This is a genomic window from Telluria sp. ZT3P26, assembly GCF_059686035.1.
The window spans coordinates 1-115343 of record NZ_JCASII010000007.1 but is presented as its reverse complement, the minus strand read 5'-3'; the positions used below and the strand labels follow the sequence as shown (position 1 = coordinate 115343).

The 115343-nt window shown below is 65.7% G+C and carries 99 protein-coding genes and 1 tRNA gene (1 of these 100 running past the window's edge); 56 read left to right on the top strand and 44 right to left on the bottom strand.

Going from position 1 to position 115343, the window contains the following annotated elements; translation table 11 throughout:
• The 3 genes from pepN to AC56LN_RS20690 all read right to left on the bottom strand — a co-directional run.
• Positions 1–2218, bottom strand: partial view of an aminopeptidase N gene (gene pepN, locus AC56LN_RS20700; RefSeq protein WP_499574494.1) — the 5' portion only. The gene continues 437 nt to the left of window position 1, outside the view; the window shows 2218 of its 2655 coding nt (coding positions 1–2218); it begins with the start codon at positions 2216–2218; its stop codon lies beyond the left edge, outside the window.
• Between the two features lie 252 nt (positions 2219–2470).
• Positions 2471–3532: an alkene reductase gene (locus AC56LN_RS20695; RefSeq protein WP_499574493.1), complete on the bottom strand. Its 1062-nt coding sequence runs from the start codon at positions 3530–3532 to the stop codon at positions 2471–2473.
• Positions 3533–3541: 9 nt separating this feature from the next.
• Complete coding sequence (locus AC56LN_RS20690) at positions 3542–3838, bottom strand: ArsR/SmtB family transcription factor (RefSeq protein ID WP_499574492.1); 297 nt, start codon at positions 3836–3838, stop codon at positions 3542–3544.
• A gap of 148 nt (positions 3839–3986) precedes the next feature.
• On the opposite strand from AC56LN_RS20690, the gene sugE reads away from it, so the two are divergent.
• Positions 3987–4307: a quaternary ammonium compound efflux SMR transporter SugE gene (sugE, locus tag AC56LN_RS20685; protein WP_499574491.1), complete on the top strand. Its 321-nt coding sequence runs from the start codon at positions 3987–3989 to the stop codon at positions 4305–4307.
• 3 nt (positions 4308–4310) lie between these two features.
• Here the strand turns inward: sugE and AC56LN_RS20680 are convergent, their stop codons facing one another.
• A complete protein-coding gene (locus AC56LN_RS20680) occupies positions 4311–5285 on the bottom strand; it encodes a succinylglutamate desuccinylase/aspartoacylase family protein (RefSeq protein WP_499574490.1) in 975 nt (324 codons plus the stop codon).
• A 165-nt stretch (positions 5286–5450) separates the two neighbouring features.
• Between AC56LN_RS20680 and AC56LN_RS20675 the strand changes: the two genes are divergently transcribed.
• Positions 5451–7052, top strand: coding sequence for a DUF4214 domain-containing protein (locus AC56LN_RS20675; protein ID WP_499574489.1), 1602 nt, complete (start codon positions 5451–5453; stop codon positions 7050–7052).
• A 34-nt stretch (positions 7053–7086) separates the two neighbouring features.
• On the opposite strand, the gene AC56LN_RS20670 is transcribed toward AC56LN_RS20675, so the two are convergent.
• The 3 genes from AC56LN_RS20670 to AC56LN_RS20660 form a co-directional block, all read right to left on the bottom strand.
• Positions 7087–7554 (bottom strand): hypothetical protein, encoded by a 468-nt coding sequence (locus AC56LN_RS20670; RefSeq protein WP_499574488.1) that lies wholly within the window; start codon positions 7552–7554, stop codon positions 7087–7089.
• 80 nt (positions 7555–7634) lie between these two features.
• The gene (locus AC56LN_RS20665) at positions 7635–8429 is read right to left on the bottom strand and encodes a pirin family protein (RefSeq protein WP_499574611.1); all 795 of its coding nucleotides are present in this window, start codon (positions 8427–8429) and stop codon (positions 7635–7637) included.
• A 139-nt stretch (positions 8430–8568) separates the two neighbouring features.
• Positions 8569–9165, bottom strand: coding sequence for an FMN-dependent NADH-azoreductase (locus tag AC56LN_RS20660; RefSeq protein WP_482898460.1), 597 nt, complete (start codon positions 9163–9165; stop codon positions 8569–8571).
• 108 nt (positions 9166–9273) lie between these two features.
• On the opposite strand from AC56LN_RS20660, the gene AC56LN_RS20655 reads away from it, so the two are divergent.
• A complete protein-coding gene (locus AC56LN_RS20655) occupies positions 9274–10245 on the top strand; it encodes a LysR family transcriptional regulator (protein ID WP_499574487.1) in 972 nt (323 codons plus the stop codon).
• A gap of 6 nt (positions 10246–10251) precedes the next feature.
• Here the strand turns inward: AC56LN_RS20655 and asd are convergent, their stop codons facing one another.
• The gene (gene asd / locus AC56LN_RS20650; RefSeq protein WP_499574486.1) at positions 10252–11103 is read right to left on the bottom strand and encodes an archaetidylserine decarboxylase; all 852 of its coding nucleotides are present in this window, start codon (positions 11101–11103) and stop codon (positions 10252–10254) included.
• A gap of 275 nt (positions 11104–11378) precedes the next feature.
• Here asd and AC56LN_RS20645 point away from each other — a divergent pair, with 275 nt between their 5' ends.
• Positions 11379–13535, top strand: a complete 2157-nt coding sequence (locus tag AC56LN_RS20645; RefSeq protein ID WP_499574485.1) for a TonB-dependent receptor plug domain-containing protein — start codon at positions 11379–11381, stop codon at positions 13533–13535.
• Positions 13536–13709: 174 nt separating this feature from the next.
• On the opposite strand, the gene AC56LN_RS20640 is transcribed toward AC56LN_RS20645, so the two are convergent.
• From AC56LN_RS20640 to AC56LN_RS20630, 3 genes are all read right to left on the bottom strand, one after another.
• Positions 13710–14972: a TCR/Tet family MFS transporter gene (locus AC56LN_RS20640; protein ID WP_499574484.1), complete on the bottom strand. Its 1263-nt coding sequence runs from the start codon at positions 14970–14972 to the stop codon at positions 13710–13712.
• 68 nt (positions 14973–15040) lie between these two features.
• Positions 15041–15700, bottom strand: coding sequence for an HD domain-containing protein (locus AC56LN_RS20635; protein ID WP_499574483.1), 660 nt, complete (start codon positions 15698–15700; stop codon positions 15041–15043).
• Positions 15694–16362, bottom strand: a complete 669-nt coding sequence (locus AC56LN_RS20630) for a ribonuclease HI family protein (protein WP_499574481.1) — start codon at positions 16360–16362, stop codon at positions 15694–15696. The genes AC56LN_RS20635 and AC56LN_RS20630 overlap by 7 nt, the downstream gene beginning before the upstream one ends.
• A gap of 87 nt (positions 16363–16449) precedes the next feature.
• On the opposite strand from AC56LN_RS20630, the gene AC56LN_RS20625 reads away from it, so the two are divergent.
• Entirely contained in the window at positions 16450–18384 is a 1935-nt protein-coding gene (locus AC56LN_RS20625; protein WP_499574480.1) for a S9 family peptidase, read from the top strand.
• Here the strand turns inward: AC56LN_RS20625 and AC56LN_RS20620 are convergent.
• Positions 18381–18968 (bottom strand): YXWGXW repeat-containing protein, encoded by a 588-nt coding sequence (locus tag AC56LN_RS20620; RefSeq protein WP_499574479.1) that lies wholly within the window; start codon positions 18966–18968, stop codon positions 18381–18383. The genes AC56LN_RS20625 and AC56LN_RS20620 overlap by 4 nt on opposite strands.
• A gap of 163 nt (positions 18969–19131) precedes the next feature.
• Positions 19132–19368 carry a hypothetical protein gene (locus tag AC56LN_RS20615; RefSeq protein ID WP_499574478.1) on the bottom strand — a complete coding sequence of 79 codons (237 nt, stop codon included), beginning with the start codon at positions 19366–19368 and terminating at the stop codon, positions 19132–19134.
• Positions 19369–19593: 225 nt separating this feature from the next.
• Here AC56LN_RS20615 and AC56LN_RS20610 point away from each other — a divergent pair, with 225 nt between their 5' ends.
• The 8 genes from AC56LN_RS20610 (at position 19594) to AC56LN_RS20575 (ending at position 32142) form a co-directional block, all read left to right on the top strand.
• On the top strand, positions 19594–22680 hold the full coding sequence (locus AC56LN_RS20610) for a penicillin-binding transpeptidase domain-containing protein (RefSeq protein ID WP_499574477.1): 3087 nt from the start codon (positions 19594–19596) through the stop codon (positions 22678–22680).
• Positions 22681–22771: 91 nt separating this feature from the next.
• Positions 22772–24058, top strand: coding sequence for a hypothetical protein (locus tag AC56LN_RS20605; protein ID WP_499574476.1), 1287 nt, complete (start codon positions 22772–22774; stop codon positions 24056–24058).
• Entirely contained in the window at positions 24055–24606 is a 552-nt protein-coding gene (locus tag AC56LN_RS20600; RefSeq protein ID WP_499574475.1) for a hypothetical protein, read from the top strand. Before AC56LN_RS20605 ends, AC56LN_RS20600 begins: the two co-directional genes overlap by 4 nt.
• Positions 24607–24637: 31 nt before the next feature.
• A complete protein-coding gene (locus AC56LN_RS20595) occupies positions 24638–25717 on the top strand; it encodes a hypothetical protein (RefSeq protein WP_499574474.1) in 1080 nt (359 codons plus the stop codon).
• A complete protein-coding gene (locus AC56LN_RS20590; protein ID WP_499574473.1) occupies positions 25714–26718 on the top strand; it encodes a hypothetical protein in 1005 nt (334 codons plus the stop codon). The genes AC56LN_RS20595 and AC56LN_RS20590 overlap by 4 nt, the downstream gene beginning before the upstream one ends.
• A gap of 136 nt (positions 26719–26854) precedes the next feature.
• Positions 26855–28897, top strand: a complete 2043-nt coding sequence (locus AC56LN_RS20585; protein WP_499574472.1) for a coiled-coil domain-containing protein — start codon at positions 26855–26857, stop codon at positions 28895–28897.
• Positions 28898–28904: 7 nt separating this feature from the next.
• The gene (locus AC56LN_RS20580) at positions 28905–31181 is read left to right on the top strand and encodes a bifunctional serine/threonine-protein kinase/formylglycine-generating enzyme family protein (RefSeq protein WP_499574471.1); all 2277 of its coding nucleotides are present in this window, start codon (positions 28905–28907) and stop codon (positions 31179–31181) included.
• 70 nt (positions 31182–31251) lie between these two features.
• Positions 31252–32142 carry a pirin family protein gene (locus AC56LN_RS20575; protein WP_499574470.1) on the top strand — a complete coding sequence of 297 codons (891 nt, stop codon included), beginning with the start codon at positions 31252–31254 and terminating at the stop codon, positions 32140–32142.
• Positions 32143–32343: 201 nt separating this feature from the next.
• On the opposite strand, the gene AC56LN_RS20570 is transcribed toward AC56LN_RS20575, so the two are convergent.
• Positions 32344–33933, bottom strand: a complete 1590-nt coding sequence (locus AC56LN_RS20570) for an FHA domain-containing protein (RefSeq protein ID WP_499574469.1) — start codon at positions 33931–33933, stop codon at positions 32344–32346.
• Positions 33934–34071: 138 nt separating this feature from the next.
• Positions 34072–35052: a PP2C family protein-serine/threonine phosphatase gene (locus tag AC56LN_RS20565; RefSeq protein ID WP_499574468.1), complete on the bottom strand. Its 981-nt coding sequence runs from the start codon at positions 35050–35052 to the stop codon at positions 34072–34074.
• Positions 35053–35216: 164 nt separating this feature from the next.
• On the opposite strand from AC56LN_RS20565, the gene AC56LN_RS20560 reads away from it, so the two are divergent.
• The 7 genes from AC56LN_RS20560 to AC56LN_RS20530 all read left to right on the top strand — a co-directional run bounded on the left by AC56LN_RS20560 (position 35217) and on the right by AC56LN_RS20530 (position 42644).
• Positions 35217–35729, top strand: coding sequence for a GNAT family N-acetyltransferase (locus tag AC56LN_RS20560; protein WP_499574467.1), 513 nt, complete (start codon positions 35217–35219; stop codon positions 35727–35729).
• Positions 35730–35937: 208 nt separating this feature from the next.
• Positions 35938–37245 carry a lipopolysaccharide biosynthesis protein gene (locus AC56LN_RS20555; RefSeq protein ID WP_499574466.1) on the top strand — a complete coding sequence of 436 codons (1308 nt, stop codon included), beginning with the start codon at positions 35938–35940 and terminating at the stop codon, positions 37243–37245.
• A 21-nt stretch (positions 37246–37266) separates the two neighbouring features.
• Positions 37267–38208, top strand: coding sequence for a polysaccharide pyruvyl transferase family protein (locus AC56LN_RS20550; RefSeq protein WP_499574465.1), 942 nt, complete (start codon positions 37267–37269; stop codon positions 38206–38208).
• A 34-nt stretch (positions 38209–38242) separates the two neighbouring features.
• The gene (locus tag AC56LN_RS20545) at positions 38243–40369 is read left to right on the top strand and encodes an EAL domain-containing response regulator (protein WP_499574464.1); all 2127 of its coding nucleotides are present in this window, start codon (positions 38243–38245) and stop codon (positions 40367–40369) included.
• Between the two features lie 105 nt (positions 40370–40474).
• Positions 40475–41143: a hypothetical protein gene (locus tag AC56LN_RS20540; protein ID WP_499574463.1), complete on the top strand. Its 669-nt coding sequence runs from the start codon at positions 40475–40477 to the stop codon at positions 41141–41143.
• A gap of 20 nt (positions 41144–41163) precedes the next feature.
• Complete coding sequence (locus tag AC56LN_RS20535; protein ID WP_499574462.1) at positions 41164–41631, top strand: hypothetical protein; 468 nt, start codon at positions 41164–41166, stop codon at positions 41629–41631.
• 245 nt (positions 41632–41876) lie between these two features.
• Positions 41877–42644 (top strand): class I SAM-dependent methyltransferase, encoded by a 768-nt coding sequence (locus AC56LN_RS20530; RefSeq protein WP_499574461.1) that lies wholly within the window; start codon positions 41877–41879, stop codon positions 42642–42644.
• A gap of 50 nt (positions 42645–42694) precedes the next feature.
• Here the strand turns inward: AC56LN_RS20530 and AC56LN_RS20525 are convergent, their stop codons facing one another.
• From AC56LN_RS20525 to AC56LN_RS20505, 5 genes are all read right to left on the bottom strand, one after another.
• Positions 42695–43159, bottom strand: coding sequence for an SH3 domain-containing protein (locus tag AC56LN_RS20525; RefSeq protein WP_499574460.1), 465 nt, complete (start codon positions 43157–43159; stop codon positions 42695–42697).
• A 7-nt stretch (positions 43160–43166) separates the two neighbouring features.
• Positions 43167–44732 (bottom strand): hypothetical protein, encoded by a 1566-nt coding sequence (locus AC56LN_RS20520; RefSeq protein WP_499574459.1) that lies wholly within the window; start codon positions 44730–44732, stop codon positions 43167–43169.
• Positions 44693–47047: an FtsW/RodA/SpoVE family cell cycle protein gene (locus AC56LN_RS20515; RefSeq protein ID WP_499574458.1), complete on the bottom strand. Its 2355-nt coding sequence runs from the start codon at positions 47045–47047 to the stop codon at positions 44693–44695. Before AC56LN_RS20515 ends, AC56LN_RS20520 begins: the two co-directional genes overlap by 40 nt.
• On the bottom strand, positions 47044–48012 hold the full coding sequence (locus tag AC56LN_RS20510) for a protein kinase domain-containing protein (protein WP_499574457.1): 969 nt from the start codon (positions 48010–48012) through the stop codon (positions 47044–47046). The genes AC56LN_RS20515 and AC56LN_RS20510 overlap by 4 nt, the downstream gene beginning before the upstream one ends.
• A 323-nt stretch (positions 48013–48335) precedes the next feature.
• Entirely contained in the window at positions 48336–48827 is a 492-nt protein-coding gene (locus tag AC56LN_RS20505) for a glycine zipper 2TM domain-containing protein (RefSeq protein WP_499574456.1), read from the bottom strand.
• A 197-nt stretch (positions 48828–49024) separates the two neighbouring features.
• On the opposite strand from AC56LN_RS20505, the gene AC56LN_RS20500 reads away from it, so the two are divergent.
• Together AC56LN_RS20500 and AC56LN_RS20495 are read left to right on the top strand one after the other, a co-directional pair.
• Positions 49025–50161 (top strand): metallophosphoesterase, encoded by a 1137-nt coding sequence (locus tag AC56LN_RS20500; RefSeq protein ID WP_499574455.1) that lies wholly within the window; start codon positions 49025–49027, stop codon positions 50159–50161.
• A gap of 99 nt (positions 50162–50260) precedes the next feature.
• The gene (locus AC56LN_RS20495) at positions 50261–51706 is read left to right on the top strand and encodes a M20/M25/M40 family metallo-hydrolase (RefSeq protein ID WP_499574454.1); all 1446 of its coding nucleotides are present in this window, start codon (positions 50261–50263) and stop codon (positions 51704–51706) included.
• A 30-nt stretch (positions 51707–51736) separates the two neighbouring features.
• On the opposite strand, the gene AC56LN_RS20490 is transcribed toward AC56LN_RS20495, so the two are convergent.
• Together AC56LN_RS20490 and AC56LN_RS20485 are read right to left on the bottom strand one after the other, a co-directional pair.
• Positions 51737–52096 carry an Lcl C-terminal domain-containing protein gene (locus tag AC56LN_RS20490; protein ID WP_499574453.1) on the bottom strand — a complete coding sequence of 120 codons (360 nt, stop codon included), beginning with the start codon at positions 52094–52096 and terminating at the stop codon, positions 51737–51739.
• Between the two features lie 148 nt (positions 52097–52244).
• Complete coding sequence (locus AC56LN_RS20485; RefSeq protein ID WP_499574452.1) at positions 52245–52922, bottom strand: SOS response-associated peptidase; 678 nt, start codon at positions 52920–52922, stop codon at positions 52245–52247.
• A 130-nt stretch (positions 52923–53052) separates the two neighbouring features.
• Between AC56LN_RS20485 and AC56LN_RS20480 the strand changes: the two genes are divergently transcribed.
• The 3 genes from AC56LN_RS20480 to AC56LN_RS20470 are packed head-to-tail and all read left to right on the top strand — an operon-like array spanning position 53053 to position 54650.
• Positions 53053–53460, top strand: coding sequence for a hypothetical protein (locus AC56LN_RS20480; RefSeq protein ID WP_499574451.1), 408 nt, complete (start codon positions 53053–53055; stop codon positions 53458–53460).
• A 16-nt stretch (positions 53461–53476) separates the two neighbouring features.
• Positions 53477–53686, top strand: a complete 210-nt coding sequence (locus AC56LN_RS20475) for a hypothetical protein (protein ID WP_499574450.1) — start codon at positions 53477–53479, stop codon at positions 53684–53686.
• A 4-nt stretch (positions 53687–53690) separates the two neighbouring features.
• Positions 53691–54650, top strand: a complete 960-nt coding sequence (locus AC56LN_RS20470; RefSeq protein ID WP_499574449.1) for a diguanylate cyclase — start codon at positions 53691–53693, stop codon at positions 54648–54650.
• Here the strand turns inward: AC56LN_RS20470 and paoC (AC56LN_RS20465) are convergent.
• The 4 genes from paoC (AC56LN_RS20465) to paoA form a co-directional block, all read right to left on the bottom strand.
• A complete protein-coding gene (gene paoC / locus AC56LN_RS20465; RefSeq protein WP_499574448.1) occupies positions 54647–56848 on the bottom strand; it encodes an aldehyde oxidoreductase molybdenum-binding subunit PaoC in 2202 nt (733 codons plus the stop codon). The genes AC56LN_RS20470 and paoC (AC56LN_RS20465) overlap by 4 nt on opposite strands.
• Before the next feature lie 152 nt (positions 56849–57000).
• On the bottom strand, positions 57001–59208 hold the full coding sequence (paoC, locus tag AC56LN_RS20460) for an aldehyde oxidoreductase molybdenum-binding subunit PaoC (RefSeq protein WP_499574447.1): 2208 nt from the start codon (positions 59206–59208) through the stop codon (positions 57001–57003).
• A gap of 3 nt (positions 59209–59211) precedes the next feature.
• A complete protein-coding gene (locus AC56LN_RS20455) occupies positions 59212–60165 on the bottom strand; it encodes an FAD binding domain-containing protein (protein ID WP_499574446.1) in 954 nt (317 codons plus the stop codon).
• Positions 60162–60809 (bottom strand): aldehyde dehydrogenase iron-sulfur subunit PaoA, encoded by a 648-nt coding sequence (gene paoA / locus AC56LN_RS20450; RefSeq protein WP_499574445.1) that lies wholly within the window; start codon positions 60807–60809, stop codon positions 60162–60164. Before paoA ends, AC56LN_RS20455 begins: the two co-directional genes overlap by 4 nt.
• Positions 60810–61047: 238 nt before the next feature.
• Between paoA and AC56LN_RS20445 the strand changes: the two genes are divergently transcribed.
• The 18 genes from AC56LN_RS20445 (at position 61048) to paeA (ending at position 81303) form a co-directional block, all read left to right on the top strand.
• Positions 61048–61132: transfer RNA gene (locus AC56LN_RS20445), tRNA-Leu, on the top strand.
• Positions 61133–61327: 195 nt separating this feature from the next.
• Positions 61328–62119, top strand: coding sequence for a ParB N-terminal domain-containing protein (locus AC56LN_RS20440; RefSeq protein WP_499574444.1), 792 nt, complete (start codon positions 61328–61330; stop codon positions 62117–62119).
• Positions 62120–62147: 28 nt separating this feature from the next.
• The gene (locus AC56LN_RS20435; protein ID WP_499574443.1) at positions 62148–64400 is read left to right on the top strand and encodes a penicillin acylase family protein; all 2253 of its coding nucleotides are present in this window, start codon (positions 62148–62150) and stop codon (positions 64398–64400) included.
• Between the two features lie 90 nt (positions 64401–64490).
• Positions 64491–65042 carry a thymidine kinase gene (locus AC56LN_RS20430; RefSeq protein WP_499574442.1) on the top strand — a complete coding sequence of 184 codons (552 nt, stop codon included), beginning with the start codon at positions 64491–64493 and terminating at the stop codon, positions 65040–65042.
• A gap of 4 nt (positions 65043–65046) precedes the next feature.
• The gene (locus AC56LN_RS20425; protein ID WP_499574441.1) at positions 65047–65637 is read left to right on the top strand and encodes a hypothetical protein; all 591 of its coding nucleotides are present in this window, start codon (positions 65047–65049) and stop codon (positions 65635–65637) included.
• Positions 65638–65818: 181 nt separating this feature from the next.
• Positions 65819–68173 carry a carboxy terminal-processing peptidase gene (locus AC56LN_RS20420; RefSeq protein ID WP_499574440.1) on the top strand — a complete coding sequence of 785 codons (2355 nt, stop codon included), beginning with the start codon at positions 65819–65821 and terminating at the stop codon, positions 68171–68173.
• Positions 68174–68533: 360 nt separating this feature from the next.
• Entirely contained in the window at positions 68534–69238 is a 705-nt protein-coding gene (locus AC56LN_RS20415; protein WP_499574439.1) for a PEP-CTERM sorting domain-containing protein, read from the top strand.
• 265 nt (positions 69239–69503) lie between these two features.
• Positions 69504–71207 (top strand): GspE/PulE family protein, encoded by a 1704-nt coding sequence (locus tag AC56LN_RS20410; RefSeq protein ID WP_499574438.1) that lies wholly within the window; start codon positions 69504–69506, stop codon positions 71205–71207.
• 18 nt (positions 71208–71225) lie between these two features.
• The gene (locus AC56LN_RS20405; RefSeq protein ID WP_499574437.1) at positions 71226–72470 is read left to right on the top strand and encodes a type II secretion system F family protein; all 1245 of its coding nucleotides are present in this window, start codon (positions 71226–71228) and stop codon (positions 72468–72470) included.
• Between the two features lie 272 nt (positions 72471–72742).
• Positions 72743–73207: a type II secretion system protein gene (locus AC56LN_RS20400; RefSeq protein ID WP_499574436.1), complete on the top strand. Its 465-nt coding sequence runs from the start codon at positions 72743–72745 to the stop codon at positions 73205–73207.
• Between the two features lie 204 nt (positions 73208–73411).
• Entirely contained in the window at positions 73412–74344 is a 933-nt protein-coding gene (locus tag AC56LN_RS20395; RefSeq protein WP_499574435.1) for an agglutinin biogenesis protein MshI, read from the top strand.
• Positions 74341–75000, top strand: a complete 660-nt coding sequence (locus tag AC56LN_RS20390) for a PilN domain-containing protein (protein ID WP_499574434.1) — start codon at positions 74341–74343, stop codon at positions 74998–75000. The genes AC56LN_RS20395 and AC56LN_RS20390 overlap by 4 nt, the downstream gene beginning before the upstream one ends.
• A complete protein-coding gene (locus AC56LN_RS20385; RefSeq protein WP_499574433.1) occupies positions 74997–75713 on the top strand; it encodes a hypothetical protein in 717 nt (238 codons plus the stop codon). Before AC56LN_RS20390 ends, AC56LN_RS20385 begins: the two co-directional genes overlap by 4 nt.
• Positions 75698–76060 carry a hypothetical protein gene (locus tag AC56LN_RS20380; protein WP_499574432.1) on the top strand — a complete coding sequence of 121 codons (363 nt, stop codon included), beginning with the start codon at positions 75698–75700 and terminating at the stop codon, positions 76058–76060. Before AC56LN_RS20385 ends, AC56LN_RS20380 begins: the two co-directional genes overlap by 16 nt.
• Positions 76061–76081: 21 nt before the next feature.
• Entirely contained in the window at positions 76082–77911 is a 1830-nt protein-coding gene (mshL, locus tag AC56LN_RS20375; protein ID WP_499574431.1) for a pilus (MSHA type) biogenesis protein MshL, read from the top strand.
• A complete protein-coding gene (locus tag AC56LN_RS20370) occupies positions 77911–78801 on the top strand; it encodes an ExeA family protein (protein WP_499574430.1) in 891 nt (296 codons plus the stop codon). Before mshL ends, AC56LN_RS20370 begins: the two co-directional genes overlap by 1 nt.
• Positions 78798–79862: a tetratricopeptide repeat protein gene (locus tag AC56LN_RS20365; RefSeq protein ID WP_499574429.1), complete on the top strand. Its 1065-nt coding sequence runs from the start codon at positions 78798–78800 to the stop codon at positions 79860–79862. The genes AC56LN_RS20370 and AC56LN_RS20365 overlap by 4 nt, the downstream gene beginning before the upstream one ends.
• 109 nt (positions 79863–79971) lie before the next feature.
• Positions 79972–81303, top strand: coding sequence for a polyamine export protein PaeA (gene paeA / locus AC56LN_RS20360; RefSeq protein WP_258837819.1), 1332 nt, complete (start codon positions 79972–79974; stop codon positions 81301–81303).
• 7 nt (positions 81304–81310) lie between these two features.
• Here the strand turns inward: paeA and AC56LN_RS20355 are convergent, their stop codons facing one another.
• Both AC56LN_RS20355 and AC56LN_RS20350 read right to left on the bottom strand, forming a co-directional pair.
• Complete coding sequence (locus AC56LN_RS20355; RefSeq protein WP_499574428.1) at positions 81311–82468, bottom strand: pyridoxal phosphate-dependent aminotransferase; 1158 nt, start codon at positions 82466–82468, stop codon at positions 81311–81313.
• A gap of 36 nt (positions 82469–82504) precedes the next feature.
• Positions 82505–82972, bottom strand: coding sequence for a putative toxin-antitoxin system toxin component, PIN family (locus tag AC56LN_RS20350; protein ID WP_499574427.1), 468 nt, complete (start codon positions 82970–82972; stop codon positions 82505–82507).
• A 36-nt stretch (positions 82973–83008) separates the two neighbouring features.
• Between AC56LN_RS20350 and yaaA the strand changes: the two genes are divergently transcribed.
• Positions 83009–83788 carry a peroxide stress protein YaaA gene (yaaA, locus tag AC56LN_RS20345; RefSeq protein ID WP_499574610.1) on the top strand — a complete coding sequence of 260 codons (780 nt, stop codon included), beginning with the start codon at positions 83009–83011 and terminating at the stop codon, positions 83786–83788.
• A 101-nt stretch (positions 83789–83889) separates the two neighbouring features.
• Here the strand turns inward: yaaA and AC56LN_RS20340 are convergent, their stop codons facing one another.
• On the bottom strand, positions 83890–84729 hold the full coding sequence (locus AC56LN_RS20340) for an outer membrane protein assembly factor BamD (RefSeq protein WP_183551766.1): 840 nt from the start codon (positions 84727–84729) through the stop codon (positions 83890–83892).
• A gap of 65 nt (positions 84730–84794) precedes the next feature.
• Here AC56LN_RS20340 and AC56LN_RS20335 point away from each other — a divergent pair, with 65 nt between their 5' ends.
• Positions 84795–85892: an RluA family pseudouridine synthase gene (locus AC56LN_RS20335; protein ID WP_482898522.1), complete on the top strand. Its 1098-nt coding sequence runs from the start codon at positions 84795–84797 to the stop codon at positions 85890–85892.
• Positions 85889–86680, top strand: coding sequence for a peptidoglycan editing factor PgeF (pgeF, locus tag AC56LN_RS20330; protein WP_499574426.1), 792 nt, complete (start codon positions 85889–85891; stop codon positions 86678–86680). Before AC56LN_RS20335 ends, pgeF begins: the two co-directional genes overlap by 4 nt.
• A gap of 18 nt (positions 86681–86698) precedes the next feature.
• Here the strand turns inward: pgeF and AC56LN_RS20325 are convergent, their stop codons facing one another.
• Positions 86699–86944, bottom strand: coding sequence for a hypothetical protein (locus AC56LN_RS20325; RefSeq protein ID WP_499574425.1), 246 nt, complete (start codon positions 86942–86944; stop codon positions 86699–86701).
• A gap of 61 nt (positions 86945–87005) precedes the next feature.
• Between AC56LN_RS20325 and phaC the strand changes: the two genes are divergently transcribed.
• The 4 genes from phaC (at position 87006) to AC56LN_RS20305 (ending at position 92235) form a co-directional block, all read left to right on the top strand.
• Positions 87006–88757, top strand: a complete 1752-nt coding sequence (gene phaC, locus AC56LN_RS20320; RefSeq protein WP_499574424.1) for a class I poly(R)-hydroxyalkanoic acid synthase — start codon at positions 87006–87008, stop codon at positions 88755–88757.
• 202 nt (positions 88758–88959) lie between these two features.
• Positions 88960–89526: a polyhydroxyalkanoate synthesis repressor PhaR gene (gene phaR, locus AC56LN_RS20315; protein ID WP_482898526.1), complete on the top strand. Its 567-nt coding sequence runs from the start codon at positions 88960–88962 to the stop codon at positions 89524–89526.
• A gap of 174 nt (positions 89527–89700) precedes the next feature.
• On the top strand, positions 89701–91062 hold the full coding sequence (rimO, locus tag AC56LN_RS20310; RefSeq protein ID WP_499574609.1) for a 30S ribosomal protein S12 methylthiotransferase RimO: 1362 nt from the start codon (positions 89701–89703) through the stop codon (positions 91060–91062).
• A 12-nt stretch (positions 91063–91074) separates the two neighbouring features.
• Positions 91075–92235, top strand: coding sequence for a cystathionine beta-lyase (locus AC56LN_RS20305; RefSeq protein ID WP_499574423.1), 1161 nt, complete (start codon positions 91075–91077; stop codon positions 92233–92235).
• 26 nt (positions 92236–92261) lie between these two features.
• Here AC56LN_RS20305 and AC56LN_RS20300 read toward each other — a convergent pair whose 3' ends face one another.
• Both AC56LN_RS20300 and trxC read right to left on the bottom strand, forming a co-directional pair.
• Positions 92262–92624 carry a DUF4870 family protein gene (locus AC56LN_RS20300; RefSeq protein ID WP_499574422.1) on the bottom strand — a complete coding sequence of 121 codons (363 nt, stop codon included), beginning with the start codon at positions 92622–92624 and terminating at the stop codon, positions 92262–92264.
• 75 nt (positions 92625–92699) lie between these two features.
• Complete coding sequence (gene trxC / locus AC56LN_RS20295) at positions 92700–93137, bottom strand: thioredoxin TrxC (RefSeq protein WP_499574421.1); 438 nt, start codon at positions 93135–93137, stop codon at positions 92700–92702.
• A 143-nt stretch (positions 93138–93280) separates the two neighbouring features.
• Here trxC and AC56LN_RS20290 point away from each other — a divergent pair, with 143 nt between their 5' ends.
• The 3 genes from AC56LN_RS20290 to AC56LN_RS20280 all read left to right on the top strand — a co-directional run bounded on the left by AC56LN_RS20290 (position 93281) and on the right by AC56LN_RS20280 (position 95442).
• On the top strand, positions 93281–94087 hold the full coding sequence (locus tag AC56LN_RS20290) for a DUF72 domain-containing protein (protein ID WP_499574420.1): 807 nt from the start codon (positions 93281–93283) through the stop codon (positions 94085–94087).
• A 59-nt stretch (positions 94088–94146) separates the two neighbouring features.
• On the top strand, positions 94147–94533 hold the full coding sequence (locus AC56LN_RS20285; RefSeq protein WP_499574608.1) for a hypothetical protein: 387 nt from the start codon (positions 94147–94149) through the stop codon (positions 94531–94533).
• Between the two features lie 333 nt (positions 94534–94866).
• Positions 94867–95442 carry a DUF1349 domain-containing protein gene (locus AC56LN_RS20280; protein WP_499574419.1) on the top strand — a complete coding sequence of 192 codons (576 nt, stop codon included), beginning with the start codon at positions 94867–94869 and terminating at the stop codon, positions 95440–95442.
• 270 nt (positions 95443–95712) lie between these two features.
• On the opposite strand, the gene AC56LN_RS20275 is transcribed toward AC56LN_RS20280, so the two are convergent.
• The 3 genes from AC56LN_RS20275 to mfd all read right to left on the bottom strand — a co-directional run bounded on the left by AC56LN_RS20275 (position 95713) and on the right by mfd (position 100564).
• Positions 95713–96159 carry a hypothetical protein gene (locus AC56LN_RS20275; protein ID WP_499574418.1) on the bottom strand — a complete coding sequence of 149 codons (447 nt, stop codon included), beginning with the start codon at positions 96157–96159 and terminating at the stop codon, positions 95713–95715.
• 107 nt (positions 96160–96266) lie between these two features.
• A complete protein-coding gene (gene serB, locus AC56LN_RS20270) occupies positions 96267–97109 on the bottom strand; it encodes a phosphoserine phosphatase SerB (protein WP_499574607.1) in 843 nt (280 codons plus the stop codon).
• Between the two features lie 8 nt (positions 97110–97117).
• Positions 97118–100564: a transcription-repair coupling factor gene (mfd, locus tag AC56LN_RS20265; protein WP_499574417.1), complete on the bottom strand. Its 3447-nt coding sequence runs from the start codon at positions 100562–100564 to the stop codon at positions 97118–97120.
• Between the two features lie 157 nt (positions 100565–100721).
• On the opposite strand from mfd, the gene AC56LN_RS20260 reads away from it, so the two are divergent.
• Entirely contained in the window at positions 100722–102041 is a 1320-nt protein-coding gene (locus tag AC56LN_RS20260) for a GDSL-type esterase/lipase family protein (protein WP_499574416.1), read from the top strand.
• Here AC56LN_RS20260 and AC56LN_RS20255 read toward each other — a convergent pair.
• The 7 genes from AC56LN_RS20255 to AC56LN_RS20225 all read right to left on the bottom strand — a co-directional run bounded on the left by AC56LN_RS20255 (position 102038) and on the right by AC56LN_RS20225 (position 108390).
• Entirely contained in the window at positions 102038–102985 is a 948-nt protein-coding gene (locus AC56LN_RS20255) for a 5'-nucleotidase (protein ID WP_499574415.1), read from the bottom strand. The two genes, AC56LN_RS20260 and AC56LN_RS20255, sit on opposite strands and share 4 nt — an antisense overlap.
• Positions 102986–103993, bottom strand: coding sequence for an HDOD domain-containing protein (locus AC56LN_RS20250; protein ID WP_499574414.1), 1008 nt, complete (start codon positions 103991–103993; stop codon positions 102986–102988). It abuts the gene before it with no gap.
• 90 nt (positions 103994–104083) lie between these two features.
• Entirely contained in the window at positions 104084–104335 is a 252-nt protein-coding gene (locus AC56LN_RS20245; RefSeq protein WP_499574413.1) for a hypothetical protein, read from the bottom strand.
• A 117-nt stretch (positions 104336–104452) separates the two neighbouring features.
• Positions 104453–104713 carry a hypothetical protein gene (locus AC56LN_RS20240; RefSeq protein ID WP_183551816.1) on the bottom strand — a complete coding sequence of 87 codons (261 nt, stop codon included), beginning with the start codon at positions 104711–104713 and terminating at the stop codon, positions 104453–104455.
• 125 nt (positions 104714–104838) lie between these two features.
• Positions 104839–106617, bottom strand: coding sequence for a putative bifunctional diguanylate cyclase/phosphodiesterase (locus tag AC56LN_RS20235; protein ID WP_499574412.1), 1779 nt, complete (start codon positions 106615–106617; stop codon positions 104839–104841).
• Complete coding sequence (locus tag AC56LN_RS20230; RefSeq protein ID WP_499574411.1) at positions 106607–107971, bottom strand: sensor domain-containing diguanylate cyclase; 1365 nt, start codon at positions 107969–107971, stop codon at positions 106607–106609. Before AC56LN_RS20230 ends, AC56LN_RS20235 begins: the two co-directional genes overlap by 11 nt.
• Positions 107968–108390 (bottom strand): PAS domain-containing protein, encoded by a 423-nt coding sequence (locus tag AC56LN_RS20225; RefSeq protein WP_499574410.1) that lies wholly within the window; start codon positions 108388–108390, stop codon positions 107968–107970. Before AC56LN_RS20225 ends, AC56LN_RS20230 begins: the two co-directional genes overlap by 4 nt.
• Before the next feature lie 154 nt (positions 108391–108544).
• Between AC56LN_RS20225 and AC56LN_RS20220 the strand changes: the two genes are divergently transcribed.
• Positions 108545–109786 carry an AMP-binding protein gene (locus AC56LN_RS20220; RefSeq protein ID WP_499574409.1) on the top strand — a complete coding sequence of 414 codons (1242 nt, stop codon included), beginning with the start codon at positions 108545–108547 and terminating at the stop codon, positions 109784–109786.
• An 11-nt stretch (positions 109787–109797) separates the two neighbouring features.
• Here AC56LN_RS20220 and AC56LN_RS20215 read toward each other — a convergent pair whose 3' ends face one another.
• On the bottom strand, positions 109798–110157 hold the full coding sequence (locus tag AC56LN_RS20215) for a DUF1428 domain-containing protein (protein ID WP_499574408.1): 360 nt from the start codon (positions 110155–110157) through the stop codon (positions 109798–109800).
• 95 nt (positions 110158–110252) lie between these two features.
• Positions 110253–112703, bottom strand: a complete 2451-nt coding sequence (locus AC56LN_RS20210) for a penicillin-binding protein 1A (protein WP_499574606.1) — start codon at positions 112701–112703, stop codon at positions 110253–110255.
• Between the two features lie 204 nt (positions 112704–112907).
• On the opposite strand from AC56LN_RS20210, the gene AC56LN_RS20205 reads away from it, so the two are divergent.
• Positions 112908–115154: an OPT family oligopeptide transporter gene (locus AC56LN_RS20205; RefSeq protein WP_499574407.1), complete on the top strand. Its 2247-nt coding sequence runs from the start codon at positions 112908–112910 to the stop codon at positions 115152–115154.
• Positions 115155–115343 lie beyond the last annotated feature (189 nt).

The window sequence follows — 115343 nt, the reverse complement described above, 5'->3', positions numbered from 1 at the left end:
CCTGCGCGATCAGGTCGAACGCGCCCGGATAGTTGTAGCGGTTCAGGCGTGCGATGATCGACCAGCGCTGTGGCTGGCCCACCGGCACGCCGGCCGCATCGACCTTGCCATCAAGGATGCCTGCCAGGCGCGCCAGCGCGTCCGGGCTGCTGGCAACGCCGATGTACTGATTGAACCAGCGGCGCTGGAAGTCGGCGTTGCCCTTGTTGGCCAGCACGCCGTCCCATGCCATCTTTTCCAGTGCCAGCGTGGTCTGGCGCGTGTAGGCGTTATCCAGGTTCATCGCATTGAGGTAGGCCTTCGACTCGCTGACCTTGCCCAGTACATCGCCCAGCAGCGTGTAATCCTTCTCGAGCGGCGCATTGTTCAGCGCCACGGTGATGAAGTCGTTCAGTGGCAGCTCGGCATCGCGCACGCCGTCCCACAGGCTTTGCCACAGCATCGCGCGCAGCAGCGGATCGTCGACCTTGGCCAGGTTCGTGCGCGCGGTGGCGAACGAGCGCCCGTCCAGCTTGACCTTGGCATAGCCCCAGTCCTGGTAGTTCGGGTAGACCAGGTCAGGGCAGGCGGTGCCGTTCATCTCCGGCACCGCGGTTTTGGCGCCCGTGTAGGTCACGGGGACGTTCTTCACGAGCGTCAGCTTGCCGCCGTCGATCTTGAAGGCGCCCACCTGCACGCGCTGTTCGCGCAGCGTCGGCAGCTCTTTCGATGGCGCGGTCTGCGCCAGCGTGAAGTTGCGGATCTTGCCGCCGCTGCAGCTGTAGTTGGCGGCGATGGTGTTTACGCCGGCGTTGTACAGCCACTGTTTGGTCCAGCCGGACAGGTCGCGGCCTGCTGCTTCACCGAGGCTGCCGATGAAATCGTCGAGCGTCGCGTTCTTCCACGAGTACTTGACCAGGTAGTTGTGCACGCCCTTGCGGAACACGTCTTCGCCCAGCAGGTGGCGCAGCTGCTTGAGCGTCGAGCCGCCTTTGGAATAGGTGATCGCATCGATGTTGTCGAAGGCATTGCTCGACGACGGCACCGGCACTTCGATCGGGTGCGTGCTCGCGGTCTGGTCCTGGATGTAGGCGCGCTGCTTGCCGCTCTGGTAGAACTTCTGCCACGAATCCTTGAACTCGGTCGATTCGACCGTCGCCAGCACGCCCATGAACGACGCGAAGCTTTCGTTCAGCCACAGGCCGTTCCACCACTTCATGGTCACCAGGTTGCCGAACCACTGGTGCGCCATCTCGTGCATGATCACTTCGGTCAGCGACTGTTTCTGCTCGGCCGTCATATTGGCCACGCCGTAGCGCGCTTCGGCAAACGTGATCGCGCCCGCGTTTTCCATTGCGCCGTACAGGAAGTCCGGCACGATCAGCTGGTCGTACTTTTCGAACGGATACGGGATGCCGAAGTATTCCTCGAAGAAGCCAATGCCGGCCTTGGTCTGGCGGAACCAGTCCGCCGGGACCACCAGTTTGGCCAGCGACTGGCGCGCGAACAGGCGCATCGGGTACTTGCCGCTGTTGTCTTCCCAGACCTCGTACGGGCCGGCGTGCAGCGAGAAGTTGTACGGGCTGAGGCGTTTCGTGGTCTTGAAGGTCCAGTGGCGGTTGGCGCCGCGCTCGTCGATCTTCGTTTCGCGCGTGGTCGTGACGACGTGCCAGTCGCGCGGTGCGGTGACCGACACCGTGTAGCTGGCCTTCAGGTCGGGCTGGTCGAACACGGCGAACATCTGCTGGGCGGCGACCGGCTCGAAGTGCGAATAGGTGTAGACGCGGCCGTCGGCCGGATCGACCATGCGGTGCAGGCCTTCGCCATTGGTGCTGTGCAGGCGCTCGTAATCGATGACGACCGTGTTGCGGCCCTTGGCGAGGCTGGCCGCGTCGAGCGTGACGAACCATTTGTTGTAGCGCGTGGCGACCGATTTGCCGTTGACGCTGACCGATTTGACGGTGGCGTCCTTCAGGTCGAGCGTGACGGGCGCGTCGGCATCCTTCAGGTCGAACGTGACGGTCGTGGTGCCGGCGAAGGTTTCCTTGCCGGTCAGCGTGAAGTCCAGCACATAGTCCACGTTCGATACGCGTGCGGAGCGGGCAAAGGCGTCGACCTGCGACAGGAACGGCGTCTCGGCGCGCACGCCCTGGGCTGCCGGCGCAGCGTGGACGGCGCCGCCCAAGGCGATGGCGGAAGCGATGGCAAGCGCCATGGCGCGGTGTGCTGGAACGTTCACTGAAAATCCTCTCTCGGTAGGCGCATCGACGCGTGCGCGCAGTAATAATCTAACAATCTGACAATCGCGCAAGAATATCACTAACGTTCGTGGCTGGACACCCACCGTGACGAACCTTTTTCTTGCATGCGTATGGCATACATATGCTTCATTCGGCCGTCAATACGAAAAAAAACAGGACCCGCAGGTCCTGTTCGAAGAAGCGCCGCCCCTCGCCGGCAAGAGCGGGCGAGGGCGCGGAGAAAGGGATGCTTACACCGTGGCCGGCAGCGCCGGATAATCGGTGTAGCCGGTCGCGCCCGGATGGTAGAACGTGTCCGGGTTCGGCTTGTTGAGCGGTGCGTTCAGTTGCAGGCGTTCCACCAGGTCCGGATTGGCGATGTACAGCTGGCCCCACGAGACGGCATCGGCCGTGCCGCTGGCGATCAGTTCCTCGGCCTTTTCCTTGCTCAGCTGCTGGTTCGCGATCCAGACGCCGCCGAATTCCTTCTTGATCATCGGGCCCAGTTCGTCCGGGCTTTGGCCTTCGCGGGTGAAGATGAACGCGATCTTGCGGCGGCCCAGTTCACGCGCGACGTAGCCGAAGGTCTCGGCCGGCGTCGAGTCGCCCATGTCGTGCGAGTCGCGTGCCGGCGCCAGGTGCATGCCGACACGGTCGGCGCCCCAGACGTCGATGCAGGCATCGGTCACTTCCAGCAGCAGGCGTGCACGGTTCTCGATCGAACCGCCGTATGCGTCAGTGCGCTGGTTGGTCGAGTCTTGCAGGAACTGGTCGAGCAGGTAGCCGTTCGCGCCGTGGATTTCCACGCCGTCGAAGCCGGCCAGCTTGGCATTCTCGGCGCCCTTGCGGTAGGCCGACACGATGCCCGGGAGTTCTTCGATGTCCAGCGCGCGCGGGGTGACGTATTCACGCTTCGGACGGAGCAAGCTCACATGGCCGTCCGGCTTGATCGCCGATGGGGCCACCGGCAGCTGGCCGTCCAGGAACGACGGGTCGGAGATACGGCCCACGTGCCACAGTTGCAGGAAGATGCGGCCGCCGGCGGCGTGCACGGCATCGGTCACGAGCTTCCAGCCTTCGACCTGCTCGTCGGACCAGATGCCCGGCGTGTCGGCGTAACCCACGCCCATCGGCGTGACCGAGGTGGCTTCGGACAGGATCAGGCCCGCCGAAGCGCGCTGCACATAGTATTCGGCCATCAGGGCATTGGGGACACGGCCGGCATCGGCGCGCGAGCGGGTCAGCGGCGCCATGACGATGCGGTTTGGCCATTCGAGGGCGCCGACCTTGATCGGATCAAACATGGTAGTCATCTTGTTTTCCTAGATTGCGTTGTTCAATTGGGCGAGGAAGGCCGCAATGGCTTCCTCGTTGCGATGATAAAAAACCCACTGGCCAACGCGGCGCGTGCCCACCAGGCCCGCGCGCTGCAGCGTGGCCAGGTGCGCCGACACGGTCGATTGCGACAGGCCGGTGCGCTGGTCGATCAGCTTGCAGCACACACCCATCTCGAGCGGGTGTTCCTGCTCGCTGAAGTGCAACTGCGGATCTTTCAGCCAGTGCAGGATCTGGCGCCGCACCGGGTTGGCCAGGGCCTTGTGGATCGCGTCGATGTCCATCGGTTGGTTCCTTATATCGGGATCTTTCGATCCGAATATCGTCATCTTACGATATTCAAAAAAAGTCTGCTGGCGACGGTCCGATTTTGCAACGGAGGGCCGATGGTATACTCGCCGCCTTTTGACGCGACAACGTGCGAGGAACCCCATGAGCTGGATCTATCTTGTCATCGCCGGCCTGCTCGAAGTGGCCTGGGCCGTCGGCCTGAAATACACGGTGGGCTTCACGCGCCTGTGGCCATCGGTGTTCACGGTGACGACGATGGCGGCCAGCGTCGGCATGCTGGGCCTGGCGCTGCGTCAGCTCCCGCTGGGCACCGCCTACGCCATCTGGACCGGCATCGGCACCGTCGGCACGGCGATCTTCGGCATGCTGATGCTGGGCGAACCGACCGGCGCGCTGCGCCTTTTGGCGATCGCGCTGATCATCAGCGGCATCGTGATGCTCAAGCTGCTGTCGCCGGCTTGACGACTAGCTCTGTTCACGCCCGAACCGCGGGTTCGGGCGGGTGAGGTAATACCACTCGGTATTGGCGGCGGCGCTGGCTGCCGGGAACAGGATGCGGCCGCCAAACTCGGCGGTCACGGGCGTGCCGTCGGCGCGGGTGCCGATCAGTTCACCTTCTTCCACCGGATCGAAGCTTTTCCACGGACGCGAGAACGCGTCATCCGCGTGCAGCTTGTCGTGCACGACCACCATCGACAGCGCTTCCATGGCGTCAAAATCAACGGGCACCGGGTCGGGCGCGGCAATCAAGCCCAGGTGCGCCAGCGTATTCATGATCGCGCGGTACGCGACATCGGGCGCGGCCGGATCGTCGTGCTGGCCCGCTTCGAGCGTCAGCGCGTAGCCACCCGTGCTGCGCATGTACTCGGTCGTGCCCACGCCATAGCGCAACACCGTTTCCAGTTCGTCGGCACTACGACTGCGCCGCTGCACGCCGTCGCCATAGGTCGCCAGCCAGCCATCGACGAAACGACGTACGCCCAGGCGGCGCGCCCAGGCACGCTCGTTTTCGGCGTGGCGGAACGGCTGCAGCGTGCCGTCATTGTCGAGCGGGCCGACCATCACGAACGGCTCGCCCGTGGCGGCAAACGAGTGGATATCGAGCAGCACGTCGTGCTGGCCGAGCAGGGGGCACAGCCAGTTCGCGATCTGGTCTTCGAAATCCTGTGGATTGGCTTTCGGGAACAGGTCGCGGTTCAGGTTGCGGTCGCCATTGCGCGTGACCTGCTGGTACGCCAGCGGATTGACGATCGGGACGAACGTCAGGCTGCCGGCGGCGATGTGCAGCGCGCCGCTGTCGATCTCGTCCATCACGCGCCGGATGGCTTTGGTGCCGCACACCTCGTTGCCGTGGGTCGCGCCCATGATGATGACGCGCGGGCCTGGCTGCAGGCCGGTGTAGTTGATGGATTTGAACTGGAACTGGCGGGCAGAGGTCATTGTCGGGGCGAATAAGCGAGTAAGCGAGAAGCCGGTATTTTATCGGGAAATACTGCCTGGACGGGAAGTCGCTGCAGACGCCTTCCACTGCATCATCGAAAAAGATGACTTGTGGCTACAGCGTAATTACAATGCTCTTTTTTCAATTTCCTGGTAGATACTGGCATGGCCGATGATTACGCGAACGATACGACAACGACAGGCAGTCTGCCGGACGGCGGGACGGTATGGGGAACGCTTGAACATCGCGATGACGCCGACTGGTTTCGCCTGGACCTGAAACAAGACCATGGTTACCTGTTCACGCTGCAAGCGGAAAACGGCAATCAACCGATCCTCACCGTATGGAATGCGCAGACAAAAATGATTGCGTACACCACGCAGCCCGATACCTTGTTCACCGATGAGCTGGTCAACCCGTTTGTCCCTTTTGAAGCCGGGCAGTACTACCTGGAGATCAAGGGCGGGCAGCCTGGCGCTTACCGGGTCGGCATGCGCCAGGCGCCGGACGATGCCAGCAACGAGCCGGCGCTGGCGCGAACGCTGACCAGCGCGGCCCCGGTGGCGGCGGTCTTCAATTACGCGTTCGATCATGACCAGTTCAGGATTACTGCAGTGGCCGGCTTGACCTATACAGTCTCGGTCAGTGCCGACGGCGGCAACCTGGGCAACGCATCATTTCTCCGCCTGACGGTCGACGGCAATTCGAGCTCGACCGTGAAGGATGCGGTTACCACCAGCCATAGTTTTACCGCCACGCGCAGCGGTGAGTATCTGGTTGCCGCCGAGATGGCTTCGTGGTATCCACCGGCAGCTGGCGGACTGCCTTACCATATCAGCTTGAGCGCGGCCGATCGCACCGGCCCGACAGTCGTCGCGGGAACCGGGACCGTCGATGGGGCTATCGTGGTGACCTTCGACGAGCCGGTACAAATTACCGGCAATGGCAGCATCGAGATTCGCGGTGGCGTGTCGACACTCTCCTGGGCGTTGAACGATCCCCGCGTCCACGTGTCCGGCAATACCCTGACGCTCGATCCTGTGCTCACCGGTGCGCTTCTGCCCGGCGAATATCATCTGGGATTCAGGAATGCCACGTTACGTGACACCCATGGGAATGCCGGCTACGTCAACTTCTTTGAAGTCATCGACATCGAGGGAACGGCGGGTGGTGGCGTGGCGACCCAAGGACGATACTGGATGCCGCCGTCGGGTGGTTCGGCCAGCACGGCAGACGCTGTCGTGTATGACGGCGTGCGCTCGGACTACACGATCGTGCACGGCGCCGCCGGCTTTCAGATCAAGTTGGGCGCGCGCGACCTGTTCGACCTGAAAGGCTTCGAGAAAGTGATGTTCACGCAGAGCAATGAGGTTGTCGCGCTGTCCCTCGACGGCGATCTCGGCCAGGCATTCCGGCTGTATACGGCAGCATTCGACCGCGCGCCCGATCAGAAAGGACTGGGGTTCTGGCTCCATGCAGCAGAGCACGGCATGAGCCTGCCGGAGATGGCCCGCGGATTTATTTCGAGCAGCGAATTTGCCGGCCTGTATGGTGCGCGCCCCGACGACAGCGCCTTTGTTGCGGCGCTGTATCAGAACGTGCTGCACCGCGCCGGCGATGCCAGCGGTGTCCTGTATTGGAAGGACGCGCTGGCCAAGGGCGCAGATCGGGCCGACATCCTGGCTGCATTCAGCGAAAGCGCCGAAAACCAGCAGCAGGCGATCGAACTGATCGGAAATGGCATCGTCTATACCCCTTACGGCTGACTTGATGGGGCGCTGAAGGCGCCCCTTGCCAGGCTTAGCGCGCCTCGATGACCCCGAAGCCTGCCGGCGCATCACCCAGATACGCCAGCACCGCATGCGCCTGGATGTTCTCGTCGAATTGCGCATTGGCCGCGATCGTGGCGCGCAAGCCCGGCACGATGTCGGGTGTGTGCGGCTGACGGTACGCCTTGATCAGCAATGCCACCAGATCGGCTGGCGCATCGGCGCGGCGCAGGCGCGCGTCGATGATGGCCAGCAGCGCGCGCTGCATGCGTGGGGTCGGATTGCGGATCGCGCCAAACACCCAGGGCGTGTTGGCAATCGCCGCGCAGATGATGGTTTCCATCCGCTCGGCCTTGAGGTCGGACGGGATATCGAAGTAGGCCTTGTTCCAGCGCGTATGCGGGTGGGCATGACCGCGCGGGAACCGGTCGGCGTTTTCCAGGCCCATGGCATAGCTGGCGCGGGCGAGCAGGTCGCCCAGGGTGTCTAGCAGTGCCATGGCAGGCTGTGTTGCGCTTGTGTCATCCCGAGAGTGTAGCGCATGCCTGCCCACGCGTTCAATGAACGATGACGATGCGCTTACGCGAAACGCCCGGCGCGAAAATCCTCGACCGCCTGATGCAGCTCGGCCTGGGTATTCATCACGAACGGCCCGTACTGCGCGATCGGCTCGTTCAGCGGGCGCCCGGCCAGCACCAGCAGGCGCGTCGGGGCGCTCGCCTTGATCCGCACGCCATCGGCGCCGGCGGCATTGTCGAGGATCGCCATGCGCGTTTGCGGCACGCCTTTTCCGTCGATCACGGCTTCACCACGGAACACATAGACGAACGCATTGTGCCCGGCCGGAATCGGCTGCTCGAACGTCACGCCGGCCGGGATCTCGAGGTCGAGATACAGCGGCTCGGTGTGCGCCCGCTGCACTGCACCGTCGACGCCATGCGTGTGGCCGGCGATCACCTGCACGGTCACGCCGTCGGCGGTCGTCACGCGCGGTACTTCTTCCAGCGGGATGTCGCGGTACCACGGCGCCGTCATCTTGTCGCTCGCGGGCAGGTTGAGCCACAGCTGGAAGCCTTCCATCAGGCCGGCGTTCTGCTCCGGCATCTCGGAGTGGATCACGCCGCGGCCTGCCGTCATCCACTGCACGCCGCCATCCGTGACCAGGCCTTCGTTGCCGGCACTGTCGCGGTGGCGCATGCGCCCGGCCAGCATGTAGGTAATGGTCTCGAAGCCCCGGTGCGGGTGCTCGGGAAAGCCGGCAATGTAGTCGCCCGGCTTGTCGCTGCCGAACGCATCGAGCATCAGGAACGGGTCAAGGCGGCGCTGCAGGGGACCAGTCAGGATGCGGTTGATGCGAACGCCCGCGCCGTCCATCACGAACTGGCCGTTGATGAGGCGCTCGACGCCACGGCTTTTTGCGAGGGGCGCCGTGGTGACTGGCTGCGTGACGGTAGCGGTCAATCTGTTCTCCTGGTGGTTGGGCCGCCTGATGGCGGCCGGGGTACTGCGGGTGTTAAGCCAGCGCCGCTTCGACGGCGGCATTGGCCGCTGCCTGGCCCGCAGCCACGGCGTCCGGCCCCATTGCCATGCCCGACGAGTAGATGTAGGTCTGGTCGACCAGGCCCAAAAAGCCCAGCAGCGCGCGCATCTGCGGCACTTGCGGATCCTGCGCCTCTTCGTAGACACCGCCACGCGCTGCGGCCACGTAGACCTTCTTGTTCTTCAGCAGGCCTTCCGGACCAGTCTCGGTATAACGGAACGTCACGCCAGCGCGGGCGATGGCGTCGAACCAGCTTTTCAGCTGCGCCGGCATGGCGAAGTTGTACATCGGTGCACCCAGCACGATCACGTCGGCCGCCTGCGCTTCGAGGATCAGCGCATCGTCCTGTTCCACGCGCGCCACTTGCGCGGCGCTGCGCTGGTCGCCCGGCGTGAACAGCGCGCCCAGCGCCGCGCCGTCGAGCAGCGCGACCGGGGCCGCGCCCAGGTCGCGGCGTACGATCGTGGCGCCCGGGTTGGCGGCGACCAGCTTGTCGACGATCTGTTGGGTGACGCGGGTCGATTCGGAAGCGTCGCCGCGGATGCTCGAGGTGATGTGCAGGATGTTCATGGTGGTGTTCCCTTCGGGGTTGGAGTTGCGATGGGTCTACTTTAGTCTTTCCAAAAACAATGCGAAAGCCCGTAAAATGGATAACATTATTCTGCTGATGGGACAATCATGGACGTCGAACCGAATGACCTGCTGCTGTTTGCCCGCATCGTCGAGGCGGGGAGCTTCACGCGCGCTGCCGACCGCGTCAATTTGCCGAAGTCGACGGTCTCGCGCCGCCTCGCGCTGCTCGAGACGACCCTGGGCGAGCGCCTGCTGCAGCGCACGACGCGCAAGCTGGTGGTGACGGAGTTCGGCGCCAGCCTGTATGAGCACGCGCGGCGCCTGGCGGACGAAGTGGAGGCGGCCGGCGCGCTGGCCCAGCACCGGCAGGGCGAGCCAAGTGGCAAGCTGCGCATCTCGGCGCCGGGCGACTTCGCCAACAGCACCCTGAATCACGTGATCGCGCGCTTTCTCGAGCGCTATCCGGCCGTCACGCTCGAGATGGACCTGACGCCGCGCCGGGTCGACCTGGTGGCCGAGAACTTCGACATCGCCATCCGCATGGGCGACTTGCCGGACGATGCCACGCTCAGTGCGCGCCCGTTCATTCTCGAGCAACCGGGCCTGTTTGCATCACCCGCCTACCTGGCCCGGCACGGGATTCCCGAGCATCCGGACGACCTGGCCACGCACGACGTGCTGTGCATCCTGAGCCGCAGCGGTGGGCCGATGCCATGGACGCTGATTCGCGGGAAGGTGCGCTGGCAGCGCGCGCTGCCAAGCCGATTAACTGCCAATTCACCGGACCTGCTGGCGCGCATCGCCGCGCGCGGCGCCGGGATCGCGCTCAGCTCGACATTGTTTGCCGAACCGTATATGCAGACGGGTGAACTGGTGCGGGTGCTGCCGGAGTGGGAAATGCCGACCGCGAATGGCTGGGCCGTCTTCCCGAGCCGCAAGCTGATGCCGGCCAAGACGCGCGCATTTCTGGCGATGATGGAAGACACCTGTACGGCCCATGGTCATGGGCCGGAGCAGATCGCAGCGGCCTTCAGGGCGAAGGCCGCATTGGAGGAGGGTGCGCCGGACGTTGCCTGAGAACGATCAGCGCAGGGGCCGGTTGCCCATCACATCACCCAGGCGTACCTTGCCCTCGGGTGCCCAGGCCGGATTGAAGCGGATCGCGCCTTTCTGGAACAGCATCACGACGGTGGAGCCGAGCAGGAAGCGGCCCATCTCGTCGCCTTTTTTCAGCGTGACCTGGCCCGGCTCGTACTGCCAGTCGCAGATGCGCGCCATGCGCGGCGGATTGACGACGCCATGCCAGACGGTGGCCATGCTGCCGACGATCGTCGCGCCGACGAGCGTCATCACGAACGGCCCGAATTCGTCGCTGTCGAACACGCACACGACGCGCTCGTTGCGCGCGAACAGCCCCGGCACGCCGCGCGCCGTCGTCGGGTTCACCGAGAACAGCTTGCCCGGCACGTAGATCATGCGCGTCAGGCGGCCGTCGCACGGCATGTGGATGCGGTGGTAATCCTTCGGGCTCAGGTAGACGTTGGCGAAGTGGCCGTGCTGGAAGTGCGCCGCCAGCGTCTGGTCGCCGCCGACCAGTTCGGCCGTGGTGAACTTGTGGCCCTTGGCCTGGAAGATCTGGTGGTCATCGATGTCGCCGAACTGGCTGATCGCGCCGTCAACCGGGCATACGTAATCGGCCTGCGCCAGTGGACGCACGCCATCGCGCAGGGCGCGGGTGAAGAACTCGTTGAAGCTCGGGTAGCTGGCGATGTCCGGATTGGCCGCTTCGCTCATGTCGACGCCATATTTGCCCACGAACCAACGGATCAGGCCAGTCGTCATCGACCCGCCACGATGGCCGGCGACGCGCCCGGCGAGGTTGGTCATTGCCTGCTTCGGCATCACATATTGGGGCAGGACTTTGAGTCGGGACACGGTCGATCGCCTTTCGCGGAAAAGTGCGCATTATAGCTGGGCATGTCAAAAGGAAATTCTGTTGCCGCTTTTAACACTGTTGAGGCGAGTGTACCGCAGGTAGCCGTGGGATGGCGGACAGCGCAGGTGTGCGCTGTGATGTAATCTGAATATGCTATTTAATAGCAACGTCAAGTTCTTATGTGATGATTTAAATAGTTCTCTATTTACGTTTACATTTTGCTACATAGTGGCATATTCTGGCTGGGCCTGTTCAATAACCTGGAGAAGCCGCCGTGAGGAAACTGCCAACGCACTACACCGTATCGCTGTTGATTGTTGCAAATGTCCCGTTGCTGGCGGCTGCCCAGGCCGGGCCTGGCATGCCGCAAGTGGACATCCGGGGCAGCGCCGCTGGCTACGATCCACGCCGTGACGACACGGCCACCCGCATCGTCATCAAGCGCGACGAACTCACACGCTACGGTGACCGCTCCATTCTGGATGCGCTGCGGCGCGTGCCTGGTGTAACGATCGACGGCAGCAGTGGTCAGGGCGGCACGATCCAGCTGCGTGGCCTGGGTGCCGGCTATACGCAGGTACTGATCAACGGCGAACGGGCACCTGGCAACTTCAGCTTCGATACGCTGTCGCCCGAGGTGGTCGAGCGCATCGAGGTGCTGCGCGCCGCGACAGCAGACCTGTCGACGCAGGCGGTGGCCGGGACGGTCAACATCGTCCTGCGCCACGTGGCCAAGACGCGGGAGCGCGAACTCAAGCTGGGCATGCTCGGTTCGGATGTGTTCAGGGGGCCGAACGCGTCCCTGCAACTGAGCGACCGGCGCGAGGGCTTCGCCTGGTCGCTGGCTGGCGACGGCGTGAGCGAACGGTTCGATCGCGTCAATGGGATGGTGCTGGAAAACACGGGAACCGACGGCGCCCTCGACCTGCTGCGCACGACGGCGACCGATGAACGTGGCCGCATGCGACGCCTGAACCTGACGCCGCGCCTGGAGTGGACACTGGCTGGCGGCGACAAGATCACGTCCGAAACGTTCGTGAACGTGACCCGGTTTCGCAACCGTGGCCATGCCCTTGTCACCACGCTGATCGGCGGCCCGCCACCTGCGCCCGACCTGGTCACGCACTACCGCGCCGATGACGAAACAGCGCGCACCGACCTGCGCTGGAGCAGGGGCTTTCCGTCCGGCGCCAGCATCGAAGCCAAGCTTGGCCTGACGGGTGAGCGCAGCGAGAATGTGGGATTGCGCGATGGGCGCGACGCTGCCGGCAATCCCGAGACCGATGGCCGCATCGACGGTGCGCGGCGTGACCGCGGCATCAATTCGACCGGCAAGGCGATGCGCAAACTCGGCAGCGGTCACGCGCTTGCCACTGGCTGGGACGGCAGCGTCATGTGGAGCGACGAGACGCGCATCGAACAGGATCGCGTGCGCACGTTTCCGTCAGGGCTGGCGCTGGACGAAACGTTCGAGGCGCGCGTGACCCGGTTGGCCATGTACGCCCAGGACGAGTGGGACATCACGCCGCACTGGTCGATGTACCTGGGGCTGCGCTGGGAGGGGATCCGCACGCGCGCGTCCGGCAATTCGTTTGCCTCGACCCGCACGGGCTCCGGGGTCTGGAGCCCGGTCATGCAGACCTTGTGGAAGATCCCGGACCGCAAGGGCGACCAGGTGCGCTTCGCACTGACCCGCACCTACAAGGAGCCGGAGATATGGAACCTGCTGCCGCGGCGCCAGGCGTTCGAAAACAACAGCGCCACCGAGGCCGACTTTCAGGGCAATCCGAACCTCAAGCCCGAACTGGCGTGGGGCGTCGACGCCGCTTACGAGCATTACTGGGCCGAGAACGCGATGGTGTCGATCGCCACCTCGCTGCGCCGGATCGACGACTACACGAGCAACCGCATCTATTTTGACGGCTACCGCTGGATCTTCACACCGGTGAACGACGGCCGCGCCGAGACCCGCTCAGTGGAACTGGAAACGAAGTTTCCGCTCAAGTCCCTGTTTGCGGACGCGCCGGAGATCGACGTGCGGGCGGGCGTGGCGCGCCACTGGTCGCGCGTCGAATCGGTACCGGGCCCCGATAACCGTCTCGAACGGCAAACGCCACTGTCGGCCAACCTGGGGATCGATTACCGCCGGGGCGCGCTGACGCTGGGCAGCAGCGTGGCGCACAAGCGCAATGGTTTCGTGAGGGTGACGGCCAATCGCGGCTATTACACGGCACCGCGCACCGACCTGGATGCATACGCCGCCTGGCGCATCGACGCCAAGCGTTTGCTGCGGCTGTCGCTGGCCAATCTGCTGCGCGAAAACCAAGGCTTCGAACCGTCGTACGCCGACCCGGTGACGGGCCTGGAAAAGCGCCGCTTCTACTACGCCGGCCCGCTGCGCGCCACGCTCACGTATCAGCTGGCATTTTGACGCTGCAATCCTTGAAGCACACCCAAAAAAGCCGGGGTCAGGTCTGACATTCGGACACGAGCTCAGCATTATTTTTGGAAAAGACAATAATTTCCGAACTGGTATCTCAACGCACGTTGAAATTGCAAAATCATCATTCAATCAGACGCTTAAAGCCGAGGTCGTGTCCAAATGTCAGACCTGACCCCGGCTTTTGGCTTGGTTCGGGTCCATATTGTGGTGGCGGAAGTAGCGCCAGGCGACGATCAGTGCCAGCAGTTGCATGAATGCGCACAGGTAGAAGCTGCTGCCGACGCGCCAGTCTGATTGTGGCAAGTGGCTGACGGCGCTGAGGATGCCGGTGCCGAGCAGCGGGGTGATGATGACGGCAAGGCTGCCGATCGCCTGCAGGGAGCCCATCAGCTCGCCCTGCTGCTCGGGTGGCGAGGATTTCGAGACGAGGCCTTGCAGCGCCGGGCCGGCGGCGTAGGCGAGCACGTTGCACATGATGAAGACGTACATCATCCAGCCTTCGGTGGCCAGGCCGTAGGCGGCATACGCCAAGGCACCCGAGCCCAGGCCCAGCAGGGCCAGGCGCGGTTCGCCGAAGCGCCGGATCAGGATGCCCAGCAGCCCGGCCTGCACGATGACGGATGTCAGGCCCACGCAGAAGAGGGCGATGCCGTTGTCGCGCGGCGTCCAGTCGAAGCGGAAGGTGGTGTACAGCACCCAGGTCGATTGCAGCATCATCTGGGCGAAGGTGGCCAGGAACACGGCAACGACGAGGCCGCGGATGTCCTGGCGCCGCACGAGGCGCATCAGCGCGGTGAACGGGTTCAGGCGCGCCCATGCGAAAGGCGGGCGCGCGCCGGGCGCCAGCGACTCGGGTACGAAGAAGTAGCCGTAGACAAGGTTCGCGCCGGACAGCGCGGCCGCGACGTAGAACGGCAGGTGCAGGTTGGTTTCGCCGAGTACGCCGCCGAGCATCGGGCCGCAGATGAAGCCCAGGCCGAAGGCGGCGCCGATCTTGCCGAAGCTCTTGGCGCGGTTCTCGCGGGTTGAGATGTCGGATGCATAGGCTGACGCCACCGACATGCTGGCCGACGACATGCCGCCGATGACGCGTCCGAGGAACAGCCAGGCCAGGCTGGGCGCCCAGGCGGTGACAAGGAAGTTCAGGCACATGCCACCCATCGAATACAGCAGCACCGGGCGCCGGCCAACGCGGTCGCTCAGCGCGCCCAGCGCCGGCATGAACAGGAATTGCAGCAGGCCGAATACGGTGGCCAGCACGCCGTACCAGAGCGCGCGCATGTCGGCGCCCTCGACGAACTGCCCGACCAGCAACGGCAGCACGGGCACGATCAGGCCGATGCCGAGCATGTCGATGAACACGCAGACCAGCACGAAATTGAGGTTGCCGCTTGACGCTTGCGGGGTGGTGGTCGTACTGGTCATGGACACCTCGGCGGTTGGCGGTCGCTTATCTTAGCATTGCGGCAACGCCTGCATGCCGTTGAACAACGCTAGACGCCACTCCACTCGGCCGCGAATTGCGCCCGGAACGTCATCAGCTGTTCGAGGCGTTCGCGGCCCACGGCGCGCGCGGCCTCCGTCTGCATCATGTCCGGCAGCTTGTCGAGCTTGACGACGATGTGGTCGAGCGCGTAGCGGCGATCGTCGTGCGCGCGGTCGTCGCCCAGCGGATCGGTCGGATGCGCCAGGCCGCTTTCCATGCGCCCCGCGATATAGAACATGCGCGCCAGTCCCACCAGGCCCAGGCCGTCGAGACGGTCGGCGTCCTGCACGATCTTTGCCTCGATCGTGGTGGCGGGAATCGCCGCCGAAAAGCTGTGCGCCTCGATGGCATGCGCAACCGCGTCGAGTTTTTCGGGCGGGAAACCCAGCGGCGCCAGCAAATCGCGCGCCAGTTCGGCCGAACGGCGCGACGCCTGGTTGCGCGCAGGGTCGTTTTTCGGCAGATTCACCAGGTCGTGCAGGTAGCTGGCTGCCAGCACCACGAGGCGGTCGGCTTCCGGATGGTGCGCAAGCAGCGCCTGCGCGTTGCGCCAGACGCGCTCGAGGTGGGCGCCATCGTGGGCGCCGTCGGTGCCGGCATCCTGCGCCGCCAGCGCGACGAGCTGCGTGCGCCAGGCGGCGAAATCGGTGGGAGTAGTCTCTAGCATTCGGTTGTTTCCGTTAAGGGTAGCGCCGTGGCGCGCTGCGACAGCGCATCGGCCTCGAGATTTTTGTGACGCGGGATCCAGCGCAGCTGCGCCTGCGGCAGATGGGCGAGCAGGGCACAGGCGCGGCTGCGGTAGTCACGCAGGCTCGGCGCACTTGCGCTGGCAGGACCATTCACGTCGTCGATCACGACCTGGCTGTCCCCGACCACCAGTACATCGTGCGCGCCGTGCGCGACGGCGGCGTCCAGTACGGCGATCAGGGCCAGGTATTCCGCTTCGCTGCTGTTGCCGTAGCCGGCGTCGTGCGAGATGGTGATGCGCACGCCGCCGGGGCCCTCGAGCACGGCGCCGATGCCGCAGCGACCGGGATTCGGGCGCGCCGAGCCGTCGAACCAGGCGCGCCACGCCGTTTTGCCGGCGCCAGTGCCGCGCGTGCGCGCTGCACTGGCCAGCGCAGCGCGCCGCTCTAGCTGCTGCGCCGCATGCAGGCGCAGCGCGGCGCGCTCGGCCAGCAGGTGCGCGAGGCCGGCGACGCCGGCGCTGTGCGTGAGCGTGCGGGTCAATGCCTCGAATTCGCTCAGGCCATCGCGTGCCATCAGGCGCGCGCTGGCCGCCAGTTCGGTCTTGAATGCGGCAGCGCGCAGAAGGCTCAGGTCGTTCATGGCGAGAGCATAACCGATCTTGATTCGTTGACAGAAGTTAAGACTTTTGAAACACTGGATTGGTGCTGTCCAACCTGAGGAGAAGCGATGCGTCCGTCCCGCCATGCAGTCCGATTGTCCCTGTTCGCCGTGCTGGTCGGCGCCGTGTCGATGCCGTTGCAGGTCAGCGCGCAGGTCGTCGTGAAGGCGCCGCTGAAACAGAACAAGCAGGTCAAGCGCTACACGATCGAGCAGTTCATGGCGACGACGTCCGTGACCGGCGCGTCGTTCAGCAAGGACGAGCGGCAGATCCTGTTCAGCAGTAACGCGTCCGGCATCTTCAATGCGTACACGCTGCCCGTGGGTGGCGGCACGCCGCGCGCGCTGACCACGTCCACCGGTGATTCGACCTACGCGGTGGGCTACTTCTACAACGATGACCGTATCCTGTTTACACGCGACACGGGTGGCGACGAGCAGAATCACCTGTACGTGCTCGAACCCGGCGGCAAAGAACGCGACCTGACGCCCGGCAAACTGAAGGCCTCGTTCGCCGGCTGGAAGCCTGACGGCAGCGGCTTCTACGTCGCCACCAACGAGCGCGATCCAAAATTCTTCGACATCTATCTGTATGACGCGGGCAGCTACGCCCGCACGATGGTGTACCAGAACGACAGCGGCATGAATGTCTCGGACATCAGCCGCGACGGCAACTGGCTCGCGTTCGACAAGTCCAGTACCACGTCCGACAGCGACGTCTACGTGTACCACCTGCCGACGCGCACGATGAAGCACATCACGCCGCACACCGCGCCGGCCAGCCACTCGGCCGCCACGTTCGATCCGCAATCGAAACGCCTGCTGTTCACGACCAATGCCGGCGGCGAGTTCACGCGCATCGCCGCATACGATCTGGCCAGCGGCGCGACGAGCGATGTCGAGAAAGCCGACTGGGACCTGCTCGACACCAGCTACTCGCGCAATGGCGCCAACCGGGTCAGCATCGTCAACCGCGACGGCAGCATCGACGTGCGCGTGTTCGACGCCGCCGGCAAGCCAGTCGCGTTACCGAAACTGCCGGGCGGCGAGATGCGCCAGGTGACGTTCTCGCCCAGCGGCCGACTGATGGCGTTCTATCTGAACGGCGACCGCTCGCCGAACAACCTGTACGTGCACGACTTTGTCAGCAAGAAGACCACCCAGCTCACGCGCAGCCTGAACCCGGCCATTGATCCGAACGACCTGGTGGAAGCGGAGGTCGTGCGCTTCAAATCGTTCGACGGCACGGTGATCCCGTCGATCTACTACAAGCCGAAGGGCGCGGCGCCGAATGCCAAAGTGCCGGCGGTCGTGTATGTGCATGGCGGGCCGGGCGGACAGACGATGCGCGGCTACAGCGCGCAGATCCAGTATCTGGTCAATCACGGGTACGCGGTCCTGGGCATCAACAACCGGGGCAGCTCGGGCTACGGCAAGACGTTCTTCCGCGCGGACGATCGCAAACACGGCATGGAGCCGCTGTGGGATTGCATCGAAGCGAAAACGTGGCTGGCCAGCCAGTCGTACATCGATCCCGAGCGCATCGGCATCATGGGCGGCAGCTACGGCGGCTACATGACGCTGGCGGCGCTGGCGTTCCGGCCCGAGGCATTCAAGGTCGGCATCGACATTTTTGGCGTGAGCAACTGGGTGCGCACGCTCGAGAGCATTCCGCCGTATTGGGAAGCGCAGCGCAAGGCGCTGTATGACGAGATCGGCGACCCGGTCAAGGACAAGGCATTTCTGATCGAGACATCGCCGCTGTTCCACGCGCACCGCATCATCAAGCCGCTGATGGTGATCCAGGGCGCGAACGATCCGCGCGTGATCCGGCCCGAGAGCGACGAGATCGTGGAAGCGGTCCGCAAGAACAAGGTCGACGTCGAGTACGTGGTGTTCGACGACGAGGGCCATGGTTTCTCGAAGAAGAAAAACCAGACCGAAGCGAGTGCGAAGATCCTGGCGTTTCTGGACAAGCACCTGAAACGCCAGGAGACTAATTAACGTCGATAAGGATTGTCTGGCCGGTTGTCATGCCGGTTGCGCACACCGTCGCCATCGCGGTCCCGGTCATGGCGGTTGCGGATGCCGTCGTTGTCGCGATCGCGGTCGCGGTAGTTCGGCACGCCATCGCGGTCGAAGTCTGGTCCGCGCCCGCGGCCGTTGCCGTGATGCCGATCGCGATCACGGTCGCGGTGGTCCCGGTAGCCGCGGTCGCGGTCATAGCCGTCAGGCCCGCGCACGTATACAGGCTGCGGGCCGTAATGGTGGCCCGGGCCGCGGTTCCAGCGCGACGGTTCCATCACCCAGCGGTTGCCGCGATGGTGCCAGCTCGGCGGCGCATACACATAACCGGGCCGCGCCACGACGTAGTGGCCGGGCACCCAGTCATGGCGATGGCCGCGCCATTCCCAGTAGCCGGGCGCCCAGACGTGGCCGCGACGCGGACCGGGGATGCGCTCGTAGATGGGGGCGGGCGGGGCGCTGCTGATCACGACCGAGACATGTGGCTGGGCCTGTGCAGACAGCGGGATGGTGGCAGCCGCGCCAATGGCGATCAGGGCTGCAAGAATAAGCGGGGATTTCATGGTCGTCTCCAGATCCGTAAGCGGATAAGCGGAATATAGCAATCCGGGATCGGTGACGCGAAGCCTGAAGCAAGTTATTACATCTGACACAGATTGGTGGCGTTTGCCGTCCACCTGGCCGCCGCGCGCCGCCCGTTGGCTGCGCCGCGACGACCGACCGCGCTCACAGCCGGCTCGCTGCAGTGACGGTATCCAGTGCCAGCAGCTGCGATTTCTCGGCGCTGCTCAGGCGCTTGGCGGTGACGGTCACGGTGGCGACCTTGGCGCCGCTGGCGATGGCCGCGCTGCTTGCATTAAAAGTGTTGGCGTTGGCGTCCGATACCTTGACCAGATAGCCGGCAGGAACAGCGATCAGGGCGGCGGCGATGAAGACGGCTTCCATGTGTTTGAGGACGTTCATTTTGCTTCTCCTTGGTGGGTGAGTGGTGTGTCGATGTGTGTACTGTAGGCGCGTCCCCGCAAGGCTTCCAGCGGTGTGCGACGAGCCGCAGAAAATGAGGGGTGAGCTGCATCAGGGCGGCCCTGAACATGGGCGCGCGTCCCCGCTTCGCTCAGCGGTTTCACCGTCCCTCCGCTAGCCCTGCGCAAGGGCGCATGGGCGCCACGCTAGCCACTGGACTCGTGCATGACCGGCCCCTTTGCCACCCTGACCCGCAACATCGCTGCGTCGCGCACGGCGCGGCGGCGCGCCCGCAATCTGCGCCGCGGCTGGACCATCTCGCTCGGTCCGGCCTGGGCCTGGGCCGCACTGGCCCTGGTGATCGGCGGCGCGGTCGCGCTGGCGCTGCACGCGCGTGCCTTGCCGAACGAGGCGCAGGACGTCCCTGGCGCGCAGGCGCTGGCGGCACTGCAGCCGCTGGCGCCGGGACTGGAGCTCGTCGTGCCGGTCGACAGCGGCGTCTCGCTGACGCAGCGCGGTGCGCTGGCGCTCGTCATTGCGAGCGGCATGCAGGCCGGTCCGGCGGTACGCGTCGACCTGTGCACGCAGATGCTCGACCCGGCAAACGGACGGCTGCTGCCGCTGCGTGTCGGCTATCCGTTCAGCGAAGCGGCGGCGCTGGCGCGCAGCAGCAACGGGCCACCGCGCAGCGTGCTGCTGGCGCGCGACGGCTCCAGCATGCCGCGCATCGACATCACGGGCATTGCCACGACCGGACTGGCGATCGCCTGGAATGCAGGCTTTGGGACTGCCAGCTGGATCGGCGATGCAACGGGCGGGGTCGCGACGCATGCGCGCCAGGGCCAGGCTGCGCTGGGCGGTGCAGGCTGGCTGCTGTGGCGCGGCGAAGCGCTGCGGTTCACGCGCCAGCCAAGCGGCGCCTGCCCGCAAGCCGGTGAACTGGTGCTGCAACATTTTCAGCCTGGTGAACAGAAGGCGGCGGCAGCGCTGGTGCAGGCCTTCCCGGCGGTTGGCGCGCCCGTCACGCTGCGCTTGCGCCCCGGCGTCTGGACCGTGCCGCTGGTCCCGGGCGCCGGCCTGGAAGACCAGGCGCTGTTCGAGGCGCTGCGGGCACGCGGTCTGCTGCGCCTTGGCCGCGATGGCCTGATTGAGCTGGCACCGCGCGATTTGCTGGCCTGGCTCCAGGCTGACGAATCCGTACGCGCGCCGCTGCCCGGCTGGCAGCATTTTCAACTCGATGCCGGCGACCGGCGCCTGCTCGAACGTCTGCATCACCGGGCCGACGGCGCCTTCGTGCGCGAACAGGTGCGCGTCTTCAACAGCGAACGGCGGCTGGTCGCGTGGCGCGTGCGGCCCGGTGCAACGGCGATCTGGCAAGCCGCGGTGGCAGGCAGCCCGGCCGTGCGCGAGGCAGGCCTGCCGCTGGCGGCGATGCGCCTGTTCGCGCAGCTGCCGCAAGGCTGGGCGCCGTGGAACCGTGTCGGCGGCTGGGAAGGCGGGCGGCGTGACAGCCTCGTGATCCTCAATACACGAGCAGAAGGCAAGTCGCTGGAACTGCTGGTCGCCGGCCGCGTGCGCAGCGTGCTGGGCGCGAGCGTTGCGGCCCGTGGCACCTGCGACGGGCGCGCCTGTCCCGATCCGGGCGCCGTGCAGCACCTGCTGCTGTCGCCGCTGCCGGGCGCGACCTCGGTCAAGGTCGAGATCGAGCCGCTCGACCTGGCCAGACTGTCCGGCGGCGCCGACGCCGCCTACCGCCATCTGAAGGTCGAGCGGGGCGCGCTCGCGTGGCAGGTGCTGCCGGCTGGCAGCCGCAGCGTGCGGCCCGCTGGTGCCGCGGTTGGCCTGGTCGACCGCAACGGCGAAGCCTTGTGGCAGGATGGCGCGCCGTCAACGACGGCCACGCTGGCTGGCCTGGCGCCGCTGCTGGGCGTGCACCGCCAGCACGACGGCAGCGTGGCCGGCATGCTGGCGCGCCTGGGCGGGACCGACCATGCGGCAAGCCTGACGCTCGACCTGGCGCTGCAAGCCCGGGCCCAGGTGCTGCTCGACTGCATTGGCCAGCAGGGCGGCCAGTGGGACGGGCGCGTCTGCCGTGGCGCCCAGCCCGCGCCCGCCGAGCGGCGCGCCGGCCTGGTGCTGCTCGATGCCGGTACGGGCGACATCCTGGCGGCGGCATCGAGTGGCGGCCACACTGCGGCGCCAGACAACTGGCCCGAGGTGCGCGACTTCGACCGCGCCGATCCGGCGCGCAGTCCGTTGCGGATCGCCGCATTCCAGCACGACGGCGGCGCCCACCGCGCGCCCGGCTCGACCTTCAAGGTGATCACCGCGCTCGGCCTCGAGCAGGCCGCGCAGCGCGACAAGGAGCTCGATGCGCTGCTGGGCGGCTTGCCCCTGGCGCAGGTGGACCGCATCGCGCGCGATGGCGGCTACGACTTCCGCACCGACGCGCCCAGCTACCCGGCGGACGGCACGCGCGCCCGCATCACCAATTTCCGCGACCAGATCACCGGCGCACGTGCCGCCGACGGCCGCCTGGGGCTGGCCGGCGCGATGGCGCACAGTGTCAATACGTGGTTTGCCTGGACCGGTGAACTGAGCGACCGCACGCTGCTCGGCCAGCCCGACGGCGGCATGCCCGGCGCCGCGGCGCTGGAACCGGGGGCGCTCGATGCGGCCCGTCCGGTGGCGGCGATGGCAACGCGCCTGGGCTTTGGTCAGCCGCTGCGGCTCGATGGCGGCTTGCTCCCGCCCGACTATCGGTGGAGTGAATGGGATGCGCTGTCGGCGTCCGCATCGCAGCTCGATCCGGTCCACAGCCGGCATGAACTGCGCCAGATGGCGATTGGCCTGCGCATGCAGACGACACCCTTGCAAATGGCGCTGGTGGCGGCAAGCGTCGGCGAAGGACGCAGCGTGACACCGCGGCTGCTGCTGGCGCTCGACGGCCGCGACGCGGTATCCAGCCAGGGCGCGCGTCTTGGCGTGCGGCTGGACCGGGTGCGCGCCGGCATGAAGGGCGTGATCGACTATGGTACAGCGGCCGGCGCGTTCCGCAGCCCGGCATTTGCTGCGCTGCGCCCCGGCCTGTATGGCAAGACGGGCACCGCACCGGCCGGCAAGGACGATCTGGCCACGGTCTGGTTCATGGGTTATCTGGAGCCGGGCAGCCTGCCGGGCCAGACCCGCCGGCTGGCATTTGCCGCCTTTGTCAGCCACTCGGCGCTGACGGGCGGTGGTCATGCGGCGCCGGTCGTGGCGGCGCTGCTCGCATCGATGGCCGGGCAGTCGTTGGAAAAGAGGCACAAATAGGGGTCTCCAGCGCGCCTGAATGCTGTGGTTGTATGGCATCATCTATTTCACTGTGCAACACGTGCGCAGCGAAATCGAGGACGAGGAAGGTATGCGTTTACCGGGCACCCGGTATCAGGAGCACGGCTGGGAGCAGGTCCGCAAGTTGCTGGGTCAGTGTTCCCTGCAGGCGCTCGCCCGCATCGACCCCGCCAGCCTGCTGGGCGCCGGTACGGACGGGTCGCTCGCCGCGTACGTCGAGGCGGTTGCGCCGGTCCTGCACGCGGGCGGCAGCCGGGCCCATGCCCCCGGCAACAGCTATGGCGAGACGACCGCCGAACTGGCCCTGAGCCTCGTCTACGAATTGCAGGCGCGGCCCGCCGACTGGGCCGCACTGTGCGCGGCCGTGGCCACCGAATCGGCGCGCATCGGCCCGTTCTGGACGCAACCTGGCGGCGAAGCGCTGCTGCGCAAGAAATTCAACGACCTGTACGCGGTGTTGCGCGACAAGGTCGACAGCGATCACTATCAGGTGGCGTGCGGCCGGCCCTGCAGCCCGAACCGCATGTACGCGTACCGGATGCTCGACACGGCCTACCACGACATCGCGCGCCTGTTCGAGGGTTGGCGCGAGCATGCGGCGCAGGTCGGCGCAATCCTGGGCCGCAGTGTCGAGGCGATGCCGATCGAAGTGCGGCAGCTGCGCTCGATCGGCGACTGCAAACCCGAATGGATCATGCGCTGGAGCGAGAGCCTGGAAGCGCACACCGGCGCACCCGGCCCATTGCACACGCGCTCGAAACGCTTCGCCAGCCTCAAATCGAATCCCGAGAAGATCGGCGCGATGCTGCGCGAAATCGGCGAGTACGACGCGCTGTCGGCCAACCGCGACAGCGACTGGTTGCAGGACGCCAGCGCAGCGGATGCCTGGCTCGACGATTACTGGCGCGTGCTGAACGAGTCCGAGCAGGGCAGCACGCCGGGCCCGGACCAGATCCTGGAAGCGCACCAGGAAGCGCTGGGCATCGACCTGGATGCAGAGCCTGAAATCGAAGCGCCAATGACTGCACCATTGAACTCCATCGCGCCCTGCGTTTCACTGCCCCCCAACTACCTTGTAGCGGCAGCGACGGTCGAAGACCGCGCCAGCTGGGCGGCGCGCCGGATGGCGCAGGACAGCTTGCCGGTACGCCTTGCGGTGTACCTCAAGCTGCTGGGGCCATTCGACGACTGTTACCCTTCCGAATGGTGCGATCCCGCCACGGGCGAATTGCCGACGATGGGCCAGCTGGCCCAGCTCGACGGCGTCTCGCTGCCGACCCTGCGCAAGCGGCGCGACGCCGCGATACTGCGCCTGAACGAGGTGGCTGGAACACAGGAGGAACAACGATGGGCATGACGAATCTGGATCGCAAACTGCAGTCCGGCGCGCTGCTGGCGCGCCGGGTGGAGGGCGATGGCCTGCTGCTGGCCGACGCCGTCCTGCTGCAGGCATTGGATGGCAGCCGGCCGCTGACGCACGGTGAACGCGCGGCGCTGCAGGCGTCGCCCCTGACGCTGCGCCGCATGCGCCATCTGGCCGATGTGCGCCGCACGCAGCACATGACCTGGACCGGCAGCGCGGGACTGCTCCGCGCCGCCGACAGCGGCGCCCCGCTGGACGTGCTGCGCACGGACGACCGGATGTGGCGCCTGCACTTCGTCGATCAGGGCGGCGTAGCCGGCGTGGTCGTCCAGCTCGATCCGGCCGCGCCGGGCGCGGCGCAGTTGCTGGCAGCGCGCGCGACGATCGCCGTGCGCGACGGCGCCGGCAGCGTGATTGTGCAGGGCAGCCTGGACGCGGACGGCGAGTGCGAAGGCCCGTGGCCATTTGCGGCTGCACCGGCAGTCCATTTTCAACGGCATGGCGCGCGCTTCGACGTGACGCCGGTGCCCCCATCAACATAGTGCATTACCCGCAATCCTCACAAGGACAACGATGCTAGGTTCACTGTTCAGGAATCCCCTGCGACGCCCGCCACGGCAGGATGCGTTCGACGCGACCCTGCTCGGCAGCGCGGCGATCGCGTTGCCGGCGCCAGCCGGCATCACCATTCCTGCGCCGTGCGCCGCCGTGCTGGTCGACCGCGGTGGCCGCAGCCGGCGCCTGGCGGCCGGCAGCCGCATCGCAGTGCTGGAAGGGGAAACCGCCTGGTGCGTTCATCCGGGACCGTACACCTGTGACCTCGTCCCGTTTGCCGGCGCGCCCGAGATCGGCCTGCGCGTGAGCTTTGCCGTCGACGCCAGCGATCCGCGCGCCACGCACCAGCGTTTCGACCTGTTCCTGGCCAGCGAGGCGGGGAGCGCAGTCGACCTCGCGGGCTTTGGCGCGCTGGCGCAAACGGCGCTGCAGCGCGAGCTGGCCCAGGGCAATCTCGAACTCCCGCCCTGCACGACACTCGAAGAATGGAACACGTTCAGATCGGGGTTCAATCAGTTGATGTACACGCGCTTTGGCGTGACCGTTGACGATTGCGTGCCGGTCGATCTTGGCGCGACGCACGATTACCCGGCGCTGCTCGAAGCACGGCTGGCGGCGCAGGCCGCGCCCGTAACGGCGGCAGCATCGGCCGAACCAGTGGCTGCGATGCCAGCCGGAGCGTTCGTGCCGGCCTGCGAAGATGCCCGCGCCCTGCGGCGCCTGTTCCTGGAGTTGCCATGCCTGATGTGCGCGGTGCGCATGGCAGTGCTGCCGGCGGACCAGGGGCGCTTCCGCCAGCACCAGGAATTGCTGCGCCGGCTCGATCTGGTCAGCCTGTCGGTCGGGACGATGCCTGCGCTCGAACTGGCTGCGCCCGGCCAGCCATTGGCGCCAGAGGAGCAGCTGCGCCGCGCGCGCCACAGCCGCCGCGCCGCCGCCGCGCTCGACGAAGCATGGGCACTGCTGGCGCGCATGAAGGTTGCCGGCGAAGGGCCGCTCGATGTGCTGTTCGACGAAGCCGACCGCATCGTCGCCAATCTCGAAACCGAGACTGGCGCGCGCCGCGTCACGCACGTGCACGAAGAGGTGATGGCATGACGGCGCCCGTGTTCGAAGCGAGCTGCCACAGCATCCTGCCCGACGGCAGCATGCTGACGATCACCGCGACGCGCCGCCCGCGTGCCGGCCGCGCTGACGTCAAGTGCAGCGTGCCCGGTGCGCCGGCGCAGGCCGAACGGATGCAGCAGGTGGTGCGCCTGGCGCGCCATACCGAGCCGCGTTACGACAGCCGCGACCAAGTGGTGCTCAGCGCCGACCGCGCATTCGATCCGGCAGCGCGCGACTGGGAACTGGCCGCCGTGTTGGCCGACCGCATCGTGCGTGGCGTGTTGCAGGCTGCGCGACCCATGGTTGCCAATGGCTGGTCCGACGCCTGGCACCTGGGGCGGATCGACGGCCGCGCGCTGGTCAATGTGCCCGATGGCGTGCTGGCGGGCGGCCCGGATGGCATGCCGCACCTGGGCGCGCTGACCGGCCAGCCGGATCCGGGCGCAGCGACGGCCAGCGCGCGCGCCTGGTTCCCGCTGCACAGCGGCGGCGACCACGATGATCTCGGCTGGGTGGAAGTGAGCGTACGGCCGCTGGCCAGCGCCATGGATGCCGACGACGATGCGATCAGCGTGCCGGACCTCGACGCACTGCGCCAGGGCCAAGTACGGGCCGTGCTGGCCGGTGCGCGGCATTTTGATGGCCGTGGCCAGGGCCAGTGGAAAACCACCGTGCGCTTTGGCGAGACGGGCTTTTCGGGCGATTCGTACGGCCTGGCGCTGGTGATGGCCGACCGTATCGCGCGCGGCCGTGAATTCATGACGCGGGGCAGGGTGATCGCCACCGGCACGTCGAGCGCCTGGCATGCAGGCAAGGTGGAGACGGTGGACGCGCTGGCGCCGAAGTGCGCGCTGATCCTGCGTGAAGCGGGGCCGGGCGACCGTATCCTGCTGCCCAAGGCATGGGAAAGCGCGCTGCCGCAGGGCATGCGCGAAGCGTTGCGCGCGCGCGGTGCGAGCCTCGCGTGTGTGGAACGCATCGGCATCATTTGAGATCACGGGTTTGACATCACGGGCGTGCGCAAGCGCACCGCGAGCGTAGATCGTGCGCTGCTAGAATTGGCAGGTTCGTCGACAGGTTCGACAGCAGGTTGGCAAGAAGAAGGCAAGAGAGAAAACGGAGTCGGCTATGTTGCACATGTTCGGAGTAAACGGCGCCAGCTGCCCGCGGTGCGAGCGCAGGAACGGGGTCGATGCACATTACTGCGCTGGCTGCGGCGTGATCCTTGGCGCGCCGCGCAGCAAACCGGTGCTGGTCGAGAACCGCTGGGTGCCGGCGCCCGATGAACTGGCCGTGTTCTTTGGCCTGCGCGAATTGTCCGGGCTGTTTGTCAAGACACTGCGCGTGCCCGCCACGGCGCGCGGCTTCATCCTGCAGGGCGACAAGGCAACCGAGGTGCCGCAGGGCGAGTACGAACTCGAAGGCTTCTTCACGCGCCTGAACCATCTTCTGCGCGACCAGCACGCCGAAATCCTCGTCACGCGCACAACGGCGTTGCCGGTGCCATTCGAGTTCGACGACATCCCCACCTGCGAGCAGCTTGCCATTTCAGTGCGCTTCACGGTCAGCATCAGGATCGAGAACGTCCCGGCCTTTGCCCGTCACTTCATGACGACGCCCGGCACCATCGGCACGCCCGAGTTGCGCGAACTGCTCGCCCACCCGGTGCGCCAGCTGGCGCTGGAATTCATCGGCGCGCGCTCGATCCGCGAGATGGCCGCTGGCGGCGCGCTGCGCGAAGAACTCGACGAACGCCTGCAGGGCGGCCTCAAGCTCCTGCTGGCCGACTACGGCCTGGCCGTCACCAGCGTGCAGACGGTGGAGCTGCGCCACGACAAATACGACGCCAACCGCGCGCGCGTGGGCAGCATGTGGCTGGCGGCCGACGAGCAGCACGTGCAACTGGCACACAAGCGCCACCTGGACGAGCTGTACACGGCCGAAGAATGGCAGGGCATCAAGCGCAATGAAGAAGAAGCGCGCCTGCGCATCCGGCGCGCCGAGCTGCGCCAGGACGACGCGATCGCGCGCGCCGAGATGTCGCTGCAGGGTGCCGATCGCGCACATGGCGTGCGGGCACGCCAGATCGAACTGTATGGCCGCATCCTCGAAGCCACTTCGCGCGAGCAGGCGCTGGCACAGGGCGCGGGCGAGGTGCTGGCCGAACTGCAGCACGAGGCCGCGCAAAAAGGGGCGCAGCGCGCCGACGAAGCGGCGCAATGGCAGCACCTGCGCGCGCTGGCCGGCGTGCACATGCGCGCGGAAGTCGCCAGCGCCCAGCAGGAGGCGCAGCATGCGCGCCAGTCGGCACAGCAGCGTTTCTCGCAGCAGTTGCTGCAGCAGCAGATCCGCCACAAGATCGACCAGGCGCGCCTGATCGAGGACGCGACGCGCCAGCGTGACGAACTGATTCGCCTGCGCGAAAGCGAAGCCGAGGCGGCGCGGCGCATGCGCGACATCGACGAAGCCGAATACCAGGCGCGCTACCAGGCCCTGAAGCTGGCCAACGACGCCCGTCTGCGCGAGGCCGGCCGCACGCAGGAATGGGAAGACGAACAGGCGCGCCAGCGCATCGAGGGCGCCCGGCGCGGCGCCGGCAGGCTCGATGCCGAGGCCCAGCAGGACAAACTGCAGCGCACGATCGAACTCGAAGCATTGCAGGCGCGCTCGCTGCAGGACGTGACGCTGCACGCCGACGAACGCCGCGCCGGCCTGGGCGAAGCCGCCCGCGCGGGCGAGCGGGCACACGAAATCGCGCTTGCCCGGCTGGCGCTGGAACGCGCCGCAGCACTGGGCGCGATGGACGATACGGCCAAGCTGGCCCTGGCCGATGCCGCGAATGCCGTCGTGCTGGCCGATTACCTCAAAACGCGCGTGCATGCCGACATGGATGCCGACCAGTTGACGGCGCTGGCCGGCGTGGCCGCTGCCGGCAAGGTCGACCTGGGCGAGGCGGCGCAGATGGTGCGCGACGAACAGGCGCGACGCGAAGGCGAAGTCGACAAGGACCGGCGCCACCAGCTCGACCTGCTGACCCTCCAGAATGACGTGAACAAGGCCGCGCTGCATGCACAGGCCGGTGTGGCGGGCGCGCGCCAGTGCGTGCGCGGTCACGCCCTGCAACGCGACGATCGCGTGTGCGGCGCCTGCGGCGGCGCGCCGGCTGCCTGATCGATCAATGCAAACAGCCATCGACAAGATCCGCGAACTGCGCGCACTGCACGACGACGGCCTGCTGAGCCGGCAAGAGTTCGAGCTGCGCAAGAACGCGATCCTCGACGCGGCCTACCAGCCGGGCGAGCGGCCCATCGACCCGGATGCGCTGTACGACGCCTCTGCGCCTGCACCTCGCCCGGGCACCGAAATCGGCCTGATGACGGGCCAGGAAATCGGCCCGCAAAACCGGCGCTACCGGCTCGAACGCCTGATCGCGCATGGCGGCATGGGCCAGGTGTGGCAGGCGACCGACCTGGCCACGCACGCCGAACTGGGGCACAGCGCGCAAGTGGCGCTCAAGATCCTGCCGGCGCATGCGACGTCCGCCGCCAGTCACGCCAAGCTGCTGATCCAGGAAGCCACGCGCGCGCGCCGCCTGGCGCACGAACACATCGTGCGCGTCTACGAGTGGGCGCAAGACCCGGCCACGTCGAGCTTTTTCCTGATCATGGAATACCTCGAAGGCGAAGATCTCGACGCCGTGCTGGCGCGCGAAGGCCGCCTGCCACTGGCGCGCGTGCTGGCCTTGCTCGACCCGGTCGCCGCTGCGCTCGACTACGCGTGGGACCGCCATCACCTGGTCCACCGCGACATCAAACCCGGTAACGTCTTCGTCACGAACAAGGGCGACGTCAAGCTGCTCGACTTCGGCATCGCCGCGCGAGCGCGCGCTAGCGGCCCTGCGTCAAAGCTCGACGCACCGGCCACGTCGGGCACGGCCGGCTACCGCGCGCCGGAAGCCGTAATCGAAGGCCGCACGCCAGAGCCCACGCTGGACGTGTATGCGGTTTCCGTCATGATCCACCAGCTGCTCACCGGCGTGCTGCCCGGCGAACCGGGTGGCACCGTGCCCGAGACGCTGGGCGCGCGCCAGTGGGAGGTGCTGCGCAGCGGCTTCGGGCGCGTTCCGGTAGCGCGCCCGGCCAGCGTGCACGCGCTGCTGGCGGCGATCCGCGCAGCGGCCGGGCCGTCGGCCGTCGAACTGGCAGCGCAGGATGCCCGCGAGCGGATCGAGCAGGAGCGCGTGGCGCGCGAACTGGCGGCGCGGCGTGCGATCGAGGCCGAGGCGGCTGCCGTCATCAAGGCGCAGCAGGACGAGCAGCGCCGCGTGCAACTGCGCGAGCAGCAGCGGCGCGAACGGCTCGAGGCGGAACAGGCCCGCCTGGCGCGCAAGGAATCGCTGCGCCAGCAATTGCTGGCGCGGCGCGACGAAGAAGTCGCGAAGACCCAGGCTGCCAAGGAAGAAGCGGCGCGCAAGGCAGCGCAACTCAAGGCTGCGGCAGCGTATATGGCGCAGCAGAAAAAGGCGCGCGAGGACGCCGCCGCCAGCACCGTGGACGAGCCTGTCAGCCAGGAGCGGGCGCCCGACGCCGCTGCAGCCGTGGCGGTGGCAGATGCCCCAGTGGCGCCACCACCACTTGCCGACACCGGCATCCTGCGCGACGCCTTCATCGACGGCAGCGGCAGTGGCCCGGCCATGGTGCTGATCCAGACGGGCCGCTTCCAGATGGGCTCTCCGGAGCACGAGCGGCGCATCGCGATGGCGGCCGGCTCGCAAAAGAACTGGATCGCGCGTGAAACGCCGCAGCACTGGGTCGGCATCGAGCGTCCGTTCGCCATGGGCCGCTATCCGGTGACGGTGGGCGAGTGGCGCGCGTTTGCACAGGCCAGCACCTGGCAGCCGGCCGGCGAGGTCGACTGGGCTGCGCCAGGCTTTCCGCAGACCGACGACCATCCGGTGGTTGGCGTGACGTGGTTCGACGCGCTGCAATATGTGGCGTGGCTGAGCGCAGCAACGGGCAAGCGCTATCGGCTGCCGAGCGAAGCCGAATGGGAATACGCGTGCCGCGCCGGTACGAAGACCGCGTTCAACACGGGCGACACGATCGCCACGACGCAGGCCAACTTCGACGGCACGTTCACCTACAACGGCGGGCCGCGCGGCGAGTTCCGGCACGGGACCACGAAGGTCGATACCTTCGCACCGAACGCCTGGGGCCTGCACGACATGCACGGCAACGTCTGGGAATGGGTGCAGGACGTCGTGCACGAGAACTACGACGGGGCACCCAACGACGGCAGCGCCTGGGAAACGGGTGGCGACCAGGTACGCCGCATCCTGCGCGGCGGCTCGTGGCTGTACAACCCGCGCTACCTGCGCTCGGCGCTGCGCAACGGCTTCTCGGCCGTCCTGTCGAACGATATCGTCGGCCTGCGCGTGGTGCGCGAACTGATGTAGGCAGGACTGGAAGACGCCGGGCAATCCGGTGTACAGTCAGGTCTCACCTTTTCTTTTCAAGACACCTGCCATGGCCATTGCGCACCTGTTTCGTTCCCACGACAAGGACCTGGGCGGCGGTTTCACCGTGCGCCGCCTGTTGCCCGCTGCGGCCCGCCAGTCCATCGGCCCGTTCCTGTTTTTCGACCATATGGGGCCAGTGGAAGCACCGGCCGGCGCCCGTCACGATGTGCGGCCGCACCCGCACATCGGGCTGGCCACGGTCACCTATCTGTTCGAGGGTGCGATCATGCACCGCGACAGCCTGGGCACCGAGCAGCGCATCGAGCCTGGCGCCGTCAACTGGATGACGGCCGGCAGCGGCATCGTGCATTCCGAGCGCACGCCCGAGGATCTGCTCGAGCGCACGCGCCGCACGCACGGCCTGCAATTGTGGGCGGCGCTGCCGCGCGAGCATGAAGAAACGCCCGCCGCGTTCAGCCACACACCGGCCGACCGGATTCCCGAAATCGCACTGCCGGGCGCCACCGTTCGGCTGCTGGTGGGCAGCGCGTTCGGCCAGACGTCGCCCGTGCCGACCTTCAGCCAGACGCTGTACCTGGACGTGCAACTGGCGCCCGGTGCCGCCATCGAGCTGGATGACTTGCCTGATGAAACCGCACTGTATGCGCCGTTCGGCACGATCGAGATCGACGGTGAGCCAGTCGCCGCCAACACGATGGCCATGCTGGAGCCGGGGGCAGCGGTGCGCGTGAGCGCCGCTGCCGGCGCGCGCTTCGTCGTGATCGGCGGCGAACCACTGGACGGCAAACGCTTCATTTTCTGGAACTTCGTGTCGAGTAGCCGCGAGCGCATCGAACAGGCGGCGCGCGACTGGGAAAACTATCGCTTCGTGCCATTGGCCGGCGACAACGAACGCATCCCGCTGCCGCAGTGGCCGCCAAGCTGGCGCCGCGACTGATCTTGCCGCGCGGCTAACGCGCGCCCGTTCCGTGGGTGCGGGCGTAATCTGGCATCACCCTGTGCGTGTCAATACGAATGAGGTGATGCCATGAAAATTCCTGAACATCTGCGGGCGCCGGCGATCGTGTTCGCCCTGCAGGCAGCGTTGCTGGCCGGTGCGGCACTGGTCTTTCTGGTGCTGGTGCCGTCGTACGGCTGATCAGGCGCTGAGAGCGTCTGCAAGCAGGCTGCGACGGTCGATGCCGCGCCGGTCAGTGCGTGCCTCGGGATAGGCGTTGGGGACGAAGCGCGCCGCCATGCCCATACACGACTGCTGCACGCGGTCGAGCGCGCCAGTGATGGCCAGCGGCGCGTCGCGGCCGCTGGCGCGGTCGCGCTGCCAGAAACCGCCGTCGCGATGGAACAGCAGCGGCAGGGCAACCGCGCGTGGCATCGCAGCCGGCTGGGCGCCAGCACTGGCGCCGTTCAGCGCCGCCTGGCCTGCAGGCGGCACGGCGTCCGGCGCCATCAGGTAAAAACACTCGGCGCGGGCGCCGGCGTCGAGCCGGTGCAGCACGACCGCGTGTGCCAGCAGGGCCGTCACCTCAAGCGTGACGATGCCCTTGATGCTGGCCGTCAATTCGATGCGCATGCCCAGGCGCAGCTGGACCGGCATGTGCTTGCCGGGCCAGACACCGTCGAGCAGCAAGCCATAGCGCGACACGTCTTCGATCTCAAACCCGGCGCGGCTGCGACGGATGATGGCGTGGCGGCCGGACAGCCGGCGCGTCAGGCCCCCGGCATCCATGCCCGTTTCGCCGTGATGGGCCAGCAGCACATCGGCGTCGGGTGCATCGTGTTCAAAGCGGCCCAGCATGAATTCGTCGAGCGCGAACAGGCGCACGTGGCGCTGCGTGGCCGAATCGGCCTCTGCGTGCACGAGGCAGCCGCTGTCGGTCAGGCACGGGTGCGCAGGCGGTTGGGCCGGCAGGTCGATTTCGATCAGGTCTTCGTCCCAGGCAATGGTGGTCATGCCCATGTCGATCTTGCCGCTACCGTTGCCGCCGTCCAGGTTCAGATGGGCGATCGACGCATTGCGGGCGACGACGTCGATATCGATGCGGCCGCCGCCCGGCGCGTTGACGCGCGCAATGCCGGCGTCGTCGGCCGTGACGCGCACGTTCTTGTGCGTGGCGAGGAACGTCTGGTGGATTTCGCCCAGGCTCGCATCCTGGCGCGGCACGAGGATCACGGGTGAGCAGGTCCAGGTGCGGCTGGCCTCGGGCGCGTGCGCGTGGCGGCTGTGCAGTTCGATCTCGATACGGTACTGGCCGTGTTCGAGGCCGCGCGAGGAAAATTCGAGAAACAGCGGGCGCCAGTCGCCGCGCGAGGTGCGCTGGAAGGCGTAGCTTTCGCCGCCGTGCAGGCGCAGCGCCGAGTGCACGAGCATGCGCACATCGGGCGCACAATCCATCGGCATGCCGCGCAACTCGAGCCGCAGTGCCTGGCGGCCGCCGGCTGCGCGCGGGTCGAAGCCGCTGATGTGCAATTGCGGACGCTGCAGGCCGGATGGCGCCGGTGCGGTTGCCGGCACGACCGTGTCGCGGCGCGTGCGCACGGCGCTGATCGTGTCGAAACTGGCGGGCAAGCCACCGACGACCGGAGGTGCCGATGCCGGTAACGGCGCGGCATGTGCCTGATACGCGCCGGCCGCAGCCTCGGGCTGGGCATGCCCGTGCGCGCACCGCACCTCGCCGGGGGCGACCCAGACGGTGCAATGCGGATGCGCGGGGTTACGGCAGCGATTCATGGCAAATTGATCAGTCAAGAAAAGTGGAAAGCAGTGTTGCAAGCTTACGCTGTTTTCAGCAGGCACGGCGCACCAAGCTCGTTGATTAACAACATTATTTTCCTACAGCATCAAATTAATTTGTTATCTTTCCAACGTTCAATAACTCGCGTCGTCGTCGTCCAGCGGCAGGGCGGTCTCGTCGGCGTGGCGCGGCAGGGGGCGCAGCACGAGCGCCGTCAGATTATCCGGTTGCAGGCCGTCCGGCGGCTCGTGCTCCATCAGTCCGAACAGGCGCTCGACCAGCGTCGCCGCCGCCGGCGCATCGGCCAGCAACGCTGGCCAGCGCGCGACCAGCGCATCCGGGTGTGCGCATGACCAGAACCCGTCGGTGGCCAGCAGATAGGCTGCGTCGGCCCGCAACTGCAGTGCGCGGCGGTCGGGCAGGTGGGCCAGCCAGCACGGCAGGTTGGCGGGGGTGAGGGCGAACAGGCCATCGGACAGGCGCGACGGATCGGCAAACGCATTGCCCAGAATGAAGGCCTGGGCAATCTGCGGCGCGTGGCGACCATGGACGTCGCGCCACCAGTCGGCTTCGCCAAGCCGGCCGGCCAGTGCCGCGCCGGTGGCGGGCACGTGGTCGACCGTCAGCGCGGTAGCCTGCCGCGCATCGAGTTCATACAGCCGCGAGTCGCCCACGTGATACAGCAACGGCGCAGCGCCGGGCGGCAGCTCCAGCAGCGTCAGCGTCGTGCCGGGCCGGCCCGTGGCACCGGCGCCGTCGGCAAAGCGCGCCTGCAGCGCCGCATGCAGCACATCGAGATGCGCCGTCAAGCCATCGAGCGACGTGCAGGGCGGCATCGCGAGCAGACCAGCGGCAAGCGCCTCGGCCGCTTCGCGCCCGTGACCGTGGCCGCCCATCCCGTCCAGCACCGCCAGGCGCCCATGCCCGGCGGGCCAGCCGGCAATCGTCATGGTTGCCGGCTGCTGGTCGTGCAGATGGCAGGCGCGCCCGTCGAAATCGATGACGACGAGATTGTCCTGGTTTTCAGCGCGGGTGGAAGCACCCACGCCCACGCGGCTGGCCACGGCGACGTCGAAGGAGGGGGCAAAGCGGAAATCGGCAAGCGTCGGTGGCATGGGCAGGGAACAGGATGGTGTAATGCCACTGTACTACTGTTTGCGGGCAAGTCATGCGCTGAACAGATGCCATTCCCGGTGCCACCCACGGGCAATGAACTGGTCATCCGATACATGGCTTATGGTATGTTGACGTTTCCAACGCCACCTTGTCGACACGCGCCATGGACATTCGCCCACTCGATGTTGCCGATGTGCCGGACCTGGTGCCGGCCATGGCCGCGCTGTTGCGCAGCCTGGCACTGGAATTCATCGTGCACGAATCGACACCGGTCGGCGCCGCGGCGTTCCTGGCCGAGAATGACGAACACGGCATTCGCGGATACCTGGCGCGCGGGCACGTGGTCCACGTGGCGCTCGACGGCGACCGGCTGGCCGGCTTCATCGCGATCCGCGACAACAGTCATCTGTTTCACCTGTTCGTCGGTACGGCCTGGCAGCGGCAAGGGCTGGCGCGGCGCCTGTGGCACGCCGCGCGCGCCGCCGCCATCGCGCGCGGCGGGGACGGCAACTTTACGGTCAACGCATCCAACTACGCCGTGGCCGCCTATGAACGGCTCGGCTTCGTGCGGGTAGCGCCGACCCAGTGCCTGAGGGGCCTGTCGTTCAACCCGATGCAGCTCGCCTGGGCAGGGGATCGATCTGGCCGTTCGCTCTTCGCGCCACCGGCCAGGTAGTACGCTGTGCACTTTCAGTATATATTGCCGCTCGACAAAAGTTTTCGTTTTGGCAGCAGGTTACAATGGCGGTCGGTCCGTATCGATCGGGCGCAAGCGGCGCATTGGTGCGCCGTGCCCGACGAGCTTTGATGATGATGATCCTGAATAACCTGATCCGCCAGCTTCCCGTAACCCGCCTGCCTGGGGCAGCACGTGAGGCATGGGCATGAGCGCGACAGCGTCGTCGGGGCCTTCCATTTCGCGCGCGTTCGGCAAGACCCTGATGACGACCATGGGCATGACCGTGGTGGGTTTCATCTCATCCGTGATCACCGCGCGCATCCTGGGGCCGGAAGGGCGCGGCCTCCTGTCGGCAGCCATCCTGGTCTGTTCGCTGTCGGCCGGTGTGGCGCAGTGCGGCATGGGCAGCAGCTATCTGTATCACTTCGGTGCGGCGCGCCAGTTTCCATATCTGCGCTTCCTTCTCCTGTCGCTGCTGAGCATCTGCATCTTTGCGACGGCCCTGGCGGCGGCCGGACTGCAATTGAGCGACGCGGTGCAACTGCACCGGTTCATGTGGCTGATCCTGGCATTTGCCGCGTTCATGGCCAGCCAGACCTATATCTTCTCGCTCACGCAACTCCATTCGGATCTTCATTTCTTCAACATCCTGCGCTTTACGCAGGTGTTCGGGAATCTGGTCCTGATGCTGCCACTGGTGCTGTGGTTCGACGTGGTGACCTTCGAGCAGATCCTGGCAACGCAATTGCTGATGCTGGTCGGCGTCACGGCCATGGGGTTGTGGTGGGCGCGCAAGCACCGGATCTGGCAGCTGAAGGTGGAGGTCAAGGCGCCGGTGCAGCCGTGGGTCGTCCTGCGCTACGGTTTTCACCAGCAGGGCATTGGTCTGCTGAGCATTTTCCTGGTCAATTTCGACAAGCTGTTCCTGCTCAATCGCGGCACCATCCAGGAATATGGTTTCTACGCGCTGGCATTCACGACGTCGCGCCTGATCGGCGCGGTGCAGGAGTCGGCATCGGTCGCGCTGTTTTCACGCTTTGCCGGCCGGGATGAGCAGGCACTGAGCCAGGCGGTGCGCACCACGTTCCGCGTGACGTTCATGCCGTTGATGGTGCTTGCCGCGATCGGCGGCGCGCTGTCGCCATGGCTGCTCAACCTGATCTATGGCAAATCGTTTGCGGCGATGACGATGCCGTTTGCCATCCTGCTGTTCGAATGCGTGATCGGCGGCGCCAGCTGGACGCTGGCGCAACGTTTCACTGCCGCCGGTCAGCCTGGCCTCGTGCTGGCGCGCCAGATCATCGCGGTGATCCCGGTGCTGATCGCGATCCCGTTTCTGCCGCAGGAAAACACCTACGTCTGGCTGGCGGGGCTGATGCTGGCGGGTGCGTGCCTGCGCCTGATCACGACAATCATCCTTGGCGTGCGCCGGCTCGGCGAGCCGATGCCCGACTTCATTCCGACCCGCAGTGACGTTGCCCTCCTGCGCCGGCTGTTGACGCGTTCGAAATAACTGCTTTTTCCGGGAGTAGCCTTGAATAACCATCGTTCGATGATGCTGGACCTGCAAACCCGGCATGACGCCATCCACGATCTGCTGGCCGGCAGGGACTTTCATTACATTGATATTCCGATGCACGACAATATCGGTGATCTGCTGATCATGCAGGGCACGCTGGCGTTCTTCAAGAAGAAGCGCCTGTCGCCGCGGACGATCTCGACCTCGTGGGCATTCGATCCGTCATGGGTCAAGCCGGGCGACATCCTCGTGTTTCACGGCGGCGGCAATTTCGGCGACCTCTACGCGAACATCAACGAAATACGCGAAGACATCATTACGCGCTTTCCCGAGAACCGCATCGTGATGCTGCCGCAAACTGTGTTCTTCGGCAGTGAGACGACCCGTGACCGTTCGGTGGCCGTGTTCCGCCGCCATCCGGATGTCCACATCTTTGTCCGGGATAAGGCGTCGCAGCAGATTGCCAACCTGTTTTCCGATCACGTGTACCTGGCGCCCGACATGGCGCACCACCTGTATCCCATCGCCAGCAAGGGCGACGGCACCGGCGTGCTGCGCATCGAGCGCGTGGACACGGAAAAGCCGGTGGTGCCGGCATCGCTCAAGGATGCACGTTTCGACACCCGGACCGACTGGATCGAGGTCGTGGGCAAGGAAAAGCGGCTGATCGATTTTGCCTGGCGCATCCAGGCTGCCTTTATCAAGCGCGGCTGGCAAACCTGCAAGAAGCTGATCGGCCCTCTGTACTGGATACCGGTCGCGCAGCGTTTTTCGTCCAGGGCGGTGGCGCTGTTCGCGCGCCATGAGCACATCGTCACCGACCGCCTGCACGGCCATATCCTGTCGTGCCTGATGGACAAGCCACATACCGTGATCGACAACAGTTACGGCAAGAATTCGACCTACATCGACGAATGGACTGCGCACAGCGATCTGGTACGACTGGTGAAGGTGTGACCGCATGCCCGCTTATTTCCAAGGACAGTAACCCATGACCACCTCCGCACCGACTGTCCTGATCGTCGACGATGAAGCAAGGAGCCGCGATCGGCTGGCCGGCCTGCTGGCACCCGGAGGCTATGAAACGACCAGCGCCGCCAGCGGCGAAGAAGCGCTGTCCTCGGTGGCCAGCGACGCGCCGGACCTGATCCTGATCGCGCAGACGATGCCGGGCATCGACGGCTGCCAGGTGGCCACCATCCTGAAGGCCGATCCGGCAACGGAGAACATCCCGATCATCATGGTCACCGGCGTGGAGGATATCGGCATGCGCCAGGAAGGGCTGGCCGCCGGGGCCGAGGAATTCCTGAGCAAGCCCGTCGATCCGACGGAGCTGGGACTGCGGGTGCGCAATCTGCTGCGCCTGAAGGACATGGGCGACCTGGAAGACCAGGTCCTCGTGCTGGAGCAGAAAATCGCCGCCCGCACCGCCGACCTGCTGCGCTTTCGCACGGCGATGAATGCGACGCCCGACGCCCTGATGCTGGTCAGCCGGGACACGATGCGCTTCGTCGAAGTCAACGACACCACCTGCGCGATGCTGGGCTACACGCGCACCGAAATGCTTGCGCTGGGGCCAGTGGCGTTGGGCGCGGCGACGCACGACGAACTCGAGGCGATGTTCGAACCCGCACCGGGTGGCCGCATCAAGCCCCGGCTGAGCGAGGTCACGCTGCACTGCAAGGATGGCGGCCTGGTCGACGTCGAGATCCACCGCCAGGCCCTGTTGTCCGGGAATGACTGGATCATCGTCAGCGTCGTGCGCGACATCACCGAACGCCGGGTCGCGCAGCAGATCCTGCAGTACCAGGCCAGCCACGACGTGCTGACCGGCCTGCCCAATCGCGCCTGGTTCTACGAGGCGCTCCACAGCATTGTCGGGTCAAGCCAGGACGCCGGTGCGCAGGTTGCGGTGGTCTTTCTCGATCTCGATCGCTTCAAGAACGTCAACGACACGCTCGGCCACGCCATGGGCGACGAACTGCTGGTGCAGTTCAGCGCCCGCCTGGCCACGTGTGTCGGCGCGCGCGATACCGTCGCGCGCCTGGGCGGGGACGAATTCGGCCTGATCCTGATGCTCGACCAGGACCCGGCGCGCGCAGCCACGGTGGCCGGCCGGATCGCCGAGGTGCTGTACCCGCCGTTCAACCTGCGCGGCTTCGAGGTGATCGTCACGGCCAGCGTCGGCATCACGGTCCATCCCGGGGACGGCAACGACCCCGAGGTGCTGATCAAGTACGCCGACACCGCGATGTACGAGGCCAAGCAGGCAGGGCGCGACACCTATCGCTTCTTCACGGCGCAGATGAATGCCGATGCGCTGCAACGCCAGGACCTCGAGCACGCGCTGCGCAAGGCGGTCGAGAACGAGGAGTTCGAACTGTATTACCAGCCCAAGCTGCTGCTCGGCGCGGACACCATCGTCGGTGTCGAAGCGCTGCTGCGCTGGGACCGGCCCGGCCACGGGCTGGTCTCGCCGGGCCTGTTCGTGCCGGTGCTGGAAGAGACGGGGCTGATCGTGCGCGTCGGCCGCTGGGTGATCGACACCGCCTGCCGCCAGATCAAGGCCTGGATGCTCGGGGCGACGGGGCCGATGCAGGTATCGGTCAATATCGCGGGGCGCCAGTTCGCCGAGGGCGACCTGGAAGGCGACGTGATGCACGCGCTGGCCGTGCATGACGTGCCGGCCGCGCTACTGGAGCTGGAACTGACCGAGACGTCGCTGATGATCAACACCGAGCGCACCATGCAGTGCCTGAGCAACCTGCGCGCGCGCGGCATCCAGGTGTCGGTCGACGATTTCGGCACCGGTTACTCGAGCCTGGCCTACCTGCGCCGGTTCCCGATCGACAAGCTCAAGATCGACATCGCCTTCATTCGCGACGTGACCACCAATGCCGACGATGCCGCCATCGTCAACGCGATCATCACGATGGCGCACAGCCTGAACGTGCGGGTCGTCGCCGAGGGTGTCGAAACGGCGGCGCAGAAGGCCTTCCTGATCGCGCACGGGTGCGACCAGATTCAGGGCTACCTGGTCAGCCGCCCGTTGCCGGCGCACCTGATCACGACGCTGATGGCGCTGCGCGCCGCCAGCGAACAGCCAGCGGCAGCGTGAGAATTGTTGAGTAAGTAGCAGCACCGGGCTGGCTATACTGGGCAGATGAACCGGGCCACCTGGCGTTACCGTTGCACCGACTCCCGCAGCGCGGGCCTGGCGGCCATGCTGCTCGTGCACGGGCTGTTGATGCTGGCGTGGCAACTGGCGCGCACCTTGCCGGCGCCGGTCGCGGGGGACGACGCGGCGATGCTGTGGCTGCGCGTGCCGTTGCCGGTGACGGTGCCGGTGCCACGGATGGTCGATGTTCCGTCGGCGCGGCGGGAGGCTGCGACGACGCCGAGGCGCAGTGCGCCGCTGCGGCCGATGCCTGCGGCGCAGGCAGAGACGTCGGCACCGCAACAGCGATCAGCAGACGCGCCGGCACCGGATGCGCCGGCCGAACCAATTACCCCCAGCACCGCTGCCATCATGGACAATGCGCGCCGCAGCATCGGCGACATCGACCGGGCACTGCGCAAGGAACGCCAGCCGTTGATCGTGCTGCCCCCGGACAGCCCGCAACTCCGCCTGCGCCGCGGCATCGAGCATGCGCGCGAGATGGCGCCGCCGCGCTTGTGGGAGGCGCCGCGGGTCGTTGAACTCGTCAACAACACGGGCGACGGCGCGCGCCGCACCCGTGTGATTACCGGAAACGGCACCTACTGCCTGACGGACCGCGCGCCGACGACCGATGTCGAGATGTTTGAGAAGCACGGCAAGCAGCGCTTCACGACCTGCCCGAAAGATGAAGAACCCGCGCGGCAGCAGGAATGGCGGACTGCGCGTGACTAAGCCATGTACCGGAGACCCTGATGAAGACCCCCGTGTTGCTCGCGATCGTTGTGACCTGCCTCGGGGCGCCGGGCGCGCTGTACGCGGCCCCTGTCGTCAGCCATTTTCCGCAGCAGGGGCTGGGACCCTTCCTTGCCAGTCACTTCGACCTGGCCAGTATCCGAAGCTCGTTCGGGCCGCGCCGGGACCGGCGTGGACAGCGCACGTTGGCCGACTTCGGCATGACGCCGACCACGGTGCTGGACAATGACCTGATCTATGACGTGCCCGGGGACTGGTATCTTCGCATGCAGGTGACGGGGCGACGCGACGTCAATGGCGACGGCATTGAGGATCTGGAGGTCTGCTTTACCGATCTCGCGCAGAACGGCGGTACGTACCGCAGCGTGCAGGGACTGGTGATCACGCGCTACGCAAGCGATGCGTACGCGCTGGCGCTGAGATTCAGCGCGAACGACGAGGTATGCGGTGGTACGCAACGTGATTAGCGTTGGCCTGTGCGGCGCAGATATGCGCTGCCCGCACAGCCTTCGACCCGCAGGTTGGACACCTCCCGTACCGGTGGCCAGGGCGCCAGTCGCCAACGAGAGTCGATCACCAACGTTGTCGGGATGGAGGAGACCCGCACGCCGTCAACATGCGTCGCGGCGCCAACCGGGCTACACTGATCACTCCCATTTACGGCAAGTCTGCCGGCGCCTTTGCAGGCCGCGACTTCTTACGGAAAACGACCATGTACCGTACCCTCCTGCGCAATTGCCGCACCCACCGTACGCTCCCCATCCTGCTGGCCTGCCTGTCGGCGCTGACGCTGCTGTCGTCCGCCAGTATCGATGCCGTGGCGCAGGCAGCGCCTGCCGCTACGCGCTACGAACGTACGGCACCCAGCGCGGATGGCATCGGCAAGCGTTACATGGGCCGCGAAATTTCCGGTGTCATGGGATGGGAGGGGGCGCAGTGGCTCGAGCGCGAAAGCCGCGCACGCGAGGAGCGGCCGGAATTGCTGTTGCGTGAACTGGCGCTGGCACCCGGCATGACGGTGGCCGACATCGGCGCCGGCACCGGCTACTACACCTGGCAACTGGCGAAAAAGGTCGGGCTTAACGGCCGTGTGTATGCCGTCGATGTGCAGCCACAAATGATCGCCATGCTCGACAGCCAGATGGCAAAGCGTGGCGTGCGCAACGTGGTTTCGGTACTCGGTAGCGACACCAGTGCAAAACTGCCGCCGGCCAGCGTCGACCTGGCAATCATGGTCGATGTCTATCACGAGCTCGCGTATCCCGCCGAAGTCCTCGACAGCATCGTCGGCGCGCTGAAGCCGGGCGGGCGCGTCGTCTTCGTCGAATATCGCGCCGAGGACCCGGCAGTGGCGATCAAGCCGCTGCACAAGATGAGCGAGCAGCAGATACGGCGTGAAGCCACGGCGCATGGCCTGAAGTGGGAGCGCAGCATCAAGTCGCTGCCGATCCAGCATGCGATCGTGTTTCGCAAGCCCTGAGCGCAGATGGTCGCAAGTAACGCAGCATGCAGGGTGGGGTATCCAGGCCCTTAACGTTCGTCTGCGCGCCGCAGCCACAAGCTGCTCGCCCAGCCCTCGACGTGTTTGCCATCGAGGTTGGCGCGCACCTGCCACCAGTCGCCATCGCGCTGGCCAGTGGCAATCACCCGCGTACCGCCCGGTACCACCAGCAGGCGCTCCGCGCCGATGCCGCCCGCCACGCGCAGATTGAGCGCATCGCGCACCCGGTAGTGGGCGCCGGCCACGGGCACGTCGGCTGTCGGCAGTGGTGCCTCGGCCAGTTCGACGGACGGCGGCAGCGTGAGCGGTACGCCGAACAATGCCAGCAACAGCGCGCCGCCAGCCACGGTGCCAGCGGCCAGCACGCCCAGTGCGCGGGCGTTCGGCCGGTGCCACCAGGCGCGGGGCGTGAGCCACGCGCAGGCGCACAGCGTCAGCACGAGCGCTGCGCCGAACGCACCAAGGTAGGTGGCGATGTGGGTCGACGATGGCATGCTGGCCTCAGGCGTCGAAACGCAGCACGTAGTGGCCGGCGACCAGGTGGTGGCCGGGCGGGATCAGGTACGGCGCATCCTGGGCGGCCGCGTCGATCTGCGCCACCAGGGCCAGCTCGGCATCGAGGTGGTACAGCGCCTGGCTCGGCGACAGGCGCACCACGCGCAGGCCATCGCTGGAGGCTTCCCAGCTGAAGGCGCTGCGTGACAGGCCGAGCCGGTCGGCGCTGGCGGCGGCACCATCGGCCTGGCGCACGAACTGCGGCGCATCGAGCACGCGCAGCGCGGCCAGCGACGGCATGCCGCGCCCGAACGTCAGGCGCGAGCCGCCTGCCGCCGGTTGCGACGGGCCTTGCGGCAGCACCAGGAGGGCGCTGTAGCGCTCCGCCATCGATTGCGGCGCGGCGAGCAAGCCGATGCTGGCACCGTCCATCGGCGAGAACTGCGACGGCACGGCGATGCGCTGGCGACCAGCTGGCGTGATCGCATGCAGTTCGTCGGCGTCGTCGATGGCGAAGCGGATCACGTTGTCCTTGCCCGGCGCGACCGGTACGAGCTGCGCGTCGAGGCCCACTTCGAGCGCCTGTGCACCCGTGTCGCGGTAGCGGCTCAGGCGCGGCAGGGCCAGTGCAGCCAGCGTGATGCGATGGCGCGCGACCGGCGCGTAGGTGGCATCGGCTTCGGTTGTCGGTGCGGGCGTGGTGACGGGGACGGGCGCTGGTGCGGCCAGCGGCATCGCAGTCAAGTCGGGCGGCGGCGTGCTGCTGCGCGATTTCCAGACGGCGGGGCTGCGCTGCGGCGCAGCGGCTGGTGCGGCTGCTGCAGCGGGTACGGATGCCGATGGCTTCAGGGCCGATCCAGCGCGATTGATCCTGAGCAGCAGGCGCTGTGCGCTCGCGCCTTTGCCGCGCAGGACGTAATAGCCATTGGCGGCGTCGAAGACGCAGTCGAAACTGTCTTTCGGGCGCACCTGCAGTTCGAGTGGCGCGTCCGGCCCGTCGTTCACGAGCAGCAGGCCGCCGTCCGGGCCGAACGGCCAGCCCGGCACGGCGAACGTGGCGTTGGCGGGGTCCATGCCCACCAGGGTCAGGCGCTGGTTCGGGTAGATGGCGCAGACCGGCTGCCAGATCGCGCTGTCGCGCGAGGCGGTTACCGTGTACTGCACCTGTTCGCCCGGCGCCGGCAGGTAGACAGCGTGGCCGAACTTGACCTGCACTTCGCCCGGCGCGATGCGGTCGTCGCCCGAGATGAAATAGCGCACTTCATCGCCGCCGAGCAGGTCGCCGAAATCCTTCTGGTGCAGCGCGGCGAGCGACTGCGCCAGGTCGCGCACACGGGCGCCGCGGGTCAGGTGGCGGTCGTCGTCGACGTCGTCCTGCGGCAGCACCAGCGTCACGTGCGAGAAGCAGCGCGTTGCGGCGCGGCCGCGCAGCTCGCGCGGCGAGCGTTCGAGCAGGTCGCGCAGCAGCGCGCGGCGCGAGAACAGCGACAGGCCGGGCGCCTGCCACAGCGCGTCGGCATTGAACACGTCTTCTACCTTGCCCAGGACTTCGTGTTGGACATAGACCGGCATGATTGAATCTCCTCGTTGAATGGGGTGCTTGCCATGCCAAACGCTAGCAGGGGGCAGATGAAAAACAGCAGGTGCGAGCCGCCGGCCGACAGAAAACTCATCGGCTGGCCCATGATCGGGAACATCGCCAGGTTGGTGCCCCACGACAGCAGCAGGTGGCCGGCGACGAACGCGGCGCCGCCGCACAGCGCGAAGCACTGGAAGCGCCCCAGCCAGGCACGCCGGAAATCGTTGGCAGCCAGCGCCCGGCCCCAGGCGCCGGCGGCCACCCGCACCAGCGCCACCAGGAACAGCGCCTGCAACGTCCACAGCGCCAGGCCAGCGGCCAGCCCATGGCGCTGCAGGAGGAAGGCCGGCGCGAAGTCGTCCTGGATCGCGGGAATCGCCAGTGCGTCGCCAGCCGCGCCGCCCAGGGCAGCAAGTCCGAACGCGCTGTCGGCGCCCAGCCAGCCGCCCTGGGCGATGGCGCGCGCACCGAGCAGCATCTGCTGGCCCGTGTGCGGATGGATCGTCGGTGCACTCCAGACCTGGAACCGCTCGGGATAAAAGCCGAGCGCACCGAGGATGGCCCCGCCGCTGCGCATCGCTGCGCCGCCGGCCACCATCAGGCAAACGGCGACAGTGACCGTGACGAGGGCAGCGCGCCGGCCACGGCTCGCGCACCAGACGAGCGCCATCGCGCTGCTCCAGACCAGCAGCAGCACCAGTGGTGAATAATCGTCGACCCGCACCAGCGCAACGCCCAGCAGGAACACGAACAGCAGCACCGGCATGGCCATACGCAGCCAGAAGCGCCAGTTGCGCTGCTGGTGCGTCGCGCCGCCCGCGATCAGCGCCAGGCAATGGGCGCTGAGCGCGGCCAGTGCGAACTTGGCGAACTCGAATGGCTGGATGTCGAACACGCCCGTCTCGCTGCCGAAGCAGACCTGCAGCAGCACGCCCACCAGCGCGATCCCGGCCAGCGTCAGGAGTACGCGCTCGGTGACGGGGCGCGACAGGCTGTTGCGGCCGACGCTCGATAACAGCAGCAGCGCGCCGGGCAAGCCCAGGCCCAGCAGCGCGGTGGAATTCTGGAAGTGGCGCAGCCAGGCGGTGTCGCTGGCGCCCAGTCCCATCTCGAGCTGCACCAGCAGGCCGGCGCCCAGCAGCAGCACGGCGGCGGCGGGCAGCAAGCTGATGCGCGCCTGAAAGCGCAGTGTCAGCCACAGCGTGGCCCAGGCCAGCAGCAGCGAGATGCCCACACCGGGCGCGCCGCTGCTGCGCTGGGCGACCAGCAGCAGGGCGGCGGTGGCCGCGACCAGTGCGGTGAGCAGCGGCAGGATGATGCGTGCGCCGGCAATGCGCTGGCGCAGCAGGGGCAGGACGCTGAGCGCACCCAGCAGCAGCACGCCCAGCGCGGCGGCCCAGGCCAGCGGCGTGGGGGCAGGCAGCGCGAACAGCGTGCGTTCCTGCCACTGCCAGCGGACGGCGTCCGGTAACTGGACCTGCGGCGCATTCGACAGCGCGACCTGGCCCGCTGGCGTCAGGCGCAGCATGTCGCCATTCGGGACCAGCGTGAAGACGGTGCGGCCTACGGCAAAGGTATCGGTGTCGGCCAGCGGCAGGTCGCGCTGGGCGGCGTCTTCCCAGCCGTTCTCGGTCGAGACGAGCACCGGCTGGTCACCCCGTACCGACAGCGCGATACGGCCATCGGGCAGGCGCGCCAGCATTGCTGTGCCCGCCTCGAACGTGCTGCTGGCCAGCCGGTTGCCGCAATACAGCAGGCCGCCCAGGCTGACGGGCCGCGCCAGGCCCAGCGCGTGTGGCGTGACGCGGTTCCATAGTGCGAGTGCGCGGCTGGGAAGGGGGGCGTCGGGGCAGGCCGGCTGCAGTGCGCCATCCTGCAGCAGCGTGGCGCCGTCATAGCGCCAGGTGCGCTCGCCGTTCGACAGCGTCACGCTGTCGGCGTCCTGCGCCAGGACGGCAAAGCGGGCGGCGCCGGCCTGGATCTGCTGGCCGTGCGCCAGCGGCACGTCGCTGCTGCGCGCGCGCGCGTCACCACGGCGCAGCACGATCGGCTGGACCGGCTCCAGATTGCGCAGCCACCAGGCACCGGCGGCATCACGGCGCAGGGTCAGCTGGCGCGCAGCGGCGCGCGGCGCGCCCAGTTCCGCGCGGCCCAGCACGATCGATTCGCCCGGCTGCAGGTGCACTGCGATCTCGCGCGGCAACCAGGCGGCCGGCGCACGGAGCACGGCCAGCAGCTGCACGGCGCACAGCAGCGCAAGCAGGATCGTGGCCGTCGCGGCGCCGAAGGACATCCGGCCAGGCTTCACGCTGCGCTCCTGATGTGCGGCGCGCCGAGCAGGCTGGTCGCTTGCCCCAGCAGGCGGCTGATGTCCAGCGCGTGCTGCGGTCGTTCGGCAGGGCTGTCGGCCAGCAGGCGGCGCAGCAGCGCCAGGCCCGGGACGGCGGCCGGGCCCAGGTGGCCGGCGAACAGCGTCGCCTCGTCGAGCTGCAGCACGGGCGGGCGCGCCTGGTGCGTGGCGAGCAGCGTGGCTGCGCCCTCGCGGCCATGCGTCTGCCAGGCCTGGCCGCAGGTGCTGCTGTAACGCAGCAGGCGGCCGCAGACGAGGTAATAGAAAAGGGCGCCCAGGGCGAAGTAATCGGTACGTGCCTCGGTGGCATAGCCGTTGGCGTCGGTGTCGGGGAAGAACTGCTCGGGCGCCTGCCAGTTGGCGGTGCCGGCGTAGGTATGGGCGCGCAAGTCGTCCAGGCGCCGGTTGGTGCCGAAATCGGCCAGCTTGAGGGTGTCGGCGGCGCGGTCGAGCAGCAGGTTGCCCGGTTTCAGGTCAAGGTAGCGCCAGCCATTGGCATGGACCTTGGCCAGCGCCTGGTTGACCTGGCCGATCCAGGCGAGGGCGCGGGCCGGGGCGATCGTGCGACCGGCGGCGGCTTCCTCCGCCAGGTAAGCGGCCAGATCACCATCGAGCAATTCCAGCGCCAGCGCCGGCAGGCCAAGATGCTCGCCACTGTCGAGCAGGCGGACGATGTGGCGGCCGTCCCATGGCGCGAGGCTTTGCAGGAACGCAATTTCAGTGCGCGCGCTCTCCAGCCACCGGCTGCGCAATGCTTCCGGCGCGCGCGCCATCTGGTCGAGATTGACAAGCTTGAGGGCAACTGCGCCAGTAGCATGCAGGCTGTCAGCGCGCCAGACAACGCCATAGGCCGCGCCAGCCAGCGGTTCGCGCAAGCGGTACTGGCCGCCGATGAGCGAAATGACGGTGCCTGCGTCGTACATGGTGTCCCCCGAGCATGGCGCAAAGCGCCGATGGGGAAGCAGAGCGGAGGGAAGGAGAAAGGACTGGAAAAGCCGGGGTCAGGTCTGACATTCGGACACGATCTCGACAGTCGCCGGTAGAAAAGCCGGGGTCAGGTCTGACATTCGGACACGATCTCGACAGTAGCCTGGGTCGACTTGGCTGGCAAAGCGCCGGGCTAGTACTGGGGAGTTACCGATGGAAGCAACTAAAGCAGAGTCCGTGTCCGAATGTCAGACCTGACCCCGGCTTTGTGACCCAGGTTTGGACAAAGAAAAAGCCGCGCGGTGCGCGGCTTTCGGGGTTAGCGGCCGTAGCCGCGACGGTCATCGCGGTCCCAGCGGTCGTGGCGATCATGACGGTCGCGGCGGTCATGACGGTCCCAGCCGCGGCCACCGTCGCGGTATTCGACGTAGACGGGACGCGGCTGCACGTACACGGGCCGCGATTCGACGTATACCGGACGCGGTTGGACATACACCGGGCGTGGCTGGACATACACCGGGCGCTGCTGCACGTACACCGGTTGCGACTGGTAATACCCGCCGCGATTGTCATAGTAGCCACCGCGATCGCCGTAGTGGCGACGGTCATTACGCGAGTGGACGGAGTTGCCCACCGCCGCGCCGATCACACCGCCCGCCACTGCGCCGCCGGTCCCGCCGACAGTGTGGCCAACGACTGCACCGAGCACGGCGCCAATTGCCGTATTCGTACCACGATCGCCGGCCATTGCCGCCGGCGATACGGCGACGGCGGCCAGCAGCACAGCACCAAAGGTCTTCGATTTCAACATGGCTTTTTCCTCTTAGGCCCGGCGGAGATCGGAATGATGTTCTCGCTCACCGGGTAGGAATCACTATATTCTTGCTTCTTGATAGTGCCATCTGCTAATACAGATTTTTACAAGTCATGCCCGGTCTGTAACATCCTCGCTTGTATCCCGGCCCATGTGCCCCATGTAGCTCATATTGCTTTTCATCTATTCCACTCATGCGTCCAAGCCGAAGCTTTCTCGTCGTTCTCTTCCTGATGGTCATGTTGCTGGTGTATATCGGCGTGCGCCTGATCCCCGATCTGGCCTTTGGCATAGCCGGCAACCTGATCGCCGGATTGCTGTTGTGCCTGCTGGGCATCCTGGTGCCGGTCGGGCTGATGTCGGCCTCGATGCGCCGGCGCCGCTGGTCCGATGGTGTCGCCTGGGTCGGCTTGCTGTCGATGGGCCAGTTCTCGTCGCTGCTGGTGGCGACTGTGCTGCGCGACCTGGTACTGCTGGTCATGATGGTCGTTGGCGCCGTGACGGCGCCGGTGCTGTACCTCAGCGCGCTGGCGGCGCCCCTGGTGGCGCTGGCGGTGACGCTGATCGGTTACGCCAACGCACGCCGGGTCGCCCGCATCGTCAGGGTGGACGTGCCGATCCGCGATTTGCCCCAAGCGCTGCACGGCTACACGATCGCGCAGATTTCGGATGTGCACGTGGGCCCGACCATCAAGCGCGCGTACCTGGATGCCATCGTCGACAGGGTCAATGCGCTGGAAGCGGATGCGATTGCGGTCACGGGCGACCTGGTCGACGGCAGCGTGCAGCGCCTTGCGCCGCACACGGAACCGCTTGGCCGCCTGCGCGCGGGTGACGGCGTGTACTTCGTGACCGGCAACCACGAATACTACTCGGGCGCGCTCGAATGGGTTGCCGAAGTGCGGCGCCTGGGCCTGAATGTGCTGATGAACCAGCACGTGATCGTGCACAAGGGCGACGCGCGCCTGATGATCGCGGGCGTGGCCGACTACCACGCCCACCATTTCCATCCCGAGCACAAGAGCGATCCGCAACGCGCCGCAGCAGGCGCGCCCGCAGGTATCGGCGCGCGCGTGCTGCTCGCGCACCAGCCGCGCAGCGCGACGGCGGCAGCGGCGGCCGGGTTCGACCTGCAACTGTCGGGCCATACGCACGGTGGCCAGTTCTTCCCCTGGAATCTGTTCGTGCCGCTGCAGCAGCCCTTTGTCGCTGGCCTGAACCGGGTGCGCGAAATGTGGGTGTACACCAGCCGTGGCACCGGCTACTGGGGACCGCCGAAGCGCTTCGGTGCGCCGTCGGAGATCACGCTGGTGCGCCTGGTCGCCGCCTGAAAGCAGGGGCAAGCCTGGCCCCGCGATCAGGAATGTCGGGGCACAACCTTGCCGAATGCGCTATTGTTTGAATCCTTCCAATACAGCAAGGATTCCCGCATGAACTTCCCCGTTCGCCATCTTCGCCGCCTTCCCCTGTTGATCGCCATGGCGGCTGTCGTGAACAGCGCGCCGGCCTTGGCCGCCAGTCCCGGCAACGATCCCGCTGCGCTGGTCAAGATCCGCGAGGCGGCAATGGCGAGCGACTACGCCTGGCAACGAACGGAAGACATGACGGACCTGATCGGCCCGCGCCTGTCCGGTTCGCCCAGCGCGGCGGCCGCAGTAACCCAGGTCGCGGAGGCCATGCGCAAGCTTGGCGCGAAGGTGACGCTGCAACCGGTCAAGGTGCCGCACTGGGTGCGCGGGATCGAGACGGGCGAACTGGTCGACTACACGGGCCGGCCGGCCGGCATCACGCAGCGCATCGTGCTGACCGCGCTGGGCGGCTCGGGCGTCACCCCGGCCGAAGGCCTCGTCGCACCGGTGCTGGTACTGAACAGTTTCGAGGAACTCAAGGCGCGGTCGAGCGAAGTGAAGGGCAAGATCGTGCTGTTCGATGTTGCCTTCGACCAGCACATGGCCGACCGCGGCCTGGCCGGCCCGGCCTACGGCGCGGGGTCGAACTACCGCCGCAACGGCCCGCGCCTGGCCGCCGAGCTGGGCGCCGTCGGCGCGCTCGTGCGCTCGGTCGGTGGCGCCGCTTACCGGTTGCCGCACACGGGCTCGTCCGGCCTGTCGGATGACGCGCGCATTCCGGCAGCGGCCGTGACGGCGGAAGACGCCATGCTGATGGCGCGCCTGGCCAAGCGGGGACCGGTCAAGCTCAAACTCGTGCTGACGCCAAAGAACCTGCCCGACGCCGACAGCTTCAATGTGATCGCCGACCTGCCGGGCACGGAAAAGCCGGAGGAAATCGTCATCGTCTCGGGCCACCTCGATTCGTGGGATTTGTCCCCCGGCGCGCACGATGATGCCGCCGCCGTGGCCAGCGCGATGGCCGTGTTCGACGTCCTGAAAAAACTCGATTACCGGCCGCGCCGCACGATCCGCTTCATCGCCTGGATGAACGAAGAAAACGGCATGCGCGGCGCGAGCACCTATCTTGCCGCCGAACAGGCAAATGCCGCCAGGCACTTCGGCGCCATCGAGAGCGACAACGGCGTCGGCCGCCCGTTCGGCCTGCGCGCCAGCGTCACGCCGCAGTCGGTCAAGCTGTTCGCACCCCTGCAAGCGGCCCTGCAGCCGATCGGCGCCGGCGTGTTCCAGCGCCAGGACGTGCTGGCGACGGGCGATCTGGCCGGCCTGGAACGCGCCGGCGTGCCAAGCTTCGCGCCGATCGTCGACACGGCGAACTATTTCGACATCCATCACACGCCGGCCGACACGCTGGACAAGGTCGATCCCGACAGCCTGCGCCGCAACGTCGCATTGATGGCTGCGACGGCCTGGTACCTGGCCAATATGGAGCAGCCGATCGGTCGCTCCAGCGTGCCGGCACCGTGACGCGGGTCAGACCACGGGTGAGGCCACGGATCAGGCCACCGTACTGATGCGCCGTATCGCGCGCGCATGCCCGCGGTACGGCCGCCCGTAGATGGTCTGGATGCCGCTGGCGAAATTCTGGCCCCAGACCAGCTGGACGCGCGTCGCGTGCGGCTCGCTGGACCAGTACCAGTCGCGCTGGAACGATTCGCGCAGGTTGGCGAACAGCAGCGCCAGTTCGCGTCGCGTGGGCAGGGCGCCCCTCTGGCTGGCGGCCCAGTCGGCGGCGGTCGGCCAGCTGACATCGGCGCTGTCGCCTGGCAGCAGGACCAGGTGATAGTCGGGGTCGTCTTTGCCCAGGATGAGACCCGCGTATTCTTCACCCTCTTGCAGCAGGCCCCGGATTTGCATGTATTCGCCCATGGATTCACCTCACGTGTGGTAGCAATCCATTAAGACTGCCGAACCCGGCGTTTGGTTGCATCCCCGGTTCGATCCAGATCAACCAGGGGCCTCATTCCAAGACGTTCATCGCACCAGGGCGTCGCCAGCGATCGCCTCAAGCGTCGCTGTCGATGGGCTGCGCGACCTCGGCGCCGCCGGCGCCGGCGCGATTGACCTGCGTACTCACTTCGTGCCACGTGAACGCGTCCGGGGGCAGGGCGGCCGAGCGGGCCAGCGCCAATGCGTCTTCGCTCGACAGCGCCGGATCGAGCCAGCGCCCGGCGTCCTGCGCATCCAGCACCACCGGCCGCCGGTCGTGGATATCGAGCATGCCGCCCGAAGCATCGTCCGTCACGATGACAAAGCCTGCCTCGGCGCGGTTTTCAGTAAAGCTGCCGAAATTGGCCAGCGCCAGCATGAACAGCGGCGCACCGTCCTTGCGGTGGATATGCCACGGCTGCTTGCTGCCCTTTTCGCCCGTCCACTCATACCAGCCCGAGGCCGGCACGAGCGCACGCCCGGACTTGAGCAGGCCGCGCCAGTAGCGGTTGTCCAGCTTGTCCAGGCGCGCATTGATCGTCACCGGCACCTTGCCCTTGGCCCAGCGCGCCTGGTAACTCCAGTACACGTCGTCCACGCGCCGCTCGCCGTCCTGCAGATGCAGCACGGGGCGATAGGTGCCGGGCGGCACGTTATAGGCCGGTTCGGATTCGCTGTCATACACGGCGTCGAGCCAGCCGATCACGCTGGCGTAGTAACGGGCCGTTTGGCTTTGGTCAAGTCGTCCACACATGGGGATGATGGTAGCGCAAGGCGGCCAGGTGCGTCGCACCGCGTTCCGCTGGCGCGCGACGCGTGTGGCATTTGGCCGCAGCACGCCGCAATGGTATGCTCAGGAATACAACGATTGAAGAGGAGCAGGTATGGCAGCAGGTTGGTGGACAGTATTAAGAACCGTTCCCTGGAGCGAAGTCATCAGCGCAGCGCCGCAGGTGGCAAATGGCGCGCGGCGTCTGTGGGACACGGTCAACCGCAACCGGCAGGGCATGCCCGATGGCCCGATGGGCATGGCGCCCGAGATGGCGGGACAAGAAGACGACGTGTTCGACGTCCTGATCCGCAGCGTCGAGCGCAATGATGCCGAGATCACCGATCTGCGCAACCAGATGCGCTCGGCCTCCGAAATCATCGCCAACCTGGCCGACCAGAACGCGCAGCTCATCGCCAAGGTCGATGCCCAGCGCCAGAAGATGACGTGGATGGGCGTGACTGCGGCGCTGTCGGGCCTGCTGTCGGTCGTGGCGCTCGTGCTCGTGGCCGTGCGCACCTGATCAACCAAAGGCCGTCATGAAAGTCGTCCTGATTTGCGCGACGCTGTTCGTCTTTTTCTCGATGCTGATGAACAGCGCGCGCAAGCGCGGCAAGCTCGGTGACAACGCCAACCGCGCCGTCACCGGCCTGGCCACGTCGATGCGCATCTTCGTCTACGGCCTGCTGTGCTGCGTCGTGATCCTCTGCTGCGCCATGGCCTGGCACATGCTCGGCCAGCAAAGCTGAACCCGTGATTGCACCACTGCCCGAACCCGGCGCCGGGTTGCTGTCCCGTGTGCTCGATCTGCTCGATTGCGGCGTCATTGTGCTCGACGCGCAAGCCTGCATCGTCCACTGGAACGCCTGGCTGGTGCCACGTTGCGGCCGCGGCGCCGCGCGCGTCACGGGCCATCCGTTGATCGAGATCTTTCCCGGCCTGCGCGGCTCGCGCGTCGAAGCTGCCGTGCAGGCGGCACTGAGTGACGGGACGGCGACCTCCCACGTGCCCGATGCCGGCAACCGCACGCCATTCCCGCTTCGGCCCGCCGGCAGTTTTGACGGCGATCTGATCGATCAGGCCGTGGCGGTCACGCCGCTCGGCGAGGCCGGCCAGCGTTTCTGCCTCGTTGAAATCCGCGACATCAGCGACACGGCAGAGCGCGAACGGCGCTTGCTGGAACACGCCGAGGCGATGCGGGCGCGCTCCTTCATTGACGGGCTGACCGGCATCGCCAACCGGCGCCAGTTCGACGTCACGCTGGCGCGTGAACTGCGCCGCGCCCAGCGTGCCGATGCGCCACTGGCGCTGATGCTGTTCGATATCGATACATTCAAGGCCTATAACGACCATTTCGGCCATCAGGAAGGCGACGCTTGCCTGATCCGTGTGGCGCAGGAGATCGCAGGCTTGCTGAAACGGCCTGCCGACCTGGCCGCGCGCTACGGCGGTGAAGAATTCGCGGCGATCCTGCCCGACACCACGCGCGAGCAGGCGCGGGTGATGGCCGACCGCATCCGCACCCATATCGCCACATTGAACCTGCCGCAGGCTCCGGATGCGTGCCATCCCCATGTCACCATCAGCGTGGGCGTAGCCGCCTTCGAACGCGCTCGCCTGAATGACGAAGCGGCGCTGATCGCAGCCGCGGACCAGGCGCTGTACGCCGCCAAGGATGGCGGGCGCAACTGCGTCGTGGTCGACGGCGACTAGACCGGCAGCGGCATCTTTTCCAGCAGCTTGTCGAGCGTGACCGGATACTCGCGCACCCGTACGCCGGTCGCGTTGTAGACCGCGTTGGCAATCGCCGCCGCCACGCCGCACAGCCCCAGTTCACCGACGCCCTTGGCCTTCATCGGCGACGAATACTCGTCTTCCTCGTCCAGGAAGATCACGTCCTGATGCGGAATGTCGGCATGCACGGGCACCTCGTAGGTTGCCATATCGTGATTGGCAAAGAAGCCCAGGCGCTTGTCAACCACCAGGTGCTCCATCAGCGCACCGCCCACGCCCATCGTCATCGAGCCGATCACCTGGCTGCGCGCCGACTTCGGGTTCAGGATGCGGCCTGCCGCGCAGACGGCCAGCATGCGCCGCACGCGCGTCTCGCCCGTGATCGAGTCGACCGCGACTTCGACGAAATGCGCGCCGAAGGTCGAGAGCTGGTTCTTTTTCGCCAGCTCGCCGAATTCGATGACGTCCTCGGCCACCAGTTCACCACCTGCCGCCGCCTTGGCCAGCGGCTGGCTTGCGCTGCCAGCCCGCACGACGCCATCGGCGAACACCGGGTCCGTCATATTCAGCTTGACCGCGATCTGTTCGCGCAGCTTGATGCAGGCGGCGTACACGCCGGCCGTCGCGCTGTTGGCGCCGAACTGGCCGCCCGAGCCGGCGGACACGGGAAAATCCGAGTCGCCCAGGATGACTTTCACGCGCTCGAGCGGCAGGCCCAGCATCTCGGCGGCCGTCTGCGCAATGATCGTGTAGCTGCCGGTGCCGATGTCGGTCATGTCCGTTTCCACGGTCAGGATGCCGTCCGTGCCCAGGCGCACACGGGCGGCCGACTTGACCACCGGGCTGTTGCGAAATGCGGCCGCGACGCCGTGGCCGATCAGCCACTGGCCTTCACGCACCTGGGCCGGTTTGGCATGACGCGCCTTCCAGCCGAAGCGTTCCGCGCCGGTGCGCAGGCATTCGACCAGGCGCCGTTCCGAAAACGGACGGTTCGGCTTTTCCGGGTCGACCTTCGTGTCGTTCAGGATGCGCAGCTGCACCGGGTCCATGCCGAGCTTCTCGGCCAGTTCATCCATCGCGATTTCCAGGGCCATCAGCCCCGGCGCCTCGCCCGGTGCGCGCATCGAATTGCTCTCCGGCAGATCGAGCACGGCCAGGCGGGTCGTCGTCATCCGGTGCGCGCCCGCGTACAGCAGGCGCGTTTGCTGCGTGGCGACCTCGGGCCGGCCGCCTGGGAGGTTGCCATTCCACGTTTCATGGCCGATGGCCTGGATGCGGCCATCGCGGCCCGCGCCGATGCGCAGGCGCTGGATGGTCTTGGGCCGGTGCGTCGTGTTGTTAAAAATCTGGTGGCGCTGCAGGGCCACCTTGACCGGGCGGCCGGCGGCGCGGGCGCCCAGCGCGGCCAGCACGGCGTCGGTGCGCAGGAACAGCTTGCCGCCGAACCCGCCGCCGATGTAGGGCGAGACGACCCGTACCTTGTCCTTGGCGATGTTGAGCGTTTTGGCCAGATCGGTGCGGCACCAGTCGACCATCTGGGTCGAGGTCCAGACCGTGAGCTTGTCGCCATCCCAGCGCGCGGTGGTCGCATGCGGCTCCATCATCGCGTGCGCCTGGTCGGGCGTCGTGTAGGTGGCGTCGAGCTTGACCGGGGCGCTGTCGAACGTGCGCTCGAAGTTGCCGACGCGGGTGTCGGGCGGGTAGTCGCGTTCGGGCTTGGGCGGCACACCCGTGTCCTTGACGCTGGCCAGGTCGAAGCTGCCCCTGGCCTCGCGGTAGCTGACCTTGACCAGATGCGCGGCAGCGCGCGCCTGCTCGAACGTCCCGGCCACCACGAGCGCGACGGCCTGGTGATAGTGCATGACCTCGGGCCCGCCCAGCAACAGGGCGGTGTTCTTCTGCCCCTTGCCCAGTTTGCCCGCGCTGGCAGCGGTGACGACGGCCAGCACACCGGGCGCGCGGCGGGCTGCGGCGTCGTCGATGGCCAGGATCGTGCCCTTGGCAATCGTGGCGCCGACCATCACGCCGTGGGCGGCGTCCGGGACGGTCGCGTGGTGTTCATAGGCATACGGTGCCTGGCCGGTGCACTTGAGCGGGCCATCGATACGGTCGTACGGCTTGCCGACGTGGCGCAGCGTGTCGATGGGATTGGTGGTGGCGGGGGTATTGAATTTCATGGGCTCGTCCTTCGTTCGCCTCCGCGTGGCGCGGGGGAGGGGTTCGGTGCACCGGAAAAAGAGAGGAGCGCCTCGTGCCAGCCGGGGACGGCGGCACGAGGGCATCGTGGCGAACGGCATCACGCCGCCGCCACTGGAACATCAAGGCAGCATCAAGCCGACAGCGGCATCTTTTCGATCAGCTTGTCGAGCGTGATCGGGTATTCGCGCACGCGCACGCCCGTTGCGTTGTAGATCGCGTTGGCCACTGCCGCAGCCACACCGCACAGACCCAGCTCGCCGATACCCTTGGCTTTCATTGGCGACGAAATTTCGTCTTCTTCCTTGAGGAAGATGACTTCCTGGTGCGGCACGTCGGCGTGCACCGGCACCTCGTAGGTTGCCATGTCGTGGTTCGCGAAGAAGCCGTGGCGCTTGTCGACCACCAGGTGCTCCATCAGCGCGCCGCCGATACCCATCGTCATGCCTCCGATGACCTGGCTGCGTGCCTGCATCGGGTTCAGGATACGGCCTGCCGCGCAGACGGCCAGCATGCGGCGCACGCGGGTTTCGCCCGTGATCGAATCGACCGCGACTTCGACGAAGTGCGCGCCAAAGGTCGACAGCTGGTTCTTCTTGTCCAGGCCGCCGGTGAATTCGATCGTGTCTTCGCCGACCAGCTCACCGCCTGCTGCTGCCTTGGTCAGTGGCTGGCTGTTGCTGCCCACGCGCACGGTACCATCGACGAATTCGGCGTCGGCTTCGTTCACGCCCAGCTTGGCGGCCACCTGCTCGCGCAGCTTGACGCAGGCTGCGTACACGCCCGACGTCGCGCTGTTGGCGCCCCACTGGCCACCCGAGCCCGACGAGGCCGGGAAGTCCGAGTCGCCCAGGCGCACATCGATGCGATCGAGCGGCACGCCCAGCATTTCGGCCGTGGTCTGCGCGATGATGGTGTAGCTGCCGGTACCGATATCGGTCATGTCGGTTTCCACCGTCACGCGGCCATCCGTGCCCAGCTTGACGCGGGCGCCCGATTTCATCACCGGGCTGTTACGGAAGGCGGACGCCACGCCGTGGCCGATCAGCCAGCGGCCTTCGCGGACCTGGCCTGGCTTCGGATTGCGCTTGGCCCAGCCGAACTTGTCGGCGCCCATGCGCATGCACTCGATGAAGCGGCGCTCCGAGAACTTGCGGATCGGCTTTTCGGGATCGACCTTGGTGTCGTTCAGGATGCGGAACTGGACCGGGTCCATGTTCAGCTTTTCGGCCATCTCGTCCATCGCCACTTCAAGCGCCATCATGCCCGGCGCTTCGCCTGGTGCGCGCATCGCATTGCCTTCCGGCAGATCGAGCTCGGCCACGCGGGTGGTGGTCATGCGGTCCGGACCGGCGTACAGCAGGCGCGTTTGCGCGGTTGCCACTTCGGCGCTACCCTTTGGCAGGTTGCCGTTCCAGGTTTCGTGGCCGATGGCCATGATGCGGCCGTCACGGCCGGCGCCGATGCGGATGCGCTGGATCGTCGCGGGACGGTGCGTCGTGTTATTGAAGATCAGGTGACGGTGCAGGGAGACCTTGACCGGGCGCTTGGCTGCGCGCGCGCCCAGGGCTGCCAGCAGTGCATCGGCGCGCAGGAACAGCTTCGAGCCGAAGCCGCCGCCGACGTACGGCGAGATCACGCGCACTTTGTCTTTCCCGACGCCGAGCGTCTTGGCCAGGTCGCTGCGGCACCAGGCGATCATCTGGTTCGACGTGTAGACCGTGACCTTGTCGCCTTCCCAGAAGGCGGTCGACGCATGCGGCTCCATCATCGCGTGCGACTGGTCCGGCGTGTGGTAGGTAGCGTCGAGCTTGACGGGCGACGTCTCGAAGCCACGCGCGAAGTTACCGGCCTTGGTGTCTGGCGGATCCTGTTCGCCGGTCGGCTTGACGGCATTGCCTTTTTCGGCGGCCAGGTCGTAACGGCCCTTCTGGGGCGCGTAGTTGACCTTGACCAGGCCGGCGGCAGCGCGCGCCTGCTCGAACGTCTCGGCCACCACCAGCGCAACGGCCTGGTGATAGTGCTGGATGTTCGGGCCGGCCAGCAGGTGGGCGGTGTTCATGTCGCCCTTGCCCAGCTTGCCGGCGTTTTCGGCCGTCACGACGGCCAGCACGCCTGGTGCGCGGCGCGCGGCCTCGATATCGATCGATGCGATGCGGCCCTTGGCGATGCCGGAGCCGACGACGAAGCCCTGCGCGGCGTTCGGCACTTCCTTGTGGTGCTCATACGCATACGGCGCACTGCCGGTGGTCTTGAGCTTGCCGTCGATGCGGTTGGTTGGCTGACCGACATAGCGCATGCGGTCAATCGGATTGGTGGTTGCTGGAGTAATGAATTTCATGGCTTATGCTTTCTTTGCGTCTTGCATTGCGGCGGCCAAAATACGGTGCACCAGAGGCACCTTGAAGGCATTCTCTTCGGTGGTCTTCGCGCCGGCCATCAGGCGATCGGCCACGGCCTTGGCGCCGGCGCCCATCTGCTGCTCGGCGGCTTCGACGCGCCATGGCTTGTGGGCCACGCCGCCGACGGCCACGCGACCGGTGCCGTCCGGCAGGATCACGGTGGCGACCGACACCAGCGCGAACGCGTACGACGCGCGGTCACGCACTTTCTTGTAGGCGTGCACGCCGCCCAGTGGCTTCGGCAGCGTCACATACGTGATCAGCTCACCTGGCTCGAGGACCGTTTCGATGTGCGGGGTATTGCCCGGCAGGCGATGGAAGTCGGCGATCGGAATCGTGCGCTTGCTGCCATCGGCGCGCACGGTTTCGACCTCGGCATCCAGCAGGCGCATGGCCACGGCCATGTCGCTCGGGTGCGTGGCGATGCAGGCATCGCTCGTGCCGACCACGGCCAGGTTGCGGGTGAAGCCACCGATGGCGGCGCAACCGCTGCCCGGCTGGCGCTTGTTGCACTTTTGCGCGGTGTCGTAGAAGTACGAGCAGCGGGTGCGCTGCAGCAGGTTGCCCGACGTGGTTGCCTTGTTGCGCAACTGGGTCGAGGCGCCCGACAGCAGGGCGCGCGACAGCACGGCGTAGTCCTTGCGCACGCGCGCGTCGGATGCCAGATCGGTATTGCGCACGAAGGCGCCGATGCGCAGGCCGCCGTTGGCGGTGGGCTCGATCTTGTCGAAGCCCAGGCCGTTGATGTCGATCAGGGCGCCCGGCGTTTCGATCTCGAGCTTCATCAGGTCGAGCAGGTTGGTGCCGCCGGCGATGAAGCGCGCGCCTGGCGTGCGGGCCACGGTTTGCGCTGCCTGTGCGGGCGTGGTGGCACGTTGGTAAGTAAAGACCTTCATGCTTTGACCCCTCCCACTTCCTTGATGGCATCGATGATGTTGGAGTAGGCGCCACATCGGCAGATGTTGCCGCTCATGCGCTCACGGATTTCTTCCACGGTCATCTGTGGCTTGGCATTGAGGTCGGCCGTGACGTGGCTTGGCATGCCGGCGCGAATTTCTTCGATCACCGACACGCTCGCACAGATCTGGCCCGGGGTACAGTACCCGCACTGGTAGCCGTCGTGCTTGACGAAGGCGGCCTGCATCGGGTGCATTTTCTCCGGCGTGCCGAGGCCTTCGATCGTCGTGATCTTGGCGCCGTCGTGCATGATCGCCAGCGACAGGCAGGAATTGATGCGGCGGCCATCCATGATGATGGTGCAGGCGCCACACTGGCCCTGGTCGCAGCCTTTTTTCGAGCCCGTCAGGTGCAGGTGCTCGCGCAGCGCGTCGAGCAGCGTCGTGCGGGTGTCGAGTTCGAGCTTGACGTCCTTGCCGTTGACATTGAACGACACGCCGACCTTGACCGGCTCCGGATTCGCGGCCGGTGCATTCGCCGCCGTTTGGGCGCTTGCGCCGGGCATTGCCACGGCCGACGCCGAGACCGCGCCGGCGATCAAGACATCGCGCCGGGACAGCTTGATTTCCCTGAATTGTTCCATGTTTGGAGGTTCCTTCTATACAGTACGTTGTTCACCGTGGCGTGGGTGCCGATGCGCTGGCGCCAGCCGGGCGAAATGAAATGACAGGATAATGAATTGATTTTATGTCAGCTTGCCGGAAGGCCGCGCTCCCTTGAAACCTGAAGCACTTTGTCTGAATAGCCACATTGAGAGTGGGTATTCAAGGCAGCTCAGCCACTAACACCCGTGTTGCTGCACGTAGTACAATCCTGCCGGCGCGGGCATGGCGAAATTGGTAGACGCATCAGACTTAAAATCTGCCGCCGTGAGGCGTGCCGGTTCGATTCCGGCTGCCCGCACCACGAATTACTCATTGATTACTCCGTGGGATCCCACGCGATCTTCGCGCATCGATTCGCAGCTGCGCGACCGGCCATCCACACGGCCGGCGCAGGCACCGGCAGCCGCACCGTCCGGATGGTGTAGCATGCCTTCCGGCACGCCAGCGACGGCGCCGCACGACGACCATCTCCCCGTACGACAAGCAAGGACCCGAATTGAATATCACGATCAACGACGAATTGCGTGCTTTCGTCGATCCGCTCACCGCCATCGAACGCGAGGCGCTCGAGCGCAGCCTGCTCGCTGAAGGTTGCCGCGACGCATTGGTGCTCTGGCGCGATACCCTGATCGACGGCCATAACCGCTATGAACTATGCCAGCAGCACGGCATCCCGTTTCGCACCGTCCACAACAACAGCTTCGACACGATCCAGGACGTCATGCTGTGGATGATCGATAACCATCTGGCGCGCCGCAGCGTGTCCGACTTCCAGCGCGGCGTGCTGGCGCTGAAGAAAAAAGAAATCGTCACCGCGCGCGTGGCCGAGCGGCCGGTCGACGACACCGCCGACGCCGATGCGGCGCCGGACGCCACGTCGCCGCCATGGAACACGCGCGAAGACGTTGCGCGTGCGGCGCGCGTGTCGAGCAACACGATCAGCCAGATCGAACGGATCCAGAAAGCCGCCACGCCCGAACTGCGCGAAGCCGTGCGCGCCGGCACCATCTCGATCAATGCCGCCGCCAATGTGGCGCAGTTGCCCGAATCGGCGCAGCTCGCTGCGGTGGCGGGCGGGCGCAAGGAATTGCAGCAGGCTGCGCGCCAGGTGCGCGAACAGAAAAGTGCCGCCCGCCCGCGCAAAGAGAAAGAAGTGGTCGATCCGGCCGACGAGCTGGCCACGCTGCGCAGTGAACGCGCCGCGCTGAAAGACCGCCTGGCCACGCTGCTGACCGAAAACGAACGCCTCAAACAACGCCTCGTCAACGCCGGTCTCGGCGCAGACTAACCCGCCACGCCCTGAAGGAGCCCGCCCCATGCCCACGTCACGTTCGTTCACGCCGGCATTGCTCGGCTTGCTCCTGATCGGCGCCGCCGCGCCAGCGCTGGCCGTCGCCCCGAAGAAGACGCCGATCACGGCGGCCAGTGCCCAGGCTGCGCCAGGCGCCGACACGGTCGCGCGCTGGAAGGCAGCGGCCGAGCGGGTGACGATCCTGCGCGACAAATGGGGCATTCCGCACGTGTTCGGGCGCACCGATGCCGACACCGTGTTCGGCACGCTGTACGCGCAGGCCGAGGACGACTTCAACCGCATCGAGCTCAATTACATCAATGCGATGGGGCGCCTGGCCGAAGTCGAGGGCGAGGCCGAGATCTGGCGCGACCTGCGCATGAAGCTGTACGTCCAGCCGGCGGCCATGCAGGCGCGCTATGCCGCCAGTCCCGCCTGGTTGCAGAACCTGATGAAGTCGTTCGCCGATGGCCTCAACTACTACCTGTACACGCATCCTGAAGTTACGCCCAAGCTCTTGACCCACTTCGAGCCGTGGATGGCGCTGGCCTTCAGCGAGGGCAGCATCGGCGGCGACATCGAGTCCATTGAGCTGGCCGACCTGGCCGCGTTCTATGGCAAGGCGCCCGCTGTGGCCCAATTGAGCGCACAACGCGACGACCCGCGTGGCTTCGCCCCCGAACCGCGCGGCTCGAACGGTTTTGCCATCGCGCCGAAACTGAGCGCCAATGGCCGCGCGCTGCTGATGATCAATCCGCACACGTCGTTCTACTTCCGGCCCGAAGTGCACATGGTCAGCGAAGAAGGCCTGAATGCCTATGGCGCCGTGACCTGGGGCCAGTTCTTCATCTACCAGGGTTTCAACGACAGGCTGGGCTGGATGCACACGTCCGGTGGCGGCGACGTGATCGACGAGTACCTGGAAACGGTTGTCGACCGCAACGGGGAGTTCTTCTACAAGTACGGCAAGCACGAGGCGCCGATGCGCAAGGTGGCGATCGCGCTGCCGTACAAGATGCCCGATGGCACCATGGCCAGCCGCAGCGTCACCGCGTACTTCACGCACCACGGCCCGGTCGTGCGTGCCGAGGGCGGCAAGTGGGTGTCGGTCAAGCTGATGGATGACCCTGTCAATGCGCTGACCCAGTCGTACACCCGCACCAAGGCGCGCGACTACAACGCGTTCTACAAGGCGATGGAGTTGCGCACCAATGCGTCCAACAACACGGTGTATGCCGATGCGAAGGGCAATATTGCTTATTTCCACGGCAATTTCATCCCGAAACGCGACCCGCGCGTGGACTGGACCCGCCCGGTGGATGGCAGCAATCCCGCCAACGAATGGCAGCGGCTGCACGAGATCAACGAGACGATCACGCTGTTCAACCCGGCCAGCGGCTACATCTTCAATACCAACAACTGGCCCTGCACGGCGGCCGGCGTGAGCAGCCCCAAGTGCGCAAACTACCCGGCATACATGTGGTCGCTGCCCGAGAATGCGCGCGGCCGCAATGCTGCGCGCGTGTTCAGGGAGGCCAAGGGGCTCGACATCGACGGCCTGATCGCGGCCTCGTACGACACGCGCCTGCAGGCGTTCGAGCCGCTGGTGCCGGCCGTGATCGCCGACTACGACGCCTTGCCGCCGGACGATCCGCGCAAGGCGGCGCTGGCCGAACAGATCGACGTGCTGCGCGGCTGGAACATGCGCTACGCCATCGATTCCGTGCCCACGTCGCTGGCCGTCTACTGGGGCCAGGACCTGGTGGCGCAGCACGGCGCGCGCGCAAAGCTTGAAACGATCCCGCCGGTCGACTACATCGCCCAGCGCTTGAGCCCGGCGGACCGGCTCGACGGCTTGCTGCGCGCGTCGGACAAATTGACGGCCGATTTCGGCGACTGGCGCACCCCGTGGGGCGAGATCAACCGTTTCCAGCGTCTGTCGGGCGCCGTCGACCAGCAATACGACGACAGCAAGCCCAGCATTCCGGTGGCATTCCCGTCGGCCAACTGGGGTTCGCTGGCGTCGTTCGGCATGTCGGCCAAACAAACCACGAAGCGCATCTACGGTGACCGCGGCAACAGCTTCGTCGCCGCCGTCGAGTTCGGTCCGAAGGTGCGTGCCAAGAGCATCCTGGCCGGTGGCCAGAGCAGCGATCCCCGCTCGCCGCACTTCAACGACCAGGCCGCGATGTATGCGCGCGGCGAGTTCAAGGACGTGCTGTTCTACAAGGAAGATATCGAGCGCAATCTCGAGCGCAAATACCATCCGGGCAAGTGAAGAACCGGCGGCGATAGGCTGGCGATGCAGGTTGCCGGCACGCTATAATCGCAGCCTTCGTTGCATCGGATAGACAGGCAGGACAGGGCAGTGGCCAAACTTTATTTCAGGTACTCGGCGATGAACGCCGGCAAATCGACGGCCCTGTTGCAGGTCGCGCACAACTATGAAGAGCAGGGCCAGCAGGTCAAGCTCTACACGGCGGCGATCGACAACCGCTACGGCGTCGGCGTGATCACGTCGCGCCTGGGCGCGCAGCGCCCGGCCGAAGTCTTTCATGCGGACACCAACTTCCTCGACCAGGTCGGGAACGTGGCCTGCCTGCTGGTGGACGAGTCGCAGTTCCTGACGGCGGCCCAGGTCAGCCAGCTGCACCAGCTGGCCCAGCTGCGCGGCGTACCCGTCATCTGCTACGGCCTGCGCAGCGATTTTCGCGGCGAGCCGTTCCCCGGCTCGGCCTACCTGCTGGCGCTGGCCGACGATATCGAGGAAATCAAGAACATCTGCACCTGCGGCAAGAAGGCGACGATGAATATCCGCGTCGACGAGCAGGGGCGCCGGATCCGCGAAGGCGAGCAGGTCAGTATCGGCGGCAACGAAAGCTACCGCCAGGCGTGCGGGCGCTGCTTCTACGCACGCTGACGCGATGGCTGCCGGCTGCAGCGCCTGGCTTCCCGCCGCCGCCTGCGCTCTGGCCGCGCCGTCGCTCGACATCCTGATCTACCTGATCCCGTCGGCCGCGCTGGCGTTCCTGCTGTGGATGGCCTCGGCTGCGCACCCCGTCTTTTTCGTCTTCACCGCCGCCGGCACGCTGTGCCACGAGCTGGCGCACTTCTCGGTCGGCCTGCTTACCAATGCCGAACCGGTCGGCATGAGCGTGCTGCCGCGCCGAATCAGGCGGGCGAAGGGCAGCAAGGCGGGTGGGCACAACTGGGAGCTGGGTTCGGTCACGTTTGCCAACCTGCGCTGGTACAACGCGGCCCCGGCCGCGCTGGCGCCGCTGCTGGTGCTGTTCGTGCCGCTGGGGGTCGCATGGTGGCGTACACGGCACGGTCTGGCGTTCGAACCGGTCGACCTGGCGTTGATGGTGTTTCTGGCGCCCCAGTTCCTGTCGTTCTGGCCATCGCCCGTCGACTGGAAGCTGGCTGCCCGGTCCTGGCCCTGGGCGCCGCTGCTGGTCGTGCTGGCGCTGCTCTGGTATTACGGCGGCGCGCTGACAGCGCTTGTCAAAGGGTAAAGAAAGGGGCCAAAGCAGGCTTACGGCAACCTTAATTCACTGCATTTGCGATGGCGCAAGCGGGTCAGGCTGCCTCTTGAGCGCCGTTCTACCTGTAGAATGGACCGAAAAGCGCGGTATGGCAGGTATGCCTGGCGCCATGCCGCAACCGCAACAGGAATCCCGTTCGGAGAATCGCAGAATGAAGAAGCACGTGCTCCTCGCCGCCATGGCGTTTGCCATGTCCGCCCATGTGGTGACCGCGCAGCCCGAGAAATCCGCTGCCGTCGCAACGCCACCGGCTCCGGCCAAGCCCGCCGATTCGGCGAAGTCTGCAGCCAAGCCCGCCGGCAAATCCGCCACCCCGGCCATTCCAGCCGACATGAAGCCGATCGCCGCCCAGACCCAGGCCGCCCTGTGGGCCTCGCGCGTGCTGGGCCGCTACCACTACAGCCCCGTTCCACTCGACGACGCCATGTCGGCCAAGATCTTCGATAAATACTTCGAAGGCCTCGACAGCGAAAAGCTGTATTTCGTCCAGGCTGACCTCGACGGCTTCGGCGCCCTGCGCACGAAAATGGACGACGCCATCAACAACGAAGACCTGAGCGCGCCGTTTTCGATCTACAACATGTACCAGAAGCGCTTCGGCGAACGCATGGCGTACGCGCGTAGCCTGCTCAAGGGCAACTTCGACTTCTCGACCGAAGAAACGATGCAGCTGGACCGCGAAAAAGCATCGTGGGCCAAGAGCGAAGACGAGATCCAGGATCTGTGGCGCAAGCGCGTCAAGAACGACTGGCTGCGCCTGAAACTCGCCGGCAAGGACGATAAATCGATCCGCGAAACGCTCGACAAGCGCTACGAGAACTACGTCAACCGCATCGGCAAGCTGAACAACGAAGACGTGTTCCAGATGTTCATGAACGCGTACGCCACCGCCATTGAGCCGCACACCAATTACCTGGGCCCGCGCTCGGCCGACAACTTCGATATCGCGATGCGCCTGTCGCTCGAAGGCATCGGCTGCGTGCTGCAGTCGCGTGACGATTACACGATCATCCGCGAAGTCGTCCCTGGCAGCCCGGCCGAAAAATCCGGCAAGCTCAAGGTGGGCGACCGCATCGTCGGCGTCGCGCAGGGCAATGCGCCATTCACCGACGTGCTCGGCTGGCGCCTGGACGACGTGGTCGCGCTGGTGCGCGGCGAAAAGGGTACCACCGTCCGTCTGGACGTGATCCCGGGCGACGGCGGCGTCGACGCCAAGCACGTGAGCGTGTCGATGGTCCGCAACAAGATCAGCATGGAAGAGCAGGCTGCCAAGAAGTCGATCATCAAGGTCAAGGAAAACGGCGTCGAGCGCCGCATCGGCGTGATTGCGCTGCCGACCTTCTACCAGGACTTCGAAGGCCGTCGCAAGGGTGAAAAAGACTTCCGCAGCGCCACACGCGATGTCGAACGCATCCTGGTCGAGCTCAAGAAAGACAAAGTCGACAACGTCCTGATCGACCTGCGCAACAACGGCGGCGGTTCGCTGACCGAGGCCGTCGAACTGACGGGCCTGTTCATCGACAAGGGCCCGGTCGTCATGCAACGCACGGCCGAAGGCCGCGTTGAAGTCGAAAGCGACGTCAAGGCCGGCCTGGCGTGGGATGGCCCGATGGGCGTGCTGATCAACCGTGGCTCGGCCTCGGCGTCCGAGATTTTCGCGGCGGCGATCCAGGATTACGGCCGCGGTCTGGTCATCGGTGAGCCAAGCTTCGGCAAGGGCACGGTCCAGACGCTGATCGACCTCGACCGCTTCGCACCCGGTGAAAAAGCCCGTTACGGCGAGCTGAAGATGACGATCGCCCAGTTCTTCCGCATCAATGGCGGCACCACGCAGTTGCGCGGCGTGACGCCGGATATCAAGCTGCCGGTCATGACCGATCTCGACAGCTTTGGTGAATCGTCGTACGACAACGCACTGCCATGGGTGGCGATCAAGCCGGCCACCTATATGCCGGCGGGCGACCTGAAAGAACTGGTGGCGCCGCTGCAGCAACGCCACGAAGCGCGCATCGCCAAGGACAAGGATTTCCAGTTCCTGCAGGAAGACATCGCCGAAGTGCTCAAGCTGCGCAAGGAAAACGTGATCTCGCTGAACGAAGCCGTGCGCCGCAAGGAGCGCGACACGCAGGATGCCCGTTCGAAGCTGCGTGAAGCCCGCCTGGGCGGCACGTCGGTAACGCCGGACGAGCCTGCCAGCGGTCCGGGCAGCAAGGAAAAGCGCGCCGAAACGCCCGATCCGACCAAGGCCAAGAAGTCGGTGGTGGCCGTGCGTGGTGCCCCGCGCCAGGATGACGGCCTGCAGGCAGACGAGCGCAATCTGCAGTCCGAGCTGGCGGCAGAGAAGGCGGCCAAGGATGCCAAGGACGTCATGCTGCAGGAAGCAGCCAATATCCTGGCGGACGAGGTAGGGATGCTGAAGACGGACGTGCGGATGGCATCGCGCGTCATGCCCTACATGGCGGTTGTTCCCACGGCTGGCGGTACCGTCAGCGCAACTGCCAAATAGGTGTCATGTTTGCGGGCGGTCGAGTCCGCCCTTGATGATCAAGGCTGCATCCTTCGGGATGCAGCCTTTTTTGTTTGCATCTTACTTGCCATGGGTAATCGTGACAAAATTACACGACAATTGTCATGAATGTATCAACGTTGCTTTTTGGATGGTGATTGAATAAACATCAAATAATCCCTGAAAATATAAAAATTGTTCTATGAGGATGGCATTCTAGAGAAATGAATTACTCATTTATGCCCAGGAGATGGCATGCACAGTTTAATTGCAACTATTAGTCAGCTTTCCTCAACGCATGCTAGGATGGCTTCGTGCTTGCAAAAATAATAAATTTTTAATTTCCTAGGAGTTACTTTCATGTCAATTCGCCACCTTGTTGTTGCTTCGCTTCTGATCTCCGCCGGGGTAGCCCAGGCTGATGTCGTCTCTTCTGCCCCGCAGGCTGCGTTCCAGAGCGGCTGGACTACGGCTAACGGTTCCAGCGTGATCGGCTCCGGCGTGCTGGGTAGCGGTGTCAGCCTGGTTGGCGGCATTGCACATAATGCAAACTCGGACATGACATCGGCACTGGTCGGCAAGGCCAGCGCAAGCCTGTCGCAGTCCGATGCCCAGAAACTGTTCGTCCAGCAAGGTATCGACGCCAGTTACGTGCTCAGCGCCGGCAACGGCCTGCTGGCAGCACGCTTCGGCAATTCGGCAGCAGTGATCAACGACGGCGACGGCGTCAAGATCGTGCAAGGGCAGACGGGCCAGAGCGGTAGCGGCGCGACGTCGCCTGCAGCCGGCGGCTCGGCCGGCGGTGGTGCAGCAGTCGGTGGCGGCGGTGCGCCGGCTGCCGGCGGTAGCGGCAGTGTCGACGTCAGCCTGCCGCCTGTTACGGGCGATACGGGCGGTGGCAACGCGACCCAGCCAGGCACCGATCCGGTTGCAGCAGTGCCTGGCGATCCGAGCCTGATCCTGCCGAACGACATCAATGAAGTGCCTGAGCCAGGCACCATCGCACTGATGCTCGCTGGCCTGGCCGGCGTCGGCATGATCGGTCGCCGCCGCAAGGCTGGCTAAGCCGTCCTCACCGGCGGTGCAGAGCGGCCCGCGGGCCGCTCGCGAACACATGGCGCCAGCCTGGTCTGGCGCCATCTGCATTTGCAGGGCCAACGCTGGCCCTTGTTTGTCAGTCTGAAATCCCGCGAATCGCCATCCCGCTATCGTTTTGCTAACGATCGGCGATGACACTGACGCCAAAAGCCGACACATTTTGATTCCGTGAGTCAATTTTTATTCTTTCTGGCATAGAATCTACGCTGCAAGAATTTGACCAAGGAACGGTATGGCAAGGCCAGAGAAAGTGCGTCTCGGCGAAGTGTTGATGCAACAAAAGTTGTTGAGTGAAGAGCAACTTCAACAGGCGCTGGCGGACCAGAAGCGCACCGGCCGCAAGCTGGGGCGGGTCTTCGTCGAGAGCGGCTTCGTCACCGAAGACCAGATTTCGGGCGCACTGGCGCGCCAGCTCGACATCCCCTACATCAACCTCAAGTTCTACAACATCAATGCCGACCTGGTTCGCCTGTTGCCCGAGACGGCTGCGCGCCGTTTCCGCGCACTGGTGCTGGAGGACCGGGGCGACGCGATGCTGGTGGGCGTGTCCGATCCGACCGACCTGTTTGCCTATGACGAAATTGCGCGCCTGATCAAGAAGGGCGTCGAACTGGCCGTGGTCAACGAGACCGAAGTGCTGGGCGCGATCGACCGCATCTACCGCCGCACCGGCGAGATCACGGGCCTGGCGCGCGAGGTCGAGGCCGACCTGGGCGACGTGTCCATCGACTTCGGCGCGCTGGCGGCCAACCCGGGTCTCGAAGAAGCGCCGATCGTCAAGCTGCTGCAATCGGTGTTCGATGACGCGGCCCAGGTGCGCGCATCGGACATTCACATCGAGCCGCAGGACGGGCGCCTGCAGATCCGCTTCCGTATCGACGGCGTGCTGCACCTGCAGACCGAGGCCGACCTGAAAGTGGCCACACCGCTGGCGCTGCGCCTCAAGCTGATGGCCGACCTGGACATTTCCGAGAAGCGCTTGCCGCAGGACGGACGCTTTGCCGTCAAGGTGCGCAACCAGCGCATCGACGTGCGTATCTCGACGATGCCGACGCAGTACGGCGAATCGGTCGTCATGCGTCTGTTGAACCAGGGTGGCACCAATCTGCGCCTGGACGCCATTGGCATGCCGGCCCGCCTGGTCGAGCGCTTCCGCGCGATTGTCGCGCGCCCGAACGGGCTGGTGCTGGTCACCGGGCCGACGGGTAGCGGCAAGACGACGACGCTCTACAGCGCGCTGGCCGAGCTCAATTCGGTCGAGAAAAAGCTGATCACGGTGGAAGACCCGGTCGAGTACCGCCTCTCAGGCATCAACCAGGTGCAGGTCAACGACAAGATCGAGCTGTCCTTCGCGCGCGTGCTGCGCTCGGCGCTGCGGCAAGACCCGGACATCGTGCTGGTGGGCGAGATGCGCGACCAGGAAACCGCGCAGATCGGCCTGCGCGCCGCCATGACCGGTCACCTGGTGCTCTCGACGCTGCACACGAACGATGCCGCCAGCACGCCACTGCGCCTGATGGACATGGGTGTGCCGCGCTACATGGTCGGCGGCTCGCTGCAGGCCGTGCTGGCCCAGCGTCTGGTGCGCGTCATCTGCGAGAGCTGCACGGTCGACTACCAGCCGGTGGCGAACGAAGTCGAATGGCTGCGCTCGGAGCTGAAGGAACTGGCGGCAACCACGCGCTTCTTCCACGGCAAGGGCTGCTCGCACTGCAACGGCACCGGTTACCGGGGCCGCACGGGCGTCTACGAATTGCTGGAAATGACGCGCGCCGTGACCGAGGCTGTCAACCATCCGGACCCCGGCCACTTCCTGAAAGTGGCGCAGGCCGAGATGCGCGGCGACACGCTGCGGCGCCATGCGGTGAGCCTGGCCGTGCAGGGGCGCTCGACGATCTCCGAGGCGATGCGGGTCAGTAACCAGTTCGACGATTGAGGCGAGGGCCGATAAACGATGCCATTTTTCGCCTATAAAGGCCGCGACGGGCGCGGCGAGTTGCTGCAGGGCGTGCTCGAAGGCGCCGACAGCGGCGCCGTCGCCGACCAGCTGTTTGGCAGCGGCGTGACGCCGCTCGAGATCAGCGTGACCAAGCGGCGCGCCACCAGCGGCGGCAACGGCAGCAGCGTCGGCTGGCGCGAGCGTCTGTTCGAGAAAAAGGTCACGTCGATGGACGTGCAGCTGTTCAGCCGCCAGATCTACACGCTGCTGAAATCCGGCGTGCCGATCATGCGCGGGCTGGCCGGGCTGCAGGAGTCGGCCATCAGCACGTCGTTCGCGCGCATCATCAAGGATCTGCGCGAGTCGCTCGACGCCGGGCGCGAGCTGTCCATCGCAATGGGCCGGCACCCGGCCGTGTTCACGCCGTTCTACCTGTCCATGGTCAAGGTCGGTGAAATGACGGGGCGCCTGGAAGAAGTGTTCCTGCGGCTGTTCGACCACCTCGAGTTCGATCGCGACATGCGTGACCGTGTCAAGACGGCGATGCGGTATCCGACCTTTGTCGTCATTGCAATGGTGCTGGCGATGGTCGTCGTCAACGTATTCGTCATTCCCAAATTCGCGGCGGTGTTCAAATCGTTTGGCGCCGAGCTGCCACTGATGACGCGCATCCTGCTGGCGACCTCGGAATTCACGGTGGCCTGGTGGCCGACACTGCTTGGCGCAGCGGTCGCCGCGTGGTTCGGCTTTCGCACCTGGTCGCGCTCGCCGACAGGGCGCCTGACCTGGGACCGCTATAAATTGCGGCTGCCAATTGCAGGCAAAATCATCCACAAGGCAACCATGGCCCGCTTCGCGCGCAGCTTCGCGCTGTCGATGCGCAGCGGCGTGCCGATCGTGCAGGCGCTGACCGTCGTGTCGCAGACGGCCGACAACGCGTATCTCAGTTCGCGCATCGAGCAGATGCGCGACGGCGTCGAGCGCGGTGAAAGCATCCTGCGCACCTCGACTGCCGCCAATGTGTTCACGCCAATCGTGCTGCAAATGGTCGCGGTGGGCGAAGAGACCGGGTCGCTCGACGATCTGATGGACGAAATCGCGCAGATGTACGAGCGCGAGGTTGATTACGAGCTCAAAACACTGTCGAGCCAGATCGAGCCCATTCTGATTTCGTTTTTGGGGGCGATGGTCCTGGTGCTCGCGCTGGGTATCTTCCTGCCAATCTGGGACCTGGGAAATGCCGCTTTGCATAAGCAGTAATCCGCAAAAATGGACGACTGGTTATCGCCTGGATTTGATTGTGTTGTAGGTATGCAGCAAAGCATTATTTATTTGAATTAGTTTAGAAGATTTGCTGCGTGGACATAGAAAAGTCATGGGATCACGGTAGAATTGTTCCTGATGTTTCCATGCGCCAACAATGGTGTGGGGAATTAAAAGATCAGAATCAGCAGACGCGCCATGACGGTGCAAGCGGCTCAGCGTGAGCACCGGGCGATCGAACGTCCACACAATATCTTCGGAGAGAATCGATGAACAAAGGTTTCAACAAGGCAGGTCAAGCAGGTTTCACACTGATCGAACTGATCGTCGTGATCGTCATCCTCGGCATCCTGGCTGCCACTGCCTTGCCGAAATTTACCGGCCTCAGCGGTGACGCACGCAAGGCGTCGCTCCAGGCAGCCCGTGGCGCACTGAGCGCATCGTCGGCGATGCTGCATGGCCGGGCGCTGGTCGCGCCGACCGAAAACGCTTTCATTGTTGAAGGCAATATCTCGGTGGGCATGACCAATGGCTACCCGACCGCCACTACCGCATTTGCAAACGCAGCCGGCCTGAACGATGACTATAAAGCCACGGCGACAAACGGCGTGTTGAAGATTGAGCCAAAGAATATTCCAGCCAGCATGACCAATTGCTACATCACTTACACGCAAGCAGCTTCGGCTGGTGCCTCGCCAACCTTCGCAACGCCAGAAGGCATGACCTGCGAATAAGCGTTCTCACACGTATCACCAAGCGTTGAATACGAGAATGGCGCTGCGCAAGCAGCGCCTTTTCTTTTTTCGGCGCATCTGCGCCACAGTACAGAAGCTTCTTTGCCGGTACTGCGACATTTTATGATTCTCGGCGGCACTCTTGTCTATAATCAAGACTTCTGTCGGTATCGACTTACACTGCGATCAACACTGGCTGTTTGCATGCGTCTGTTTAAAAGAGCGAAGAAAAAAGATGGCTGGCTTGCTGTCGCCATTGCGCGCGATGGCGTAGCGATCACGAGCATCAAGCGTGTACCCGACGCCAAGCCACTCGTGCATTTCGCGCAATTCTTGCCGGGTAATTCTGGTGTCGAGATGATCGAAAAAGCGGGCCGTGAAGGCCAGGCGGCCGTCCGTCACTGCACCACGCTGCTAAGCGGCGGCGACTACCAGATCCTCAACGTCGAAGCCCCGAACGTGCCGCGCGAAGAAATGAAAACGGCGGTGCGCTGGCGCCTCAAAGACATTCTCGACTTTCCGGCCGCCGAAGCGACCATCGACGTGCTCGACATCGCGCTGGACGCCAACTCGCGCGCCCAGCAATCGGTGTTTGTCGTCGCGGCAAAGAACAGCATCATTGCGCCGCGTCAGAAGCTCTTTCTCGATGCAAAAGTCGAACTGACCGCGATCGATATCCCGGAAATGGCCCAGCGCAATGTGTCGGCCATGCTCGAGCCGGAAGGTCGTGGCATCGCCATGCTGTCGTTCGGCGACGACGGCGGCCTGTTGACGGTGTCTTACCGGGGCGAGCTGTACCTGTCGCGCCGCTTCGATGTCACGCTGACGCAACTGCTCGAACCAGACCACGACCGCAAGTACGCCAGTTTCGACAAGATCACGCTCGAACTGCAACGTTCGCTCGACCATTTCGAGCGCCAGTATTCGTTCATCAGCGTCGCCAAGCTGATCCTTGGTCCATCGTCCGTGACGGGGCTCGAGGAGTACCTGTCGAGCAACCTCTACACGCCCGTCGAAACGCTGAACCTGGCGACGCTGTTCGACCTGTCGCGCACGCCCGATCTGGCCGATCCGGTGCAGCAGCAGCGCTTCTTCCTGGCCATTGGCGCCGCGCTGCGTGACGGGGAGGGCGCATGAGCCAGCAAATCAATCTGTTCAATCCGGCGTTTCAGCCGCAAAAGCACGTGCTGTCGGCGGCGCAACTGGCACTGGCTGCCGGGGTGCTCGTCGCCGGCATCGCCGGCCTGGCGCTGCTGGGCAGCCTGCGGACGGCGGAACTGCAGCAGCAGGCCAATGCCGGGGCCGTGCAGCTCGACGCGCGGCAGGCGCGCCTGGCGGCGGTCAACACCGAATTCGTGCCGCGCGCAAAGGATGTCACGATGGACGGACAACTGGTCGACACCGACCGCAAGCTGGCCGCGATGCGCCATATGTCGGGCGCGCTCGCACGGGGCGAACTGGGTGACACGAACGGCTTTGCCGGCTACTTCAAGGCGCTCGCGCGCCAGAGCATGCAGGGCTTGTGGCTGACCGGCGTCACGGTCGATGCGGGCGGCGCGCAGATCGGCATTCGCGGCCGCGCTCTCGATCCGGCGATGGTGCCGGGCTACCTCAATCGCCTGACGAACGAACCGCTGATGCAGGGCAAGTCGTTTGCCAGCCTGCAGATTGGCGAAGCAGCGCCGCTACCGCTGCCGGCGGGCGTGCCCGGCGCCGACGGTCAGGTACCAACCCGCGCTGCGCCGTACGTTGAATTCAGCCTGCAGTCGGTCGCCGCGGAGCCGCAGCCATGAGCGCACCGATCAGGCAGCGCGTGCTGCAACTGGCAGCGCGCATGGATGCGCTGTCGCTGCGCGAACGCGGCATGGTGTTCGGCGCCACCGTCGCGGTGCTGTCGTTTGCCGGCCATACCTTCGTGCTGGCGCCGCAGGACGCGAAGCAGGCAGCGCTGCGCTCGCAGATCGACCAGCAGCAGGCCGCGAGCGCCGCTATCGATGGCGAGATCACGGCGCGCGTGGAAGGCTCGCGGATCGATCCGGACGCCCAGTCACGGGCGCGCCTGAATACGATGCAGCAAGAGATGGGGCAGCTGGGCAGCCAGTTGCTGGCGCTCGAACACGGCCTGGTGCCGCCCGAACGCATGGGACCACTGGTCGACGGCATCCTGCGCGCCAATGGCCGCCTCAAGCTCGTCTCGATGCGCACGCTCCCCGCCGAGCCGCTGGCCGCGCCGGGCACCGCGCCGGCAGCGGCGGCCGCACCAGCTGCGAATGCAGGCGCTGCACCCGCAGCCGCCAGCGACGTCCCGTTGCTGTACCGGCACGGCGTCGAAGTCACGGTGCGCGGCAATTACCTCGACATGGTCGACTACATGAGCGCGCTGGACGCGATGCCGACCCGGATGTTCTGGGGCCGCGCCCGGCTCGACGTGGAAACCTATCCGGGCGCGCGCCTGACGCTCACGCTGCATACGCTCAGCCTGGACCGACAATGGATGAAGCTGTGAAATACCTGACCAGAACCCTGCTGGCCGGCCTCGCGCTGTGCGCGCTGGCTGCCAGCGCGCAGCCGTTGCAGGACCCGACCCGCCCACCCGCCGGCATGGACCGGATCGCGCTCGATCCGGCCGTGCAGGCCAACGTCCCGCGCCTGCAGTCGGTGCTGATTGCACCGCATGCGGGCGGGCGCCACGTGGCCGTCATCGACGGCGAGACCCTGCGCCTGGGCGAGCGTTACAAGGGCGCACGGATCACCAGTATCAAGCCCGGCGAGGTGGTCCTCGTGCGTGGCAACGAGCGCCAGGTGCTGCGCATGGATGCACCGCTGTCCGGCATGACGCCGGTTGCCCGCTAACCGATGAAGTACGTACCCACCATGACACCCAAGTTTGTAAAGGCGCCGCGCGCGCTGGCCGTGGCGCTTGCCGTCACCGTGCTCCTCGGCGGCTGCCAGAGTGCGCCGCAGAACGCCACCTATGACGCGATCACGAAAGAGCTGACGAAAGCCAGCACCCAGCAGGGCGCACGCCCCGCCGTGGACGATGCGGTGGCCAACGCGCTGCTGCCGCCGGCAGCGACGCTGGCCAGCCAGCTGCCCAAAGCCAGGCCAGCGTTGGAGGAACGCTTCAACGTCGCCTTCAACAACGTGCCGGCGCAGCAGTTCTTCCGCTCGATCGTGGCCGGCACCCGCTACAACATGCTGGTGCACCCGGACGTGACGGGCAATATCAGCGCCAACCTGAAGGACGTGACGCTGGTCGAAACGCTGGAAGCGGTGCGCGACATGTACGGCTACGACTACAAGATCGACGGCGCCCGCATCGCGATCCGCCCGCTGACGATGCAGACCCGAATGTTCCATGTGAATTACCTGACGGCGCAGCGCAGCGGCAGTTCCAACCTGCGCGTGTCGTCGACGTCGGTGGCCGACGCCGGCAATGGCAATAACAATAACAACAATAACAACGGCGGCGGCAACAACGGCGGCCAGAACAATGGCAACCAGAACGGCAACAACGGCAACAACAATAACAACAACAACAGCAGCAACGGCCAGACCCAGACCAACAGCACCGATGTGCGCACGCGCTCGGATAACGATTTCTGGGGCGACCTGAAACTGTCGATCGCCGCCATCGTCGGCTCGACCGAAGGCGGGCGCAGTGTCGTCGTCAGCCCGCAATCGGGCGTGCTCGTGATCCGCGCAATGCCGGATGAATTGCGCAACGTCGACGCCTACCTGAAGGCCACCCAGTTGTCGGTCGACCGCCAGGTGATCCTGGAAGCGAAGATCCTCGAAGTGGAACTGAACGACAGTTTCCAGAGCGGCATCAACTGGGCCTCGTTCGCCTCGTTCCGTGGCTCGCACCCGAACCGCGTCTCGGGCGGCCTGATTTCGCCCGGCGCCAATCTCGCCCCACTGCCGTACACGGGTGGCCAGCCGGCCGTCATCAACAGTGGCCAGGGTCTCGCGGCCAGCACCGGCTTCTCGCTGTCGAATGCTGCCACGGCCACCGGTTCGCTGTTCGGCTTTGCATTCCAGACGAATAATTTTGCGGCGCTGATCACGTTCCTCGAATCGCAGGGCAGCGTGCATGTGCTGTCAAGTCCTCGCATCGCCGCGGTCAATAACCAGAAGGCCGTGCTCAAGATCGGTACCGACGAATTCTTCGTCACCGGCGTGACCAACAACATCACGACCGGCGACAACGGCAGCATCGTCAGCCCGAGCGTGACGGTGCAGCCGTTCTTCTCCGGCGTCGTGCTCGACGTGACGCCGCAGATCGACGCCAGCGGCAACATCCTGCTGCACGTGCACCCGTCGGTGAGCCAGGTCACGACCGTCAACAAGGATGTCGACCTGGGCTCGGGCGGCACGCTGCGCCTGCCGCTGGCGGCATCGAGCACGTCGGAACTCGACAGCATCGTGCGCGGCCGCAACGGACAGGTGGTCGCCATCGGCGGCTTGATGCGCCAGGCGTCCACCGGCGACACCGACCAGTTGCCGGGCGCCGACAAGATCCCGCTCCTGGGCAACCTGTTCCGCAACAAGAACCGGACCAACCAGAAGCGCGAGCTGGTCGTGCTGATCAAGCCGACCATCGTCGAAGGCGCCAGTGACTGGAGCGAAGACATGATGGACGCGAGCCGCCGCATCGAGCAGCTCGATCCCCGCCGCCGTGCGCCTGGCCTGGGCGTCGACTGATGTACGCGGCACATTTTGGCCTGCGTGAGCTGCCGTTCGGGATCACGCCGGACACCAGTTTCTTCTTCGGCAGCCCGCGCTCGCAGGAAGCGCTCAACACGCTGCTGGTGGCGGCGCGCAGCGGCGAAGGCTTCATCAAGATCACGGGCGAAGTCGGCACCGGCAAGACGCTGTTGTGCCGCAAGTTCATGGCGACCCTCGGTGAAGGCTTCGTCACCGCCTATATTCCGAACCCGTATCTGGAACCGCGCACCTTGATGCTGGCGCTGGCCGACGAACTGGAGATCGTGCTCGAACGCGACGTCGACCAGCATCAGCTGCTCAAGGCGATCAACCTGCGCCTGCTGCAACTGGCCGCGCAGGATCTGCGCGTGGTGCTGTGCCTGGATGAAGCGCAGGCGATTCCCGTCGACAGCCTGGAAGCCCTGCGGCTGCTGACCAACCTCGAAACGGAAAAACGCAAGCTGCTGCAGATCGTCCTGTTCGGCCAGCCTGAACTCAATCGCAAGCTGCAGCTCGATTCGATCCGTCAGCTGGCCCAGCGCATCACGTTCCATTACCATCTGGGGCCGTTGAATCGCGACGACATCGATTTCTATGTGGCGCACCGGCTGCGCGTGGCCGGCTTCACCGGCGCGCGCCTGTTTTCCAGCGCCGCGATCCGCAGCCTGTACAAGGCCAGTGGCGGCGTGCCGCGCCTGGTCAACATCATGGCGCACAAGGCGATGATGCTCAGTTACGGCCAGGGCAAGCAGCAGGTCGCGGGCGGGCATGTGGCGATTGCTGCGCGTGACACGGTGGGCGTCGGACGCGCGATCCGCCAGTGGCTGACGGGCGGCGCGATCGTCATGGGCGCCCTTGGCGTGTTTGCCTGGATGGTGGCGCCATGAGCCTGATTAACACGATGCTCAAGGATCTCGATGCGCGCGCCGGCCAGCCCGGCGCGGCGCCGCTGCCCGCCGACGTGCGGCCGGTGACGGCACCGGAGCGCCGCGGACCGGTGCTGCGCGCGGCGCTGGTCGGTGGCGCGCTACTGGCAGTCGGCGCCGGTGTGGTTGGCTGGAAGACGATGCAGATGGCGCCAACGCCAGCGCCAATGCCGGCACCCGCCGTGCTGGCAGCTGCGCCAGTGGTGGCACGCACGGCCGTCGTGGTCGACCTGCCGGCAGCGGCACCGGTCCAGGTGGTCGATGTGGCGCCAGCCGCGCCGGTTGCAGCACCGATGCCGGCGCCGGAACCGGAACCGGAACCGGAGCCAGCACCGGCACCGCCAGCCAGGCCAGTTGCGCCGGTCAGCAAGCCGCCGGTCGCCAAGCCCGCACCGCGCACGTTGTCCGTGGCGAAGACGGTACCGCCTGCACCTGCTGCCGGCCGCACCGCCACGTCGTCGCAACGTGCCGAAAACGCCTACCGGCGTGCGCTTGGCGTGCTGGAAGACGGCCGCGTGACGGAAGCCATCGCCACGTTGCAGGCGGGCCTGCAGATCGATCCGCGCCACGAAGCGGCACGCCAGACGCTGGTGGGTCTGCTGATCGAAGCGGGCCGCCCTGACGACGCGATGCGCCAGTTGCAGGCGGCGCTCGCGATCGACGCGCGCCAGCCGGCGCTGGCGATGCTGCTGGCACGCCTGCAGCTCGAACGTGGCGGGCCGGCCATCGAGACCCTGACGCGCACCTTGCCCTATGCAGTGGGCAACGGCGAGTACCACGCTTTCCTGGCCGGCGTGCTGCAGCGCGAAGGCCGCGCGCATGAAGCGGCCGAGCATTACCAGGCTGCGCTCAGGCGTTCGCCCGGCAATGGCGTCTGGTGGATGGGCCTGGGCATTGCGCTGCAGGCCGACAAGCGCGATGCCGAGGCGCTTGCCGCGTTCGCGCGGGCGCAGGCCAGCGGGACGCTGTCGCCCGAACTGCAGGCCTTCGTCGAACGCCGGCTGGGCCAACTCGGTCGTTGAGGCCGCCGCCGGGGAGGGCGGGCATGGTAAAGTGTCATGCCTGCGCGGGTACCCCTGCGCGGTTCCCCGGTCAACGAGCGTGACCCAATAACAGTACCCCGGGTGTCCCATGAACTTGTTCGAACATTTGGCCTTGCTGGCCGTGCTGGTGCTTGCGGCGGGCTTCCTGTCGCTCACCGAAATCTCGCTGGCAGGCGCCCGCAAAATCAAACTCAAATTGCTGGCCGAGGCGGGCGACGACCGTGCCCGCAAGGTCATGGCGCTGCAGGCGCATTCGGCCGATTTCTTCGCCGCCTCGCAGCTCGGCCTGAACGCCATTGCGATCCTGGGCGGTATCCTGGGTGAAGGGGCATTGCGCCCGTTCTTCCTCGAGTGGCTCTCCGTGTTCTATGCGGGCCCGGGGCGCGAGAACATCGCGTTCACGCTGTCGTTCGTGTTCGTCACGACGCTGTTCGTGCTGTTCTCGGACCTGATGCCCAAGCGCCTGGCCTTGATCTCTCCCGAAACGACGGCGATGGCGGTGATCCGCCCGGTGCTGTTCGTCATCCGCCTGTTCAAGCCGTTCTCGTGGACGCTGAACGTGATCGCCAACGGTTTGTTCAAGCTGTTCGGCATCAACATGACGCGCGAAGACCGCATCACGTTCGATGAAATCTCGGCCGTCGTGGAAGCAGGCGCGCAGGCTGGCGTGCTGCAAAAGCAGGAGCAGCACTTCATCGAGAACGTGTTCGAACTCGAGTCGCGCGCCGTGACGTCAACGATGACGACGCGCGAAAACATCGTGTTCTTCGACCTGACCGAGCCGGAAGAAAGCGTGCGCCAGAAGATCGCCGCACACTCGCTGTCGAAATTCCCCGTCTGCGACGGCGTGATCGACCGCGTGGTCGGCTATGTCGACACGCGCGACATCCTGGTGCGCCTCTTGAACAACCAGTCGCACTTCCACCTGAGCGAATCGACCATCCGCACGGTGCTGATCATCCCGGACAGCCTGACGCTGTCCGAACTGCTCGACCGCTTCCGCTCCAGCAAGGAGACCTTCGCCGTTGTCATCAACGAATATGCCTTCGTGGTCGGTGTGATCACGCTGTCGGACATCATGGTGACCGTGATGGGCCGCTGGGGCAGCCCGCTGGAAGCGGATCAGCAAACGATGCAGCGTGAAGATGGCTCATGGCTGATTGACGGCAGCACGCCGGTGGCCGAGATGAAGCGCGTGATCGACCTGCAGTCGCTGCCGGAAGAAGAGCGCTACGAAACGGCGGCCGGCTTCATGATGTTCATGCTGCGCAAGGTGCCCAAGCAGACCGACAGCGTCGAGTACGAAGGCATGCGCTTCGAGGTGCTCGACGTCGACCATCACCGCATCGACCAGATACTGGTCAAGCGCCTCGACCCGGGGCAGAAGGCGCTCGGGGCAGCGACGCCTGCCGCCCACTAGATTTGTTTTACAACTGTGCGAGACGCTCCAGCGCAAGCTGCAGCGTCTCGTCTTTTTTCGCGAAGCAGAAACGCACCACGCGCGATTCCTTTGGCTGGCTGTAGAACGCCGAAACAGGAATGGCGGCCACCTTGATCTCGCGCGTCAGCCATTCGGCAAACTCTGCTTCGCTCAGGCTTGATATCGCGTCGTAGCGCACGCACTGGAAGTAGGTGCCATCCGATGGCAGCAGTGTGAAGCGCGATTTGGCCAAACCGGCGCGGAACAGGTCGCGCTTGGCCTGGTAGAACGCGGGCAGGTCGCGCCACGGCGCCGGGGCGTGCAGGTAGGCCGCAATCGCGTGCTGCATCGGCGCGTTGACGCAAAAGACGTTGTACTGGTGGACCTTGCGAAACTCGACCATCAGGGCGGCCGGCGCGGCCACGTAGCCGATCTTCCAGCCGGTGACGTGGAAGGTCTTGCCGAAGCTCGAGACGACGAAGGCGCGTTCGGCCAGCGCCGGATGACGCGCTACCGACGCATGCGGCTCGCCGTCGAACACCATGTGCTCGTAGACTTCGTCGGACAGCACCAGGATCTGCGTGTCCTGCACGATCGCCACCAGCGCGTCGAGGTCGGCCTGGCGCAGGATCGTGCCGGTCGGGTTGTGCGGCGTGTTGATGACGACCATGCGCGTGCGCGGCGTCACCGCGGCCCGCACGTCATCCCATTCCACGCGGTAGCCATCGGCGTCCAGCCGCATCGTCACCGGCACCACCACGCCGCCTGCCAGCGCAATGGCCGGCGCATAGCAATCGTAGGCGGGTTCGATGACGATCACCTCGTCGCCCGGGTGCACGACGGCCAGGATCGCCGACTGGATCGCCTGGCTGGCGCCGGCGGTGACGGTGATTTCGGCGTTCGCATCGTAGCGGTGGCCGTAGGTGGTCTCGATCTTGGCCGCAATCGCCTGGCGCAGCGCCGGCAGGCCGGTCATTGGCGGGTACTGGTTATGCCCGGCGCGCATCGCCTCGGTCACCAGGTCGACCAGCGCCGGGTCGCACGCGAAATCGGGGAAACCCTGGCCCAGGTTGACGGCGCCATGGTCGATGGCCAGCTGCGACATGCGGGTGAACACGGTGGTGCCGACGTGCGGCAGGCGGGAGACCAGCGGTGGAAGGCTCATGAATGCATCCTGATCGAAAGCAGTAGGGGTAAAACCTTATTTTAGCGCGCCTTCGGCCCTGGCCTGGCGCCACGCGGCGACCCACACTTCCGGCAGCATGATGCGAAACAGGCCCGCCTGCGCCGTCTTGCGGCCGAGCTTGAGCAGCGCCTTGTCCTTGCTGATCAGGATCGACGCGCCGGCATCGCGCGCGAGCTCCATGAATTTCTGGTCGTCGCGGTCGGTGCACACGGGCAGGCGGATCGCCTTCGAATCGACGGCGACAACGCGCAGCAGGGCGTCGAAGCGCGCGGCGGCTGCCAGGCGGCTGTCGTCGTCCAGCGGCAGGTGCTTGTAATGCAGCACGGCCAGGTATTCGTCGCGGCAGTCGGCGCGCGTGATGGCGTCGATCTCGCGCGCCTCGATGGCGGCGAGCAGGTCGGCCCAGCGCGGATCGTGGAACACGAACAGGTCGAGCAGCACATTGGTGTCGATGACGATGGGTTGGGCTGGAGCGGTTATCATGTCGGTTGTTTATTTATGGAAAAGTTTCGTACGGCCATGCTGATTGTCCTGTCTCCTGCCAAGTCCCTCGATCTCGAATCGCCCCTGACCACGCCGCACCAGTCCACACCCGACTTCATTGCCCACGCGGGCGAACTGATCGAGGTCCTGCGCGGCCATTCGCCCGCATCGATCAGCGAACTGATGGACCTGTCCGACGCGCTGTCGATGCTCAACGTCGGACGCTATGCCCACTGGGACGCCGACCATGGCGAAGCGCGGCCGGCGATCATGTCGTTCAATGGCGACGTGTACACGGGATTCGACGCGCGCACGCTGACGGCGGATGCGCTGACGTTTGCCCAGCGCCACGTGCGTATCCTGTCGGGCCTGTACGGCGTGCTGCGGCCGCTGGACCAGATGCATCCGTATCGGCTGGAAATGGGCACCCGGCTGGCCACCCCGCGCGGCAAGGACCTGTATGCGTTCTGGGGCGAAACGATCACCACGGCCCTGAACCGGCAACTGGCCGAGACCGGCTCGACGGCGCTGGTCAACCTGGCGTCGACCGAGTACTTCAAGTCGGTCAAGCCGAAGCTGCTTGGCGCACCCGTCATCGAACCCGTGTTTCAGGACTGGAAGAACGGCAATTATAAAATTATCTCGTTCTACGCCAAGCGGGCGCGCGGGATGATGGCGCGCTATGCGACTGAGAACGGGATTACCGATCCCGAGGGGCTCAAGGACTTTGATGTGGATGGCTACGCGTTCGAGCCGGCGGCGTCAAACGAGCGCGCATGGGTATTCCGGCGCCGCATCGCCGACGCTATCGGGTAAACGTCGTAGGGTGGGCGGGTACCCCGCCCACGCGTTCAACCCGCCTTCGCATACCACAACGCGAGGTTGGTGTGAACGCGTGGACGGCACAGCCGTCCACCCTATTGGACTGCATCCTTCGGCGCCGCCTTGGCGCCACCCTTGGACCAGAACTTCCACCACGGCGCATCGCCGCGTGCGTTCGGATTCAGGAAGTAGCTGTCCGGATAGTTCAGCGCGAACACACGCTGTGTATCGTCGCGCAGCAGCGGCATGCCAAGCTTGTCGTACGAGCGGATCATGATGAACAACGCTTCTTCGCGCGCCGGGGCGTCGGTGTAGTTGGTCACCGCATCCTGGGCACGATTGAGTGCTGCCAGGTACGAGCCGCGGCGGTAGTAGTAATTCGCCACGTGCACTTCGTACTGGGCCATCGCATTGATCAGATAGCTCATGCGCTCGGTGGCATCGGCCGCGTACTTGCTGTTCGGGTACTTGTCGACCAGCGCCTTGAACGCCGCAAACGCTTCACGCGTTGCGCGCGGATCGCGCTCGGTCGGGTCCTGCGAGTACACGAAGCTGAAGAACCCGAGCTGATCGTTGAAATTGATCAGGCCACGCAGGTAATACATGTAGTCGACCTGGGGGTGGTTCGGGTGCAGCTTGATGAAGCGCTCGACCGCTGCCAGTGCTTGCGCCTGGTCAGCCGACTTGTAGTGGGCATACGCCACTTCCATCTGCGCTTGTGTTGCATACACGCCGAATGGGAAGTTGGTTTCGAGCCGCTGGAACAACGGGATTGCGGCTTCGTAGTGCCCACCTGCCATCTCTTCGCGCGCCTCAGCGTATAATTTCTCCGCCGACCAGTTTTTGGACTCGTCCTTGGCCTTTGGCAGCATACTGCATGCCGACAGACCGACGAGGGCGCAAGTAGCGACCAACACAGACAATTTTTTTTGCATAGCTTTTTGCAAGAAATGTTTTACCTAGATTCAACGAACGGCTGATTATAGCCGATGGGACTCACGTGATATTAACTCCTGCGCCGAATCCGGCGGATTTACCGATTGACCCTGATTTTGACGATGAACTGGAGATCGGGTTCGTCCCGTTGCCAGGCACCGATCTGTCGCCCATTACCCTGGCGCTGCAAGAAGAACACTGCGGCCAGCGCCTCGACAAGGTAGTGGCTGGCCTCGTGCCCCAGTTCTCGCGCAGCCGCTTGCAGCAATGGTTCGAAAGCGGCCACATCACGGTGGACGGCAAACCGGCCCGGGGCAAGGACACGGCCTATGGCGACGAAGCCATTGTCGTCGTGCCACAAGCTGCGCCTGAAGACACGGCGTTCGCGCCGGAAGCGATGGACCTCACCATCGTGTACGAAGACGACGACATCATGGTCGTCAACAAGCCGGCGGGCCTCGTCGTGCACCCGGGTTCCGGCAACTGGACCGGCACGCTGCTCAACGGCCTGCTGCATCACTGCCCGCAACTGGTCGGCGTGCCGCGCGCCGGCATCGTCCACCGTCTCGACAAGGATACCAGTGGCCTGATGGTGGTCGGCAAGACACTTGCTGCCCAGACCGACCTCGTGCGCCAGCTGCAGGCACGTACCGTCAAGCGCGAATACTTCGCGCTGGTGTGGGGCACGCCGCGCCTGTCGGGCACGATCGACAGCCCGATGGGGCGCGATGCCAAAGACCGCGTCAAGATGGCGGTCTCGAGCAGCCCGTTCGCCAAGCCGGCCATCACCCATTACGAGCGCGTCATTTCGGGCGAGCTCGATCGGCGTCCCGTCACGCTGGTGCGCTGCCGCCTCGAAACTGGCCGCACCCACCAGATCCGCGTGCACATGCAGTCGCTGGGCTTTTCGCTCGTCGGCGATGCTGTCTACGGCAAGCGTCACCTGACGCCGGTGTTCCCGCGCCAGGCGCTGCAGGCGCGCCGCCTGGGTCTCGTGCATCCCACCACCGGTGAGCAGTGCGAATGGACCGTGCCGCTGGCCGACGACTTCGCCGAGCTGATCGCGCGCGCAGGCATCGAAGAGCCGGAGCTGGGCGAGTTCGGCACGGCGACCGAGGATGCAGCGGACGACGACAACGGCGTCGTCACCTACCGCGCATGAGCACACTGGACCGGTCGGCCCTGGTCTGGCCCGATTGGCCTGACTTGCCGGCAACCGTCGGCGCGCTGGCGACCAGCCGCGATGGCGGCGTCTCCGTCGGTCCGTACGACGACGGCAAGGGTGGCGGGGGCCTGAATCTGGGCCTGCACGTGAACGACGCGCCTGACGCTGTCGCCGCCAACCGCGCCATGCTGCAAGGCTGGCTGCCGGGCCGTCCGGCCTGGATCGCCCAGGTGCATGGCGCCGATGTCGTCGACGCCGCCATCGTGGGGCCAGGCCAGCCGGTGCGCACGGGCGACGCCAGCATCGCAACAACACCTGGCGTCGTCTGCGCCATCCTGACTGCCGATTGCCTGCCGGTGCTGTTTGCCGATCTGGATGGCAAGGTGGTGGGCGCGGCGCACGCCGGCTGGCGCGGCCTGGCCGGTGGGGTGCTGGGTGCCACCGTGCGCGCGATGCGCGCGGCCGGCGCCGGCGAGATCACGGCGTGGATGGGGCCGGCAATCGGGCCCGATGCGTTCGAGGTCGGCGACGACGTGGTGGCAGCCTTCGCCGCGGCGCTGCCCGGCGACGCAACACGTGCCTGCTTTACGGCCTACCCGGGTCGACCGGGTAAATATCTTGCCGACATGTTCACACTGGCACGCTTGACCTTGGCGCGTGACGGCGTCGACCGCGTGCATGGTGGCGGGCTGTGTACGGCCAGTGCGCCTGAGCGCTTTTATTCCTATCGCCGCGATGGCGTGACCGGCCGCCAGGCCAGTCTCATCTGGCTCAACCAGACCTGACGTGCGATGCGGTACGGCTCAGTCGCCGTCACCGCCGCCGTCATCCATGTCGTCTGCGGACGACTCACGCCGCGTAGCGACCTGACGCCTTGGCTGCTGCATTCGCCCGCGCTGCCGGCGCCGTTTCGCGCCAGTGATATAAAAAAGTATGGATAATGGCAGTGCGCAATAAAACGCGAACGTCATGATGCCGGCCACGACGGTCGGTTCGGTCGCCGCCATGAGCACCACAACGTATATCCAGGCAATGGCAACGATCCACATGCTGTAGTTCCTTGTTGTAGTTCCTGGTTGAAGAGACGCGATTCTAACAACGGATGCCCACATGAACATGCCTGATCCACAAGCACTTGCCGCTGCCTGGTTGACCCAATGGTCCGATCCCGCCGCATGGCAACCCTGGATGACGATGATGTCCACCATGCCAGCGATGCCCGCCCCGGGCGGCGCCGGTCCGCTGGCCGGCTTCCTGAAAGATGCCGGCGCCGGCATTGACACGGCGCGCATGGAAGCGATCCGCGACGATTATCTCAAGAAAGTAACGCAGCTGTGGCAAGACGTCATGCTGGGCAAGACGCCAGAGCTGAGCGACCGGCGCTTCGCCGCCGCCGAATGGCGCGGCAATCCGCTGTCGGCGTTTTCGGCGGCCTCGTACCTGCTGAATGCCGAATGCATGATGGCCATGGCCGACGCGGTCGAGGTCGGCCCGCGCGAGCGCCAGAAGCTGCGCTTCTCCGTCCAGCAGATGATCGACGCGATGTCGCCGGCCAATTTCCTGGCGACGAACCCGGAAGCGCAGCAGCACATGATCGAGACCCAGGGCGAAAGCCTGACCAAGGGCCTGGCCAATATGCTGAGCGACCTGCAGAAGGGCCGCATTTCGCAGTCCGACGAAGCGGCCTTCGAAGTGGGTCGCAATGTCGGCAACACGGCCGGCCAGGTCGTCTTTGAAAACGACTTGTTCCAGCTGATCCAGTACACGCCCGTGACACCGAACGTGCACAGCGTGCCGCTGGTGATGATCCCGCCGTGCATCAACAAGTTCTACATCCTCGACCTGCAGCCCGAAAATTCGCTGGTGCGGTACGTGGTGGCGCAGGGCCATACCGTGTTCATGGTGTCCTGGTGCAATCCGGACCGCAGCCAATCCCACTTGAAGTGGGACGATTATGTCGAAGACGGCGCAATCCGCGCGCTCGACGTTGTCGCCGAGATCACGGGGCAAGAAAAAGCGCACGTGTTCGGCTTCTGCGTCGGCGGCACCATTGCCGCGACCGCGCTGGCCGTGCTGGCTGCGCGCGGGCGCCAGCCGGCCGCCAGCCTGTCACTGCTGACGACGCTGCTGGACTTTTCGGATGCCGGCGTGCTCGAAGTCTTCATTGACGAAACCCAGGTGGCGCTGCGCGAGCAGAAACTCGCCGCCGGCGGCCTGATGCCGGGCCGCGATCTGGCGACCACGTTTTCGTCGCTGCGCCCGAACGATCTGGTCTGGAACTACGTCCAGCAGAATTACCTGAAGGGCAAGGAGCCGCCGGCATTCGACCTGCTGTACTGGAATGCCGACAGCACTAATCTGCCGGGCCCGATGTTCTGCTGGTACTTGCGCAATATGTACCTGGAGAACAAGCTGAAGCAGCCGGGCGCGCTGACGGTGTGCGGTGTCCCGGTCGACCTGGGCGCCATCGATGCGCCGGTATTCGTGTACGGCTCGAAGGAAGACCATATCGTGCCGTGGACGGCGGCCTTTGCCTCGATGCAGCTGCTCAATCCCCGGAACCCGAAAGCGAACCGCTTCGTGCTGGGCGCGTCGGGCCATATCGCCGGCGTCATCAACCCTGCCTCGAAAAACAAGCGCAGTCACTGGGTCAACGACAAGGGCGGCAAGTCGCGTCCGAAGACGGACGCTGCCTGGTTCGAGAGTGCTGCAGAGCACAAAGGCAGTTGGTGGCCGGCGTGGGCGAACTTCCTTGCCGAGCATGGCGGCGCGCAGGTGCCGGCCCCTGTCGCTGCCGGCAGCAGCGACCATCCACCGTCGGAGCCAGCGCCGGGGCGCTACGTGCAGGTCAGGGGCGACTGACAATCGGTGTCATGTATTGACATAAAAGCCATACTTGTGATGCATCTGGTAATTGCTGCAACCGCCACAATTGCGTGGTAAGGTGTCTGGTATCCCCACGGTCGATCCGGCCGTGGATGGGTGGAGACCAGTCGGCCACGCCGGCCAGAATAATCATAAGTGCGCGGCTCATGAAGCGGCGCCGCAAACCATGGAAACAGAGATGAGCAGTGTGAAGAAGAGTGCAGAACGCCTGATCAAGAAATATCCGAACCGTCGCCTGTACGACACGCAGACCAGTTCCTATATCACGCTGTCGGACGTCAAGCAGCTGGTGCTCGACGCCGACGACTTCACCGTGGTCGACGCCAAGAGCAGCGAAGACCTGACCCGCGCGATCCTGCTCCAGATCATTCTTGAAGAAGAAGCGAACGGCGTGCCGATGTTCTCGAGCTCGGTCCTGTCGCAGATCATCCGCTACTACGGCCACGCGATGCAGGGCATGATGGGCTCGTACCTGGAAAAGAACGTCCAGGCCTTCACCGACATCCAGAACAAGTTCACCAGCAACGCTGCCGGCGCCATCGAGGGCAAGCCATTCAGCCCCGAGATGTGGACCCAGTTCATGAACGTCCAGGGCCCGATGATGCAGGGCATGATGAACAACTACATCGACCAGAGCAAGAACCTGTTCATCCAGATGCAGGAACAGATGCAGAGCCAGAGCAAGGCGATGTTCGGCGTGTTCCCGTTCCCGGGCATGACCCCACCGCCGACCGACAAGAAATAAACCACCCGGTATTCGGGCACCAGGGCCTCACCTTCGAGGCCCGGTTCAGGTACAATCGCGGATTGCCCAAACACTTTTCCGCTGCCCATGACTGAACTTCGTCGTAGTCCTTCCGCCAACTCCAGCAGCGTGGCTGCCGCAGCCAAGGCGCCCGCTATCATCATTCCGGCGCCAATGCCCGGTGTGGTCGCGCCGAAGGTCGGCTTTGTCTCGCTTGGCTGCCCGAAAGCGCTGGTCGATTCCGAGCAGATCCTGACCCAGTTGCGCGCCGAAGGCTACCAGACCGCCAACTCGTACGACGGGGCGGATCTCGTCATCGTCAACACCTGCGGCTTCATCGATGCTGCCGTGCAGGAGTCGCTCGACGCGATCGGCGAAGCGCTGGCCGAAAACGGCAAGGTGATCGTCACCGGCTGCCTGGGCGCCAAGAAAGACGCCGCGGGCGACGACATCATCACCAAGGTGCATCCGAAGGTGCTGGCTGTGACCGGCCCGCATGCGCTGGCCGAGGTGATGGACTCGGTCCACCTGCACCTGCCGAAACCGCACGATCCGTTCATTGACCTGGTGCCGGACCACGGCGTCAAGCTCACGCCGAAGCACTACGCCTACCTGAAGATTTCCGAAGGCTGCAACCACCGCTGCAGCTTCTGCATCATCCCGTCGATGCGCGGCGACCTGGTGTCGCGCCGCATCGACGAAGTGCTGGTCGAAGCCGAGAACCTGTTCAAGTCGGGCGTCAAGGAACTGCTCGTGATCTCGCAGGACACCAGCGCCTACGGCGTGGACGTCAAGTTCCGCACCGGTTTCTGGAATGGCCGCCCGATCAAGACGCACATGACGCAGCTGGTCGAAGCGCTGGGCCAGCTCGCGCGCCAGTACGACGCGTGGGTGCGCCTGCACTACGTCTATCCATACCCGCACGTCGACCATGCGATCCCGTTCATGGGCGATGGCCATGTGCTGCCGTACCTCGACATCCCGATGCAGCACGCGCACCCGGATGTCCTGAAACGCATGAAGCGCCCGGCCAGCGGCGAGCGCAATCTCGAGCGCATCCTGAAATGGCGTTCGATGAATCCGGACCTGACGATCCGTTCGACCTTCATCGCCGGCTTCCCGGGCGAGACCGAGGCCGAATTCGAGTACCTGCTCGACTTCCTGAAAGAAGCGCAGATCGATCGCCTGGGTTGCTTTGCCTATTCGCCGGTCGAAGGCGCAACGGCCAACCTGCTCGACAATCCGGTACCGGAAGAAGTGCGTGAAGAGCGCCGCGCGCGCGTCATGCTGCTGCAAGAAGAAATCTCGGCCAAGCGCCTGCAGGCCAAGGTCGGCAAGACGCTGCGCGTGCTGATCGACGAAGTGGGCGCGCGTGAAGCTATCGGCCGCTCCAGCGCCGATGCACCGGAAATCGATGGCGTCGTGCACATCAAGCGGCCGCTCGTGCCGGGCAAGAGCAAACTGGTCGTCGGCCAGTTCGCCGATGTCGTCATCACGAAGGCCGATGCGCACGATCTGTGGGCCAATCCCGTCTAAGCTGCTAAGCCCATGAGCGCCAAGTCGATCCAGACCACGCTGGTGCATAGCGACTATGTCGCACCGGCGGGGTTCGATGCCTTCCCGCCGGCGACGCACCGCGCGTCGACCGTGCTGTTCGCGAACACGGCGGCGATGCGCGCGAGCCAGTGGAAAGACAAGACCGCCTACACCTACGGCTTGCATGGCACACCGACCACGTTCACGCTCGAAGGCAAGCTGGCCGAGATCGAGGGCGGCAATCACTGCCTGCTCACGCCGTCGGGCCTGGCCGCGATCGCGATGGTCGATTTTGCACTGCTCACAAGCGGCGACGATGTGCTGTTGCCCGAGAACGTCTACAATCCGAACCGTGAACTGGGCCGCTGGCTCAGCGCGGATTTCGGCGTCACCGCGCGCTACTACGATCCGATGATCGGTGCCGGCATCGCCGCGCTGATCCAGCCGAACACCAAGCTGCTGTGGGCCGAGGCGCCGGGCTCGGTGTCGATGGAAGTGCCCGATCTGCCGGCCCTGTGCCACGCGGCGCACGCGCGGGGCGTGCTGGTAGCGCTCGATAACACGTGGTCGGCGGGCCTGGCGCTGCGCGGGTTCGACCTTGGCGCCGACATCGTCATGCATGCGCTGACCAAATACCAGTCCGGCGGGGCCGACCTGTTGATGGGCGCGGTGATCACGCGCGACCGGGCGCTGAACGACCGGCTGGCGCTGGCGCACATGCGCCTGGGCCTGGGCGTGAGTCCCGACGATGCGTACCTGGTGCAGCGCGGCTTGCCGACGATGAAGATGCGCTTCGAGCGGCACGACGCCAGCGCGCGCGAGCTGGCCGCCTGGTTCAAGGCGCGGCCCGAGATCGCGAAGGTGCTGCATCCGGCGTTCGAGGATTGCCCCGGCCATGCGTTCTGGCAGCGCGACTTCACGGGCGCGGGCGGCCTGTTCTCGGTGGTGTTCGATGCGCGCTTCGACGAGGCGCAGGTCGATCGCATGGTCGATGCGCTGACGCTGTTCGGCATCGGCTATAGCTGGGGTGGGCCGAACAGTCTCGTGATGCCGTACCGGATTAGCAGCTTGCGTGACCGGTGGGAGGGCGGGGTGCTGGTGCGCTTCAATGTGGGGCTGGAAGACCCGGCCGACCTGATCGCCGATCTGGCACGGGCCTTCGATACGTTGTGAACAATGGGGCCGCTGGCCCCATTTCTTTATACGGGCATCGCGCGGTTGTTGTTCAGGTCAATGAAGCCGCGGATCAGGCGATACGCTTTCCAGACCCACACGACGAACCAGACGACCCAGGCGCCCGGGATTCCGATAATGGTGGCAAACAACACGGCGCCAACCGCCATCCACACGACGTACCACCAGAACGAGCGGATCATCCACGTGTGATGGCTGTAGACCATCGTGCCAACGGTTTCCGGGCGCTTGATGTAGTTGACGATCACCGGCACGATCGACAGCATGCCGAGCGAAAAGAAGAACGTCAGCGCATGGATCACATACAGGATGCGCGCCCAGTGCTTGCTGTCTTCAACGCTTCGTTCCAGAATCAGTTCTTGCGACATACCGTCTCCTGTTACGGGGCCAACCCCCTTTGTTGCCATTGTAGCAGCACGATCCCCGGTGGCTGCCTCTCCGTTTTACCCGATGTGCTGGCGCACCCAGGCGCTCAGGCGCACTGCATCCATCGCGCCGGACTGGCGTGCGATTTCGCGGCCGCCCTTGAACAGGGCCAGCGTCGGGATGCTGCGGATCGCAAAGCGCGCCGACAGGTCCTGCGCGCGCTCGGTGTCCACTTTCAGCAGGCGCACCGCCGGCTCGAGTTGTCCGGCTGCCTGGGCATACGCCGGCGCCATCATCTTGCACGGGCCGCACCATTCGGCCCAGAAGTCCACCAGCACGGGGATGTCGTTGCGGCCGATATGCCGTTCAAAACGCGCGCTGTCGACATCCAGCGGGCGCCCCGTGAACAGCGGCTGCGCGCACTTGCCGCAGGTCGGCGCGTCCTGCAGGCGTGACTGCGGCATGCGGTTGACGGCGTCGCAGTGCGGGCAAACGATGTGGGTTGGTTCGGTCATGCTGGCATCCTCCGGTCGATATGATGTCGTTATTGTAAGCGGGGGCCGGCATGGGCGTCGCCTGCACGTCGCCAGCCTTGCCATGCGCCGCGCGCTGCCTTCGCTCGGTAGAATGGTTGCAATAATATAAATGAGACGATCGCATGCCTGAGCAGAATATGCCCGGCCGCCTGCTGACCGGTTGCGCCGGCTGGAGCCTTGCAAGCAAGGACTTCGGCGCGTTTCCGGCGGAAGGCAGCCACCTCGAGCGGTATGCCGCCGTGTTCCCGGCAGTGGAAATCAATTCGTCGTTCTACCGGCCGCACAAACCCGAGACCTATGCGCGCTGGGCCGCCAGCGTGCCTGAGCACTTCCGCTTCTCGGTCAAGGTGCCGCGCGCGATCACGCACGACGCCCGGCTGCGTGATGTCGACGCGCTGCTCGACCGGTTCCAGGGCGAGGCCGGCATGCTGGGCGACAAGCTGGGCTGCCTGTTGATCCAGCTGCCCCCGCGCTTTGGTTTCGACGACGTGCTGGCGCATGCATTCTTCGGGCAGGTGCGTGCGCGTTTCAGCTGCAGCATCGCGTTCGAAGCGCGGCACGCAAGCTGGTTTTCGGAGGCCGCCACGGCGACATTGCGGGAGTGCGGCGTGATCCGTGTGATCGCTGACCCTGCCGCGGGCCAGCCCGGGGACCACGTGCCGACGAGCGATACCGAGGTCTACATACGGCTGCACGGCGCGCCACGCATCTATTATTCGGCGTATCCGGACGAGGAGATTGCCCGCTGGCGCAGCCACATCGATCGCGATCTGGGGGCGGGTCGGACTGCGTGGTGCATCTTCGATAATACCGCCGAGGGCGCCGCCGTGCCCAATGCGCTCGAACTGTTGGGGCGGGATGGCGATAACTCGGGTGGCCGGGGCAGGGTAGAATCAGCAGGTCACAACGTCATGGCGCCACCCGTGTGAACGTATCCAGTACCGTCCAGTCAGAGTCGGGCCCAATCGCCGGCAGTGTCGCTGCCGCCGTGCCCCTGCGTGTCGAGTGCCCACCAGGCGCCTGCGTCTGCGACCGCGCGCGCGTTCTGGCCGACCCGGAACTGGACCAGCGCCCATTGATGATCACGCGCCAGCAAGAGCTCAAGCTCATCGAACGGATCGAGCGCATCGACAGTTTCGCCGACCTGCAGCACGTGCAGGCGCTGATCCACAAGAACATCGGCGCGACGCTGCACATCGCGCCGGGACCGAACGAAGTGCGCAGCGTGCGCGGCATCGTGATCGTGCTGGAAGACCGCCCCGGTCTGTGCAAAAAAGTGCGGCAGTCGGTACCAGCCGCGGTGCGGCGCTGCCTGAACCTGCGGCCCGAGATCGCCTGGGCCATTCTCGACGCGCACGACCTGTTCGGCAGTTAATCCACAAACCGCGTTTGCGCGGCAGATTGTACAGTCGAGGTCAAAGCCGGGCTTACAAAGCCGGGGTCAGGTCTGACATTCGGACACGGCCTCAGCCTTAGAGCCGGGGTCAGGTCTGACATTCTGAGAGCCGGGGTCAGGTCTGACATTCGGACACGACCTCAGCCTTGGCCATTTAAAATGGTACCTTGATCAGCATTAGCATTGCCCGGTGCCAGCGGGGTTTGACTACCCTGTTGTCGAGATCGTGTCCGAATGTCAGACCTGACCCCCGCTCTTTCCCGGGCACATGCGTTTGAGTGAAGCAGCGAAACAGTATGAAAGAGACATGACATGTTCGAAGAATGCACATGGCTTGAAACGCCACCCGAATATCAGATCGACCGAGACACACTGAAAGTCGTCACCAGCGAAAACACGGACTTCTGGCGCATCACCGAATACGATTTTATTCACGACAATGGCCATTTCTTTGGCAGACCTGTCGATCATGCGTTCACCGCCCAACTGCACGTGCGGGCGGATTTTCAGGCGTTGTACGACCAGGCGGGTTTGATGGTGAGGATCGACGAGACCCGCTGGATCAAGATCGGTGTGGAGTTCTCGGACGGTCAATTGATGCTCAGTACCGTGTTGACGAACGAAAAGTCTGACTGGGCGGTAATGCCTGCGCCATCCATCAGTGACGGGTTCTGGATCCGCGTCACCATTGGTTCCGGCACCGTCAGGGCGCAGTATTCGGTTGATGGCATCGTCTGGCCATTACTGCGCCTGGCGCCGTTTCCTGTCGCCGACCTTTATCTTGTCGGCCCCATGTGCTGCACGCCCAAGCGTGGCGGTCTGGAGGTACAGTTCAGCAAGTTCTCGGTGCAGCCAGCACTGCAGAAAGATTTGCACGATTTGTCGTAAGCGCGACGACGCGGCACAGCCGGGGTCAGGTCTGACATTCAGACACAAACTCAGCCTTATCCACGTTCAATGGCTTCTCGAGTAACAGTAGAATGGCTTGGTGCCATCTTGTTTCGACAGCCAACTGTCGAGATCGTGTCCGAATGTCAGACCTGACCCCGGCTTTTTTGCTGGTTTCGACAACCAACTGTCGAGATCGTGTCCGAATGTCAGACCTGACCCCGGCTTTTTTGCATGAAAAAAGCCGGCATTTGCCGGCTTTGCTGTGCATTATCTGCGGTACGGGAAGTGGGTCCCGATGCTGCCACCCCAGCCCCGGCCACGGTGGCCGCGCCAGCTGCTGCGGCCGAAGTCGAAGCCCAGCCCGATCGAGATTGGCGGGTACCAGTAGTTTGGCTGCTCGACATATACCGGCTGCGGGACGTAGACAGGCTGCTGCTGGATATATACGGGTTGCTGCTGGACGTAGACCGGCTGCTGCGGCGTGTAATAGGGCGTCGAGTACGTGGTTGCGGGTAACGGGGTCGAAGTGACGGTGGGCCCGCCCGACGATGCCACACGCGCGCCAGTGCCGATTGGCACTGGCGTCACGGACACAACGCGCCATTGGCTCGGGTCAGCCGGTTGGGCGTAACCCTGGTTGCTGTAATAGGGGCCGGGCGCGGCGCAGCCGGCCAGCGCGCCCAGAGACACGATAATGATGGCGAGATTTTTCATGGCGCTCCTCCTGATCAACCCATCATACGAGCTTGCTGGCAAGGCGGCGCACGGTTTTACAAGGTGTTACAGCGAGCAGACATCCGGCGCGTGGGCGCCGTCGCTCATTACCTGAGAATCGTCAGCAAGCCATCCAGCCCGGAAAAATTCAGCGCCACATCGGCCTGCGCACGCACGACCGGCTTGGCGCGAAACGCCACCGACAGCCCGGCAATGCTCATCATCTTCAGGTCGTTGGCGCCGTCGCCCATGACGACCGCCTGCGATGGCGCGATACGCAGTTCCGCGCACACGCGTTCGACGGTGCGCTTCTTTTCCTCGGCATCGACGATTCCGCCGACGACCCGCCCGGTCAGCTTGCCATCTTCGATCTCCAGCACGTTCGCGTGCGTGTAATCCAGGCCGAGACGCGCGCCGAGCCGCTCGGTGAAGAAGGTGAAACCGCCCGACACCAGCAGCGTTTTGATACCAGCCGCCTGCACGGCGTGCAGCATCGCCTCGCCACCCGGCGAGATGCGCAGTCGCTCGTCGTACACCCGCTGCAACGCGCCCGCATCCAGTCCCTCAAGCAAAGCCACGCGGCGCCTGAGGCTTTCCGAAAAATCGAGTTCGCCCCGCATCGCCGCCTCGGTGATCTCGGACACTTGTGGCTTGAGGCCCTGCATGTCGGCGATTTCGTCGATGCACTCGATCGTGATCAGCGTGGAGTCCATGTCCATCGCCACCAGGCGCACATCCGCGAGCGAGCGGCCGACCGCGATGAAGGTGGCGTCCACGCCAGCCTCGAACGCTGCGGCGTCGACACGGGTTTTCAGGTCGGCGCTGAACGCCACGCCTTCGCAGCGCAGCGCATGCGCACCCACGTCCGTGGTGCGTTGCGGATTGGCCAGCTGCGCCAGGCGCGCCAGCGTGGCGGGATCGGCCTGCGGGCCTTGCAGCACCAGATTCATCGTCGTGTTCATGCGAGTAGTTGTTTGATGGTCTGTTTGATCTGGTTCACGCGTGCCGACAGGTCGGGCATGCTGGCCGTGATGCGCAGCTTGTCCTGGCCGGCCAGCTTGACGTGGCGGTTCTTCTGGATCAGCGTGATGATCTTGATCGGATCGATCGGCGGCTTTTCCATGAACTGCAGGCTGGCTGCTTCACCGTGGGCGTCGATCTTGACGATGCCCACGGCCTTGGCGGCGATGCGCAGCCGGTGCGTCTCGACCAGCGCTTTCACGGGCTCGGGCAGCTTGCCGAAGCGGTCGATCAGTTCTTCCTGCATGCTGTCGATGCGGTCAAGCGTTTCGCAATTGGCCAGGCGCTTGTAGATCGACAGGCGCTCGTGCACGTCGCCGCAGTAGTCGGCTGGCAGCAGCGCCGGTACGTGCAGGTTGATTTCGGTGGTCGACGACAGCGGCGCCGCCAGGTCGGGTTCCTTGCCGGCCTTGAGCGAGCGTACCGCCTCGTTGAGCATGTCCGAATACAGCTGGAAGCCGATTTCGAGCATCTCGCCGGACTGGTTCTCGCCCAGCACTTCACCCGCGCCCCGGATTTCCAGGTCGTGCATCGCCAGGTAGAAGCCGCTGCCCAGTTCTTCCATCTGCTGGATGGCGTCCAGGCGGCGCTGCGATTGCTTGGTCAGGTTCTGCACGTCGCTCACCAGGAGGTAGGCATACGCCTGATGGTGCGAGCGGCCCACGCGCCCGCGCAGCTGGTGCAGCTGCGCCAGGCCGAACTTGTCGGCGCGGTGCATGATAATCGTGTTCGCGGTCGGCACGTCGATGCCGGTCTCGATGATGGTCGTGCACAGCAGGATGTTGAAGCGCTGCGCCACGAAGTCGCGCATGACTTTTTCGAGGTCGCGCTCGTGCATCTGGCCGTGCGCCACGCCGATGCGCGCTTCCGGCAGCAGCTCCTGCAGCATCGCGCGGCGGTTTTCGATGGTGTCGACTTCGTTGTGCAGGAAGTAGATCTGGCCGCCGCGCTTGAGTTCACGCAGGCAGGCCTCGCGGATGATCGAGCCGTCTTCGCTGCGCACAAAAGTCTTGATCGCCAGGCGCTTTTGCGGCGCGGTGGCGATGATCGAAAAGTCGCGCAAGCCTTCCAGCGCCATGCCCAGCGTGCGCGGGATCGGCGTGGCGGTCAGCGTCAGCACGTCCACTTCGGCGCGCAGCGATTTCAGCGCTTCTTTCTGGCGCACGCCAAAGCGGTGCTCCTCGTCGATGATCACCAGGCCCAGGCGCGTGAACTTCACGTCGGGCGAGAGCAGCTTGTGGGTGCCGATCACGATGTCGAGCGTGCCGTCGGCCATGCCCTTGATCGCGTTGTTGATCTCCTTGCCGGTGCGGAAGCGCGACAGCTCGGCGATCTTCACGGGCCAGTCGGCAAAGCGGTCGGCGAAGGTCTGTGCATGCTGCTCGGCCAGCAGCGTCGTCGGCGCCAGGATCGCGACCTGCTTGCCGCCCATGACGGCGATGAACGCCGCGCGCAGCGCGACTTCGGTCTTGCCGAAGCCGACGTCGCCGCACACCAGACGGTCCATCGGGCGGCCCGACGTCATGTCCTTGATGACGTTGTGGATCGCCTCGGCCTGGTCGGGCGTCTCTTCGAAGCCGAAGCTTTGCGAGAAGTTTTCGTAGTCGACGTTCGAATATTCGAACGCGTGGCCCTGGCGCAGCGCGCGGCGCGCGTACAGGTTCAGGAGCTCGGCGGCCGTATCGCGCACCTGCTCGGCGGCCTTGCGCTTGGCCTTTTCCCACTGGCCCGAGCCGAGCGAATGTAGCGGCGCGTCTTCGGCCGCCGTGCCCGAGTAGCGCGCGATCACGTGCAGCTGCGACACCGGCACGTACAGCTTCGTGTCCTTCGCGTATTCCAGGTGCAGGAACTCGGTCTCGCCTTCGCCCAGGTCCATGCTGGTCAGGCCCATGTAGCGCCCGATGCCGTGGTTGATGTGCACGACCGGGTCGCCGATCTTCAGCTCGGACAGGTCGCGCACCATCGACTCGACCTGGCTCGTCGCTTCCTGCTTCTTCTTGCCGGCGCGCCGGCCCGAACCGGCATACAGCTCGGTCTCGGTGATGAAGACCAGGTGGCCGGCGCCCGCATCGAGTAGCTCGAAGCCGGCCTGCAGCGGCGCGACGCCCAGCGCCAGACGGGCATCGCTCGCGCGGAAGCCCTCGAAGCCTTCGACCGGTACCAGATCGAGCCTGTATTCGCTGAAGTACTGCTGCAGCGTTTCGCGCCGGCCGGCCGAATCGGCGCAGATCATCACGCGCGTGTCGCTGCGTTCGAGGTAGGTACGCAGGCTGGCCAGTGGATCGTCCAGGCGGCGGTTGACGGCGACGTCGGGAATCGGTGCGGACAGCTCGGACGCCGGTGCCAGCGGGTCGCGCGCGATATTCCAGCGGCCGTGCGGCTTGATGCAGGTGAACAATTGCTCGGCGCTCAGGAACAGTTCGGTCGGTTCCAGGATCGGGCGCTCACGGTCGCTTTTCAGGAAGCGGTAGCGCGACTCGGTGTCCATCCAGAAGCGGTTGATGGCGCCTTCGATATCGCCGACCAGTGCCAGTGGCGTGCCGTCGGGCAGGTAGTCCAGCAGCGTCGACGTCGTGTCGAAGAACAGCGGCAGGTAGTACTCGATACCGGCCGCGGCGATGCCGTTGCCGATGTCGCGGTAGATCGGCGAGCGTGACGGGTCGCCCTCGAAGCGTTCGCGCCAGCGGCCGCGAAAGCCTGTTCTTGCCGCTTCGTCCATCGGGAATTCGCGGCCCGGCAGCAGGCGCACTTCGCGCACCGGGTACAGCGAGCGCTGGGTGTCGGCATCGAACGTGCGGATCGATTCGATCTCGTCACCGAACAGGTCAAGGCGATAGGGCAGGGCAGAACCCATCGGGAACAGGTCGATCAGGCCGCCGCGCACCGAATATTCGCCCGGCGACATCACCTGCGACACGTGCGTGTAGCCGGCCAGCGTGAGCTGCGCCTTCAGGCGTGCTTCATCGAGGCGCTCGCCCTGGCGGAAGAAGAACGTGTACGCGGCCAGGAACGACGGCGGCGCCAGGCGCACCAGCGCGGTGGTGGCCGGCACCATCAGCACGTCGCACTGGCCGTTGCGGATCTCGTGCAGCGTGGCCAGGCGTTCGGACACCAGATCCTGGTGCGGCGAGAACGCATCGTACGGCAGCGTTTCCCAGTCGGGCAGCAGGTGGCAGGCCAGCTTGCCGTCGGCGAACCACGGGATTTCATCGAGCAGGCGCTGGCCATCGCTGGCATTGGCCACGACGACGGTGAGCATCTGGCCCTGGGCCTTGAGCGCGAGGGCGGCAACCGCCAGCGCGTAGGCGTCGGACGAACCGTGGAGGAGCGGCAGGACGAAACGATGGCCTGCTTTGGGGAGGTGTTTCTCGAGGTCGAAAGGCATGCCGCGTGCTTGAGGTATCCGTGAAAAATGCGCTGGAAAGTGATGGACAATTATAGTCGAACGCGTGCTCTCCCGCCGCGCAGCGTGGAGATCGGCAGCTTGTCCTGAAGCCGGATCCCGGGCATGATTGCGCTAACATAAAAATGATGGAGATGCCATGCGCCCTGCTTACACAGTCTTGCCACTGCTTGTTTCGTTCCTGTTGAGCGCAGCGGCCAGCGCGGCACTGCCAGCGCCAGTGGTCCTGTTCGACAATGCGTCGCGACCCGGTGTCGACATCCTGGCGTTGGCGCCGGATACAACGCACCTGCTGGATGGCGAGAAGGTCACCGCCGACGCCGCGCTGCGCACCACCTTCCCGGACAGCGCCATCGAACTCGCGCGCAGCAAGCGGGCCGATGGCGGCGCCGCGCTTGCGCTGCAGTGGCGCCAGATCTGGAAAAGCGGCGTGGCGCTGCAGACGGCCCCGCAGGACCTGCGGCCATTCCTTGCGCGCGGTACGCTGGGCTTCGACCTGAAGGTCGATGCGCTGGGCGCCGGTGGCCTCGTGGTCAAGGTGGGATGCGGGGCTGGCTGCGAGCGCCAGGTGCCGTACGTACTTCCGGGGCGCGCCGCGCAGGGCAAGGGCTGGCAGCGCGTCGTGCTGGCGCTGTCGTGCTTCGCGCGCGACGGCGACGATTTCTCGCAGGTGGCCAGGCCGTTTGCACTGGAAGGCACGGGCAGCGGCCAGGTCAGCATCGCCAATGTGGTCATCGCACCGGGCGGCACGCCGAATACGGCTTGCCCGGACTGGCGCACGGTGGCGGTCACGCCGGCCAGGCTCGACGAAGCGTGGTCAATCGACTGGTGGCTGCCCCGTCATCGCCAGAAGCTGGCCGACGCGAAGCAGATGGTGCGCGAGGCCCGCAGCCCGCAACTGGTGTTCATCGGTGACTCGATCACACAGGGCTGGGAAAAGGAAGGGGCGCCCGTCTGGCAGGAGCGTTACGCGCGATTCGACGCGCTGGACCTCGGCTTCGGCGGCGACCGCACCGAGAACGTGTTGTGGCGGTTGCAGAACGGCGCCGTCGACGGTCTCGATCCGAAGGTGGCGGTGCTGATGATCGGCACCAACAACACCGGCTTGCGCGGCGATTTCGCGGCCAGCACGGTGGCGGGCATCCGCCGCACTCTCGACGAGATCAGGCACCGCCTGCCGCGCACGCGCATCCTGCTGGTGGCGATCTTCCCGCGCGATGCGACCCCCGAGAGCCCACTGCGGCGCACCAACGACGCGATCAACGCGCAATTGCCGGCGCTGGCCGATGGCAACCGGATCGTGTTCCTGGACGTGAACGGTGCGTTCCTGACGCCGGACGGCACGTTGAGCAAAGCGATCATGCCCGACCTGCTGCATCCGAACGAAGCGGGCTACGCGATCTGGGCGAAGGCAATGCAGCCTGAACTCGACCGCCTGATGGCGCTGCCGCGGCTCTAGGAACCCTCGACGATGCGCCGGTTGGCCACACCAAACGGCACGTGCACCATCGGCACCGTGCCGCCCGGGCCGGACTTGAGGTGGGTGAGCTGGTCGTCGAAGAAAATGTGCGGCTTGAACACCGACAGCACGCGCGCCTTGTCCATCCCGCCCAGGAAGAAGGTCTCGTCGGCCGAGACGCCCCAGCTGCCCAGCGTGGTGACGACGCGCTCGTGCGCCGGCGCGCTGCGCGCGGTGATGATGGCGATCCGCACAATCCGGCGGTAGTCCGGGTCGGCCTGCTGGGCGGCGTGTTCCAGCTGCTGCAGCATGGCCAGCTTGCGAAACATCCCGGCCAGCGGGCCTGGCTGGTGCGGGCGCGCCATGTGCAGGGTTTCATGGGCGTGGAATTCGCTCAGGTCGTTGTTGCGCTTGTAGACTGCTTCGGATTCATCATCGGCAATGACGCCGTCAAAGTCGAAGGCGACGCGCAGTTCGATGTCGGTGTCTTCATCGGCGATGCCCGATGGCAGCACTAGGCCGGCCGGGTAATCGACCGCGATCGCACTCTTGACGTCGTCCTCGTTCGCCGACAGGAACAGCGCCGTGTTGAAGGCCGGCAGATACGGATAGGGCGACTTGCCGCTCATGAACACGGCGCGCGAAATGTCCAGGCCATAGTGGGCGATCGAGCGCATCACGCGCAGGCCTGTTTCGGGCGAATTGCGCGAGAACAGCACCACCTCGACGGGCGCTTGCTGTGGAAAACACCGGTTCAGGCTCAGGAAGCGCCGGATGAACGGGAACGCGACGCCGCGCGCCAGGATCACGTCACGCTGGCGTTCCTGGTGGCTGCGGTAGGCTTCCGGCCCGTCGTCCAGATAGACTTGGTGCGAATCGGACAGGTCGAACAGGGCGCTGGAGGCGACACCGATCACGAGTTTTTCTTCGATGGGAAATGGCATTCAGGCGTCCTGGTGACCGGCGTGGTCAGTGTCGTTGAAGGAATCGTAGATCTGGCGCAGGCCTGCGGGCAGCGCCGCCACGGCAGCCACGAATGCCGGCTGCCCGCCCTGGGCCAGCATGTAAAGCTTGGCCAGGCCATCTGCCTCGCCCAGTGCGGCAGGCAGGCTGGCGGCGGGCGTCGCAGCATCGCCGATATGGGCAATCGCATGGACAATCGCCGGGGGCAGTTCCCACTGCCCCGCGATGCCCGCCGACATCTGGCGCGCCGCCTGCACCAGGCGCAGTCCGAAGGCGTCGCTGTCGGGCAAGCCGCCGCTCGGTACCAGGCCATCGATCACGCGCAGGGCCACGACCAGTCCAACGTTGTGCATCAGGCCCGCGAGATAGGCCTCGAACGGATCGGCGCCGTGACCCTCTGCCAGCAGGCTGGCGGCCTGCGCGCATTTCTCGGACTGGCTCCACAGTTGCGGCGCGACCAGGCGCGCCAGGCGGCTGGTCTGCAGGCTGATGATCCGCCGGAAGGCCACGCGCGCCAGCAGCATGCGCAAGCCGTTCTGCCCAAGCAGCAGCAGCGCGCCTTCCAGGTTGCGCACGGGTGCGCCGGGTTGGTAGTACGGGCTGTTGACTTCGCGGATCACCTCGGCCACCAGGACGGCGTCCTGTGCCACCAGGCGCGCGAGGCCGGCCGGCGAGCCGGTGTCGTCGCGCAGGCTGCGCAGCACTTGCGGAATCACGGCTGGCACGCGCGGAACGAGGGCGCTCGCTGCGAGTGGATCCCGTGCCAGCCGCGTCAACTCGTCGAGCACCAGGGTTTCGTCGCCCGCCGCGCCGGCAATGTGCGGCCCGGCCAGCCAGTGGAAGAACGCGAGATCCAGGTCCAGTGCCGGCTGGTCATCAAGAGCCGGCATGGACAGTGCATCGGCCGCAGGCAACGTGGACGGGGAAGGTGCGAGGTCGACCGGCCCTGCGGGCGCGGCGCCGAACAGGCGTGCGAGCCAGCGTTTCATGGGGAGGGAATCACAAAAGAGGTGGGCATGGCGCGATTCTACAGCGCCAATGCCGCGCACGACCGGGAGCCCAGCCATGCGCAACGGCGATTACTGCTTCGTATCCGAACTGGTGGTCGTGTGACCGGTGTTGGTTGGCGTGGCTGCAGTGCCGGTGGCGGTATCGGTTGGCGCCATGCCCATCTGCGCATCGACGGTCGGATTACCGGTGGAACCGGATGCCGTCGTGCCCATCGAGGACGAACCGGTGCTGCTGCTGGTGCCCATGGTGTCGGTCGTATTGCAACCGGCCAGGACGAAGGCAAACATGCCGCCAATGAGTGCAGTGTGAAGCGTTTTCATAGCATTTCTCCTTGTGGGGTGAATGGCATGGCCGGATGCGGCTACCAGTGAAGGAGGCCGCCCGACCACCCACGCGCGCGCGGTGGCGCGGGTGGGATGGTGCGCCTGCGCTGTCGATCAGCGGCCGGTTGCCGAGTTGGTCACTGGCTCGTTGTTGCTGGTGGTCCCGGATGCGCTGTTGACGCCGGTGGCGCCGGTGGCGCCCGAATTCCAGCTACCCTGGCCTGCGGTCGTGCTTGGGGTCTGCACCGAGCCGGTCGTCGACATCGTGCTGCTCGAGCCGCTCATCGAATCAGTGGTCTTGCTTGGGGTATCGCATGCGGCCAGGCCGAATGCCATCATGCCTGCGATCAGTGCGGTTCCGAGGGTGCGTGTCATGGTTGTCTCCGTGATGATTAAGTTGTCTTATCATCAAGCAACCACGGGTTTAGACCCATAGGAACACAGAGTCCATTCTTGTAGGACGACACGCCCAGCGCACGTCAGCGCAGGCGTAATTACGATCAGTGGATGGCTGCCTCGTGACTGGCCAGCCAGGCCAGCAGCTCGGTCGCCGGCAAGGGCCGGCTGTAGAAGTAACCCTGCACCTTGTCGCACAGGTGGCTGCGCACCACGTCCAGCTGCGATTGCGTCTCGATGCCTTCGGCCACCGTCGTCATGCCCAGGCTGCGTGCGACCTTGACGGTGGCTTCGATCAGCACCCTGTGGTGGGCACTGGTATCGGCCTGGCAGACGAACGAGCGGTCGATCTTGACCGTGTCCACCGGCAGCAGATGAAGGCTCGACAACGACGAGTAGCCGGTGCCGAAATCGTCCAGCGCCAGTTTGATGCCCAGCGCCTTCAGGTCGTGCAGGCGTTGCTGGATGTCCTGGCCCTGCGCGGCCAGGCTCTCGGTCACCTCCAGCTGCAGGCAGCCCGGCGGCATGCCGGTGTCGTGCAGGATCCGGCGCACGCCGTCGATCCATCCCGGTTGCGCCAGCTGTGCGCGCGACAGGTTCACCGCCATCAGGCCTGGCGCGCGCTCGCCCAGGCGTGCGCGCCAGGCGAGGAAATCGCGGCAGGCGCGTTCGAGAACGAAGTCGCCCAGCAGGCCAATGAGGCCGCATTCCTCGGCCACTTCGATGAAGTCGATCGGCGGCACGATGCCGCGCACCGGGTGGCGCCAGCGCACCAGCGCCTCGACGCCGGCAGCGTAATCGACGCCGCCGCAGGGCAGCAGCCGCACTACCGGCTGGTACACGACGAACAGCTGTTCTTCGACGAGCGCCTGACGCAGTTCGGCCTCGATGCCGGCGCGGCGCGCGGCGCGCTCGCGCATGCTCGGCGCGAACACGACGTGGCGGTTGCCGCCGGCCCGCTTGGCCTCGACCATCGCGATGCCGGCGTCGCGCAGCACGTCGTCCGGCTCGCGCAGGGCGATGTCCGGGTCGTCCATGCTCCAGGCCATGCCGACGCTGGCGCCGCAGACGATGTCATGGCCGTCGACCACGTACGGCTCCGCCAGCGCATCGAGCAGGCGCAGCGCGATGCGCTCGGCATCGGCGCGTCCGCGCAGGCCATCGAGCAGGACGACAAATTCGTCCCCGCCCGTGCGGGCCGCCAGTTGCCCGCTCTGGGTGCCCGGTTCGATCCGGCCCAGCGCCGGGCGCAGCGCGCCGCGCAGGCGATCGGCCATGTGCATCAGCAGATGGTCGCCGACGGCCTGGCCCAGGCTGTCGTTGAGCTGGCGGAAGCGGTCGCAATTGAGGGTGAGTACCGCGAAGCCGAAGTCCGACACCGGCTGCGCCAGCAGGTGCTGCAGCGCGTCGCGCACCGCCTCGCGGTTGGGCATGCGGGTCAGTGCGTCGGTGCGCGCGGCATTGCGCAGGCGGCGCGACAGCACTTCCTGCTCGCGCTGCACTTCGAACGTGGCATCGGCCACGGTCGCCATCAGGCGTTCGGGGTCGAGCTTCATCAGGTTCAGCGCCAGCACCTGCAGGCTGCCGCTGGCGGCGTGCGGCACGCCCACCGGCAGGCGCAGGCCTTCGCAGATCATGCCGGATGGTTCCAGGAATGCTTCGACCATGGACGCGAGGTGCGGCGCCACCGGCGCCAGCACGTCGAACAGGTTGTCCAGGCCCTGCGCGGTGGCCAGCGGCATCAGGAGCCGCGACGCCATCGGGTTGAGCATGTCGACCGTGCCGTCGAGCGAGGTCTGGGCCAGGCCGATCGGCGCCCGGTACAGGAACTGCACCAGCGCTTCATAGGCGTCGACCGCGTCTTGCTGCACTTTAGGCTCCATCGAGCGCCTCCTGGGCATCGGCCGGAATCGTTTCGGGCTGCCACACCAGGGCGCGGTTGCGCCCCGCGCGCTTGGCCGCGTACAGGGCCTGATCGGCCTGTTTGATGAGCAGGTCGACGCCGCCATGGCCGTCGGCAGCCACCGCCACGCCCGCGCTGATCGTGCACACAATCGCCTGGCCGTCGAAGCTCTTGGCGTCCAGCGCAACGCACGCGCACAGGCGCTCGGCCAGATCCAGCGCATGCGCCAGGTCGGTCGATGGCAGCAGTACGGCGAATTCCTCGCCACCGATGCGCGCGACGACATCGACTTCGCGGAAGAAGTCGAGCAGGATCGCCGCCAGGTGCTGCAGCACGGCGTCGCCGCCCGGATGGCCGTAGCGGTCGTTGATGGCCTTGAAATGGTCGGCGTCGAGGATGATCATCGCCGTCGGACGCGGCGCGGCGCGGCTGCGTTCGAGCTCCTGGCTGGCGGCGTCGAACAAGGCGCGCCGGTTGGCCAGGCCCGTGAGGTGGTCGCTGAATGCCTCGCGCCGGCGGCGCTCGGCGATGTCGCGCTTGTCGGTCACGTCGCGCAGGATCAGGCAGTAGGCCGGGCCCTCTTCACACGGCAGGCCGGGGGCGCCATCGGTGGTGTCGCGGTCGGCTTCCGGCAGCGGCGCGATCATCACGCTGCCCCAGAAGGCGCTGCCATCGGCGCGCAGCAGGCGGCTCTCGTCCAGCGCCCAGCCATCGGCATCGGCTTCGCGCAGGCGGTCCAGCGCGTGCTCGGGCGTGATCGCATCGGCCGGATAGAACATCGTGTAGCTTTGCCCCTCGGCGTCCTGGCCGAAGCCGGTCACGCGGCCGATGCTCGGGTTCCATTCACACAGCCGGCCTTGCGCATCCAGGCTGGCCAGCGCGTAATCGGTGATCCCGGTCAGGACCGCATTGAGCCAGGCGTCGTTCTGGCGCTGACGGCATTCGCGCCGCACCTGCTCGGTGATGTCGTCGATGACGGCCATGATCCGGCTGGCATCGAGCCGGAGCAGCGTGATCGACAGGATCTGCGGCATGCGCTTGCTGCAGCCGCTGCCGGCATGCAGGTGCACGTGCATGCCGTCGCAGATCTTGCCGCTCTGGACCGTGCTCTGCTGGCACAGATTGCGCAGATCGGGCGCGATGTCCTCGAGGGCGACGAACAGGTTATCCAGCCCGCCGTTGCGCGAGTGCGGCATCAGGAGCTGGGCCGCGATCGGGTTGATCATGGCAATCTCGCCATCGGCGTCGAGCTGGACCAGCCCAACCGGCGCGAGGTACAGGAACTGGATCAGCGCCTCGTATTCCGCGCTGAGCTGGGCAAGGTCGTCACTCACTTTGGTTGCCGCTTGACGAGAACGTAGCGGGTGGCGCTACCGGGGCTGGACAGCAGGCGCAGGGCGACTTTCACCGGGCGCATGCGCAGGGTCAGGACGTAATCGACGGTTTCGTCGAGGGCGATGTTCTGTTCTAGCGCATCATCGAAACGCTGCGCCACCATGAAGTTGTTCATGCAGGGGGCGACGTTCGTGAACAATGGCTGGCCCAGGACGCGCTGCGGCGACAGGCCGGCAGCTTGCGACTCGAACGCGTTGTAGCGGCTGACCTCGGTGTTCGCGTCGAAACCAATGACGCCGAAATCGAGCTGGTCCAGTTCTTCGGCAGAACACGCATCGAGTCGGCTGGCCAGCTCGGGGAAATCAAAGGTTAAAATCATGAAATGGGTGCCGACGCGCGGCCAGTAGATATTGGTCATCGATGTTGCCATGTGCCATAAACGCGTGTCAATTGCCACACTGCAACAAAACATGATTTTACTGTGAGAATCTGCGATTTTGCACGTCGTGTCGCAAATTGACAGCCTGCTGTTTCGACGTCACCATGCCCGTCTCATTCTATTCTCCCATGTCATGACACCTCATCCGGACGACGCGGCCTGCTGGTGGCGCGATGCGCCAGGCCTGCAACGCGTGGTTGCCGACCTGCTGGCCGCCGAACTGGCGGCGCTGCGACCCGGCCGGCAGCTGCAGGCGCCGCCCTGGCCGGCAGTGTTCGACCTGCGCCGTGATCTGGGCGCCGATTCGCTCGAGCTCATGGGGCTGGCATCCGCGCTCGAAACACAATTGCATCTGCACGGCAGCGCTGACGCGCCGTTGCTGGCGCATACCCGCCTGGCAGACTGGCTCGCTGCGGCGCGCGCCGGTCTTGACGCGGACGGGAGCGCGCTGACGTTTCGTACCTCGGGCAGCAGCGGCGCGCCCAAGCCGTGCACGCATCCGCTGGCGCTGCTGTGGCAAGAGGTCGAGGCGCTCGCCCGGTTGCTGCCCGGCCGGCGGCGCATCGTCAGCCTGGTGCCGGCGCATCATATCTACGGGTTCCTGTTCACCATCCTGCTGCCGCGACGCCTGGGGATCGACATCGTATGCGACTTGCGCGACCACGCGCCGGCGGCGCTGGCAGCCCGGCTGATGCCGGGCGACCTGGTCATCGGCTATCCGGACGTGTGGCGCGCAGTCGGCCAGGCGGCAGGGCCGCTGGCGCCGGACGTCGTCGGCATCACATCGACGGCGCCGTGTCCGCCCGAGGTGGCACGCGTGGCGCTGGCGACAGGATTGGCGCGGCTGGTCCAGATCTACGGCAGCTCGGAGACTGCCGGTGTCGGCTGGCGTGATGCGCCGGAGGGCGGCTACACGCTGTTCCCGTATTGGTCGCGCGAGGTGCAGGCCGATCTGCAGGCCGAAGGCCTGGTGCGCCAGTGGCCGGACGGTACGCGCCGGCCAGCGGCGTTGCAGGACCGGCTGGTGTGGCAAGACGACGGGCGTTTCCGGCCCGACGGGCGCATCGACCAGGCAGTCCAGGTGGGCGGCGTCAATGTGTTTCCGGGTTACGTGGCCGATGTGCTGCGGCTGCATCCTGCCGTGCTGGACGCCAGCGTGCGCCGCATGCGGCCGGATGAAGGCCAGCGGCTCAAGGCCTTCGTGGTGGTGAAGGAAGGCGCGGCGGCCGATGCGGCGCTGCAGGCGGCCTTGCACGCCTGGCTGCGCGAGCGCCTGACGGCGCCCGAATGCCCGGCGGCCTATTCGTTCGGGCCGGGCCTGCCGCGTGGGGCGAGCGGCAAGCTGGCCGACTGGATCATCGACAGCGACGTCTAGGGGCGTGCGCCCTACACGGCGACGAATTGCTCGAAGCCGCCAAAGAACATGCGCTTGACGTCGAACGGCACGCCACCCGGCTGCATCATCGCGGCCAGGCGGGGGTCGTTCATGACCTTTTCGTTGACCTCGTCGCGATGGGCGCGCGATGTGTAGACGGCCCAGGCGAGGATCACCGTTTCGCCCTCTTCGAGTTTGACACTGCGGGGGAACGACGTGTGTTCGCCAGTCGGCACATCGTCGGCGATCCACTCACGGTATTCGAGTGCGCCGTGTTCCCGCCAGACGGCGCCCGCCAGTTGCGCCTGGGCGCGGTAAGTCTCGATCTGTGACTTGGGAAGCGGAAGGACAAAACCATCGACATATGCCATGTGGATCTCCCTGAACGTTGGATGTGCGCAGCGCGCCTGCCATTGACTGGCAGGCGGCCCGCAAGGTTGCCGACGGTGGTGTCGGAAACCTCAGGCTACCACACGCTGTTGTCGGGCGGTGGCGCTTGCGGGGGCTGTTGCGGTGGCAGCGGTGGCGGCGTGTTCGACGGCGCTGACTGCTGCAGCGGCGGCGCCGGCGCCGGCGCAGGTGGTGGGGCAAGGTGGGGCAGGGCCTCAAGCGGTGACGTGCCGTCAGGCGGTGCCTCATCGAGTGGTTGCTGGAACTCGTCGACGGGCAGCGCTGGCGGCGCAATTGCGATGTCGATGGTGCGCGTCTCGGCCGCATCGGCATATTCCGGATAGATCCAGTCGCGGCCATCGTTGACCAGGTCCTCTGGCGGCGTCCGTTCCTGCGGCGCGACCTTGGCCAGCGCCACGCGCATGTAGTCGATCCAGATCGGCATCGCCAGCGTTGAGCCGAATTCGCGGCCGCCCAGCGAGCGTGGTTCGTCGTAACCCATCCACGATACGGCCACCACCTTGCCCGCATAGCCGGCGAACCAGCCATCGATCGCATCGTTCGTGGTACCGGTCTTGCCGGCCAGGTCGGTGCGGCCGAGCTGCTTGGCCGAGCCGGCGGCCGTACCGAAGCGGGCCACGTCGCGCAGCATGCTGTCGACGACAAACGCATTTCTTGCCGTGATGACGCGGTTGTCTTCCTGCGGGCCCTGCGACGGCGGCACGTCGGCGATCACGGTGCCATTGCCGTCGACGATGCGCTGGATCAGGTAGGGCTTGACGCGGTAGCCGCCGTTGGCGAACACCGAGTAGGCGCCAGCCAGCTGCAGCGGGGTGACAGCGCCCGTGCCAAGTGCCATCGTGTAGTTGCGTGGATGGCGCGCCAGGTCGAAGCCGAAGTGCTCGAGGTACTGGTGCGCGAAATCGACCGACACCGCGCGCAGCACGCGCACGGTCGGCACGTTCTTCGATTTGACCAGCGCCTGGCGCAGCGTGACTTCGCCGTCGAACACGCCGTCGTCGTTCTGCGGGCGCCATGGATTGTCTTCGCTGGCGCCGGGCAGTTCGATCGGCGCATCGAGAATCCGTGTAGAGGGCGAATAGCCTTTTTCGAGTGCGGCCGAATACACGAACGGCTTGATGCTCGATCCCGGCTGGCGCCACGCCTGCGTCACGTGATTGAACTTTTGCAGGTTGTAGTCGAAGCCGCCGACCAGTGCGTGGTAGGCGCCGGTGTCGGCGTCGATGGCGACGAACGCCGCTTCGACCTGCGGCACCTGCACGATGGCCCAGTCGCCGGCCTTGTCCTTGCTGACGCGGATGATGGCGCCGGGCGTGATCCGCAGCGACTCGCGCGCCGCTGGCTGCAGGCCCGGGCTGGCGAACTTCAGGCCGGCGCCCTTGATGACGATGTCTTCGCCGGACAGCAGCGTCACCCGTACCTGGCTCGTGCTGGCTGCAAGCACGACACCGGCCAGCAGGCCATCGCTGGAACGGCGCGCCTGCAGGGCATCGGCAATGGCCTCGTCGCGTTGTTCGGGGTCAGCCGGCAGCTCGACGCGCGCCTCGGGGCCGCGGTAGCCATGGCGGCCATCGTAGGCCAGCACATTGCGCCGCACCGATTCGTACGCCGCCTTCTGCTCGGCCGCGCGGATCGTTGTCGTGACCACGATGCCGCGCGTGTAGGCCTCCTCGCCAAACTGTTCGTAGACCGCCTGGCGCGCCAGCTCCGCGACATACTGGGCCGGCGTGTCGAATTTCTGGCCGGCGTCACGCTTGACGCGCAGCGGCTCGGCCAGCGCGGCGGTGTACTGCGCCTCGGTGATCGTGCCCAGCTCCAGCAGGCGCTTGAGGATCGCGTGCTGGCGGGCCGCCGCGCGTTTCGGGTTCGATACAGGATTGGTGCGCGCGGGATTCTGCGGCAGGCCGGCCAGCATCGCTGTCTCGGCCAGCGACAGCTGATCGAGCGTCTTGCCGAAGTAGCTGCGCGCGGCGCTGGAAAAACCATACGAGCGCTGGCCCAGGTAGATCTGGTTCATGTACAGCTCGAGGATCTGGTCCTTGGTCAGCGAGCGCTCGATCTTGTAGGCCAGCGCGACTTCGGTCAGCTTGCGCGAGAGGGTTTTCTCGTTGGTCAGGAAGAAGTTGCGCGCGACCTGCATCGTGATGGTGGATGCGCCCTGGCGGAAACCGCCGCGCAGGTTGGCACGAGCCGCGCCCATCGCCCGGATGAAGTCGATGCCGCCGTGTTCATAGAAGCGCGTGTCCTCGATCGCCAGCACAGCGTTTTTCATCATGGCGGGGATCTTCGTGATCGGCACGAAGTCGCGGTGCTCGACGCCGAACTGGCCGATCAGCACATTGTCCTGCGTGTAGATGCGCAGCGGGATCTTGGGGCGGTAGTCGGTGACGGCGTCGATCGGCGGCACCTTGGCGCTGATCGCGCTCCACACGCCGATGGCCAGACCGGCCGCGATCAGCACCAGCGCAGCGAAAACGATCAGGACGATCGCGTACGCGCGCTTCATGCCCAGCAGGGTTTTTGCGGACTGTTGGTTGGTCGCTTTCAATGCCGAACTCTCATCTAAAACTTGCTGCAGACCACGTAGTGGGCCAGGATCGGGCGATTATAGTCCGCTTTCAGCGCGCGCTTTCTTTCCGTACGTGCATGTGCGATATTCCTGCTTTCGGTTCGTCCGCAGCGGCGAGCTACGCCCGCAACCAAGGACACCATGCCGCCCGATTCAAGCTTCAGACCCTATATTCCCGCCCATGCCCAACTGGCTGAAATGACGCCGCGCGCCCTGATCATGGGCGTCATCCTCGGCATGATCTTCGGCGCGTCGTCGCTGTACCTGGTGCTCAAGGTCGGCCTGACCGTCAGCGCCTCGATCCCGGTGGCAGTCATCGCGATCACGCTGTTCGGCGTAGCAAAGCAGCTCGGTGCGCGCGAATCGACGATCCTCGAAAACAGCATCGCGCAGACAGCCGGATCGGCCGGCGAATCGCTGGCCTTTGGCCTGGGCGTGACGATGCCGGCGATCCTGATCCTGGGCTTTGACCTGGAAATCTCGCGCGTGCTGCTGGTGGGCGTGCTCGGCGGACTGCTGGGCATCCTGATGATGATCCCGCTGCGCCGCACGCTGATCGTCGATCAGCACCGCGAACTGAAATACCCGGAAGGCACAGCCTGCGCCGAAGTGCTCAAGGCCGCCGCGACTGACGTCTCGCGTGACGCAGCGGGCGAAGTGCGCATCGCCGGCAGCGACGCAGCGCGCATCGCCAAGCGCCGCGCGCTGCTGATCTTCGGCGGCTTTGGCATCGGCATCCTGTACAAGACGCTCAGCGTGTCGTTCAAGGGCTGGCGCGATACGGTCAACTTCGAGTTCGGCGCGCCGCTCAAGACGGGCAGCATCGGCGCCGAGATCTCGCCCGAGCTGGTGGGCGTGGGCTACATCATCGGGCCGCGCATCGCCTTCACGATGGCCGCTGGCGGCGTGCTGGCGTCGCTGATGCTGGTCCCGATGATCAAGTTCTTCGGCGAGCTGGCCAGCACGCCGCTCTCGCCCGGCACGATCCCGATCCGCGACATGACGGGCGACGATATCCGCAGCGCCTATATTCTCTATATCGGCGCCGGCGCCGTGGCCACGGGCGGCCTGATCTCGCTGGCGCGCTCGCTGCCGACGATCTGGAACGGCTTGCGCGGCGGCCTGGCCGGCATGAAGAACGGCAGCAGCGCCGATGCGTCGCTGCGCACCGACCGCGATATCCCGATGAAGTGGGTCGTCATCGGGTGCCTGGCGATCGTCGCCGTCATTTCGCTGGCCGCGCCGCTGCACATGAACGTGCTTGGCGCGGTGCTGATCCTGGTATTCGGCTTCCTGTTTGCGACCGTGTCGTCGCGGCTGGTCGGCGAGATCGGGTCGTCATCCAATCCGATCTCGGGGATGGCCGTGGCGACACTGCTGTTTACCTGCCTGATCTTCTTGCTCATGGGCTGGACGGGCGGCCAGTATTACGTGACCGCGCTGTCGGTTGGCGCCATCGTCTGCATTGCCGCCAGCAATGCCGGCACGACGTCGCAGGATCTGAAGACGGGCTACCTGGTCGGCTCCACGCCGCGCATGCAGCAGTACGCGATCCTGTGCGGTGCGTTTGCATCCGCGCTGATCCTGGGGCCGGTGCTGCTCAAGCTGAACGACGCGGGTACCGTGTACGTGCCGGCGGCCCAGGTGGCGCCGGGCCTGACGGTCGATGCGTCGAAGCTGACCGACACCGGCACGCTGCAAGGCCCGCAAGCCGAAACGGACAAGAACACCTATAAAGTCTGGCACAAGACCGACACGGTCGGTGGCCCGGCCGGCAAGTACTTCGTCGACACCGCGGGCAAGGTCGTGTACCTGGTCGACCCGGGCATCAACGGCCACCACAAAACGCGGCCCGACGGCACCGAAGTGAAGAAATACGATGCGCCGAAAGCCGTGCTGATGTCGTACATCATCAAGGGCATCCTTGACCGCGAGCTGCCGTGGACGCTGGTGCTGTTCGGGGTGATGATCGCGATCGTGCTGGAAATGGCGGGGATCGCATCGCTGGCGTTTTCGGTGGGCGTCTACCTGCCGCTGGTGGCAACGCTGCCGATCGCGATCGGCGGCACGGTGCGCTGGCTGGCCGACCGCCGCAACAACAAGCTGCCGCAGAACCTGGGCCTGAACGAAGAAGAGCGCCAGGCCGCAAACGACCGCAGCTCGGGCGTGCTGCTGGCATCCGGCTACATCGCCGGCGGCGCCCTCGCGGGGATCATCATCGCGATCACGGCCGGCGTACTGACAGACTTCGACGCCGCCGCCACGCGCTGGGCCGAAACCTACAACCCCTTCTTCGACGGCGACAGCGCGAACGTGCTGAGCATGCTGCCATATGCCGTCATCGTGGCGCTGCTGTTCTGGGTAGCCCGTGAAAAACCGGTGAAGTAGGGCGGGCTCCCAAGGCAACAGCTGGGGTCAGGTCTGACATTCGGACACGACCTCAGCCCTAGCACTTCCAACAGCTGGGGTCAGATACCGTCTTGAATTGCAAGCCGATTCGATAAGAAATTTGCGTCGAATGGCTTGCCTGTTCGAATGACGCCGTAGATCAGATGGGCCAATTTGTGCGTAACGGCG

Coding starts and splice junctions, on each gene's coding strand:
- AC56LN_RS20695 (WP_499574493.1), bottom strand. CDS start 3,532: ATGACTACCATGTTTGATCCGATCAAGGTCGGCGCCCTCGAATGGCCA.
- AC56LN_RS20690 (WP_499574492.1), bottom strand. CDS start 3,838: ATGGACATCGACGCGATCCACAAGGCCCTGGCCAACCCGGTGCGGCGC.
- sugE (WP_499574491.1), top strand. CDS start 3,987: ATGAGCTGGATCTATCTTGTCATCGCCGGCCTGCTCGAAGTGGCCTGG.
- AC56LN_RS20680 (WP_499574490.1), bottom strand. CDS start 5,285: ATGACCTCTGCCCGCCAGTTCCAGTTCAAATCCATCAACTACACCGGC.
- AC56LN_RS20675 (WP_499574489.1), top strand. CDS start 5,451: ATGGCCGATGATTACGCGAACGATACGACAACGACAGGCAGTCTGCCG.
- AC56LN_RS20670 (WP_499574488.1), bottom strand. CDS start 7,554: ATGGCACTGCTAGACACCCTGGGCGACCTGCTCGCCCGCGCCAGCTAT.
- AC56LN_RS20665 (WP_499574611.1), bottom strand. CDS start 8,429: ATGGACGGCGCGGGCGTTCGCATCAACCGCATCCTGACTGGTCCCCTG.
- AC56LN_RS20660 (WP_482898460.1), bottom strand. CDS start 9,165: ATGAACATCCTGCACATCACCTCGAGCATCCGCGGCGACGCTTCCGAA.
- AC56LN_RS20655 (WP_499574487.1), top strand. CDS start 9,274: ATGGACGTCGAACCGAATGACCTGCTGCTGTTTGCCCGCATCGTCGAG.
- AC56LN_RS20640 (WP_499574484.1), bottom strand. CDS start 14,972: ATGACCAGTACGACCACCACCCCGCAAGCGTCAAGCGGCAACCTCAAT.
- AC56LN_RS20635 (WP_499574483.1), bottom strand. CDS start 15,700: ATGCTAGAGACTACTCCCACCGATTTCGCCGCCTGGCGCACGCAGCTC.
- AC56LN_RS20630 (WP_499574481.1), bottom strand. CDS start 16,362: ATGAACGACCTGAGCCTTCTGCGCGCTGCCGCATTCAAGACCGAACTG.
- AC56LN_RS20625 (WP_499574480.1), top strand. CDS start 16,450: ATGCGTCCGTCCCGCCATGCAGTCCGATTGTCCCTGTTCGCCGTGCTG.
- AC56LN_RS20620 (WP_499574479.1), bottom strand. CDS start 18,968: ATGAAATCCCCGCTTATTCTTGCAGCCCTGATCGCCATTGGCGCGGCT.
- AC56LN_RS20615 (WP_499574478.1), bottom strand. CDS start 19,368: ATGAACGTCCTCAAACACATGGAAGCCGTCTTCATCGCCGCCGCCCTG.
- AC56LN_RS20610 (WP_499574477.1), top strand. CDS start 19,594: ATGACCGGCCCCTTTGCCACCCTGACCCGCAACATCGCTGCGTCGCGC.
- AC56LN_RS20605 (WP_499574476.1), top strand. CDS start 22,772: ATGCGTTTACCGGGCACCCGGTATCAGGAGCACGGCTGGGAGCAGGTC.
- AC56LN_RS20600 (WP_499574475.1), top strand. CDS start 24,055: ATGACGAATCTGGATCGCAAACTGCAGTCCGGCGCGCTGCTGGCGCGC.
- AC56LN_RS20595 (WP_499574474.1), top strand. CDS start 24,638: ATGCTAGGTTCACTGTTCAGGAATCCCCTGCGACGCCCGCCACGGCAG.
- AC56LN_RS20590 (WP_499574473.1), top strand. CDS start 25,714: ATGACGGCGCCCGTGTTCGAAGCGAGCTGCCACAGCATCCTGCCCGAC.
- AC56LN_RS20585 (WP_499574472.1), top strand. CDS start 26,855: ATGTTGCACATGTTCGGAGTAAACGGCGCCAGCTGCCCGCGGTGCGAG.
- AC56LN_RS20580 (WP_499574471.1), top strand. CDS start 28,905: ATGCAAACAGCCATCGACAAGATCCGCGAACTGCGCGCACTGCACGAC.
- AC56LN_RS20575 (WP_499574470.1), top strand. CDS start 31,252: ATGGCCATTGCGCACCTGTTTCGTTCCCACGACAAGGACCTGGGCGGC.
- AC56LN_RS20570 (WP_499574469.1), bottom strand. CDS start 33,933: ATGAATCGCTGCCGTAACCCCGCGCATCCGCATTGCACCGTCTGGGTC.
- AC56LN_RS20565 (WP_499574468.1), bottom strand. CDS start 35,052: ATGCCACCGACGCTTGCCGATTTCCGCTTTGCCCCCTCCTTCGACGTC.
- AC56LN_RS20560 (WP_499574467.1), top strand. CDS start 35,217: ATGGACATTCGCCCACTCGATGTTGCCGATGTGCCGGACCTGGTGCCG.
- AC56LN_RS20555 (WP_499574466.1), top strand. CDS start 35,938: ATGAGCGCGACAGCGTCGTCGGGGCCTTCCATTTCGCGCGCGTTCGGC.
- AC56LN_RS20545 (WP_499574464.1), top strand. CDS start 38,243: ATGACCACCTCCGCACCGACTGTCCTGATCGTCGACGATGAAGCAAGG.
- AC56LN_RS20540 (WP_499574463.1), top strand. CDS start 40,475: ATGCTGCTCGTGCACGGGCTGTTGATGCTGGCGTGGCAACTGGCGCGC.
- AC56LN_RS20535 (WP_499574462.1), top strand. CDS start 41,164: ATGAAGACCCCCGTGTTGCTCGCGATCGTTGTGACCTGCCTCGGGGCG.
- AC56LN_RS20530 (WP_499574461.1), top strand. CDS start 41,877: ATGTACCGTACCCTCCTGCGCAATTGCCGCACCCACCGTACGCTCCCC.
- AC56LN_RS20525 (WP_499574460.1), bottom strand. CDS start 43,159: ATGCCATCGTCGACCCACATCGCCACCTACCTTGGTGCGTTCGGCGCA.
- AC56LN_RS20520 (WP_499574459.1), bottom strand. CDS start 44,732: ATGCCGGTCTATGTCCAACACGAAGTCCTGGGCAAGGTAGAAGACGTG.
- AC56LN_RS20510 (WP_499574457.1), bottom strand. CDS start 48,012: ATGTACGACGCAGGCACCGTCATTTCGCTCATCGGCGGCCAGTACCGC.
- AC56LN_RS20505 (WP_499574456.1), bottom strand. CDS start 48,827: ATGTTGAAATCGAAGACCTTTGGTGCTGTGCTGCTGGCCGCCGTCGCC.
- AC56LN_RS20500 (WP_499574455.1), top strand. CDS start 49,025: ATGCGTCCAAGCCGAAGCTTTCTCGTCGTTCTCTTCCTGATGGTCATG.
- AC56LN_RS20495 (WP_499574454.1), top strand. CDS start 50,261: ATGAACTTCCCCGTTCGCCATCTTCGCCGCCTTCCCCTGTTGATCGCC.
- AC56LN_RS20490 (WP_499574453.1), bottom strand. CDS start 52,096: ATGCAAATCCGGGGCCTGCTGCAAGAGGGTGAAGAATACGCGGGTCTC.
- AC56LN_RS20485 (WP_499574452.1), bottom strand. CDS start 52,922: ATGTGTGGACGACTTGACCAAAGCCAAACGGCCCGTTACTACGCCAGC.
- AC56LN_RS20480 (WP_499574451.1), top strand. CDS start 53,053: ATGGCAGCAGGTTGGTGGACAGTATTAAGAACCGTTCCCTGGAGCGAA.
- AC56LN_RS20475 (WP_499574450.1), top strand. CDS start 53,477: ATGAAAGTCGTCCTGATTTGCGCGACGCTGTTCGTCTTTTTCTCGATG.
- paoC (WP_499574448.1), bottom strand. CDS start 56,848: ATGAAATTCAATACCCCCGCCACCACCAATCCCATCGACACGCTGCGC.
- paoC (WP_499574447.1), bottom strand. CDS start 59,208: ATGAAATTCATTACTCCAGCAACCACCAATCCGATTGACCGCATGCGC.
- AC56LN_RS20455 (WP_499574446.1), bottom strand. CDS start 60,165: ATGAAGGTCTTTACTTACCAACGTGCCACCACGCCCGCACAGGCAGCG.
- paoA (WP_499574445.1), bottom strand. CDS start 60,809: ATGGAACAATTCAGGGAAATCAAGCTGTCCCGGCGCGATGTCTTGATC.
- AC56LN_RS20435 (WP_499574443.1), top strand. CDS start 62,148: ATGCCCACGTCACGTTCGTTCACGCCGGCATTGCTCGGCTTGCTCCTG.
- AC56LN_RS20425 (WP_499574441.1), top strand. CDS start 65,047: ATGGCTGCCGGCTGCAGCGCCTGGCTTCCCGCCGCCGCCTGCGCTCTG.
- AC56LN_RS20420 (WP_499574440.1), top strand. CDS start 65,819: ATGAAGAAGCACGTGCTCCTCGCCGCCATGGCGTTTGCCATGTCCGCC.
- AC56LN_RS20415 (WP_499574439.1), top strand. CDS start 68,534: ATGTCAATTCGCCACCTTGTTGTTGCTTCGCTTCTGATCTCCGCCGGG.
- AC56LN_RS20410 (WP_499574438.1), top strand. CDS start 69,504: ATGGCAAGGCCAGAGAAAGTGCGTCTCGGCGAAGTGTTGATGCAACAA.
- AC56LN_RS20405 (WP_499574437.1), top strand. CDS start 71,226: ATGCCATTTTTCGCCTATAAAGGCCGCGACGGGCGCGGCGAGTTGCTG.
- AC56LN_RS20400 (WP_499574436.1), top strand. CDS start 72,743: ATGAACAAAGGTTTCAACAAGGCAGGTCAAGCAGGTTTCACACTGATC.
- AC56LN_RS20395 (WP_499574435.1), top strand. CDS start 73,412: ATGCGTCTGTTTAAAAGAGCGAAGAAAAAAGATGGCTGGCTTGCTGTC.
- AC56LN_RS20390 (WP_499574434.1), top strand. CDS start 74,341: ATGAGCCAGCAAATCAATCTGTTCAATCCGGCGTTTCAGCCGCAAAAG.
- AC56LN_RS20385 (WP_499574433.1), top strand. CDS start 74,997: ATGAGCGCACCGATCAGGCAGCGCGTGCTGCAACTGGCAGCGCGCATG.
- AC56LN_RS20380 (WP_499574432.1), top strand. CDS start 75,698: ATGGATGAAGCTGTGAAATACCTGACCAGAACCCTGCTGGCCGGCCTC.
- mshL (WP_499574431.1), top strand. CDS start 76,082: ATGACACCCAAGTTTGTAAAGGCGCCGCGCGCGCTGGCCGTGGCGCTT.
- AC56LN_RS20370 (WP_499574430.1), top strand. CDS start 77,911: ATGTACGCGGCACATTTTGGCCTGCGTGAGCTGCCGTTCGGGATCACG.
- AC56LN_RS20365 (WP_499574429.1), top strand. CDS start 78,798: ATGAGCCTGATTAACACGATGCTCAAGGATCTCGATGCGCGCGCCGGC.
- paeA (WP_258837819.1), top strand. CDS start 79,972: ATGAACTTGTTCGAACATTTGGCCTTGCTGGCCGTGCTGGTGCTTGCG.
- AC56LN_RS20355 (WP_499574428.1), bottom strand. CDS start 82,468: ATGAGCCTTCCACCGCTGGTCTCCCGCCTGCCGCACGTCGGCACCACC.
- AC56LN_RS20350 (WP_499574427.1), bottom strand. CDS start 82,972: ATGATAACCGCTCCAGCCCAACCCATCGTCATCGACACCAATGTGCTG.
- yaaA (WP_499574610.1), top strand. CDS start 83,009: ATGCTGATTGTCCTGTCTCCTGCCAAGTCCCTCGATCTCGAATCGCCC.
- AC56LN_RS20340 (WP_183551766.1), bottom strand. CDS start 84,729: ATGCAAAAAAAATTGTCTGTGTTGGTCGCTACTTGCGCCCTCGTCGGT.
- pgeF (WP_499574426.1), top strand. CDS start 85,889: ATGAGCACACTGGACCGGTCGGCCCTGGTCTGGCCCGATTGGCCTGAC.
- AC56LN_RS20325 (WP_499574425.1), bottom strand. CDS start 86,944: ATGTGGATCGTTGCCATTGCCTGGATATACGTTGTGGTGCTCATGGCG.
- phaC (WP_499574424.1), top strand. CDS start 87,006: ATGAACATGCCTGATCCACAAGCACTTGCCGCTGCCTGGTTGACCCAA.
- phaR (WP_482898526.1), top strand. CDS start 88,960: ATGAGCAGTGTGAAGAAGAGTGCAGAACGCCTGATCAAGAAATATCCG.
- rimO (WP_499574609.1), top strand. CDS start 89,701: ATGCCCGGTGTGGTCGCGCCGAAGGTCGGCTTTGTCTCGCTTGGCTGC.
- AC56LN_RS20305 (WP_499574423.1), top strand. CDS start 91,075: ATGAGCGCCAAGTCGATCCAGACCACGCTGGTGCATAGCGACTATGTC.
- AC56LN_RS20300 (WP_499574422.1), bottom strand. CDS start 92,624: ATGTCGCAAGAACTGATTCTGGAACGAAGCGTTGAAGACAGCAAGCAC.
- trxC (WP_499574421.1), bottom strand. CDS start 93,137: ATGACCGAACCAACCCACATCGTTTGCCCGCACTGCGACGCCGTCAAC.
- AC56LN_RS20290 (WP_499574420.1), top strand. CDS start 93,281: ATGCCTGAGCAGAATATGCCCGGCCGCCTGCTGACCGGTTGCGCCGGC.
- AC56LN_RS20280 (WP_499574419.1), top strand. CDS start 94,867: ATGTTCGAAGAATGCACATGGCTTGAAACGCCACCCGAATATCAGATC.
- AC56LN_RS20275 (WP_499574418.1), bottom strand. CDS start 96,159: ATGAAAAATCTCGCCATCATTATCGTGTCTCTGGGCGCGCTGGCCGGC.
- serB (WP_499574607.1), bottom strand. CDS start 97,109: ATGAATCTGGTGCTGCAAGGCCCGCAGGCCGATCCCGCCACGCTGGCG.
- mfd (WP_499574417.1), bottom strand. CDS start 100,564: ATGCCTTTCGACCTCGAGAAACACCTCCCCAAAGCAGGCCATCGTTTC.
- AC56LN_RS20260 (WP_499574416.1), top strand. CDS start 100,722: ATGCGCCCTGCTTACACAGTCTTGCCACTGCTTGTTTCGTTCCTGTTG.
- AC56LN_RS20255 (WP_499574415.1), bottom strand. CDS start 102,985: ATGCCATTTCCCATCGAAGAAAAACTCGTGATCGGTGTCGCCTCCAGC.
- AC56LN_RS20250 (WP_499574414.1), bottom strand. CDS start 103,993: ATGAAACGCTGGCTCGCACGCCTGTTCGGCGCCGCGCCCGCAGGGCCG.
- AC56LN_RS20245 (WP_499574413.1), bottom strand. CDS start 104,335: ATGAAAACGCTTCACACTGCACTCATTGGCGGCATGTTTGCCTTCGTC.
- AC56LN_RS20240 (WP_183551816.1), bottom strand. CDS start 104,713: ATGACACGCACCCTCGGAACCGCACTGATCGCAGGCATGATGGCATTC.
- AC56LN_RS20235 (WP_499574412.1), bottom strand. CDS start 106,617: ATGGAGCCTAAAGTGCAGCAAGACGCGGTCGACGCCTATGAAGCGCTG.
- AC56LN_RS20225 (WP_499574410.1), bottom strand. CDS start 108,390: ATGACCAATATCTACTGGCCGCGCGTCGGCACCCATTTCATGATTTTA.
- AC56LN_RS20220 (WP_499574409.1), top strand. CDS start 108,545: ATGACACCTCATCCGGACGACGCGGCCTGCTGGTGGCGCGATGCGCCA.
- AC56LN_RS20215 (WP_499574408.1), bottom strand. CDS start 110,157: ATGGCATATGTCGATGGTTTTGTCCTTCCGCTTCCCAAGTCACAGATC.
- AC56LN_RS20210 (WP_499574606.1), bottom strand. CDS start 112,703: ATGAAGCGCGCGTACGCGATCGTCCTGATCGTTTTCGCTGCGCTGGTG.
- AC56LN_RS20205 (WP_499574407.1), top strand. CDS start 112,908: ATGCCGCCCGATTCAAGCTTCAGACCCTATATTCCCGCCCATGCCCAA.